Genomic DNA, 115343 nt, shown 5'->3' on the forward strand with positions numbered 1-115343 from the left:
GAAAGGGATTTTCCAAACCGTTCAGAAATTGAATGGGTGATTCATCATGAGGCCTCCAATCTTACAGATGAGGAGTTTATTGGTGATGACAAAATGGAACGGGTAAAAGAATTAAATAAGGCTTTATTAAAGGGGAATATTCTTGATCCGTATGACCGCATTGAGCGGATAGATACAGAACTGGAAAAAAGAAAAAAAGAAAAACTTATGAAACTTTATCTATTAAAAAAATGGATTCTTTCCACTGAGTGCAGAAAGAGCAGCATCGCTTCCTATTTTAATCAGGCGTTGCAGAATAAAACAAAGATTTGCTGTGACCGGTGTGGAGCAACACTAGATGAACTGATCGGTTTCCTTCCAAAACAACGGCAAGACATCCCTCGGGAAGATCAAAATTGGCGAATGCAATTGAAACAATTATTTACTGGAAGGGCAGAGTAAACTATGAAAAATAAACAGGCAGAGCTCGTAAGTCAGCTGAAAGATGAGGAGCTATACAAGGCGTTGATTCAAACACAATTGCTTTTGCTTATAATCTCCTCTTTTTTGGGTATATGGGTCTTTGATGATATACAGGAGTTTTTATTGTTATTTGATTTTCAAGATTGGTCTATCCTTCTTATTGGAATCCCAGCCGGATTGCTGGTGGTTCTCTATGACTTACTTTCGATGAGGTATCTTCCAGAGAGATATTTTAATGATGGTGGAATTAATCAACGTATTTTTAGGTCTCTGAATGGTCGGCAACTAATCTTTATTGTCCTACTAGTCTCTTTTAGTGAGGAATTATTATTCAGGGGAATCATTCAAACGTATGTTGGTTTGTGGATGGCCAGCCTCATATTTGCACTAATCCATATAAGGTATCTATATAATGTTTACTTGTTTGTGAATATTTTATTGCTAAGTTTCTTTATTGGAATGATTTATGAATGGACAGGCAACTTATTTGTTACAATCGTGATGCATTTCACCATTGATTTAATCCTTGGATTTGTCATAAATAAGCAATCAGGCAAGGGAAAAACAGTCTTATAATAGTTATAGTACTAGTAAGCATGTATAGGGAACAGCTAAATAAATAATGGACAAGAGTTTCATAATTGACCTCTCCTTTTCATAAACATGAGTATGAAAAGGAGAGGTGGTTTATGGAAGCGCATATTCATGATTTGGACGAACATACCGATGAGGCTACAAAAATAATGCTCAACAATGTGGTCAAAAGGAAACGCAAGTTTGATCATTATAAAACCCGTCATTTTTTATTTATTTACCTTACCTTAGGTTTAACAGCGATTCTGGTTGTCTATGTATATAAGAACGTTCTTCCTCTCTATTCGTATTCTTTTATGTCCATGTATAACTATTTTTTTGAAAGTGAATTTATCATTGTCTGTATACTATTACTTGCCTTTATGTATGGAGGGATGCTTTATTACAAAAAAAAGATGGACAAGGCGGAAAAGGAATTTCATGCTTTGCGATGTGAGATTATAGATAGGAGTAAGGATCTTTGGAAAAATGATATTGCATGGAAAAACAGACATATCCTCTTTAATAAATTTAAAGATTTATATGATATTAATCTTTTTCACGAAAATAAGTAATTTTTCACAAATAAGGCAGGTAAAGTTTGTGATTTGTCGAATAAGTATTAATTATAGGGAATGTTTATACTAGATTGCGGTGGGGGTGCTTTAATGTTTGTAAAGAATATCATGATTTCAAAATATCATTGTCATACGGTTTCTTACAATGATACTCTTCAAGAGGTTTTCTCGGTGCTGGATGAACATCAAATTGAGGGAGTGCCAGTTCTGAAAGGAAATCAGTATATAGGTACGATTACAAGGTATCGAGTATACAAAGCAGCCTTTTTATCAGAGCTGCCAAGAGATATTTTTTTAAAAGAAACAAAAGCAGAATCAATCGCTGAGGTAAACAAGACATTAAAAGAAGACGAAATATACGAAAATATATTTCTGGATTTAAAAGAGACACCTTTATTAGCTGTGCTGGATGATTACGGGTATTTCCATGGCATTGTTACGCGCTATGACATAATTGAACAATTCCAGAGTACCTTTGGTGTTCATGTACCGGGTGTGAGGATAGCATTAACTACAGTTGAAACCAAGGGACGTATTGCCAGGTTAACTGAGATTGCAAGGCAATATCAGCAACAAATTATTTCATTAGTTACCTTTGATGAAACCGATAAACTTTTAAGGCGAATTGTCATTAAAGTAGCGAAGGCGCCGAATGTAGATAAATTTATCCAAAAATTAGAGGAATCAGGCTTTAGAGTCTTGCATATTGATGAAAAAGTTTTGCATATTGATCAAAAATAAAGATATATATAAATGTAGAGCTGGTCATTTATTAGGCTGGCTTCTTTTAGTTTTAAGATATGAAGGATTGAAAGGGAGATACTATGGCAGTGCTGTTGATTTTTGGCTTATTAATTGCTTTATGTGCGTGCTTATTCATCTATATGTACAGGCTTGCGCATCAGGACCGAGTGATTGATCATACGTTTGAATTCAGTACATTTCCAAGTGATGAGACCATCATAATCTTTTTTATTTCAGATATACATAGGCGGGTCATCAGTAATGAAATTATTGGGCAGGTAAAAGGGAAAGCTGATTTTGTTTTAATTGGCGGTGACCTGGCTGAAAAAGGGGTACCGCTAGATAGAATAAAAGAAAATTTAACTAAATTAAAAAGTGTAGGTCCTGTTTATTTCATATGGGGTAATAATGATTATGAAATAGATAGACATGAACTGGATGCACTTTTTGTAGAGTTGGATATCCATGAATTACTAGATACAAGCGTACTGTTTGAAACAAAGGATGGCGGTAAAATACGCCTGCTTGGAATTGACTTTTATGATGAAGAGGAACAAACGGGGCGGCTTGATTTGGCAATGGAAGAAGTGGAATCTGACAGTTTTAGAATTCTAGCCAGTCATACTCCGGAAATAGAAAAGGAAATGGAAAAATCATATAGGATTGATTTAGTATTGAGCGGTCATACCCACGGTGGCCAAATTAGGATTTTTGGGATGGGCAGATATAAATTGGGCGGTGTCTCGGAGAGGAATAATACGACCATCTTAACAAGTAATGGATATGGAACAAGCTTACTTCCGCTGCGATTAATGGCAAAACCTGAGACTCATTTAATCCATTTAAAGAAGGCAACTCCTTCTTGATTTAAAACAAGGTACCGACTGTGGCTCCCTTCATACAATGGAATGGAGAGAGGTAGCTACAGGAGGATTTTTTCATGAAGCTTAAACAAATCAATCCGGCATTGTTCAAACTATTTATTCCCTACGATGAATTGGAAGACAGAGGTGTTAACTGTCAGGTGCTAACCAGTCATTCGGTGGAAACGCATAGCTTTTTTTATCATATTATTCAAGAAGTGCTTGAAGAATGCGGGAACTTGGTTACCGGATATTTTCAGATGGATGTATACTCGTATCCATGCTACGGAATCTATATGATTTTAAAAAGGGATGCGTACTATTTAAACGAAGGTCTCGAAGAAGAAGAAGAAGAAGAAATAGAAGGGTATCTATCCGTCAATATAATGAAGCGAGATCAAATCATATATGAATTTGCGGAATTTGATGATGTAGTACAAGCTTGCAGAATGATAAAGACTAGCTGGAATGTGAAAGGAATCCTTTATTATTGGAAGTCCAACTACTATTTAGAGATAAAAGAAGATGCTCTTATAAACCAAGCAACTCTTATGTCTATTCTTTTGGAGTTTGGAGAATTCTCGACCTTGAGTAAAGAATACCTGGAAGATTACGGGCACAGGATATGTGAAGAGAATATAATTACTATTATAAAAAAATATTTTCTATGATAATCGCATCTAAAAGATGTGGTTATTTTTATTTAATCTAAGCGTGTTTATAAAGGCTAAAACAGTACTCTTGCACTTTTCAAGGTTTATTAAGTATACTGAATTTATAAAAGTGAATAATAAATCTGAATATTCTCCCCAAAAATTTTATTAATCTTGCTTTACAATTTTTAATCCTATTATTCTATTGTTTCACTTTCCAGACAATTGCCAAAGTTGTATACTTATGCTGGTAGGAAAATATTACTTATTATACATCTGTAGGAGGTACTATAATGACAGCCGACCATCATTCCACTGAGGACAAACTAGATGTTTTAAAATCGACTCAGACTGTCATCCATAAGGCTTTAGATAAGCTTGGATATCCAGAAGAGGTATTTGAATTATTGAAGGAACCGCTTCGTATGCTAACTGTGAAAATCCCTGTTAAAATGGACGATGGTTCTGTAACGGTTTTCACTGGTTATCGTGCTCAACATAATGACGCTATAGGTCCGACAAAAGGTGGAATTCGTTTTCATCCTAATGTTACAGAGAAAGAGATTAAAGCTTTATCCATATGGATGAGTTTGAAATGTGGCATTGTAGACTTACCGTATGGAGGGGCAAAAGGCGGTATCATATGTGATCCGCGCAATATGTCTTTTCGGGAATTGGAAAGGCTTAGCCGTGGATATGTCAGGGCGATAAGCCAATTGGTCGGTCCTACAAAAGATATCCCGGCACCGGATGTTTTCACCAATTCACAGATTATGGCCTGGATGATGGATGAATACAGTCGTATAGATGAATTTAACTCTCCGGGATTTATTACCGGTAAACCGCTTGTTCTTGGCGGTTCACATGGCAGGGAATCAGCCACTGCCAAAGGGGTAACTATTTGTATCCATGAAGCGATTAAAAAACGCGGAATGGATTTAGTAGGAGCGAAAGTTGTTGTCCAAGGCTTTGGAAATGCAGGAAGCTTTTTGGCAAAATTCATGCATGATGCCGGTGCCAAGGTAATCGGTATTTCAGATGCAAATGGGGCTTTACATGATCCCGATGGCCTTGATATTGATTACTTGCTGGATCGTCGAGACAGCTTTGGTACAGTAACCAACCTATTCACGAATACGATAACCAATCAAGAATTACTTGAACTGGAATGTGATGTTTTGGTACCTGCCGCAATTGAAAATCAAATTACAGACGAAAACGCTCACAATATACGAGCGAAGATTGTCGTTGAAGCTGCTAATGGTCCAACCACTTTGGAAGGAACGCGTATTCTAACAGATCGCGGTATACTGTTAGTACCGGACGTTTTAGCTTCTGCCGGTGGTGTTACCGTATCTTATTTTGAATGGGTACAGAATAATCAAGGATACTATTGGACTGAAGAAGAAGTTGAGGAAAAATTACAAAAAGTAATGGTTAAATCATTTAATACCATCTACGATACAGCTCAATCCCGCCGTGTTGACATGCGCCTCGCTGCCTATATGGTTGGGGTACGGAAAATGGCCGAAGCATCGCGTTTCAGAGGCTGGATTTAATACTGCAAACAATAAGAAAGTTTTCTGTCCCTTGTGAGATAGAAAACTTTTTTGCATGCAGTGGATGAGTTTAGGTCCTAAAAATGTTATTCTAAAAGGGTTATTTAAATATTCTTTGAGAAGTACTAGATACTACATACGAATTACGAATTGGAAATTCCAGTTTACGGTTATTTGGAGGAAAGAAAAATGCAATACGAAGAAGCAATTGTAATTGGCGGCGGACCATGTGGTATGTCAGCTTCCATTAATTTAAAGGAAATTGGTAAAAATCCATTGATTATTGAAAAGGGGAATATTGTTAATTCAATCTATCATTACCCAACACATCAAACCTTTTTCTCAACCAGTGAGAAATTAGAAATTGGGGATGTCGCCTTCATTACTGAAAATCGGAAACCCGTCCGGCTCCAGGCATTAACATACTATAGAGAAGTAGCGAAGAGGAAGAATCTTAGAATAAATACATATGAATGTGTGGAAGTAATAGAAAAGCAAGAGAATGGATTATTTAAAATAAAAACAACCAAAAGTGAATATGAAACACCATATTGTATCATTGCAACGGGCTATTATGATCAACCAAATATGATGAATATACCAGGTGAAAATCTGGATAAAGTATTCCATTATTTCAAAGAAGGACATCCTTTTTACGATATGGATGTGGTTGTAATCGGTGGCAAAAATTCAAGCGTAGATGCTGCGCTGGAGCTTGTTAAAGCGGGAGCGAGGGTAACAGTCATATATCGGGGAGATGTTTATTCAAAAAGCATTAAACCTTGGATTTTGCCCGAGTTTGAATCATATGTCCGCAACGGAATTATAAAAATGGAATTTAATTCAGTTGTAAAAGAGATTAAAGAGCAAACCGTCATTTACGAAAAAGAGGGGCAAACGATCGAAATACAGAATGATTATGTTTTTGCTATGACTGGGTATCATCCGGATTACAGTCTTCTAACCAATGTAGGTGTTGAGATACACAGTGAGACAGGGAAACCGGTGATTAATGAGCAAACAATGGAAACAAACGTAGAGAACCTATTTGTGGCTGGTGTGATTGTGGCCGGAAATAATGCTAATGAAATTTTTATTGAGAATGGAAGATTTCATGGTGGGCAAATAGCAAATGCGGTAAAAGATAAAGAAGGGTTAGAATAGAATAGCATTAAGATTGCTTGACTACTTGTTAAGAGGTGTAATATGAAGAAAATTTCACTAATAACGACTGGTGGAACGATTGCCAGTAAAGAAATCTCTAAAGGACTTCTGAATTCGGGTGCTATGAGTGGTGAGGAATTAGCAGCACTCTGTCAGTTGCCGGAGGGTTTCGATATAAAAATTATAGACTTAATGCAAAAGCCTTCCATGCATATTGGTTTTGAAGATATGGTTTTAATAAAAGAAGCCATTGAAAAGGAATTGGAGGATGAAGGAGTTTGTGGAGTAGTAGTCACTCATGGAACGGATTCGTTAGAGGAAACAGCTTATTTTCTCGATCTAACAACTAAAGATTCCAGACCAATAGTGGTAACTGGCTCACAGCGCTCCCCTCAGGATGTCGGAACCGATGTGTATTCCAATTTAAGGAATTCAATCTATGTAGCCGCAAATCAACATTTAAAGCATAGCGGAGTTTTGGTTGTCTTTAATGAGCGGATTTATTCCGCAAGATACGTGAAAAAAGTCCATGCTTCGAATCTCCAGGGCTTTGAATCATTTGGTTATGGATATCTTGGAATCATCGATAATGATGTAGTCAGCGTCTATCAAAAGCCGATCTATAATGAATCTTACAAAATCGGTCCGGAAATACCGCGCGTTGATATCGTAAAATGCTATACAGGTGCAGATGGGATTATGATTGATGCCGCTGTAAATGCCGGCGCACGTGGAATTGTGCTAGAAGGAGTCGGCCGTGGGCAAGTAACACCTTTAATGGTCAACTCAATCCAATCTGCTTTGGATAACGGGATAACAATTGTTATCAGTACAAGTGCGGAAGAAGGAAAAGTGTATCCTGCCTATGGATACCACGGCAGTGCGCATGACCTGCAAAATAGGGGTGTGATTCTAGGTGAGGATTATGACAGCAAGAAGGCAAGATTGAAATTGGCCATATTATTATCCAATGGTAATGTCGATATCAAGGCCGCTTTTAAGTTGTAGGGTTCGCAATCCGCTAACCATATGAAAGCTATGAGAATTCTTGATTTTCTTTTTTTTTCGTCCGTGTTACGATTAAAGGACGAAAGAGTAAAAAAGAGAGGGTAATCCATGTTAAATATATTAACAGCAGGCGTTGCACCTGGTATAGCCTTGCTAATTTATTTTTACCTGAAAGATCAATATAACACTGAGCCTGTATCAGTTGTATTTAAAGTATTTATCTATGGTGCGTTATTTGTCATACCTGTTATGTTTATTCAATATGTCATCCAGGCAGAAGGGCTTTTTCTTTCTGTTTGGGCTGATGCCTTCTTTGAAAAGGGAATGGTAGAAGAGCTGATTAAGTGGGCTTTATTCCTTTGGTTGATCTATGGCCATGTTGATTTTGATGAACCCTATGATGGAATTGTTTATGGAGTTTCTATTTCTTTGGGGTTTGCAACATTGGAAAATATCCTCTATTTATTTTCGAATGGGCTTGAATATGCATGGGGAAGAGCGATGTTCCCTGTTTCAAGTCATGGACTGTTTGGGGTCATCATGGGCTTTTATTTTGGGAAAGCCAAATTCCAAACCCAGCCCAGGTTAAAGCTGACTTATATGCTGACAGCCTTGTTCATTCCGATTGCCTTGCATGGTTCCTTTAACTATATATTGATGGAGCAGGAAAAATGGTATGTATATTTAATTCCATTTATGTTCTGCCTATGGGGTCTCGGACTTTGGAAAGTAAAAAAGGCCAGGATTTTAACAGAAAAAGCTTTTAAACAGTCATTTGAATCAGTTTAATAAACTGTAAACTGCAGTAAAATAGAAACAAACGTTAATCTAAATCTGCTTTTTTAGGAGTGGGATTTGATTAGGGTTTGTTTTTTTATTTGAATGGATGTTTCTATCTATCTGTGTTGCCTGCGGCTTTAATCCTCTGGAGTAAATAAAGGTAATAAACCATCCTGAAATGCTGCTTATTATGTTAACAGAGAATATGCTTATACCCCATTTCTTCTACGTTCCTAAATGATTATTCTTTATCTCAATTCAACTTTTTTTCCTCTGCAATTAGCTCAAAAAGCTTTTGTATGCAACTCATTTTTTAAATCATCAACCCTCTCGTTTGAAAATGATTTTAATGTTGGACTGAATATTTTATATGTGTTTGCAAAAACTACCCTTACTGTCATTAATTCTACAGGAGGGCATGAAATGAAGGGTTTAGTAAGGAAGTTAGTATCCTTTTCAATAATTGGTTGTTTTTTATTCCTCTCACCTATTTTTGATATCCAGACTGAAGCATTTACTAATCAAGTGATTCAAAGGGGAGCTGTCGGTGATGATGTCATCGAATTACAAGCGCGTCTTCAGAATATAGGCTTTTATCATGGAAAAATTGATGGGGTCTTTGGATGGGGAACATACTGGGCATTACGTAATTTTCAGGAGCAATTCGGGTTACCTATTGATGGGTTAGGTGGAGCAAAGACTAAAAGTAAACTGGTCAGCGCCTCTAATTACAACGCTTCTTGGGTGAAAAAACAAATTAATTCAGGAAATGAATTCACCTATTATCAGGGGACTCCAATTGAGCATCAAGTCAAACCAAAAGCATCAGCGAATAAAACGACAAAATCAACAAATACGGCTAAAAAGAACACATCCACAAAGACGACCGGTACAGCTGCGAATATACCGGCTGGATTTTCGGAAAGTGATATTAAGTTAATGGCGAATGCAGTTCATGGAGAAGCGAGAGGTGAACCATACGAGGGTCAGGTAGCAGTTGCTGCGGTTATTTTAAATAGGGTCCAAAGTTCATCGTTTCCAAATACAGTTTCAGGGGTTATATTTCAGTCGGGAGCATTTACTGCAGTAGCTGACGGACAAATCTGGCTTGAACCTAATGAGAGTTCAAGAAACGCTGTTATAGATGCTATCAACGGTTGGGATCCGACCGGTGAAGCTGAATATTATTTTAACCCGGAAACTGCGACAAGTTCATGGATATGGAGTCGTCCGCAAATAAAAAAAATCGGCAAGCATATATTCTGCAACTGAGGTGAATGTAATGATAAGAAATATCGTGATTGCTGTGTTGTTAATCGGTTTAGTTGGAACAGCGTACTGGGCATATCAGGATCATCAAGAGAAAATAGCTATCATGAATCAAACCGAGAATAATTATCAGCGTGCCTTTAATGATCTGAACTATCAAATTGATGTGTTAAATGATAAAATCGGGACGACATTGGCTATGAATACAAATGATTCCCTATCTCCAGCATTGGCTGAGGTTTGGAGATTAACAAGTGAAGCGCATAACAACGTTGGTCATTTGCCCTTAACGTTAATGCCATTTCATGAAACAGAGAAATTTTTAACAAATATCGGTGATTTCGCCTATAAGACATCTGTGCGAGATTTAGATAAAAGTCCGCTATCTGCTGAGGAATATAATACGTTAAAAGCTCTGTATAGTGACGCAACGGATATAAGGGATGAATTGAGGAGTGTTCAAAGGAAAATCAGCGATAATGACTTACGTTGGATGGATGTCGAAACAGCCTTGGCGGATACGAATCGGGACAGCCAAAGAGACAACCAAGTAATTGATGGACTTAAAACGATCGATAAAAATGTTAAGTCAATTGGACAAAAAAGTGAATATGGCCCTACATTTACATCTACAGAGGAAAAAAACATAGATTATAAAAATTTGTCCGGGAGAGAAATAACCCGTAAGGAAGCAATTGAACTGGCAAAAAAATATACGGGTGTCTCTAATGCTAAAACAGTCAGTGTAACCGAAAACAAGGATGGCTCAAAATACGAGTTCTATCATGTGAATTTAAAGAGTGCTTCTACAGGTCATACGATAGGAATTGATTTGACAAAAAAAGGTGGACATCCCATCTATATCATTAATGATCGTCAGGTATCAGATACTAAGATCGGGTTAAACGATGGATATAAGAAAGCACAGCAATATCTGAACAACATGGGCTATCAGAATATGGAGTTATTTGAAAGTACTCAATATAATAATGTTGGTGTTTATACATTTGTAACGGTTAAAGATCAAGTGAGAATCTATCCGGAAGCAATCCGTATCAAGGTAGCACTAGATAATGGAGATATCATCGGACTGGGAGCAGATGATTATCTTCAAAATCATGATATGGAAAGAAAAGTTAATAAACCGGCAATCACTGAAAAAGAAGCTGAAAGTGAAATTAGTGGTAAAGTGAAGATTATGGAGAAAAGATTGGCCGTTATCACAAATAATTTATATGAAGACGTACTTTGTTATGAATTTATGGGAACGGTAGGCGATGATACCTACCGAATCTTCATTAATGCTGAAAACGGACATGAAGAAAAAGTAGAAATCATGCATGAAGCAAGGAAAGTGTATGATAATGTCTCATAAAAAATAAACTAAGGAAAAGGCTGAAAACAGCCTTTTCCTTTTTTGTATTCTCTGTCATAATAGTACATAAGTCCTTGTTTTGGAATATTCTTACACATGTCGGAGGGGAAATGGTTTAACTATGTTAACAATCGGAATGACCATCATACTGGAGAAGAACCAATTAGATCAGCCTGAAACATATAGATGCAAGTTAATGGATGTTAGAGATGGAATTCTTTATATTGATTATCCAGTTAATATACATACGAATAGAATAGATTACTTAATAAATGGAACGAATTTTAGGGGTACATTTGTTGGGAATGATCAAAATACGTATCTGTTTAACACGGAAATCCAGGGAAGAGTAAGAGAAAATATTCCTTTGCTCCTTTTAGATTATCCGGGCGATGAATATCTGGAAAAAATTCAGCGAAGAGAATATGTACGTGTCAGCTTGTCCACAAAAGTAAATGTACAACCCATTAATAATGAATTTATCCCTTTTACTGCACTAACAACGGATATTAGTGCAGGAGGGGCAGCAATCATTGTTCCGCAAAATTTAAAGATTGATACTCATACTAATCTAACGCTGCAGTTTACATTTGAGATGAGAAATAGAGAAGTGTATGAATTACCCATTCAGGTACAAGTAAAAAGAATTGTCGAAGTCTTGAATAATAGAAAAAAAGTATCTGTCGAATTTATCGAAATCTCTGAAGCAGAACGGCAAATTCTGCTGCGTTATTGCTTTGAAAGACAATTGGAGGAAAGAAACAGGGCTTTTGCAGATTAAATACATATCAGTATGGGCAAACTCATAAGTAAGAGGAGGATTGTTCCATATGAATTCGGTAGAGCGATTTATCAAGAAAATGGCCATCATTCAACTTTTATTTTTATTATTTTTTCAGCTTATTTTTCATCGTGAACATACCTTTACTAAATGGAAAACGCTTGCAAGATATGAAGGTGTCATCGAAAACAATTATACAGCTATTGTGGAGGCAATTTCCAATAAATGAATATTTAGGTTTTCTAAAGACAAAGTAAAGTGCTTTGTCTCATTTTTTTACATTCATATTGATTTATATCCTGTAAAGCTGTGTTAAAATAGTCATGATTAATTTTTGTGTACAACAAGGAGGAACAAATGAATAAGAAATTATCGATTGCTATTGATGGTCCTGCTGCTGCAGGTAAAAGCACAGTAGCGAAAATTATTGCTAGAAGGTTAACATACATATATATTGATACCGGTGCAATGTACAGAGCTCTAACTTATAAGGCATTAAACAATGGAATAGATCCGAATAACGAGGCAGCTCTTTATGATCTGTTAATGTCTACGGATATAAAATTGCAGAATAGTGATCAAGGCCAGGATGTACTGGTGGATGGAGTTATTGTATCTGAAGAGATAAGAACGCCGAATGTAACTAAAAATGTTTCCGCCGTTTCTCAGCATAAATTGGTACGTGAAGAAATGGTTCGACGACAACAGCTTCTGTCAGAACAAGGTGGCGTTGTAATGGATGGAAGAGATATTGGTACCCACGTTATGCCAAATGCTGAAGTCAAAATCTTTATGCTCGCAAGTGTAGATGAGCGTGCCAAAAGAAGACATGAGGAAAATATCTTAAAAGGGTTTGACTCTGATATTGAGCAATTAAAACAAGACATTGCGGCCCGTGATAAATTTGATTCAGAAAGAGAAGTATCTCCTTTGAAAAAAGCAGCAGATGCAATTGAACTTGATACAACGAGTCTTTCAATTGATGAAGTGGTGGATGCTATTATGAAAATAGCGAAAGAGAAAGGAGTATATGGATGAGCTTTTATAGATTTGCCAGGGGCGTAGTAAAGATTGCTCTAACTCCATTATACCGTGTTTCAGTTTCAGGAAGGGAACATTTTCCTGAAACAGGCGGTGTTTTGTTATGCTCCAATCATATCAGTGAATTGGACCCGCCTGTAGTAGGAATGACATGCCCGCGGGATGTTCACTTTATAGCTAAAGAAGAGCTGTTTAATGTACCTGTTCTTAAAACCATTTTACCGCGCGTTCATGCCATTCCCATTAAAAGAGGCATGAGTGACCGGAATGCCCTGCGAAAGGGGTTGGGGGCTTTAAAGGATGGACATGTCTTAGGTCTGTTCCCTGAAGGAACTCGCAGTAAGACAGGAGAATTGGGAGAGGGTCTTGCGGGTGCAGGCTTTTTTGCGTTGAGAACAGACGCCAAAGTTATTCCTTGTGCCGTGATTGGTTCCTATAAACCTTTTTCTAAAACTAAAGTCATATATGGTCCTCCAATTGACATGGAAGAATATCGTAGTCAAAAAGCCTCTCCTGAAGAAGTGACCAAAGTAATAATGGCTCATATAAAGCAATTAATTGATCAGAACCGTTAAACATCCAGCTTGACAAATAGTACAAATTATAAGAAGTTAGAAAAAAGGGATTATTTAGAATATTGTTTAATACTGACGGATTAGTGGTATTAAATATAAAATTGAAAGGTAATTGAACCCGTGATCGTTAGGAGGAGTACATATGACAGAGGATATGAATAATATTAATGTAACCGAGTTTAATGTAGGCCAAAGAGTGCATGGGACTGTAACGAAAGTTGAAGAAAAACAAGTCGTCATTGAAGTGGAAAATAGTAAGCATGATGGCATTGTCCCTATCAGTGAGCTCTCCAGTCTGCACGTTGAAAAAGCTTCAGATGTGGTGAAGGAAGGGGACGAGCTTGAGTTTGAGATTATCAAAGTCGAAGATGAAGCTCTGATTCTATCGAAAAGAAAAGTAGATGCAGAAAAAGCGTGGGGAGACCTGGTTGTTTCGTTTGAAAATGGTGAAATTATTGAAACAGAGGTTAAAGACGTTGTAAAAGGCGGTCTAGTTGTTGACCTTGGAGTACGTGGATTTGTACCTGCTTCGCTTGTCGAAGATTATTTCGTTGAAGATTTCTCTGACTACAAAGGGAAAGAGTTGGCGTTTAAGATTGTAGAGCTGGACCAAGAAAAAAACCGCTTAATCCTTTCTCACAGAGATGTTGTGCGTGAGGAGAAAGAAAAGAAAAAAATTGGAGTTCTGGAATCTTTACAGGCTGGCCAAGTCCTAGAAGGAACGGTTCAGCGATTAACTGATTTCGGCGCATTTGTTGATATCGGAGGTATTGACGGCTTGGTTCATGTATCACAGCTTTCTCATGAACATGTGGACAGACCTTCAGATGTAGTCTCAGAGGGAGAAACCGTCCAAGTCAAGATTTTATCTATTGACCGTGATACCGAAAGAGTTTCTTTATCCATAAAAGAGACCTTGCCTGGACCTTGGTCAGAAATTGCGGATAAAGCAAAAAAAGGCAGTGTTTTGGAAGGCACCGTTAAACGCCTTGTATCCTATGGTGCTTTTGTCGAAGTATTCCCGGGTGTAGAAGGCTTGGTGCATATTTCTCAAATTTCTCATAAACACATCGGCACTCCTCATGAGGTTTTATCTGAGGGAGATGTTATTAAAGTGAAAGTGCTTGACGTGAATGAGGATGAGCACAGATTATCTCTAAGTATTAAAGAATTGCAGGAAAATCCAGCCGCTGAAGCGGATAACTATGAACTTCCTGAAGAAACAAGAGGCTTCCAATTAGGTGAAATGATTGGAGAGCAGCTAAAGAATTTAAAAAGATAAAGTAATGTGGTAGGCGCCCTTACGCGGCTTGCATGCTTTGAATTCAATAATAAGTAAAGAACAGCCCTTCTCAGATATAGAGAAGGGCTGTTTCTATGTATAAACAAATGAATCGAATAAAGTAAAAAAAATCAGTTTTCTCGATCACGAATTCAATAGAGGACCAGAATGGTGTCGCTAAAAAATCTGTAATGTAGTACATCTGTTTATGGAAGGGGTATATCCTGATTTTAATGAAAAGAATCTAACAGCCCAGCTTGTTCTTTAATTGTTTACCGATAGTGTGTCAAATAAATCAATTTCCTATTACATTTGAAATGTTTAAAAAAATTGAAAGTTGGCATACTGCTAAGGGAGGTTTTTATGCACGAAGGTTATTTATTTTTCAGTTTAATGTGGCTTGGCTGTTGGTATTTTATTTTTATATCAGATGAATCCGTTAAGATAAGATGGAGAGGAATGATTAGACTATTGGCAGGGATTTGCTTTGCCGGTTTATCGATCCATATATTTGGTATACATGTAAACCTGTTTTTTATTGCAGCCCTACTTTGGTCTTTTTATCAATGGAGAAATTGGACGAATAAAGAATTAATTAGAGTGACAGTCGCTATTTTTTGTATTACTATTGCCTTCATATGTATTAGAATTTATTCAGTTCTATATCCAGTATGGTTTATTGTAAACTGGATTTATATAGCGGCCTCTTTGCTGGTTGTACTGAGTATCATCTTTTTGGATCCAACTAAAAGGGTCAGTATATTAAGTGTAGCGATTATACTTGGCGAAGCAGTTTATTCAGGGATTTTATATGTTTACGGGTTTCCAGTCAAAGAGATAGGGTCGTTTGAATCCTTGGACCTATTGTTACTGGCGATAACCATTACTGTAGTTTTAAATAAAGCGAATAATCTATGGACAAAAAGAATGCCAGGGCGAAGTGTTTATCATCAGCAGCATATAGGATTTAAAGGCAAGGGCATCAGATAAAAACCTATTGGGTAGATTTCATGAAAAGTATTTTAGTTTCCTTATTACCAAGGATGGTGGAAGGGGAAAATCCAATGGCGTTTAAATTTTACTCCAAAAATCGTAAGGAAATATAGCAGAAGAGTTGTTACTTTGCAAAACGTTTGCTATCATAATATAGTTAGACCCTTCTTTATGATTAAGAAGGGTTCTTTTTTCATAAAATATAAAAACATTAAACATGCTAACAATTCAGTGAAAATAAACAGGAATTTAGCTAGGATAGTTGAAAGGATGAACGACCATGCCAAAACCAGTTGTAGCCATAGTAGGCAGGCCGAATGTAGGGAAATCTACAATATTCAATCGGATTGTAGGAGAAAGAATATCAATTGTAGAAGACGTAGCCGGAGTAACCAGAGACAGGATTTATAGTTCTGGGGAATGGTTAAACCATGAATTCAATATTATTGATACAGGTGGTATTGATATAGGGGATGAACCATTTTTAGAACAGATTCGTCAACAGGCAGAGATTGCTATTGATGAAGCGGATGTCATTATTTTTATGACGAGTGGCAGAGAGGGATTGACTTCTGCTGATGAAGAAGTGGCAAAAATCCTCTATCGTTCAAAGAAACCGGTAGTCGTTGCTGTAAATAAAGTGGATAACTTTGAGATGCGCGATCAGATTTATGATTTCTATGCATTGGGCTTTGGTGAACCAATAGGGATTTCTGGCTCTCACGGAATAGGAATTGGGGATTTACTGGATGCGGTTGTACAAAGTTTCCCTGATCATCAGGCACCTGATTATGACGAAGATGTGATTAAGTTCAGCTTGATTGGAAGACCGAATGTAGGAAAATCCTCCTTGGTTAATGCGATTTTGGGTGAAGAGCGTGTTATTGTAAGTAATATCGCAGGAACTACAAGAGATGCGGTCGATTCTCCGTACAAATATAATGGCGATGATTATGTCATTATTGATACCGCTGGAATGAGGAAAAAAGGTAAGGTATATGAAAGTACTGAAAAGTACAGTGTTTTACGTGCATTACGAGCTATTGAACGTTCAGACGTTGTCCTAGTGGTCCTCGACGGGGAAGAAGGCATTATTGAACAGGATAAAAAGATTGCTGGGTATGCCCATCAAGCAGGACGAGCTATCGTTATTGTAGTGAATAAATGGGATGCAGTTGAAAAAGATGATAAAACGATGAAGAAGTTTGAAGAGAAAATCAGAGCTGAATTCCAGTTCCTTGACTATGCTCCAATTGTGTTCTTATCTGCTAAAACGAAAGCGCGTATTCATACTTTGCTTCCAATGATTAATTTGGCAAGTGAAAACCATGCACAGCGTATCCAAACGAATGTCCTGAATGATGTTATAATGGATGCAGTAGCAATGAATCCAACGCCAACCCATCATGGTAAAAGGTTAAAAATATATTATGCTACACAAGTAGCCGTCAAGCCGCCATCCTTTGTTGTATTTGTAAATGATCCAGAATTAATGCACTTCTCCTATGAACGCTTCCTGGAGAATAAAATTAGAGATGCATTTGGATTTGAAGGAACGCCTATAAAAATCTTTTCTCGATTACGTAAATAATTTTTTGAGGAGTGGAATCTATGCAACAATCAGTCACCATTTTGGGAGCAGGTTCGTGGGGAACTGCACTGGGGATCGTCCTTGCAGATAACGGACATGCGGTAAAAATCTGGGGGCATGAGTTAGAACATGTCAATGAGATAAATCGTGAACAGGCAAATATACGTTATTTACCTGATGTCAAGCTCCCTTCCGCTATTAAGGCATACTATGATTTGGAAGAGGCATTGTCTGGCTCAGAGGTTATTGTTTTTGCTGTACCGACTAAAGCAATTCGTGAAGTGGCCCGCAAGGTTAAAGCGATTGTCCAGGATAAAGTGACAATCGTCCATGTAAGTAAAGGGATCGAGCCAGATAGCTTGCTGCGTATATCTGAGATGCTAGAAGAAGAAATTTCGGATATAGCACAAGATATTATTGTTCTCTCCGGCCCAAGCCATGCTGAAGAGGTAAGCAGAAGGATTCCTACAACGGTTACAGTTGCTTCTAAAAATATGAAAGCAGCAGAGCGTATTCAGGATTTATTTATGAACCAAAATTTCCGTGTTTACACGAACCAAGACTTAGTTGGAGTGGAAATTGGCGGTGCCTTGAAAAACATTATTGCCTTGGCAGCTGGGATTACGGATGGACTTGGATATGGAGATAATGCCAAAGCTGCGTTGATGACTCGCGGTCTTGCAGAAATCACTCGTCTGGGTGTGAAGATGGGAGCAAACCCATTAACATTCCTTGGATTAACAGGTATTGGTGACCTTATTGTAACATGTACAAGCGTCCATTCCAGAAACTGGCGTGCCGGTAATATGCTTGGAAAAGGAAAGAATCTTGAAGAGGTTCTTGAAAGTATGGGAATGGTTGTTGAAGGCGTGAGAACAACGAAGGCAGCATATCAGTTGTCGGAGAAATACCAAGTGAAGATGCCAATTACGACTGCCTTGTACGATGTCCTGTTTAATGACAAGGATATTAAGACAGAAGTAGATGATCTTATGACTAGAAGCAAGAAGCATGAAATGGAAGATTTGATGGATAGCATGATTAATAATCATTAATCAGATGATTTTGTCAAAAAATAGGCATTTGTTACTTGCTGAGATGTTCATTTAAACATAGTATATTTTATAAAAGACTGAGCCAGCATAAACTTAGTCTAAGTCTATATATTTAGTCCAGGACGGAAGTTTGGGTATAAAAAACCCGAGCTTCCGTTTTTGTTTTCTTTTAGGTATATTTTGGGTTATAATAGCAAAGGTTGAAATAATATTATTCTTTTTAAAAATATGGTAAAAGAATTGATGAAAAAGGGGTGCCGAATATTGAGCTTAGCAATGCAAAAAATGTGGGTTTCGATTGCTGGGATGGGCTTAATGGCAATCGCAGTGCTGGCTATATATTTAAGCAGATATAAATTAAAGGGTATATTAAAATATCTTTTAGCCACGATTGCCTATGTATCTATGTTTATAGCAGCCATTATTATGGTTATTATTATTGTGAGTGGTCCTACAAATGGATAAAGCGTTGAATAAGAAACTACATAAACTATCTGGCGTAACATTCTTGCTGTGTACGATTCTTTTTCTATCCGGGTGTTTGTATCCACAGGGGAATTTACAGCAAAACCAAGTACCCTATGAAGATCAGGTCGAATCCGTTCAGAAAGCTGTTATGGAATATAGAAAAGATAATGGCGGCAGCCTGTTGCCGATTGTGACAAAGGATCAAGATACACCTTATTATATGAAATACATAATTGATTTTCAGAAATTGGTTCCTAAATATATGTCTGAAATACCTGGAAATGCCTATGAAAATGGAGGGATTTTTCAATATACACTTGTTAATGAAGAAACCAATCCAACTGTCAGGCTGATTGATTTACGATTAGCCGAGACAATACGCGATACCAAGCTGCAAATACAATCACAGGGCTATCCTGCGTTTGGAGAAAAAATTGGTTCCAATGTCTATACGCTGAACTATAAAAATATGGGATTTGACAAGGAACCTACTGTGAAAAGTCCCTTCACAGGTAAATCGTTACACCTTGTTTTAGGCGAAGATGGCGAATTGTATATTGACTATACTCCGGATTTATATGATTTACTTATTGATCGCTCTGCGGGATTTAAAAAGGGTGAAGATATAAGAGCGGAGTTAGTGAAAGAAAGCCTCTTTGTACCTGCCTATTCATTACCTTATACATGGGATCAAACAGCAAATAAACCTGTCTTTATGGCAATTGAGGAATAACCTTTCTTTTACAAAATATATTGTAAAAGAAAGGTTTTTTTTATTCCAGATTGTATTTTTTATTTTGACATCTCCTGAATAATTCGGTGCTTTATCATGATACTCCGAATAATTGGTTCATTTTCAATCGAAAATAGCAGTCGGCTGTTTACATAAAAGGAGAGGAGAGAAAAAACTAGTCATAAGTTTAATAGGCTTTAGCATAAATATATAGTGTCCAAGTTTATAAGACTATCAATAATTACGTATATGTACTCATATATGGAGGAATCGGGAGGGGATCTCTTGGAAAGGGTCGATATATTTAAGGATATAGCCGAGAGAACCGGCGGCGATATATATTTAGGAGTAGTTGGAGCCGTTCGGACGGGTAAATCTACATTTATTAAGAAATTTATGGAGTTGGTTGTACTTCCTGGTATGAAAAGTGAAGCTGAAAAAGCACGTACGATTGATGAATTACCTCAAAGTGCAGCAGGAAGAACGATCATGACTACGGAACCTAAATTTGTGCCGAACCAGGCAGCGCAGGTTCAGGTAGACGAAGGGTTAGAGGTCAATATTCGTATGGTTGACTGTGTAGGATATACCGTTCCTGGTGCGAAAGGATATGAGGATGAGAATGGGCCTAGGATGATTCATACACCTTGGTATGAAGAACCAATACCGTTTCATGAAGCAGCTGAAATTGGCACACGTAAGGTTATTCAGGATCATTCTACTATTGGTGTTGTAGTGACGACAGATGGATCAATAGGTGAGATACCAAGGTTAGACTATGTAGAAGCTGAGGAAAGAGTCGTAGAAGAGCTAAAAGAAGTTGGAAAGCCTTTTATCATGATTATCAATACAGTAAGCCCTTATCACCCAGATACAGAGGTTCTGCGTTCTAAGCTTCAGGAAAAATATGATATCCCAGTGCTTGCTATAAGTGTAGAGAGTATGCGGGAAGGGGATGTGTTAAATGTACTGCGGGAAGCATTGTTTGAATTCCCTGTTCTCGAAGTGAACGTGAATCTGCCTAGATGGGTTATGGTGCTTAATGAAAATCATTGGCTGAGGGTCAGCTATCAGGATGCAATAAGAGAGACGGTTCAGGATATTAAGAGGCTTAGAGATGTTGACAGGCTCGTCCATCTTTTTGAAGAGTATGACTTTGTTGGTCATGCTTCATTAGCTGGGATTGAAATGGGGCAGGGAGTAGCCGAAATTGACTTATCAGCACCAGATGAACTGTATGATTTGGTTCTTAAAGAGATTGTGGGTGTTGAAATACGAGGAAAGGATCATTTGCTTGAATTAATGCAGGATTTTGCTTACGCGAAAGCGGAATATGACCAGGTCGCGGATGCCCTTAAAATGGTTAAACAGACTGGTTATGGTGTAGCTTCTCCTTCTCTGGCGGATATGAGTCTGGATGAACCGGAAATTATCAGACAGGGATCCAGATTTGGAGTTAGGCTGAAAGCTGTGGCACCATCCATTCATATGATAAAAGTAGATGTTGAATCAGAATTTGCCCCAATAATCGGAACAGAAAAGCAAAGTGAAGAATTGGTGCGTTATTTAATGGCGGATTTTGAAGATAATCCTCTAAGCATCTGGAATTCAGATATTTTTGGCCGCAGTTTATCTACGGTGGTTCGTGAGGGAATCCAGGCTAAATTAAGTTTGATGCCGGAAAATGCACGATATAAATTAAAGGAAACTCTTGAGAGGATCATTAATGAAGGATCTGGCGGATTGATTGCCATTATTCTTTAACAGATACAGAGGGTTTTACGGTCCGTTCTGGATTCGTAATCCTCTGTATTTTTTTGCAAAAAACAAGTATTTTTATAAATGCTTTAACTTTCAAAATACCTCAAATAAGAAGATATGGCAATAAAAATAGAAAAATAACCTACATTATTCGAATAAATGCCTGTAAATTCGCCAATTTACTTGATATGGTCTATGGATTATGATAATCTTTTATCAGAAATCAAGTTCAAAGCAAAAACCCTTATATATCAATGTTTATCAATGGTTTTTTATGTTAAAAATGATTAATGACAAAATATTTCAAGTTTTTGTTTTGACTGATTGAAAATATTTCATTACAACTTAAAAAGTATTGAAGTAGAATGGAAGCATACTTTGGGAGGAGGTGAATGGAATGAACAAAACAGAATTAATCAACGCTGTTGCTGAAGCTAGCGAGCTTTCTAAAAAAGACGCAACTAAAGCAGTAGACGCAGTGTTCGAATCCATTTTAGAAGCTCTTAAAAATGGAGATAAAGTACAATTGATTGGTTTCGGTAACTTTGAAGTTCGTGAGCGTGCTGCTCGTAAAGGACGTAACCCACAAACTGGTGAAGAAATCGAAATCAGTGCCAGCAAAGTACCTGCATTCAAACCAGGGAAAGCACTTAAAGACGCTGTTAAGTAATTTTTACATACGATTTTACTTGAATAAGCGCTATACGCGATTAGAGTCATTACCAATTTCTTTGGTAATGACTCTTTTTTTATTATGAAGTCCATAATATATGGCTCTAAGAATAAAATGTGCTACTATGTAAATAGTTGAAATTAGGTATAGCAATGGGAGGAAGACATAAAATGAGTGAAATCAATCGCGGTAAAATAGAAGAAGCAGTGACAATGATTCTGGAGGCTCTTGGGGAAGATCCAACAAGGGAAGGGCTCCTGGACACACCAAAACGTGTAGCAAAAATGTATGAAGAGGTATTTTCCGGATTGAGACAGGATCCCAAAGAATATTTTGAAACAGTATTCGGTGAAGATCATGAAGAACTAGTCCTTGTTAAGGATATTCCTTTTTATTCTATGTGTGAGCATCATCTCGTACCATTCTTTGGAGTGGCACATGTGGCCTATATACCCAAAGGCGGACGTGTTACAGGTTTGAGCAAATTAGCCAGAGCCGTCGAAGCGGTGAGCAGAAGACCACAATTACAGGAACGGATTACATCAACTGTTGCAGATTCTATAATGGACACGCTTGCTCCTCATGGAGTGATGGTCGTTGTTGAAGCTGAGCATATGTGCATGACTATGAGAGGTGTTAAAAAACCTGGATCAAAGACAATCACTTCCGCAGTAAGAGGAACATTGGCGACAGACTCAATCTCCCGTCAGGAAGTATTAAGCTTAATTAATAAATAATCATTAGATAAAAGTTGAAAAGGAGTTAGAGAATGGAGAACCTTCAATCAAATGATTTTATAGTCATAAAAGCATTGGAAGATGGGGTAAGTGTCATTGGATTAACCAGAGGTGAGGACACTAAATTTCATCATTCAGAAAAGCTAGATAAAGGTGAAGTGTTATTTGTTCAATTTACAGAACACACATCAGCTATGAAAATCAGAGGAAAAGCGGTTATGTATACGCCATATGGTGAAATAGAAAGTGAGAAAGAATAACCGATTATCTATTCTCTCCTTTTAAACTATTCGACAGCGATTTAAAAGGATAGTAAGATAAATACGATGAATACGTAATGTGCCGACTTGGTACGGAATCAGAAGTGGAAGCATGGGTGATTACCATTGGATAGCATCAATAATGAAGTCATACAACTTAATAATGAAATAAAGAAACTTATCCATCATTCTTTACTATTAGATTATATTGATCGGCCAGTCATAAATGATGATATGATAGCTGTTATGGTTAAAATTCTGCGTGATGCCAAAGTGGATCAAACGTATATGCCATATTACATAGTGTCTGTCATGCTAATGCAAATTGCCTTGGATACCCATGAGGAAGTTTCAAATACAGAGGAATCCGAAAGTCCGGCTAAATTAAGGAAACGGCAGTTATCGATTTTGGCTGGAGATTATTATAGCAGTATGTATTATCATATATTGGCGAAAACAAAAGATATCGAGTTTATTAATCTCATATCCAGGGGAGTTCAGGAAGTAAATGAGGCTAAGGTACGCTTATATATGGATAAGGATGCTGATATAGATACATTAGTAATGTATCTTAAACAGATTGAAACCATACTGGTCGAGAAAACAGCTGAGTACTTTAACGTAACTGAACAAAAGGATTTGTTTATAGACTTTCTGTTATGGAAGAGATTGATGGCAGAATTGGACAGGTATCAAAATAACCGTAACTCCAAATTTATTCATGCCTTACAATCCATACATAGTGTATATGATGAAAATGTTGATAAAATATCAGATTTACTTAAGAGGGAAATTACCAAAGTAAGTGATAGATTAAGATTATCCATGTTGCAGGACAATAGTAGGGATGAAATGGTTTTACGGATTGAGACAAGTATAAGGTAATCTCGAAAAACATCTAAAAAGACGATGTGGGGAAAGGGAATTCATAATGAAACAACAAACAAAAGAGGAACGTGTACACGGTGTCTTTGAAAAGATTTCTGATAATTATGATTCTATGAATTCAGTAATCAGTTTCCAGTTACATAAGCGTTGGCGTGCCGATACGATGAAAAAAATGGCTGTTAAACAGGGAGATCAGGCGCTGGATGTATGCTGCGGCACAGCTGATTGGACGATAGCGCTGGCCAGACAGGTTGGAGACTCTGGTAAGGTAACTGGTTTGGACTTCAGTAAAAATATGCTCAAGATTGGTGAACAAAAGGTTAAAGAGGAGCAGTTACATAATGTGGAGCTGCTTCATGGGAATGCAATGGAGCTACCCTTTGAAGATAATACGTTCGACTATGTCACAATTGGGTTTGGCCTTCGTAATGTCCCTGACTATTTAACTGTATTAAAAGAAATGAACCGTGTCTTGAAGCCGGGTGGTATGGCTGTTTGTTTAGATACTTCTCAGCCGACATTACCGGTTTATAGACAGCTTTATTATTTTTATTTTAAGTATATTATGCCTCTATTGGGTAAATTATTGGCTAAGAGTTACAAGGAGTATTCCTGGCTGCAGGAATCTGCATCTGATTTTCCGGGTGCACCGGCATTGAAAAGACTCTTTGAAGAAGCCGGTTTTGTGAAGGTTAAATATAAACCTTATTCCGGTGGTGCAGCTGCGTCTCATTTTGGATTCAAACAATCAAAGTAAAGGGCGCATATTAGTTTAACGGGAAGTGGAACTATGAAATTACCAAAATTGTATTCAATCTTCAGACAGGATATCCAATTAATCGAAAAAGAACTGCGTTCATCAATACAAACGGATTGCAGACAACTTCAGGAAGCATCTATGCACACTCTGAAAGCTGGAGGCAAACGTATACGTCCCGTTTTCGTCCTGCTCACCGCGAAATTTGGAGAGTATGATATCAATCAAATTAAGTATGCTGCAGTTGCTCTGGAACTCATTCACTCAGCTTCATTAGTACATGATGATATCATTGACGAAGCCAAACTGCGTAGGGGATCGCTGACGGTTCGGTCTAAATGGGATAATAAAATGGCTACGTATACAGGAGATTACATATTTGCCAGGGCTCAGGAGCTTATGACTCATATTAAAGATCCTTTGGCACATCAGGTAGTGGCTAAAACCATCATGGAAGTCAGTATAGGCGAAATAGAACAAATACGCGATAAGTACAATTTTGATCAAAATCTGCGTAATTATTTAAAACGTATTAAACGGAAAACGGCTGTCTTAATTGCCGCCAGCTGCCAATTGGGTGCGATTAGTGCAGGGGTTCCAGAGGATATTCATAAAAAATTATTCTTGTATGGTTATTATGTGGGAATGTCCTTTCAAATTATGGATGATATACTTGATTTCACGGCCTCTGAGAAAGATCTGGGGAAACCTGCGGGAAGTGATTTATGGCAGGGGAATATTACCTTACCTGTTTTGTTTGCCTTACAACAACCACGTTTGGCCAAGCTTATTCGAACTGTTCACGAAGATATGAGTTTAGAAGAGTTACAGCCTATTCTCGAATCTATCAAGCAATCAGGAGCAATCGAGAAATCCATCGACTTAAGTAATGCTTACTTAGATAAAGCATTTGAAATTCTGGAATTATTGCCAGAGTCGAAAAATACGGATTATTTATATGAAATAGCAAGATTTATCGGAAAAAGGAAATACTAAAATGTTATTTCCTTTTTTCGTTTGCTTTATACATGTAAATAATGGTATTATTCTTTCTGAAAGCCCATACATACGAACAGAGGTGTAATGATGGAAAAAACATTTTTAATGGTTAAACCAGATGGTGTACAAAGAAATTTAATCGGGGAAATTGTATCACGTTTAGAAAGAAAGGGCTTTCAGCTTGTTGGGGCGAAATTGATGGTGATTCCAACAGAGACGGCTGAAAAGCATTACGAGGAACATAAAGAGCGTCCTTTCTTTGGTGAATTGGTTGACTTTATTACATCAGGACCAGTTTTTGCAATGGCATGGCAAGGGGAAAATGTGATTGCGACTGCACGTCAAATGATGGGATCTACTAACCCAAAAGATGCTGCTCCTGGTACTATCCGCGGCGATTATGGTGTAACGGTAGGCAAAAACATTATCCATGGCTCTGATTCACCTGCAAGTGCAGAAAGAGAACTTGGAATCTTCTTTAAAGAAGAAGAGCTTGCTGAATATACAAAATTAGCGAATGAGTGGATTTATTAAGTAGATAGATAAAGATTAAGGGCTGTCAACAAGGTTGGCGGCTTTTTTTATGCATGTCTTACAGGTTTATAGGAGTTTTTTTAGGAAAGATCATGGGAAAGTTATTGGCATAAATATTCATTTCTGGTTATATGATTGAATCTGCTAATTTTGTATACTTATAGTAAAAAAGATTATTGGAGTAGAAGGGGTATATGATAAAAAATAATGATGACTATCAGGGGTTTGTTAAAGGGATAAACTATTTAACAGGAATCAATTTATCTTTATATAAGGAAGCGCAAATGAAAAGACGTATTACCTCCTTATATGAAAAACAAGGCTTTAATGGGTTTCAGGATTATTACAATCATCTTCGTAAAGACCAGTATTTATTAAATGAGCTTCTTGACCGTATGACAATCAATGTTTCGAATTTCTTTCGGAATTATAGAAGGTGGGAGGTTTTGGAGAAGGAGATTCTGCCGGAATTACTATCTGAAAAAAAGACACTGAAAATTTGGAGCGCCGCTTGCTCAACGGGTGATGAACCCTATTCACTTGCTATGGTGTTAGCCCGCTTAAATGCCCTGAATCGCGTCTCTATCCTGGCAACCGATATAGACCGGAATGCTTTAGAAATTTGCAAGAGGGGTATTTATTCAGAAAAATCTTTGGGGGAGATACCTGAAGAGTTAAAGAATAAGCATTTCGAATTCGTGGATGGCTTTTATCATATTAACCAACAAATAAAAAATGCAGTCACGTTCAAGAAACATAATTTACTGGCTGATTCGTATGGCCAATCATACGATTTAATCATATGCCGTAATGTTCTGATTTATTTTACGGATGAAGCTAAGGGATTATTATATAAGAAATTTTCCCAATCACTTCGTCCTGGCGGAGTTCTGTTTGTGGGCAGTACTGAACAGATCTTTAACCCGAATATATATGATTTTATCAGTACAAAAACGTTTTTCTATAAAAAGAAAAACCATCATAGGGTACATAGCTAATTAGACTTAGTATTATGAAAGATAATTAGGAGGCTCCGGCTAAGAGTTGATGGTAGGACCTTCTTAATCTGATGTACAATATAAGTAAGAAAATTACCATAAGAATAACAGAATATGATATATTATTACATAAATGCTTTAAAGTGATGAAGGAGGAGTCTTATGAGATATATAACTGCCGGGGAATCCCACGGCCCCCAATTAACAACGTTAATAGAAGGATTACCTGCAGGAATGCCGTTGTCTGAGGAAGATATCAATAAGCATCTTGCCAGGAGACAAAAGGGATATGGACGCGGAAGAAGAATGCAAATTGAAAAAGATACAGTAGAGATAACAGCAGGAATTCGTCATGGCAGGACGTTAGGATCACCTGTTGCTCTGCAAGTGAAAAACCGGGATTGGACTCATTGGACCCATGTCATGGGAATTGAGCCAATTGATGAAAAGGCAGAAGATGAAATCAAACGTAAAATCACAAGACCGCGCCCAGGGCATGCTGACCTGAATGGCGGTATGAAATATGGACATAGAGATTTGCGCAATGTTTTAGAGCGCTCGTCTGCAAGAGAGACAACTGTCCGAGTGGCAGCTGGAGCTGTTGCAGTGAAACTGCTTAGTCTGCTTGGCATAGAAATTGTTTCGCATGTTGTTGAAATCGGTGGCATTAAAGCAGCTGAAACAGAGATTAAGGATATGAAAAAGATCCAACAGCTGGCAGAGGATTCTCCGGTTCGCTGTCTTGATGAAAAAGCTGCTGAGAAGATGATGGAAGCCATTGATATGGCTAAAAAGAATGGCGATACATTAGGAGGAGTCGTTGAAGTAGTGGCGACGGGAATGCCTGCTGGTGTTGGGAGCTATGTTCATTATGATCGTAAATTAGATGCAAAAATTGCAGGTGCAATCCTTAGTATTAATGCATTCAAGGGTGTCGAATTCGGGATTGGTTTTGAAGCGGCCAGAATTCCGGGCAGTCAGGTGCATGATGAAATCATTTGGGAGGAAGGACAGGGATATAGCCGTAAAACGAATCGCCTAGGCGGTTTTGAAGGCGGAATGACTACTGGCATGCCTGTAGTAGTGCGTGGAGTTATGAAACCAATCCCTACCTTGTATAAGCCGCTCAACAGTGTGGATATTGACACGAAAGAGTCATTTACAGCCTCGATAGAACGCTCTGATGCATGTGCTGTTCCGGCAGCGGCGGTTGTTGCCGAGCATGTGGTAGCGTGGGAGCTTGCCAATGCTATCATTGAACAATTTTATTCTGATCGAATGGAGTCATTGGTTGAATCCGTTAATCAACAAAGAATTTACGCGAGGGAATTTTAATGGAAACAATTCAAATTAAAACTTCTTCAAAGGAATACCCGATTTATATAGGTGATGGAGTGATTGAGGAGCTCCCTATATTTTTGGAGAAAAATTTTAAAAGAAAACCAAAAGTATATGTGATAACGGATGAACTTGTATCGTCTCTTTATTCAGAACTGATTAAAACGCGGTTGACCAAACATGGTTATGAAGTAATCATCCATGCCGTACCAACAGGAGAAAGAGCAAAATCATTCTCTGTATATGAAGAATGTCTAACGGTAGGATTTGAAAATAAACTTGATCGTGACAGCCTCGTATTAGCTCTGGGCGGAGGAGTGGTGGGAGATTTAGCTGGATTTGTAGCTGCGACCTATATGAGAGGTATCCCCTATATTCAACTGCCAACAACCTTGCTGGCTCATGACAGTGCTGTGGGAGGTAAAGTGGCTATTAATCATCAACTGGGTAAAAATCTAGTAGGTTGTTTCTATCAACCGGAGGCAGTCTTCTATGATAGTTCATTTTTATCTACTTTACCAGAGAAGGAATGGCGCTCAGGATTTGCCGAGTTAATTAAGCATGCCCTACTTTGCAGTAAATCCTTTTATGATGATTTAAGAAATCAGTATGGCAGTATTTCAGATCTGCAATCCAAATCATTGGTTTCGTATATAAAAAAAGGGATTTCTGTTAAAGCTACTATTGTATCGGAGGATGAAAAGGAAAAAGGTTCGCGTGCTTTTCTTAATTTTGGTCATACATTAGCTCATGCGATTGAAGGGGCAGCTGGATATGGTGTGGTAACCCACGGGGAGGCTGTAGCCTTTGGTATGTTATTTGACCTATATTTGAGCCAAAAGTATGCTGATTTTTCTTTTAATCTATCTACGTTTAAGGATTGGTTAACCAATTTAGGCTACCTTCAAATACCAAAAGAAATTTTATCAGCAGAATTATTGCTGCCATTTATGAAACTTGATAAGAAAAATAAACAAGGGACAATAGCGACGGTCCTTTTAAACGATTATGGCAGACCAACTTTATATTCCTATTCTGATACGGAAATACAAGACGAATTAACCTATTTCTTAAACAATATAGTCGGAAGGGAGAAGGGTTATCCATTATGATGAGAGGCATCCGAGGAGCCATTACCATAGAAGCGAATAAAAAAGAACATATTGAAAATAAAACAGAGATCTTGCTTCGAGAAATGATCCAACAGAATCACCTCGAGGCAGAGTCTATTGCATCTATATTCATATCTGTTACAGATGATATAGATGCAGGGTTTCCAGCTGCTATCGTTAGAAAAATAGCTGGATTTACATATGTTCCTGTGATGTGCATGCGTGAAATTCCAGTACCTGGTTCCTTATCATTGGCCATACGGATTATGATTCATGCCAATATAGATACAGCCCAAAAGGATATCAAGCACATTTATCTGGAGGGGGCAACGGTCCTTAGACCTGATTTGACAGAGATATAAGCAATTAAAAAGGGGGAACTGGAGCTTTGAAATGGAAGAATCATTTGTATACATTAGAGCCTTATAAGCCAGGCAAACCAATTGAGGACGTAAAAAGGGAATTTGGGTTGGAGGAAATTATCAAACTGGCATCAAATGAAAACCCTTATGGATATTCATCCGCGGTTGCGAAAACGTTGAAGGAAACAGATTGGTCTCTTCCCTTGTATCCGGATGGAGGGGCTGTTAATCTGCGTGAGGTCTTAGCTACCTATTTAGGAGTTGAAGAAAATCAGCTAATCTTTGGAAATGGTTCAGATAATATCATCCAAATGATAGCAAAGGCGATTCTTGCTCCAGGTGTAAATACGGTTATGTCTACGGGTACCTTTAGTCAGTACAGCCATAATGCCATTCTTGAACAGGCAGAAATCAGGGAGGTACCACATATCAATGGCAGACATGATCTGGATGGTATGCTTCGTCAGATAGATGCTGACACGGGGATTGTATGGATTTGTTCTCCTAATAATCCGACAGGAGAATACATACGAAGTGAGGAGCTTCTCCCATTTTTGAGTCAGGTGCCTAACGATGTATTAGTTGTATTTGATGCAGCTTATTATGAGTACGTAACAGCTGCAGATTATCCTGAAATCTTACCGTTAATTAATCAGTTTGATAATTTAATCCTATTACATACTTTTTCAAAGATTTATGGGATGGCGGCTTTGCGTATTGGTTATGGAGTGGCTAATTCCGATATTATCCGTATGCTTGAGCCTGCAAGAGAGCCATTTAACGTCAATGCATTAGCTCAAAAGGCTGCAATTGCTGCTATTAGTGATCAAGACTTTATTGAGGAATGCAAACAAAAAAATAGAGACGGCCTTCAGCAATATTATGAATTTTGTAAGATTCATAGCTTAAGTTACTATCCATCACAAGCAAATTTCATCTTAATCGATACAGGCCATGATGGAAATGAAGTCTTTCAATATTTAATGAGAAAAGGCTTTATCGTTCGTTCCGGGCAGGCTTTAGGTTTTCCGACATCGATTCGGATTACAGTTGGTTCTGACCAGCAGAATGAAGCTGTTTTGAAAGAGCTGGAAAATTTCCTTTTGATGAAAGAAAATAAAGAAACCAAATAGATAGGTGAGGTGCCTCCATGCGTGGGAATGTGTTAATGATAGGTCTTGGTTTAATTGGAGGATCCATTGCTTTATCTATTAAAAAGGAACATCCGAAGGCATTGATACTAGGATATGATGTGGATCGAAAACAGGTCCAGCTGGCAAAAGCATTAAAAGTAATCGATGAAGAGATTGCGGATTATAAAGAGGCTGCCGGAAGAGCGGATGTTATCATTATCGGAGTACCGGTGCAAGCTACATCAACCGTTATGGAAAGTCTGTCAGCGTGTACGCTGAAAAAAAGCGTTATAATTACGGATGTAGGAAGTACAAAGGCAAAGATCATGAAAGAAGCAGAGCGTTTGTTTAGCATGAATTACACGTTTATAGGCGGTCACCCAATGGCTGGATCTCATAAAAGCGGAGTGACGGCGGCAAAAGTGCATCTTTTTGAAAATGCTTTTTATATATTGACACCGGCTGTTCATGCAGGTGATAAAGAGGTAGCTGAGCTGAAGATGTGGCTGAAGGGGACGAAAGCCAAATTCATTGAAGTGGATGCTCATGAGCACGATTTAATGACTGGTGTCATTAGTCATTTGCCACATATTATGGCAGCCTCGATTGTTAATCAGGCTGAACAGGCTGAAGCGAAACATGATTTGGTTGCAAGACTGGCAGCCGGAGGATTTAGGGACATTACCCGAATTGCTTCATCCAGTCCTCAAATGTGGAAGGATATTCTAATTCAAAATGATCAAGTATTAATCGATCTTTTGAACTCCTGGATAGAGGAAATGACAGAGGTCAGAGAATGGATTCGTACGAAGGATGAGGAAAAATTGTATACCTTTTTCCAAAGTGCAAAAATATTTCGTGATGAGATGCCGGCCCATAAAAAGGGCGCAATTCCGTCCTTTTATGATTTATATGTGGATGTCCCGGATTATCCAGGCGTTATTTCGGAGATTACCGGTTATTTAGCAAAATCTAATATAAGTATTACGAATATAAGAATCATTGAGACACGTGAAGAAGTGTACGGTGTATTGGTCATTTCATTTCAATCAGATAAAGATCGCAAACTAGCGGTTGAATGTTTACGTGATGCAACTAATTACGATACTTATTATGACTGAGATAAAAGGAGGAAAGGCATGGAAAAAATCCTATTATTCGAAACCCCGCAGTTGAGAGGCACAATTGAAGTACCAGGAGATAAATCTATTTCGCACAGAGCGGTCATGTTTGGGGCAATAGCGGAAGGAAAAACGACGGTATATCATTTCTTAGAGGGTCAGGATTGTTTAAGTACGATTGAGTGTTTTCAAAAAATGGGTGTGGATATTCAAAGAGAAGGCGATAGGGTCACCATTCAGGGTAATGGATATAGTGGTTTAAAGGAGCCGATTGGCTTGCTGGATGTCGGCAATTCGGGGACAACCATCCGACTTCTTATGGGATTACTCGCCAACCAGCCCTTTTCTATCACTTTCACTGGTGATGAGTCCATTGCAAAAAGGCCAATGAGAAGAGTGGTAGATCCGCTGAGAAAAATGGGAGCAAGGATATCCGGAAAAGAGGATGGCAACTTTATACCGCTCGAAATGAATTCAGGTGAGCTGTCAGGTATTGAATATGAGCTTCCAGTAGCAAGTGCCCAGGTGAAATCAGCTATTCTTTTGGCTGGATTACATGCGAAAGGAACCACAACTGTCATTGAAAAAGCAGCCACAAGGGATCATACTGAACGGATGATTGAATCGTTTGGGGGAAGTATTCATATCGACGGCAACAAGATCAGTGTTACAGGAAATCAGGTGCTGAGTGGAAAAGATGTTCATGTTCCCGGAGATATATCCTCTGCAGCGTTTTGGATGGTTGCCGGCACCATTGTTCCAAACAGTGAGATTATATTAAAGAACGTTGGACTGAATCAAACTAGAACTGGTATTATTGATGTTTTGAGAGAAATGGGAGCAAACATTGAAATTCAGTTAGACAAACTCGGAGAACTTGCGGAAGAATCCGGAACAGTCACAGTAAAAACTTCTTCTTTGAAGGGGATAACCATTGCCGGAGATATCATCCCAAGATTAATCGATGAGCTGCCTGTTATTGCCCTGTTAGCTACACAGGCTAAGGGAACAACTATCATTAAAGATGCTGCTGAGTTAAAGGTTAAAGAAACAAATCGTATTGATGCCATCGCTACTCAATTGGGTGCGCTTGGAGTCAATATAACTCCAACAGACGATGGTTTAATCATTGAAGGAGAACAAACCTTGCATGGAGGTACGGTGGACAGCCTAGGTGATCACCGAATCGGAATGACATTGGCGATTGCGTCACTGCTTTCCAAAGACACTGTAGTATTACAGAATGCTGATGCCATTTCTGTATCCTATCCAGGTTTCTTTGATGATTTAATTAAACTTGTATCCATTCACGAGTAAAAGAGAGGGGAACCTCTCTTTTTTTGGTACTAAAATTTCTGATAGTTTCATAGCATGTCTAAAAGAAAGTCAATGAAACCCTTGCCTTTACATATGTAAAAATGGTTGATAGGGCGGTGAAAATCTAATTAATTAAATGGATAGAAAGAATAAAATGGAAGAAAACGGAACGGTCGCTTTTTGTTATATGATAAAGTATACTTATAAAACCTTAAAATAAGACTCCAAGCTCTATACCACAAAAAATCATTTTAATTTCCTTATCAGATAAATATTTTTTCTGGAGTTTCCATTAGCTCTTTATACAGGTTAAAAAAAGTGAGTATAATAGGGGTAATAACAAAATTTTAAATGCTCCGGATAGAACGAATATTATTTTGCCGAATGACCAGCAGATTTGTTATAGATTTAGGGAAACAGAAAGGAATACCAAAGATGAAAATTGAATCAATTATAAAAAAACTGATGCAAGGTGAATTTGAAGAAGCTAAAAAACATATAAATCAGATTAAGCAATCCAACAATGATGACGATGTTTATACCTTAGCGGAAGAAATCGCTTCACTTGGTTTTATGGAAGAGGCAAAGGAGCTTTTTGAAGAATTGCTGAAGCGTTATCCCGATGAAGGAGAGATTTTATTTTCATTGGCTGAAGTATCAACTGAATTAGGGCAGGAAGAGGAAGCTTTGTTATATTTAGAGAAAATTGATCAGGAAGATCCGATGTACCCAGGAGCACTCCTATTATTAGGTGATTTATATCAGGGAATGGGTATGGAGGAGGTCAGTGTTCAAAAGCTAAAAGAAGCCAATCGAATTTTACCGGATGAACCCATTGTAAAATTTGCTCTTGCAGAACTTTATTATCAACAAGGACATTTCCGTTCGGCTGTAGAATTATATAGCAGTATCTTAAAGAATGAGACTGTAATAAATGGCATTTCGATTTATAAGAGATTAGCCTTGTCACTTGTATCGTTGGGCGAATTTGAAGAGTCGCTCCCTTATTTCAAAAAAGCTGGCAGGGAGGATGATGACGTAAATTTACTGTTTGAATATGGATTTGCTGCGTATCATGCAGGAGAATTTCCAACAGCAATAGCTAAATTTACAGAGCTTAAGGAAATAGACCCTGCCTATCATTCACTTTATTTGTATTTAGCTATGGCCTATGAAGAGTCCCTTGATCTGGAAAAAGCACTGGGTGTTGCAGAAGAAGGGATTAAGGAAGATCCATTCAATAAAGAAATATTCCTGTATGGTGCTGAGCTCGCAAGTAAGCTTGGAAATACGGAGAAAGCTATTAAATGGCTATCGGAAGCCATTGCGATTGATCCGGGTTACCTCGAGGCAATCCTAACTTTAGGCAAGCTTTATTTACACGAAGAAATGTTTGACCATGTCATTGATTTGGTATCTTCTGTTAGAGCGATGGGGGAGGATGATCCGCAATTCAATTGGCTCCTGGCAACGGCATATTCAGAGCTCGAGGAGTATAGTGAAGCATTATCATGTTACAAAGAGGCACATGAATTTTTTGGAGATAATAGAGACTTTTTGCATGAATACGGTTATTTCTTACTGGAAGACAGTAAATTCGAAGAAGCCAGGTCGATATTTAAGACATTACTCCACGAAGACCCAAGCAATGATGAGTATATTGATATTTTAGAACGAATTTAACTAATTTGTACAGAGGAGGGCTCCACCTTGAAAACCCCTGTTTCTGTCGATGAGAAGAAGGAATTTATACGCTGGTTTCTGAACCATTACCAATTAAAGCGCAGAGAATGTGTATGGATATTAAATTACTTAATGAGTCATGATCAGCTCATGATGAATGTTCATTTCGTGGAAGGGGCGAAGTATTGTCCGAAAGGGATGGTTATGTCCACTCATTGTGTAGAAGATGTGCCATTCAGATTCTATAAGAGTAATATCATGACAACCGATGCAGAGAAGTCATTCCATGATATACGGCTTAATAAGGACGAGGATATCTACATACAATTGAATTTCAGGACAGCCTACTCATCCTATCAGTATGCAGCCGTACTCGAGGAAAATCCTTATCAGCCAAAAAACCTACCCGGTAATGAACAGGATCAATATATTGCAGAAAATATTTTAAAAATCAGTCTATCCAGATTTGAAGAGGAACGGTTAGCACAAATGATTGATGAGGCAATTGATAACCGTGATATCGAATTATTTAATAAATTAAGCAGTCAGTTGAAGAGAATCCGATCTCAGGAATCTATTAACTAATAGCAGCCACACATATTTCTTTGAGAGAAAGAAAATATGTGTGGTCTTTTTTTATGCTTCACCGCTTAAATTGGCAAATGCGTATTCTAACAGGATGAGGAACAAAGATTTCTCCCTGAATTGTAAGCTTATTTGTATATATTTTACTTATTATGTTTTACAATGGAAAAAGAAGTCGAGGGGGAAAATTATGAAATATCAGTCAATTGACACAGAATTATTCAGTAAATCCAAAGAATATATTGATACTATAGTTATCCCGTTAAATCCGGTTGATTTTGATGATACATTTAGCCAGACGGTATCATCCTACGAATTTATGACATTGCTGACGCATGAGCTCGAAAAAGAATTAAAGGGCCGTCTATTTTTAGCCCTGCCTCTGCCATATATTAAAACTAGTAAGACGGAGGAGAAATTAAATCTCTTGTCTGTATGGGTAGATTATTATAGAGGTCAGGGGTTTAAATATATCCAATTTCTCACTACTGACAGTAAATGGACAAGTATAGATGAGGGCGGACATGTTTTATGGATACCGGCAATCCCTATTGAAAAAATGCCACTGGACGCGATTAAAACAGTCATAAGTGAACAAACGAAACAGCTTGTTGATATACTCGCAGAATCTTGGAATAAATAATATGTTTGTAAGTAAATAGTATATTGGTATAAAACAGGAAAAATAAAACATGTATTTCCTTAACTGGGAGTTTATTGACCTATTAAAAATATTAGGATATTATTGTAATGTCCTAGTTTTATGGAGTTTGTGCAATTTTCTATTTTGTATGACTTTTTCGATATAAGGGGGGGAGAAATTTTATGAGCAGCCAAAAAGTATCAAGACGCCAATTTCTGAATTATACGCTTATGGGCGTTGGGGGGTTCATGGGAGCGGCAACACTTATGCCTATGCTGCGTTTTGCAGTCGATCCAGCTTTAAAAGCGAATGCATCTGGGGAGTTCATTAATACCGGATTAAAAATATCTGAGATTACTGAAACACCAACTCGTGTCGATTATAAAACTGAGGTAAAAGATGGATGGTACGAAGCTGAAGAGACAAGAACAGCATGGGTTTACAAGGATGAAAACGGCAAGATAGTTGCCCTTTCTCCGGAGTGTAAACATTTGGGATGTACGGTGAACTGGGAAGGATCAGAAGATCATAAGAATGAATTTTATTGCCCATGTCACGGAGGTCGTTATGAAAAGGATGGGAAAAACGTTCCGAAAACGCCTCCAATCAAGCCACTCGATGTTTACGACAAGCAAGAAAAAGATGGAGTGTTATATTTAGGCAATGCAAATGAAAATAAAGTGTAGGGAGGCATAATCAATGCTTAATAAAATGTACGATTGGATTGATGAGCGATTGGATATCACGCCCTTATGGCGCGACATTGCTGATCATGAAGTCCCTGAGCATGTAAACCCTGCCCATCACTTTTCGGCATTTGTTTATTGTTTTGGGGGATTAACGTTTTTCATTGTAGTCATTCAAATTTTATCCGGAATGTTTTTAACCATGTATTATGTACCGGATATTAAAAATGCATGGGAATCTGTTTATTATTTACAAAATGAAGTTGCTTTCGGTCAAATTGTTCGGGGCATGCATCACTGGGGAGCAAGTGTCGTCATCGTCATGATGTTCTTACATACTCTTCGTGTGTTCTTCCAGGGTGCCTATAAAAAGCCACGCGAATTAAACTGGATTGTCGGAGTTTTAATTTTCTTTATAATGCTAGCTCTAGGATTGACAGGGTATCTGCTTCCTTGGGATATGAAAGCGCTGTTCGCTACAAAAGTAACGTTGACCATTATCGATTCGGTGCCATTCATCGGACCATATTTAAAAACATTACTTGCTGGTGACCCTACGATAGTCGGGGCGCAAACCTTAACGCGTTTCTTTGCGATTCATGTATTCTTCCTTCCAGCGGCGCTTATTGGACTAATTGCAGCTCACTTCTTAATGATACGCAAACAGGGAATATCAGGACCGCTATAAGATATTGGTTGAAAATGGAAATGTTACGAAGGAGGGGATATCCTTATGCATCGTGGTAAAGGAATGAGATTTGTAGGGGATTCAAGGATAAGCGCAGATAGAAAACCGAATATTCCAAAAGATTATTCAGAGTATCCAGGAAAAACGGAAGCCTTTTGGCCCAATTTCTTGCTGAAAGAATGGATGGTAGGTGCTGTATTTTTAGTAGGCTTTTTATGTCTTACAGTTGCCCATCCATCACCGCTCGAGAGGATTGCTGACCCAACAGATACGGGATATGCGCCTTTACCTGACTGGTACTTTATGTTTTTGTATCAATTGCTTAAATATTCATATGCTTCCGGACCATATAACTTAATCGGGGCTTTGGTCATTCCGGGACTGGCTTTTGGTGCATTAATGCTTGCACCGTTTCTGGATCGCGGACCGGAACGCAAACCAACTAAACGAATCTTCCCAGTAGGTTTTATGTTGCTTGCATTTGCAGCTGTATTTTACCTAACATGGGAAACTGTTTCTCAACATGACTGGGCAGCAGCAAAGCTGCAAGGACAAATTGTTGAGGATGTAGCAATCGATAAAGAATCAGAGGGATATAAGCTATATCAAGGACAAGGCTGTGTAAGCTGTCATGGGGACTCCTTACAGGGTGGAAATGGTCCTAAATTGCTTGGTACAGAATTAGAGGTTGATGAAATCGGTCATATCGCTGTAAATGGTACCGAAAATAAAAAAATGCCACCAGTTTTTAAAGGTTCTGAAGAAGAATTAAAAACTCTGGCAGAATTTATTAAGGGAGCAAATGCAGGCGGAGATTCAAAAGGGGAATAATGTTTTTTGAGGGGTACTCAGGTGAGTACCCCTTTTGTCTTAAGAAGATTGTCATAGTCGCCGTATTCATGTTGACAAATGACGTATAGTTGTTTGTATTATAAATAATGGGACGGTCAGAGAGTTTCCTTCTGAATTGGAAAGTTCTCTTTGAGAGAGAAATTTAGAGCAGGGATGATTTGGCTAAAAATCAAGTAATTGAGAAACTTCTATTGGAATAATTCAGATTGTGATGGAGGATATTATGAAAAGCTGGCTTTATGCTATATTAAGAAATCGGACATTTTTATGGATTTTATTGATTATTAATCTTTTGGGAACAATATACGGGTATTATTGGTATAAAGGGCAGCTTGAAGTAACACCAGTAGCCTTTCTTGCTTTTGTGCCAGACAGTCCTACTGCCAGCTTATTTTTTTGTATTGCTGTTATTGGATGGCTTTTAGGGCGCAACTTTGGTTTATTTGAAGCCTTAGCAATCGTTTCTCTTTTTAAATATGGTATTTGGGCAGTTGTCATGAATATATTAACTTCCTCTGTAGAGGGTTATGTATCTTTGGTGGCTGTCATGCTGATTCTATCGCATGCTGCCATGGCAATTGAAGGAATCCTTTATGCTCCCTTTTATCGGGTTAAACCATGGCATTTAACTGTGGCAGGGATAATCGTGTTACATAATGAAATCATTGATTATGTATATGGAATGATGCCGACGTATAGTGTTTTGAATCAGTATATCCCCCAAATTGCTTACTTCACCTTTTGGCTGAGTATACTTTCGATTGGAATAGGGTATTGGTTTACTCTTCGTAAAAATCGGGAAATATACTCCATTCATCTCAGGCAATAAATAGTTCTAGTCTTGTCCCTTCACACATACGATTAAGTAGTATGAGGAGGGATATTTTTATGAAGTTTAAATCTATATTTTTCTCAATAGCCATTATAATATCATCAGGATTCATCACGACCTATGCTAACGGACCTGATAAACAAAATTCGTTAGAGACCCTTGCTGATCAATCCCTTCAATTTGCAAAAGTAGATAGACGTGAAGAAGCAGAGCGTTTATTGGAAGCATTTTCAGATAAATTTTATGATCAGGCAATTGAGAGCTCAGACTATACAATGGATGAAATTAATATTATAACGATTGCCTATGAGGAAGCCATTCAAACTGTGCAAAATAAAGAAAAAACAGATGTTGAGGTAATCAATGAAATAACGAAATTCCGATTAGTACTTGATGCAGTTCATAGTGATGGCGCACCCTTATGGGCGAGTTTAAAGGATAGCATTATCTCTGCTGCAGGGGAAACAAAGGTATCAATCCAGAAACAGGATTCGATTGCTTTTCAGGAAAAATTAAATCATCTATTAACGATTTACAATATTATATATCCATCGTTAAAAATAGATGTTACACCTGAACGTTTTCAGCAAGTCGATGCTCATATTCAATTTATTGATCAATATCGTCCGCAGGTCTTTTCTGATCAATCACAAACCGATATAATTTCTTTAGAGGAGCAATTGCGTGATATATTTGAGGAAGCAGAAAAAGATGATGCAGATCCATCCCTTTGGTGGGTAATCATTTCAACTGGAAGTATTATTATTATGACCTTATCTTATGTAGGATGGAGGAAATATAAAGCTTCAGATGATCAGCTTCATACAAAAAAGAAAAAACAGAATTTTTGATAAAATTTTGAATAATATCTATCCATTGACAGATGTTATACGACATTATTACAATTACCATAACACAACTATAAATAACAGAAATGAAATGGAGGATATAGATGAGCTTTTTAATTTATTTTATACTGCTTTTAATTATCCCAATTTATGCACAAATGAAAGTTCAAAGGGCTTACAAGAAGTATTCACAGGTTCCTGCATCGAACGGTTACACAGGCGCGGAAGTTGCCCGTAAGTTGTTGGACGAAAATGGTTTGTACAATATACGTGTAGAAGAAACACATGGGGTATTAAGTGACCACTATGATCCTACAAATAAAGTGGTAAGATTATCATCAAGTAACTATCATGGACATTCACTCGCCGGCACTGCTGTCGCAGCGCATGAGGTTGGTCATGCCATTCAGGATAAAGAAGATTATTCCTTTATGAGAATCCGTCATAAGCTAGTACCAGTTGCTAATATCGGTTCTAACTTTTCCTGGATATTAATTTTAGCTGGGATGTTGCTTGGCAGCTTAAATCTAGCATGGCTGGGAGTATTGTTTATGGGGGCAGCCGTGTTATTCCAATTCGTTACACTGCCGGTTGAATTCAATGCTTCTAACCGTGCTATGAAACAGGTTGTTGCTTTAGGTGTAATTGGGGCCGATGAAGAAAAAGAAACGAAAAAAGTCTTAGATGCCGCAGCCTTAACATATGTTGCAGCTGCAGCAGTTGCTGTACTTGAATTGTTACGATTTGTATTTATGCTAACCGGTATGAATAGTGAAGATTAATAAGAGAAACCCCCTTCGTTTATGAAGGGGGTTTTCCTATGTTGCTTATTTTTCAAGCGGATTTTTATTTTCATCCAACGTAAATCCTTCACCCAGTACATCATGTACAATGGATACGGAAACAAATGCGTGTGGATCAATGGATGTAATAATACTCTTAAGACGTACAATTTCATTGCTGCCTACAACGCAATAAATTACATCGCGCTCCTGTTTGGTATATGAGCCAACCCCTTTGAGTAATGTAACACCGCGTTCCATTTGTTGATTAATCTTTTCAGCTATCACGGAATTGGAGTTACTTATGATCATAACACCGCGGGCTGCATAAGCACCCTCCTGGATAAAGTCAATTACACGACTGCCAATATAAACGAGGACAAGTGTATACATGGCTTGTTTATATTCCAAATACGTTACGAGTGATAAAACGATAACGCAGAAGTCAAACATAAACATGGTTTTTCCCATGCTCCAGCCTTTATATTTGAACATGAGCCGTGCGATGATATCGACTCCGCCAGTTGTTCCGCCGTAACGGAAAATAATCCCTAAACCGACACCGATGCACACACCTGCAAATAAAGCGGCAAGCATAAGGTCATCCTTTAAAGGAATATGCATTTGATATTTTTCGAAAATCGCGATAAATACAGATACAGCGATAGTACCGATGAGCGTATACAAAAATGTTTTTTTGCCCAACAGTTTATATCCTACAAAGAAAAGAGGTATATTTAATAAAATATTGGTAATTGAAGGGCTAATACCAGTTAAGTTATATATTAAAAGGGTAATCCCGGTAAATCCCCCTTCACCTAATGCATTTTGCATATTAAAATGAACGAGGCCAAAAGACATGATTGCTGCCCCTAATAATATCAGTATGACGTTTTTAAGCTTTAAGTTGAAAAACACATTCTAACCCCTTCCTTGCTAACTCAATTATTATTATAGTGTACAATTGAGGAAAAATAATGAATGATATCCTTTTGCATTCTATCATATTTATTGTTCGAAAACTAAGAAATAAGCTAACATTAAGAGAAAAGGGTGTAACTGTATGGAACATAAGAAAACAATGGCTGCCTTACAGCAAGAAGTAGATCAATACATAGGGCAATTTAAAGAGGGTTACTTCAGTCCGCTTGCCATGACAGCGAGACTTACAGAAGAGCTTGGAGAATTGGCGAGAGAGATTAACCATTATTATGGTGAAAAACCAAAAAAAGAATCTGAAAAAGAAAAAGAGATTGAAGAAGAATTGGGAGATGTTTTATTTGTGCTAATTTGTATGGCCAATTCGCTGAATATTGATTTACAGGAAGCGCATGACAGGGTAATGGAGAAATTCAATTCCAGAGACAAAGACCGCTGGACAAGAAAGGAAGAATGATTGATGATTAATGTCATAATTGCAGGGCCGCGAGGTAAAATGGGGAAAGCAGCAGTAAATTTAGTGATGAATACAGAACATTTTCATTTAGTAGCTGTATTGGATCATAAGAATGATGGGTTGAAATTAAGTGAAATAGATGGATTTACCGGTATAGATGTTCCCATCTATACAGATCATGAAAAATGTTTCTCTGAAGTTAAAGCGGATGTACTGATTGATTTGACCACTCCGGAGTCTGGAAGAATCCATACATTGTCAGCATTATCACACCATATCCGTCCGGTTGTTGGAACGACCGGCTTTTCAAATGAAGATTTAAAAGAAATCAAAAGAATTTCAAAAGAAAACGGAATTGGGTGTATTATTGCACCGAATTTTGCTGTTGGTGCTGTGTTAATGATGAAATTTGCCAAGCAGGCAGCTAAATATTTTCCGGATGTCGAAATTATTGAATTGCATCACGATCAAAAACTGGATGCTCCTTCAGGAACAGCTATAAAAACAGCACAATTAATTTCTGAAGAAAGACAAATAAAAAAACAGGGACATTTAAATGAAAAAGAAACAATAAAAGGTGCACGTGGTGCAGACTATGAAGGAATGAGAATACATAGTGTACGCTTACCTGGACTTGTTGCACATCAACAGGTCATGTTTGGCGGAGAAGGTCAGACATTTACTTTAAGACATGATTCGTATGATCGAAACTCTTTTATGAGCGGAGTTAAATTGTCGGTGGAAACCGTCATGAATATAGAAGAATTAGTATATGGTTTAGAAAATATTATTGATTAAGGAGCACTGTTCCATGAAAATCGCATTGATTGCACATGACAAAAAGAAAGACGACATGATTCGATTTACGCTTGCGTATAAACATATCCTGGAAGAGCATCAGCTTTTTGCTACCGGTACAACGGGAAAGAGAATACAGGATGAAGCTGGCCTGTCCGTTCATCGTTATCAGTCCGGACCACTCGGGGGAGATCAACAAATTGGGGCGATGGTTGCAGAAAATGATATTGATATTATTATTTTCTTCAGAGATCCATTGACTGCACAGCCACATGAACCGGATGTGTCCGCTTTAATGCGTTTGGCGGATGTTTATTCCATTCCATTGGCAACTAATATGGGAACAGCTGAAATGTTAATACATGGATTGGAACGTGGAGACCTGAAATGGAGAAATATTGTTAGGGAAAAGGAGTAATATGCCCACAATGAAGACAGACATACTATGTTTTGGCGCCCATTCCGATGATGTAGAAATCGGCATGGGGGGCACAATAGCAAAATATACAGAATTAGGCCATTCCGTTGTCATCTGTGACTTAACCGAGGCGGAGCTTTCATCGAATGGTACCCCAACAAATAGATTGAAGGAAGCCAAACAGGCAGCTGCCATCTTAGGTGTAAAGGAACGCTTGAATCTAAATATGGGAGATCGGCAATTATATCCCACACCTGAAAACATCTCAAAGATTGTTTCTGTTATAAGAACATACAAGCCTGAAATCATCTTTATACCCGCTGTTCCTGACCGCCATCCGGATCATGGACATTGTGCAGCACTGGTTGAAGAGGCAGTCTTTTCTGCTGGTATTAGGAAATATGAGGATGAAAGCAAGCTCGAGCCCCATAAGCCGAAGCATGTTTTTTATTACATGATCAATAGCTTCCATCCACCAGATTTTTGTGTGGATATCAGCAAATATTTTCATTGTAAATTATCCAGTTTAAAAAGCTATTCCTCTCAATTTATTAAAACTGATGATGGGGTTGTGACCCCGCTTACTGAAGGATATCTCGAAGCAATCGAAGGCAGAGAGCGGGCATATGGAAGAGAGACAGGAGTTTTATTTGCAGAAGGGTTTAGAACGAAAAAACCTCTCTTACTTGATCAAGATTTGTTAGGTGGAAAGAAATGAAACAGTTAAAAATCGGAATAGTTTGTTATCCTACTGTCGGCGGATCAGGAATTGTTGCGACCGAATTAGGAATTAAGCTGGCGGAGAAGGGACATGAGATTCATTTTATAACATCCAGTGTACCGTTCCGCTTAAAAAAGCGATACTCAAATATATATTTTCATCAGGTTGAAGTGAATCAATATGCCGTTTTTCAGTATCCACCATATACCTTGTCATTGGCCAGTAAGATAGCCGAGGTGGTTAAAATGGAAGAGCTTGATATCATTCATGCCCATTATGCGATGCCGCATGCCGTATGCGGAATTTTGGCTAAGCAAATGACCTCCTCTGGCCTAAAGGTAGTAACGACTCTTCATGGTACGGATATTACAATACTAGGGTATGATTCATCTCTGCAGGACATGATTAAGTTCGCTATTGAAAAATCCGATGCGGTTACAGCGGTGTCCCGTGAACTTGTTAAAGAGACATATGAATTAATTCAACCGGATCAAGAAATCCAAACGATTTATAATTTTATCGATTATCCGGCCCCTGAACCGGATGCTGGTAATGTGGCTAATTTAAAAGCCGAGCTTGGAATAAAAGAAGATGAAAAAATTGTCATTCACGTCTCGAATTTCCGGAAGGTGAAGCGTGTACCTGATATCATTGACACTTTTGGAGCCGTTGCAGACAAAATACCGAGTAAACTTTTATTAGTAGGCGACGGACCTGAAATGTCTTTTGTAAGTAAAAAAATTAAAGCTATGGGCTTACAGGAGAAAATTATTCTGTTAGGAAAACAGGAAAATCTGCAGGAGCTATATTCTATCAGTGATGTATGTGTACTTATGTCAGAAAAAGAAAGTTTTGGGCTAGTACTTCTTGAAGCGATGATCTATGGTGTTCCATGTCTTGGAACAAAAATCGGGGGAATTCCTGAGGTTATTGAAGATGGGATTAACGGATACACCATCGAGCTGGGAGATATCGAAGCTGCCTCTATGCGATTGTTGGAATTGCTTGAAAATGATTCGCTAAGAATGAATATGGGTACTAACGCTATTCATAAAATTAAAGATCATTTTCAAACCGAACATATCGTGAATCAATATGAGGACTTGTATTATTCATTATTGAAAAATGGGGAGAAGGATGAATGAATCAGGAATTTATCAGAGCGCGTCCTGTTTTGGAACAGTTAACGGCGAAGGGCTATGAAGCCTATTTTGTTGGCGGAGCTGTTAGGGATACTTTAATGGGTAAGGATATTGATGATGTGGACATTGCTACCTCCGCCACTCCCGAGCAAGTAAAGGGAATTTTCACCCATACAGTAGATGTTGGTATTGATCATGGAACTGTATTAGTGCTTTATAAAGGCGAATCGTTTGAGATCACGACATTTAGAACAGAGTCTCAATATAAAGATTATCGACGGCCAGATTCAGTCATCTTTGTAACCTCTTTGCATGAGGATTTAAAGAGAAGAGATTTTACGATGAATGCAATTGCCATGGACCAGGATGGGAACTTGTATGATCCGTTTGATGGAGAAAAAGCTATACATACAAAGGTAATCGAGACGGTTGGTCCGGCGGATGAACGATTTAGTGAGGATGCGCTAAGGATTCTTCGTGCTGTGCGATTTGTCAGCCAGCTAGGGTTTACGTTGCATGAAAATACACGATCGGCATTACGGAAAAATGCCGATTTACTTTTACATATAGCACAGGAACGGAAAACAGCTGAGTTTCAAAAAATGGTTCTTGGCCAATATCCAGAAAAAGGGTTAAAAATTGCTGCAGACGAAGGTTTGCTAGCCTATTTCCCGGGTTTAGGTCAATTTGCGGCTCATATAGAGCAGTTTCTTGCACGGCCCTTAAACCGTTGTGAATCATTTGAAGAATGGATGGCCTTGATTGCCCTCTTTAATGGTCAGGATCAATCCCTATACAGTCACTGGAAGCTTTCATCCAGTCAAATGAAAAAAATAGGTCTGCTGATCCGTGAAACGAAAAAAAGAGAGAGTTCCTCATTTACTCCCTTTACCATTTATCAGCTTGGTCTTGAAAACACCCTGAGTGTGGAAAGAGTTTGGTCAGTATATCATCATGCAGAACCAGACTACGATGCAATCACTAATCTGCATGCTCGTATGCCAATCCATAAGGAAACTGTTATAGAGGTTTCCGGAAACGACCTGATGAAATGGGCTGATAAAGCAGGTGGACCGTGGATAAAGGAGCTTATGCATGAAGTGATTAACGGAATTCTGGATCATAAGGTCCCGAATAAAAAGGAGTTAATTAAACAATGGCTCACTCAAGAGAACAAACTTTAAAGTATGAAATTGCCAAAGCCTTTGCGAAAGCCGGAGATGATTATATATCTGGTCAGGCATTAGCTGATTTAGTTGGTTGTTCAAGAGTAGCGATATGGAAGCATATTGACCAGCTGCGTCAGGAGGGCTACGAAATTGAGGCTGTAAAGAAAAAGGGATATCGGCTCTTGAATAAATTAGATTCTCTCAGGGCCACTGATATCTTAATGGGATTACAGACTGAATTTGTCGGACAATCTATATATTCCTATGATACGGTCTCATCCACTCAAATTGTTGCCAGAGAACTTGCGGGAAGCGGAGCTAAAGATGGTACAGCTGTGATTAGTGATGAACAAACGGAAGGTACAGGGCGATTAAAAAGAAAGTGGCATTCTCCTGCAAATGGAGGGATCTGGTTAAGTATGATTATGAGACCTGATATCCCTCCCTACCATGCCCCTCAGCTCACGTTGTTAACAGCTGTTGCTACTGTCCAGACACTAAATGAATTTGGTGTGAATGCAGGGATCAAATGGCCAAATGATGTGTTAGTGGAAGGAAGGAAGATTGCGGGCATATTAACAGAGCTTCATGCGGAATCTGATCAAATTCATCATGTGATTATCGGCATTGGCATGAATATAAACCAGCCCCTTGAATCGTTTCCTGATGAATTAAAAGAGATTGCTACTTCAGTCTTAATCGAGAAAAAACAAAGAGTAGATCGATCTAAATTTTTACAAAGCTTTTTTAAGAATTTTGAAGATATATATCTACTTTATTTAGAAAAAGGTTTTGAACCGATAAAACAGCTTTGGGAAGAGCTAACGATTACCATTGGGAAGAAGGTCACCGTCCAAAGCCTGCATGGATCTTTAACTGGATTGGCAACCGGAATTAATGATGACGGTGTATTGATTATCATGGATGATGAGCAAAAAAGCCATTTGGTTTATTCCGGAGATATAACCGTGCATCAATAAAGGAAAAATTGATTGTTCTTAAGCGATTGTCTTAAAAAAGAAAGTAATTGAAAATGAGTTAATATATGGCATATAAAAATGACTGAATGTTATAATTCATAGAAGGGCGGGAGCGGAAACGACCTGCACCTTGTATTTTAGTCATTTAAATAGATTTATAATTCTGCCTGTATCCAAGAACGGACCGGGACAGAGGGATAAAAGCTATTATGCCAATCAATCCTTCTGTAATAAGAAGGATTTTTTTATTGGGTAAATAGGTTTTTCTCTCCTCGGAATAAAAAGGAGGAAAGAGAAAATGAAATTTGCTGCGGATTTTTTGAAACTAAAAGAAAAAAGTGAGAACATCTCAATGCTGACTGCGTATGATTATCCATCTGCTAAACTGGCAGAACAAGCCGGGGTCGATATGATTCTTGTAGGTGATTCCCTTGGAATGGTTGTTTTAGGATATGACTCTACTGTTCCTGTCACTATCGAGGATATGATTCATCATACGAAGGCTGTTAAAAGAGGGGCCACTAACACATTTATCGTGACAGATCTGCCGTTTTTGACGTATCACACAACAAATGAGGAAGCATTAAAAAATGCTGCAAGACTTATGCAGGAGGCAGGGGCTGATGCGGTCAAAATGGAGGGTGCCGGAGATGTCATTACCAAAATAAAAGCGATGACAGATGCAGGTATACCGGTAGTAGCGCATTTAGGCTTAACGCCGCAATCAGTTGGTGTACTTGGAGGCTATAAAGTCCAGGGTAAAACTAGCGAGGCGGCAATTAAACTGCTTGAGGATGCAAAAAAATGCGAAGAAGCCGGGGCAATGGCCGTTGTGCTCGAATGTGTACCTTATCAAGTCGCTGAACATATATCGAATGAACTAATAATCCCGACAATTGGGATTGGTGCCGGAAAAGGTACGGATGGCCAGGTACTCGTTTACCATGATGTTTTGTTATATGGTGTTGGCAGAGTGGCCAAGTTTGTAAAATCCTATGCTAATTTAAATGATGTAATTGGTCATGCATTGTCTGAGCATATAAAAGAAGTAAAATCGGGTGTTTTTCCGAATCGTGATCACTCATTCACGATGAGGGAAGAAGAACTGGCCTCGTTGTATGGAGGAGAAAAATGAAGATTATCAGCCAGATAAACGAACTGCGTGAAGTACTTAATCTAGAGAGGGGAAAGAACCATTCCATCGGATTTGTCCCAACTATGGGGTATTTGCATGAAGGACATCTTTCGCTCATTCAAGAAGCTAGAGAGAATAACCATGTGGTGGTTATCAGTATATTTGTCAATCCGCTGCAATTTGGCCCTAATGAGGATTTTGATAAATATCCACGAGATATGGAGCGGGATGAAGAGCTGGCACGAAATGCAGGGGTGGATTATTTGTTTTATCCCACAGTCCAGGAAATGTATGGGGATAAGCAAACCCTGACAGTAAAAGTGCATGAACGCACTGATGTTCTTTGCGGAAAATCCAGACCAGGCCACTTTGATGGAGTGGCGACTGTTTTAACAAAACTGTTCACAATTGTCCAACCGACCCGTGTTTATTTTGGACTGAAGGATGCTCAACAGGTCGCTGTAGTAGAAGGTCTTATCCATGACTTTAATTTCCCGATTGAGCTGGTAGGTGTTGAGATTAAGCGTGAAGAGGATGATCTTGCGTTAAGCTCCAGGAATATTAATCTAACAGCACAGGAAAGAGAAGAAGCACCATTTATTTATAAAAGTCTTTGCAAAGTGAAAGCTGAGCTGCAAAAAGGTGCCAGTCCCACGGAAGCGCTTGAAAAGGGGAAAAAGTATTTGCAGTCTCATATCAATGGTCAAATCGATTATTTTGATGGATTATCCTATCCTGAACTAGGTGAGATTACAGAGCATGATCAAAAGATCATCTTTGCAGTGGCGGTTCAATATACGTCTGTTCGTTTAATCGACAACATTATCATAAATCTATAGTCATACAAGGGGGTAAGATTATGTTTCGCAATATGATGAAAGCAAAGCTTCACAGAGCAACAGTTACGGAGGCAAATTTAAACTATGTAGGCAGTATTACAATTGATGAAGATTTATTAGATGCGGTTGATATGCTGCCAAATGAGAAAGTTCAGATTGTAAATAATAACAATGGAGCCCGTTTTGAAACGTATATCATTCCCGGTAAAAGAGGCAGTGGCGTCATTTGCCTAAATGGAGCTGCTGCCCGTTTGGTTCAGGAAGGCGATAAAGTCATCATTATTTCTTATGGATTAATAGAAGAAGCTTATGTAAGGAGCCATCGGCCAAAAGTGGCTGTTCTAGATGAGTATAATACAATTGTTGAAATGCTCGGAGTCGAACCTGAGGCAACGATCATTTAATGACTTAGTTTAATTAACAAACCCTGATTCCCTTAAATCTTTAAGGAAATCAGAGTTTGTTTTTTTATTAACCCAATACTCTTCATTCTTCTTTGATTAATAAGGCTGGTTTTGATATAACAGTAGATAATGGGTAACGATAAAAGATATGAAGAGTGTATTATAGGGTACCCGAGAAAAATAAAATAGGAAAAATAGGTGCCGTTGTGAATTTTTCCATCAGCTAAACAGGAGTAAGTTAGAGAAGAAGTGAGCAGGTGTTAAATATGAAAAGTAAGTATGTAGTAATCGATCTGGAGACTACAGGTAATAACCCTAAAAATGGAGATCGCATCATTCAAATTGCGGCTAACGTCATTGAAAATGGTGAGATCACATACCAATATTCATCTTACATAAATCCAGGGAGGTCCATCCCTCTATTCATACAGGAATTAACTGGTATAACGGATGCGGACGTGGAGAATGCACCGACCTTTAAAGAGTTGGCACCCTACATTATTGGTGTATTGGATGATGCTGTTTTTGTTGCTCATAATGTACTGTTCGATTTGACATTTTTACAGGCTGAATTGGAACGGGTAGGCTATGAGAGGTTTCTTGGATATACCGTAGATACAGTAGAATTAGCGAAAATTGTCAATCCAGGAATGTCCAGTTTCAAACTGGAGGAATTAGGAAAAGCCTATGGTTTTCTTCATGAGCGGCCACATCAAGCTGACAGTGATGCTTATGTAACGGCTCTCTTGTTTATCGAGTTTTACAAACAATTAAAGAAATTGCCGAAACCTACTATAAAGTCATTATATAGATTATCCTTTTTATTAAAAAGCGAGCTTAAAGAATTATTGGCTGAGATATTAAATGAATATTCAACGATGAGTGAGCCATGGAGACCAGATCTGGATATTTATCGTGGTATCGCAATCGTTAGGCAGAATTCAATTGAAAGTCTTACACAACAGCAGAATGAAAAACAACATCATTCTCTTGATGAAACAGATTTACATACTATGTTGAAGCAGAGCTTTAAGAATCATAAGGTTAGTTTAGTAGAAGATGGTTCCCAGGATTTTTCTGAGCATATCAAAGCCTTTTATGAATATGCCTGTGAAAATCATGAGCAGGTAACCATTGCTACTCATACTAAACATACAGCAGAACAGTTAATGGGTATTTTTCAGAGGGATTATTCTTCTAGTATGATTCAAAAGCAAGTTAGTATATTGCATTCTAAGGAGCAGTATTTAAGTTTGCCGAAGTTTGAGCAATCCATGCGGGAAAAACAACAAAATTACGAAAGCACAATCGCAAAAATGCAAATATTAGTCTGGCTGACCATGACAAACACAGGCTGTTTAGAAGAGCTTAATTTATCCTCGGGCGGAAGAGAATATTGGAAGGAAGTAGCCCACCATGCCAATTTACATCCCCGCTTGCTTAAGCCGTGGACGGAGCGGGACTTCTATTCAAGACAGATGCTGGCTGCAAAGCAGGCAAAGATTATTCTCACTACTCATGACAGTCTTATTTCGGATATTCAAACAGGGGATTTCTTAAGCGAGTGCCCTAATATTGTATTTGAGGAAGCAAATTATTTTCCATCCTCTGTTCAAAGCGGATTAACGAAAGAGCTGAGCTATGTAGAAGTGAGGAATCTCTTGAATAAAATTGGAACTTTGGATAATCGGCAACTATTGAGGTCTGTCATAGTGCTTTTAAAGGAAAAAACGAAAGGTCCATATAATGAAAATCAACTGGCTGTTTTATTGGAAGAAATCGCAAGCAGTGTGGAGAGTTTTTTTGAGGCCATATTCACATATGGAATGAAAAGCAAAAAGGATATGGATGGACCTAGAGTGCAGTGCAAGCTTGATTTTTCTGAGCTGGAGAATAAAAAATACATGGATCAATTGTTAAAAGAAGCCAATGATTTGTATGACTCTCTCGGCTTAATAGTTGTACAATTTCAACAAATCCTTGCAGAATTGAACCAAGTGCCAATTGAAAAATTAAAGCGAAGCCAATTTAACATCATTGATGAATTAACAAAATTATCGGGGGAAATAAATTTATTCCGAGTTACTTTGAATAGGCTCTTTAAGAGTCATGGCACGAATGATGAGGTTTGGACCAGTTGGAACATGAAGGGGAATAGAAATTCAGTACAAATTTATGCCCAGCCATTATCGTCCTCAGATTGGATAAATCGTAATGTATTACGGCCGGATAGCCATATTTTATTTATTTCAGATGTCTTGACGGTAGGAGGTTCCTTCAATTATATTTCAGATAAATTAGGTATTCAGGAAAACAAGATGAGTAACCTGTTGATTCCACCGGTAAAAGAGCAATACCTAACGATGTTGAATCTAAAATCGAGAGATAGGCTAATTGATTTCGTGAAAAAGCAACAAAAGAACTTAATCCTTCTTTTTCAATCACAAGAATCATTAAAAAAAATATATAATGATATGAAGGGATTAGCAGAATTAGCACACATACAGTTGCAGGCTCAGGGACTATCCTCCGGTTCTGCCATCAAAATGCTGCGAAATCATCTTGCTGTTGACCAATCAATCCTCTTAATGAACTACACTGGTTGGGATCAGGTTCACCATGCTTATCATGGCCGTTCCAAGATTATCATGGTTGAAGCTCCAGTCGAAATGAACAGCATGATTCCAGATGAGGATTTATTATCGGAGATAATCATTAATTTAAGAAGCTTACTTAATACTTCTCCTGATTATAAAAAAGACAGCATATGGTTCTTGATCGAGAATGATTTGCTTCGTAGTGAGAGAAGTAAGTTTGAACATGGTCTAAATTACGTAAAGCCGATATACAGGAATATGTAAGGGAACAATGTTTGGCTCGCTTTTTTAGTAAAGTAAAGCTATTTGCAATTTTATTTTGGTATAATGTGAACTAGAGCGCTACGTTTTGGGAGGATTTACAATGGATAGTAAGGTAGAGCTTTTATCAAGTGTTAAATTGACATACACGAATGATTTATATAAAATCGTCGATTCTTTAAATAAAACATTAAAAAAAGAAAATTTAATGTTTGGCTTGGCATTAGATAAACAAGATCAACAAACAGCCGTTTTTTCAATATACCGTACATAATTTGAAAGGAAATAGATATGAAAAAAGTAATTTGGAGCATAGTGATTATTATCCTGATTGGCAGTGGCTTTTTTCTTCAGGCAATCTATGCTGGTGACAGCACCAGGAAGGACGCTGAAAAGAATGCAGAACATATTGCCAGAGAAACAGCTGGACTGACAGAAGTGGATGATTTCTATTTATATAATGGAAATGAGACATGGAGTGTAATAACTGGAAAAACAGCAGATGGTAAAAAAATTGGTGTTTGGGTGCCGGATGATAAGAAAAAGAAAAGCCAGATTATTGCCCTCTCAGAAGGTATTAGTAAAAATAAAGCCATAGAAATTGTGAAAGAAAAAAAGAATGTGAAGGAGATTGTATTTGCCCAATTGGGAATGGAAAATAATCAACCCTTATGGGAAGTAACCTATAAAAATAATAAAGACCTTTATGGGTATTATTATCTGAATTTCAAAACAGGCAATTTAATACGTAATTACGATAATTTGTAGGATGGAGATGGAACCGGATGAAATTAGCAAAAAGAGTATCAGCATTAACACCATCATCAACACTAGCGATAACGGCCAAAGCAAAAGAGCTTAAAGCCCAGGGTCTGGACATTATTGGACTTGGAGCAGGAGAACCAGATTTCAATACTCCCGCTAACATACTCGAAGCAGCACAAAAGTCCATGCAGGATGGCCACACAAAGTATACACCTTCTGCTGGATTACAATCCTTGCGCAAGGTTGTCGCAGATAAACTGCAAAAAGATCAAGGATTAACATATAGTAACGACCAAATTTTTATTGCTTCAGGTGCCAAGCACGCCTTATATACACTTTTTCAGGCAATTTTGGATGAAGAGGATGAAGTGCTGATTCCTACTCCATATTGGGTAAGCTATCCGGAACAAGTTAAATTGGCAGATGGAGTGCCTGTTTATATTGAAGGTAAAGAAGAAAATCAATTTAAGGTAACGCCTTTACAGATTGAAAAAGCAATCACTGAAAAAACGAGAGCGCTTATTATCAACTCACCAAGCAATCCTACCGGTATGATATACACGGCTGAAGAATTACAGGCGATTGGTGAGGTATGTTTAAAACATGATATTATTATAGTTTCAGATGAAATCTATGAAAAATTGGTCTATCACAACCACCAGCATGTATCGATAGCAGAGCTTTCCGAAGAGCTTAAGCAGCAAACAATCGTCATTAATGGTGTTTCCAAATCCCATTCCATGACAGGATGGAGAATTGGATATGCAGCAGGTGACCAGGCGTTAATTAAAGCAATGACGAACTTGGCAAGCCACAGTACCTCCAATCCGACGACGACCGCACAATATGCAACAATTGAAGCCTATACAGGACCGCAAGATCAAGTTGAGATTATGCGAAGCGCGTTTGAACAAAGATTGGATGCTATTTACGAGCAATTGCTTGAGATACCGGGATTGACTTGTCTGAAACCTCAGGGGGCATTCTACCTGTTCCCGAATGTCTCAAAAACGGCAGAGATGTGTGGATTTAACAGTGTAGATGATTTAGTAGAAGATCTATTAGAAAATGCTCTGGTAGCCGTAGTTCCCGGTTCTGGCTTTGGAGCACCTGATAATATACGCTTATCGTATGCTATATCGTTAGAAGCACTTCAGGAAGCTGTTAAACGTATAAAGGAATATGTGATAAATAAATCAGCAACAAAGGCTCAATAAATAGGATTCGTAGGCAGACGATAAACCGAAAGAGCCCCTTAAGGAAGATACCTGAACGATCTTTAAGGGGTTTATGGATGAATGGTTATTAATTTAAGCCATTTCATTTCCATATGGACTGAAGAAAAATGAAGGGCTTTGAAGGTTTCTTAAAGGACGAGTAAGTGAGTTGGATGCTTTCTGCAAAATAATCGATGAAATAATGGATGATTTCATATACAGGTTAAATTTTGTATTTGCTTGTCCATTTTGGTACTTGTATAATGAATAGGGTACATAACCTGGTTTTGTTTAAGCTTTGGAGGGAAAAAATGTGAAATGTACAATTAATGAAGTATATAAATATGTTAACGAAGAAGTTAAGATAGGTGCTTGGATCGCCAATAAACGTTCTTCAGGAAAAATTGCTTTCTTGCAGCTGCGCGATGGTACAGGCTTTATTCAAGGCGTAGTCGTTAAAGCAGAGGTAGATGAAGAATTATTTAATACTGCTAAGAAGATTACACAGGAAACATCTGTATGGGTGAAAGGTATTGTTCAGGAGGATGAGCGTTCCCCATTTGGATACGAACTCCTTGTAACAGGTCTTGAAGTAATTGCAGAAGCGATTGACTATCCAATTACACCGAAACAGCATGGCACTGAGTTCCTTATGGATCACAGACATTTATGGCTTCGTTCAAAGCGCCAGCATGCTGTCATGAAAATTCGTAATGAGATCATTCGTGCTACGTATGAATTCTTTAATAAAGAGGGCTTTGTAAAAGTAGACCCACCGATTCTTACAGGAAGTGCTCCAGAGGGTACTTCAGAATTGTTCGCAACGAAATACTTTGATGAAGATGCTTATCTATCTCAAAGTGGACAATTATACATGGAAGCGGCAGCAATGGCACTTGGAAAAGTATTTTCCTTCGGTCCAACTTTCCGTGCTGAGAAATCCAAAACGCGTCGCCATTTAATCGAATTCTGGATGATTGAACCAGAGATGGCCTTTGTGGAGTTCAATGAGAACTTAGAAGTTCAAGAGCAATATGTTTCCTATATCGTTCAATCTGTACTGGAAAATTGTGTGATTGAGCTAAAAACTCTAGGAAGAGATACTTCCAAATTAGAAAATATCAAAGCACCATTCCCTAGAATTACGTATGATGATGCAATTAAATTCTTGCATGAGAAGGGCTTTGATGATATCGAGTGGGGCGATGATTTCGGTGCTCCTCACGAAACAGCAATTGCAGAAAGCTATGATAAGCCTGTGTTTATCACCCATTATCCTACAGGAATTAAGCCGTTCTATATGCAGCCTGCTCCTGATCGTGATGATGTTGTCTTATGTGCTGACTTAATTGCACCGGAAGGCTATGGTGAAATCATTGGTGGTTCAGAACGTATCCACGATATGGATTTATTAAAAGCAAGACTTGATGAACATAATTTAAGTATGGATGCTTACAAATGGTATTATGAATTACGTCAATATGGTTCCGTTCCTCATTCTGGTTTCGGTCTTGGGCTAGAGAGAACGGTTGCTTGGATAAGCGGTGTGGAACATGTTCGTGAAACGATTCCATTCCCTCGTCTTTTAAATCGTCTATATCCTTAATAGTCAAATAAAACCTGGCAATTTATTTTATTGTCAGGTTTTATTTTTCCGTACTTCAAAATCAGCATACATGGTATACTAAAAGGTGAGGTGTCGAATTATGACTATAAAAAATCTGTCGAATTGGATTAAGCAGGCGAATGTTGTCATACCCTCTTATTTGTTAAGCAGTTACAAAGAGATGGGATTAAATGAACAAGAGATGATGCTTTTACTGCATGTTGAAAACTTTTCGATGAACGGGAATTCATTTCCCACTCCTGCTGAAATCTCTTCTGTAATGAACCTCACTGAAATGGACTGTACTAACCTGCTCAGAAAACTGGTTCAGCATGGTTTCTTAGATATTACAGAGGATGAAAAACCAGGTTATGAGAGCTATTCAATCAAGCCATTATTTGAAAAATTGGCTTATCATTATTTAAAAGAAGCTAAGCAAACCGACTTTGAAGAGAAAGTAATTAAGAGTGAATCCTTATATACCATATTTGAAAAGGAATTTGGTCGCCCGTTATCACCTTTTGAGGGTGAAACATTAACGATGTGGCTGGATGAGGATCAGCATTCACCTGATTTGGTTAAGGCCGCTCTTAAAGAAGCCGTTATCTCCGGAAAGCTCAGTTTCAGGTATATAGATCGGATTTTGTTCGATTGGAAGAAACACAGTATCAAAACGTTGGAACAAGCAAAGGCATACAGTGAACGCTTCAGAAACTACACGAAAAAAAGTCCTGCTAAAACTGTTCCCGTTGCTAAAGAGTTGCCATTATATAATTGGCTCGAATAGACTTTAATTGATAGACCAGGATAGATCCTTTTATCCGGTCTTTTTATTCGCGAAAAATAAAGAATAAAGGGAGGGGGATTTAGATGCTTACCAATACACAAATTCGTTATTGTCTCGACGAAATGGCAAGGATGTTTCCTGAGGCCCATTGCGAATTAAATCATTCCAATCCATTCGAATTAACTGTGGCGGTAGTATTATCGGCACAGTGCACGGATGCTTTGGTGAATAAAGTAACGAAGAATCTCTTTCAAAAATATAAAAAACCAGAGGATTTCCTTTCTGTACCGCTTAGTGAATTGGAAAATGATATTCGTTCAATTGGTTTATACAGAAACAAAGCGAAAAATATTCAGAAGTTATCGCAAATTATTCTGGAAAAATACAATGGGGTTGTTCCTAATGACCGGGATTTATTAGTTGAGCTACCCGGAGTGGGGAGAAAGACAGCGAATGTGGTTGTTTCAGTAGCGTATGGAACACCCGCAATCGCTGTGGATACACACGTGGAGAGAGTAAGTAAAAGGCTAGGTATATGCAGGTGGAAGGACTCCGTCTTAGAGGTTGAAAAAACACTGATGAGAAGAATCCCTGAGGAGGAATGGTCGATTACCCATCACCGATTGATTTTCTTTGGTAGATACCATTGCAAAGCTCAATCGCCAAAATGTGAGGAGTGCCCTATGCTTCTACTGTGCCGTGAAGGGAAAAAAAGAATGAAAGCAGCAGGAAAAGGAAAATGAATATTCCAGAATTAAATCTTGAACCTTTTAATTTTGAGTACAATCAACTTGATAAAATTGATTTCTTGAGATGGAATAACGATACTTTTAATCTTGGTTTTCCATATGAGTATTATTATTATAAAGGCAATGATTTGTACAGGCCCTGGGAGGATTTCTCTGTTATAAGGGAGCAGCTGACGAATGAATGGGCGGAAATCGTACGACAGTTAGAGATAATATTCGCTAACAGAGAAAAGCAGGAAATTAAACCATATATGTTAAAAGGTATTGTACTATATATATCGTTCATGTATTGGTCTAATCAAGTACCTGTAAATTTATGCGGCTTCCCTGTATGCCTAAAGGAATTAAAGGGGAAACCAGTGAACGTGGAAGAGCGTTTGCCCTTTATATTGGCAAGGCCATACTTTTACCCAAGCTTTATGCAATTAAAAAGCTTAATGGAAGAGCAGATCAAGATTGCGGCCAAAATGGCAGCTTTAAATAAGTATACATGATGGAGATTGAAAAAAGAGATCGGACTTTTAAGTCCGATCTCTTTTTTGATTTAGGCTATTTTACGTATATGTCTTGGCAACTCTTGAATAGCGGGTGGGAACAAAAATGATGTTTCGTCAGGCTGAGAATCATCTGTATTGTTATTTATGGAATTCGTATTAGATCTTCCATTACCGTTACCGTTTCCAGTGCCGTTTCCATTACTGTTGCCGTTATTACCAGGTTCCTGCTCTTCATCTTCTACAGGTTCTTCGACAGGTTGTTCTTCACCAGGATTAGTGCCTTCATCAGGGTTACCTTCGTCAGGATTGGTGTCCTCACCAGGGTTAGTACCTTCGTCAGGATTGTTACCTTCATTCGGATCTTCTTCATTACCTGTGCCATTGTCTGGGTTAGGTTGGTTTGGATCCTCTGTATTGTCCTCTGTTGGCTCTTCTGGCTGTTCTGGCTGTTCTTCCTCCTCTGGAGCAGCCTCAGGAATAGAAACAGAAGTAGATGCTGAGTCACTATCCTGGCCGTCTACAGTAGCCGTTACATAGAACGTATACTTTTTGCCGGCTTCTGGAGCATCGAGACTGAAGGAAGTTTCCTTTGTAGTGGTTAACGTTTGTCTGTCTCCGCCATCTACAGCAACTTGAACATTGAATTCTGCCTCCTTGGAAGAATCATAGTTCCAGCTGACATTTATCCGATTAGTTGCTTCATCATATGCAGCATTCAAACCGGAAGGGGCATCAATTTTTGTGTATTTTTCTGATGTTCTGGATGGTTCATGCCCTTTGACAAAGTACTCATACGAGATTTTATCGCTTGGTGTATATTCACTTGCTTTAACAGCAGGGAAAGTACCTTTCTCGATGCCAACCTTTACTACGGAACTTGGCTGTTTAAAATTCTCTGTTGACACATTCTCAGACATTTTGCCCATCATCGCTTTAAAAATTTGTGCAGCAATTTTTGTATCCTGCTTACTTAAGGGATTTTCCATTTGCTGATCATACCCAGTCCAAACAGACATTGTAAAGTTCGTTGTATATCCGATAAACCATGCGTCCGGTGAACTGCTTTTACTAATATTATGTTTGGCACGATCTTCTGCAGAATAGTTAGTTGTACCGGTCTTAGCTGCAATATGAAGGCCTGGTATATTAGCAGCAGTACCGGTACCTTTTGTTACAACATCCTGCAGAACATTTGTAATCATAAAGGCTGTAGAATCTTTCATGGCTACCTCAGATTTAGGTGCAGTTTCAACAACTGTATCATTATCTCTAAGAACAACTTTTTTTACTACATGCGGTTTGGTATAGATTCCTTCATTACCGAAAGCAGCATAGGCGCCGGCCATTTCTAAAGGTGAAGCATATTTTTGTACACCGCCAATTGCGGAAGCTTCATATATTTCTCCGAAGTCAATGCCTAATTTTTTCGCGAATTTGCCGGCATTTTCCTCACCAACCTCTTGAAGTGTTTTAACGGCAGGGACGTTCAAGGATTTATACAGTGCTTCACGCATAGTGACATCCCCTTTATACGTACCTGTAGCACTGCCGATTGATTGGCCGGAATTATATTTATATGGCTCATCTTCAAGATGGTGAGCGGTTGACCAATTCAAATACTCGATTGCCGGACCGTAATCCAGGATTGGTTTAACGGTCGAACCAGGCTGCCTAGATTTTAAGTCTGTCGCATAGTTAAAGCCACGGGCAACTTCCTGGTTTCTTCCACCGCCAATTGCAAGGATTTCACCAGTTTTTGTATCCATAAAGACAGTACCGGCCTGGAATTTATCATCGGGGTATGCGATATATTTATCACTATCTAGTATTTCTTCCATTAAATCCTGAGCATCAGGATCGATGGAAGTATAAACCTGAAGGCCATCAGTGTATATATTGTAGTCGCCAATTTCTTCTACTTCATCGATAACTTGATCGACAATTGCGTTAATTTTTGTATTGGATGTTTTTTCTCGTTTATCTTCTGGAACTAAGCTATCTTCAACACTTTCGGCTTGCGCTTTTTCGCGTTCTTCAGCAGTGATGAAACCAGCTTTTTCCATTAGCTTAAGTACGATGTTTCTTCGTTTTTCCGCTTTTTCGGGATACGTAAACGGGTTGTAATTATTTGGGCTTTGGGGCATACCTGCCAGTGTGGCAGCTTCAGACAAGGTAAGCTCATTCAATTCTTTGCCAAAATACAGCTTGGATGCTGTGGAAAACCCATGGACTCCGGATGACATATATACTTTGTTAACATACATTTCAAAAATTTGTTCTTTAGAGTATTTTTGCTCTAGTTGAAAAGCAAGGTACATTTCCTGTACTTTACGTTTAATGGTTTTTTCTGATTTAAGGAAAGAGTTTTTCACTACCTGCTGGGTAATAGTACTTCCACCCTGAGAGCCGAAGCCGCCTGTTATGTTTCCAATTAAAGCTCCGCCAACTCGGATAATATCAATTCCGTGATGTTTATAAAAACGTACATCTTCAGTTGCCAGAATGGCATTTTCCATTAATTTAGGAACATCCTTATAATCGACGTAATCTCTTGTTTCTGAGCCTACTTCTGTATATACATCTCCGTTTTTATCGTAGATTTTCGAAGAAATAGGATCAATCAGGGCGCTATCATCGATCTCTGGAGCAGTGACAGCCCAGTATGCAAAAACTCCTCCGACTGAAATACCTGCAATAATAAATAGTGCAGCTAAAACAATTAAGGTTCTTTTTAATAATGATGATTTAGATTGTTTCTTTTGTTTATTATTTTTTTTGGATTTTGCATATTTCCTTTTTTCTGTCCTCGTTTTATATTGATCTGACATTGTGTTACATACCTTCCTTTCAGGATAAAGGACCAATTAAAATAGTTGGGTACCATATTTTTTGTCAATTATCTTAATATAGTCAATTCTTGGTGAAAACCCAAGTGGAATCACTTCACCTGTATGTTCGATATCCTTTTTTGGTATAGATTTTCTACCGCCAGATAGCATCTCTTCCCAATAATAGATGAGTGTCTCAGCCGGTAAATAGTAAATTTCCTCAGTTACACTGAAACGCATAATAATAAAGGCTATCCCGCCATGTTTAATGATATTGCGCATATGGATAATTTGGTGTTCATGAAAATTCTTTAAAGGGAAAGAGGTTGTTTGTCTGGTTTCCTTCGCTTCAAAGTCAATGTATCTGCCTTTATATACACCATTATAATCCGTTGTGGAGGCTTGCTTAAAATAGGCTTCTTTTATGACTGCAGCGCTCCTCTTAGGATAAGACACATTTACAATCTGAACAGGTGTTGGCTTTTTGTGAACAATTGCGATGTTATTCTCTATATAATAAAGATTTGTTTCGTTTAAGTCATCCTCCAATGTCATTCCCCGATTAGAATAATTCACTTTTTTCTGTTTCAGTACTTTGCTGCCGGTTTTCTCAATCGGGTTATATTGTTTTCCATTAGGATATTTTATAGACATAGTATCCCTCCAAGCCCATCCTTATCATAACAAAAATAGCATCAAAATTGTAAAATTCATTATTACTTACAGAGAAAGTTTAAATAATTGGTACAGATACTCACTTATGTAAATTTGTGATAAGAAAAACGTGCATTTTTCTTTCAATAATTACTAAATTAATAGAGTGTAAACGAAACTAAGGCACTTCGAAGTTTATAATAAATTGGCTGGATTCGTCAAAGGTACTTTTTAGATAAAAAGGTTAGAGTATATGATTATATAGAAGAATGTTACCGGGGTCATCTTTTAAGCGAAAGAGAATAATAAAAACCGGAGAATATAAAATCCTCCGGCTATTAAGTAAGTAGCAGCTAATTTAAGTTGATGGTTTATCCGGACCATCTAGTTTTGGATTGCCTGTATGCTTGCTGGATGCGTTATTGCTTTTCTTTTTTTTCTCTTGAGCAGCTGATGTATTTTTCTTCATGACTACACCTCCTATTCAATAGGTTGTCTATGTTTAGAGAGTTTATGCAAGTTGTCGAAGGAAGCATTTACGTGCGCCGTCTCTGTTTTCTTTGCCGATACTCTTCTAGTTTTGTCGTCTATGAAGGGATTGCAATAGTTAAATCGAAACCATTAGTGTATAAGAATCAGGAAAGGGTGAGGTGCATGAGTTCCAAAGAAAATATCATCACATTGCTGAAGGAATTGGAGCAGGAGATAATAGCCCTCGAGGAAGAAATAATTAGAAAAACAGATAATGAAGTAAATGATACAATAGCCGAGTTCACGTATACAATCAAAACTGAAGCCAGGAAGATTGATATGGATATGGCAGATATTCAAATTAAAATGAATGATTTTATTGAGGATTACAAACATGATACACAACTGTCCATATTGAAATTGGCTCATTTGACGTAAAAAACAAGATAGTATCATTTTTTCTGAAATTCTGTTTAGATTAGGTAAAAAGAACAAGGATGTAATGTATATGAAAGATAACTTTTATCAAAAGACAATCGCTTTGATAGAGATCGTTAATAATGCTGAAAAAATCTATAGAGAAGCACGCGAAACGGAAGAGCGTGCTGATTTTCACACTGTGATTAAGCCGTTCGCCGACCATACTAAGCAGCTTGCAGATGAATGGCTGATTGAGGCTGAGCAATGGGTAGCGGATAAAAGTCCTAAATATCTATCTCTCATGCAGATTAAGAATACCCATAATAATGTTTTGCAGGTTTCTGTCCATTGTTACTTTCCGGAATCAAGCAAATCCAGATTTATTAAACATTGCAATGCTGCTTTGTTTGTACTCGAACAGATTCGGATGGAGGAAGCGAACGTGGAGTAGCGGAGCACCCAATCCCAGATGCTGCATACTGTATAAGTATAGAGTTAGAGCGGAGGGAGAGTTATGCTTAAACCACTATTTGAGAAAAAAGCTAGAAAGCGTAATGGTGATTTTAATCCTTATTATGGAATGCCGGTTGCAGCCTACGTGCCTTCATATGAATATAGAAATATTTATCCGGCTGGTACTGCGGCTCCTCAGGTTCAGCCACAGGGTATTTGGGGACCGGAGGCTATTCAGCAACAACAAATGAATCCGTTTGAAGGAAACCTTGCTTACCAACCGTACTATCCTAACCAAATGTATCAACAGCCATCCTTTAATCCATACTATATGGAGCAATATCCAGGAAGTATGCCAGTTTCAGCCGGTATGATGGAAGATCAACAATTTTACGGCTATCCGCAGCAGGAAATGCCGAATCAATACCCAAAACAGCAGTTGAATCCTTTTCAAAATCCATTATATTCAAAGGATGAGGATTTTTATCCTTCACAGCAGATGAATACAGCTATCACCAATCCATATCCAAAACAAAGCTTTATGCAAAAAAATCAGGGCAGTAATTTTTCATCGGTTCTTAATCAATTCAAAACGCAGGAAGGCAGTATTGATTTTAATAAAATGATTGATACTGCGGGAATGATGTTAAATTCAATGAATCAGGTATCCAATTTAGTAAAAGGTGTAGGTTCTATATTTAAAGTAACCACATAAAAAACTGCCGTTTATAGATCGGCAGTTTTTTGTTTATCGGATAGATATGCGTTTCTTTTTTGATTTGGGGACTTTGATTGTTAATAAGCCATTTTCGTGGGTAGCTTCAATTTGTTCCTCGTCAATTGGATAATGGAATGTAAAGCTTCTCGATTTCTTTTGTTTTTCAGTAGCGTATGTTTGATCGCCTTTATTTACTTTTCGTTCCGTTTCATATGATATTGTTAATTTATTACCAGATATATCAATTTCAATGTAATTTTTATCGACACCCGCGATAGAAGCTTGAATAATATAATGGGTTTCTGTTTCTTCCCATTCAACAGGAAAGCTTGCAAACATTTTTTGGTTTTGGAAAAAATCATCCATGGACTGTAATAGCCCGCTCCTATTGTTTTCGGTTAACAAATCATCCATTTGTGAAATGAAGTTACGGAGCGGTTCAAATGCACCATTCTTCTTGTTTTGAGCCATAAATATTCTCCTCCTCTGATGATTCTACATATAGCATATGCAGGCTATGCTTAATTGTTAAATAATCAGGGTGATAAGGGTTGAGTGGTAAGGCAAGAAAAGCATAGACTTGGCTATGAGAGGGCAGCTTTACTTTATATTTAAGCAATGTTATAAACAGGATGGATAATGGTAAATGATTGGGATAAATATAGGGAAAGTTTTAGAAGTTGGGCTTGTCTCTTTTTTACTATCAAAATACATAAATGTAAAAGGCTCCACCTATAACGTAGAAAGTATGCGCGTCAATAAATGAAAAGGAGTGTAAATAAATGGAGAATAACTTTGTGAAATTAGCCTTTAAGGAAGAAGGCGCTGGAAAGCCTGTTATATTACTGCATGGTTTTTGCGGAAGTAAGGATTACTGGAAAGAAGTGATTCCCTATCTGAAAGAATCATATCGTGTAATTACTGTAGATGTAAGGGGCCATGGCGATACAGATACTACAAAGATTGGGTACGGTATTCATGATATGGCAGAGGATTTGTATAATTTCTTTATTGAATATGATTTAAAGGATGCTTATCTATTTGGTCATTCAATGGGAGGATATATTACTCTCGATTTTGTAGATTATCATCCCGATCTTGTTAGGGGATATGGTCTCATTCATTCCACAGCACTGCCGGATTCCCCTGAAGCAAAGAAAAAACGATCAGCAGGTGTCTCTACAGTAGAAGAACAGGGAGTATCCGCTTTTATTGAGGATCTGATTCCTAAATTGCTGTCAAAGGAAACAAGGGAAAGTGAACAAGAGATGCTGAAAACATTGTTTGATATAGGGGTTGAAACAAGACCAAAGGGCATTATCGGCGCTTTAATGGCTATGAAAAATCGTGAAGATAAGAATTATGTGTTGCAAAGGCCGAATATCCCAGCTCTTCTCGTAGCCGGTGCAAGAGATGAGGTTGTACCGATAGAGAAAGTATTTACTGTGAGCGGAGAGCATATTACACAAATAGTTATTTATAAAGCTGGGCATATGGGAATATTTGAGACCCCGGAACAAGTATCTACTGCCATTACCGCATTTATAGAAAAAGTGAATCAATAATTGGAAGGTCGTATCTTGAAAAAGATGCGACTTTTTCCTTTCCAAGGGAACGTTCATTCGGTACAATGATGACAGAAAAGAGGTGTGCATCATGTTTGGGAAGAAAAATTTAGTGGAGTTCATGAATGATTTTTCACAGGATGAACAATACAAAGACAATATTGCTTTTTGGCATACCATAGATGAAAAAAAGGCTACGTATTCACCCTTTCCAACTGAATTAAATGAAAAGTTAAAGTCTGCCCTTGAAAAAAGAGGGATAGAAGCGCTATACAGCCACCAGGCCGAAGCTTATAAATATATAAGAGATAAAAAAAATATTGTGGCGGTCACTCCTACTGCTTCAGGTAAAACATTGTGTTATAACTTACCGATTCTCCAATCGATTCTTGAGAATGCAGATACAAGAGCTCTTTATTTATTTCCGACAAAAGCATTGAGCTATGATCAAAAATCTGAATTAGAGGAACTGATTGATGCTGCAGATGCAGATATTAACAGCTATACGTATGATGGTGATACACCGACTAGTATCAGGCAAAAAATACGAAAAGCCGGCCATATCGTCATGACCAATCCGGACATGTTACATTCCGGGATATTACCCCATCATACGAAATGGGTCAGTTTATTCGAGAATCTGAAGTATATTGTTATTGACGAGCTGCATACGTATAAGGGTGTATTTGGCAGTCATACAGCTAATGTAATCAGAAGGTTAAAGCGAATTTGCCGTTTTTATGGCAGTGATCCGATTTTTATTTGTACGTCTGCAACGATTGCCAATCCGAAGGAACTTGCAGAACAATTAACAGAATCTAAAATGGTCTTAATTGAGCGGAACGGTGCACCGGCAGGCAAAAAGCATTTTGTGTTTTATAACCCACCAATCGTCAATAAACCTTTAAATATCCGCAGAAGCTCCATATTAGAGGTCAGAAAGATAGCCAGCACCCTATTAAAGAATAAAATCCAAACCATTGTATTTGCGCGCAGCCGTGTCCGTGTTGAAATATTGGTTACGTACTTACAGGAATTGATTTCGAAACAACTGGGGCCGAAGGCGATTACAGGTTATCGCGGAGGATATTTACCGACACAAAGGCGGCAAATTGAAAAGGGATTGCGAGATGGATCAATCTATGGGGTTGTCAGCACGAATGCACTTGAACTGGGCGTGGATATAGGACAGCTCCAGGCATGTATTATGACAGGGTATCCAGGCTCGATAGCCAGTGCCTGGCAGCAAGCAGGCAGGGCAGGAAGACGTCACGGAGAGGCTCTTATAATCATGGTTGCAAGCTCCAGTCCATTAGATCAATTTGTCATTCAACATCCTGATTACTTCTTTAATAAGAGTCCGGAAACGGCGAGAATCAATCCTGATAATCTGGTAATTCTTGTTGATCATCTAAAATGTGCAGCTTTTGAAATCCCATTTAAAGAAGGGGAGGAATTTGGAGCTGCTGAGGTTACGGAAATTCTGGAATATTTGGCAGAGGAACATGTAGTGCACAAAAATAAAGATACATGGCATTGGATGAATGATGCTTTCCCGGCGCATGAAATCAGTTTAAGATCTGCTTCGCAGGAGAATGTGATCATTATAGACCGAACGAATCCAAAAGTGCAGGTTATCGGAGAAACGGATCGATTCTCCGCGATGACTCTTCTACATGATGAAGCCATTTACTTACACCAAGGAATCCAATATCAGGTAGAGCATTTGGATTGGGAAGAAAAGAAGGCCTATGTACGCGAGGTCAATGTGGATTACTATACGGATGCCAATCTTGCAGTTCAGGTAGATGTTCTGGAAATTGACCGAACAAACGCTGATCCGAAAAGTGAAATTACATTTGGAGATGTTTCCGTTCGAGCAATGGCAACGATCTTCAAGAAAATCAGATTTGACTCACATGAAAATATTGGATCGGGACCAATTCACTTACCGGAAGAAGAAATTCATACAAATGCATGTATGCTCTCTCTAAAGGAAGGGAGTGTTGATTGGAAGGAAGAGCGACTCGAGGAGGGACTTATGGGTGCCTCTCACGCTCTGCGAGGCATCATTCCGGTCTATGTGCTGTGTGACCCGGGGGATATTCACGTATACCCTCAAGTAAAGGCAACACATAACGAGCTTCCGACCATTTTTATTTACGATCATTATCCGGGTGGAATCGGTTTAAGCAAACATATGTATGAAAACAGCGAACAAATTATTCAGGAGACGATTCAGGCAATTAGAGTCTGTCCATGTGAAAATGGCTGCCCATCCTGTGTAGGAATGGAAGGCACTGGCTCGTCTTTAAAGGAGGATTCCATTAAAGTGTTATCCATTCTTGGAAACCGAATGGCCGGTGACCATTTACATGTCAATTAAAAATAAACTTAACCGGATGAAAAAACATCTGAACACAAATGTTAGCGAAGGCTCAAAAAAACGTGTGGAAGTAGTTTCTAAACCCGATATGGCTCTAGAAAATGTGGACATTCCTTTCTTTGAGCAATGGAGCGAATTCGGGGCGGTTCCTGTTATTTACGAGAATGAATATTGCTTAATCAGGGAGGTCAGCTATCCGCTTAACTATCAGCATGGAAAGTATACATTTGATATGCTTCCACAAATTGTGAAGATTTGGAATGAGAGCGACCTAAAGCACCCTCTTTCCGCCAAAGGGTTTGAAGCAAATCAAATGTTTTTCTTTGATACAGAAACAACCGGATTGGGTGGTGGTGCGGGGACTTCCATCTTTTTGCTCGGATATGCTTTTTTGGAGGATGGGCATATAAAGGTCAGACAACATTTTCTGCCAAGACCGGGCTTTGAAATTCCGTTTTACAAGACCTTTTTGGAAAAAGTGAATTATGAGACATTGGTCACCTATAATGGAAAGGCATTTGACTGGCCGCAGGTAGTTACGCAGCATACTCTTTTACGTCAGCACTTACCTAAATTACCTGATTTCGGTCATTTCGATTTATATCATGCTTCTAGAAGACTGTGGAAAAACAAATTAGATCGTGTAAAGCTATCTGTTGTTGAAAAAGAGGTACTTGGTTTTGAGAGAAAGGATGATGTACCGGGATACCTCGCCCCTATCATTTATTTTGATTACGTGGATAGGCAAAATCCGGAAGCTGTTTTTAAAATAATGAAGCATAATGAATGGGATATTTTATCTTTAATCACCCTGTACATTCATTTGTCTGCCCTTTTATTAAACGATGAAGCATTGGAGCATGAGGACTCATTTGAGCTGGCAAGGTGGTTTTCTCATTTAAAGGATCGGGAGCGTGCTATAGGTTCATTTGAAAAAGGAATTACTGAATCGAAGCACGATGAAGAACGCCTGAAGGTACTCTTTCATCTGGCGAACGAACATAAAAAGAATAAAAATGAAGAGGCAGCAGTAAAGCTTTGGGAAGAAGCGAGCGGTGCACAGACATCAGAACTTGTTTGCTGTTCATTGATTGAGCTGGCGAAATATTTTGAGCATAGGAAAAAGGATTATGCTATAGCTTTGAAGTATTCTAATGAAGCTTTGTTGGAAATTAGGAAATATTCATTTCATAAACATGGTATTCATGAGAAATCAACCCTTCACCGCATCTCCCGACTGGAGCGTAAATTAGATAAAGAAAAAATTGGAATGAAAGAAATCTAAATAATGGTTGTTATGTTTGCGCATCCCATGTAAATTAATGTTATACACTTGACGGAAACGTAAAAGGAAGTGAGCATAAAGCGGATGCATAAGGTTGTCTTTTGTTTATTTTTTGTCGTAATCGGATTATCGATGGTGATTTTCACTTCTATTTAATACTCATGTAGCAGCTCTGCTGCTGAAACATTTTTTTATAAACGGAAAATAGGTAAATGTCTCAGTACGGTCTTATCCAACATTTCATAGTCTATTAATGTAATCTATATAGATATCTGAAAGGAGAGACGCGTATGTTCGGTCGTCGTCGTCATCATCAACAACATTGTGGACCTATTCAAATACCAGGATGTAACAAGGTGCAGGTGTGCCCGCCGGTTTGCCACAAGCCAATCCAATTCGTTAAAGAAAATTGCTATACACATGTAGTTCCGCATGTGCATCCTGTTCAAACTCTTGAAGTGAATAACCATGTATTTCAACATCAGCATCATTTCCCACACTCTTACCAAACTGCCAATAATGTATCCCAACAATCCCAGCATTTTGGTGCACCAAATCCGCAATGCCCTGGTTGCCCAGGTAGTGGCAGTGGCTTTGGCTTTTAAAAGTAAGAGGCGTAAAGCCTCTTCTTTTATGATTTCATGTATAATGTATAAATGGATGTGAACTTATATGGGAAAAGTCGTTTTTGTAACAGGATATAAGGCCCACGAGCTTGGTATTTTTGATCAAAATCACGAGGGTATCAAATACATAAAAAAAGCACTTCTGAGTCGCTTGTTAACTCTTCTTGAGGAAGGAATGGAATGGGTACTGATTACAGGGCAGCCAGGAGTGGAACTATGGACTGCACAGGTCATTTTTGACTTACAGGAAGAGTATCCAGATCTAAAGCTTGGCGTTTTATTGCCTTATCTAAATCAGGAAGAGAATTGGAAAGAACCGGTTAAAGAACTGTATGAAGAAATACTACTCCAGGCAGACTATGTTGAGGCTATTTCAAAGAAACCATATGAAGGACCATGGCAGTTAAAGCTGAAGAACCAATTTATTGTCGATAAAAGCGATGAAATGTTAATATTGTACGATGATGAAAAGGACGGAAGCCCTAAATATAGCTGGTTTGAAGGTAAAAAGAAACAAAAAAAACAGGATTATCCCATCCTTCAAATAACATTTTGGGACCTGCAAAGTTTAATTGATGAGGCACAATGGGAAGATTATTAAGAGGGAAATTGACAAACAGCACTTTTTTTGAAAAAATATTATATATTAGTCGTATGAATTTGAGGTGAATAAAATGCTCTCAGATAAAACAAAGTTGACCGCAAAGGATATCTTAGAGAAAGAATTTAAAACGGGTGTCAGAGGATACAAGCAAGAAGATGTTGATCAATTCCTGGATTTAGTAATAAAGGATTATGAGGTTTTTCATCAGGAAATTGAAACCCTTCAGCAAGAGAATATGAAGCTGAAAAAGCAATTGGAAGAACAGCCGAAAAGAACAGTACAACCAGTACAGCAAGCAACAGGTACCACCAATTTCGATATTTTAAAACGCTTATCCAACCTGGAAAAGCATGTGTTTGGAAGTAAGCTATACGAATAAAACAACTTCCAAATAATAACAGTTGTTTTATGGCTGAAATGAGGGTATAATGAATTTTGCATGTGATAACGTCTGGGTAATCGCTGCAATGCAAATTGTAGAGGAAAGTCCATGCTCGCACAGGCTGAGATGCCTGTAGTGTTCGTGCCTAGACCAATAAGCTAGGGCAGTCTGTTTCAGGCTGACGGCTGGGAAAGTGCCTAAGTTCTTTTAGAATATGGCACCGGTACCTATAAAAGTGCCACAGTGACGGAGCCTTTTTGGAAACAAAAAGGGTGGAACGAGGTAAACCCCGCGAGCGAGAAACCCAAATTTGGTAGGGGCGCCTTTCCCAAGGAAATGAACGAGGGGAAAGGGCAGACTCGTAGGAGTCTGAAGATAGATGATTACCACCGGAGTACGAGACATTCCAGTCGATTGCAGTACGAAGGAACAGAACATGGCTTACAGGACGTTATCTTGGAAATGTATTATTACCTGAATAAAAGTTACTTCCATTAAGGGAAGAATGAAAGGCTGCCGATCTAATATCGGCAGCCTTTTTTATGTGCTACTATATGACAATTGTTTAATGCTTGTACCAAGTGATGGAAAACCTAAAACCAGACTATTGCTCTGAACTGGTCTGGATGTTTCTTTGATATTTTTCTTTATAAAAAAGGCTGATATATACAAGGGATGTTCCGACCGCAACAACCAAGCCGATGTAAACGGACATCATCATCGGAGCAGCAAATGCTCCTATTATGATGGTTGACCTTGCAAGTAAGTCGGCGCCATTATAGGAAACATTACTGAAAGCAGAATAGGAACCTCTTTTATCCTCTGGAATCATATTTGCCTGTTCAGTATTATAAACAGGTGAATACATCAATTCGCCAATCGTGGCAATAAACCCAAATAATAAGAGCATATACCAGCTATTGGCTGATGTAACAAATGTATACCCTACACCATAAATAAGCAGGCCAATGATTAACACACGTTTATTTGAAAAACGATTCGTAATATTGGAAACAATAAACGTTAAAAGGACGACTAATAACATATTTTCTATATTCATCAAACTTAACATTTGGACACCGCCAATTTGGTATCCGAATACGTTAACGACTTCAAAGGATTCTGATAATCGAACCCCAATATAACTATTTAGTGAGAATTCAGCGGAAAGGATAAACATGAATCCAAGTACGAGTTTTACAAAGCGAGTATCCTGAAGGGCAATTTTATAGTTATGAAGTAAATCAATCAGAAAGTTTTTATGTGATTGCTTTAACTGACGGACCGTACCTTCAATCAGCCAAATTTTATAAGCAATGGCAATGAAGGTGGATGTACACGTTAAGATGATAAATAATTCAAGTTGATGATTACTGTATAAAAGTCCTCCCATTGCTGCCCCAATGGCCATGGATAAATTAATGAGCCAATAATCAAGAGCATAAACAAATTTTCTTGTCTCTTTTGTAGTAGAATCCATAATAATTGCACTCATGCTTGGCCTTCCAAGACTGCTTGAAATCATATATCCAACATAGCAAATTGCAAATAGCCAAACCCAGTCATTCTTAGGGATTAAGGTCAAAGTCATCATCAAAAACATGAAGGCACTTGTAGAGGAAGTCATTAATAAAATTTTCTTCCTTTTGAAACGGTCTGATAGATATCCTCCCAGCAGGTTAGCAACAAATGTAATAAGGACGGTAAAAATCAAGAAGACACCTGCCCAGATTTTGTTCAATTCATGGGCAAAATACAAAGCCATAAATGGCATCACAGAGCTCGAGGCAATTCGGTTAAAAAAGGATGTGCCTAACCGTACTTTAATATTTTGTGGAAAATTCTTCAATTTCATATTGTTTCACCCCCTTTGTATCGATTATATTAAACTAGACTGATACTTCTGAAAATAGACAATTAATTGATAAGTGTCTACTTTTATTGGGAAGGGGTAGAGGATGGAACCTAAATTACTGACTCTTTGGCAGCATATTCAAACGGGAAATGTAAGACAGGCAGAGATAGCGGATTTACTCGAACTTAGTCCAAAGCAAACCTCCAGATATATGCAAAGATGGCATGAGGAGGGGTGGTTTAGATTGCAGCCAGGAAAAGGGCGCGGACATTCAACTAAGATAGAGTGGGTCAAAAATGTGGAAGCCATTTTTGAAAAAGAAATGGAATATATGATTAATCATGAATCAATTGAAAAAAGCGCAAAATGGCTAACCCTTCATTGGTCCACTGAATGCAAGCTTCGTCTGATGAGACTCTTTCAAACAAAGCTTGGGTTTAATGACGAGGGAAAGGATAAACTCATCATTCCTAGAAAGGACCCATTTTTGTCCTTTCATCCTCTTGAAGCTCTTGATACACATAGCGCTAACTTAGTTTCCAATATTTATAATCGCCTGATTCATCTGACTGAAAACAATGAAATATTGCCTGAGCTTGCCCATAGCTGGGAAAGCTCGAATTGCCTGTTAAGAATTTACATAAGAAAAGGTGTTAAATTCCATGATGGTTCCTATCTTACAGCAGATGATGTTGTAAGATGCTTGGAATCTTTGCGTGATCATTCAAACCACAGAGATATATGGTTTATTGTTCAAAGAATTCATTCCCCCGCACAGTATGTGGTAGAAATTAATTTGAAACAAGAGTGCAGCTATATATTGCATCTCTTAAGCACCCTAAGCTCAAGTATATATAAAGTAAACAATGGAAAATTAATTGGAACGGGCAGCTTTTATTTAGAAAAAAATGATGAAACAAAAACAATTCTTCGTGCGTTTGAAGACTATTACAAGGAAAGAGCTCTGCTCGATTGTATAGAATTTGTTCAGGTGCCGAGGGGGTTTGAGACTATTTATCGATCCTCTGTAAAAGAGGATGATATTGAAACCTATAAGGTTGAGAGTGATTCAGGTTTTGGTCTTGTGATTATGAATGCAATCCGTAATTCAGATATAAAAAGGCGGGAAGTAAGAAATTATATCCAGTATGTAATCAGTGAACGGCGAAACGAAATTAATCAATTGGATACAAAAACCATACCGAATCAAAGTGGTATTTTGCGCTACCCATCTGAGCCATACACAGTGGATAAAGCTCCATTTATCGAAGTATCCAAACCACTTGTTCTACAGATTTCTCCATATACAGAAAAGCTTATTATTTGGTTAAAGGGGATTTTGGAAACTGCTGGTCTTCCTGTTGAATTAAAAGAAATCACGTTTGAAGAAAGTCTGCAAAATGGATATACAGATCATGAAACAGATTTGTTTATCCATGGAGAAGTATTTGAAATGAATCAAAGCTTATCTTTTTTTCATTTTTTATTGTTGAGTTCCTCTCCACTTGCTAAAGTACTAGGTGGTAAAGAAGAACGTTTCGCAATATTAAACCAGTATGCTAAGACACCTTTTGAAAAGTGGATTGAGCTTCATGCACAAATGGAACGAAGATTAATGAAATCTGCTGTGATTGTTCCGTTATACTATTCCAAACGAAGTGTACTGTTTTCAGATGATATTATGAATATTAGCATTAAGAATTTCGGCTATGCAGATTTTTCAAAGCTTTGGATGAAACCAACCACGATTTAATGCGGTAATATAGATGAGAAATGCTGATTTGGTTTGCATTCAAAATGTATGAGTTGTATGATAAAAGACGCGAACGACTTCATTTAATGGAAAAGTAATATAAGTAGATAGGGTGAAACAATGAAGATTACATTAATAGCTACAGCAGCAATGGGTCTTGAGGCAATTGTCGCACAGGAAGTACGTGACCTTGGATATGAATGTACAGTCGAGAATGGACGAGTACTGTTTCAGGGAGACGAGCTTGCCATTGCCAGAGCCAATATGTGGCTTAGAACAGCAGACCGGGTAAAAATTCTTGTAGGGGAATTTAAGGCCTATACATTTGATGAACTATTTGAAGGTACAAAAAAACTTCCTTGGGAGAATTATTTGGATGTTACTGCTGAATTTCCTGTATCAGGTAAATCGGTCAAATCTAAATTATTCAGTGTTCCAGATTGCCAGGCAATTGCGAAGAAGGCCATAGTGGACCGCTTGAAAAAAGCGTATAAAAAAGATGGATGGTTAGATGAAAATGGACCATTGTATCGTGTAGAAGTATCGCTTTTAAAAGATAAAGCCACATTAACGATTGATACAACCGGCCCTCAGGCCCTTCATAAACGTGGATACAGAACAGGGCAGGGTGAAGCGCCATTGAAAGAAACCCTTGCAGCGGCATTAGTGAAGCTGACGAATTGGACTCCGGACCGTCCATTTGTTGATCCATTCTGCGGATCGGGGACGATTGCAATAGAAGCCGCGTTAATCGGCCAAAATATTGCACCAGGATTTAATCGTGATTTTATTTCTGAGGACTGGCCTATTATTGATTCATCGATTTGGGATAAAGTCAGAGAGGAAGCTGAAGAACTGGCCAATTATGATCAAGAATTAGACATTTCAGGGTTTGATATTGACCATAAAATGATTGAAATCGCAAAAGAGAATGCTATGGAAGCAGGACTTGGGGATTTAATTAACTTTAAACAAATGCAGGTCCGTGATTTTACAACGACCAAGGAATATGGCGTAATTGTAGGAAATCCTCCATATGGTGAACGTCTCAGCGACCGTCCCTCCGTTGAAAAAATGTATAAAGAGATGGGTGAAGCACTTCGTCCATTTGAAACTTGGTCTGTTTATATGCTGACTTCTGATGAAAACTTTGAGCAGTTTTACGGCAAACCGGCCACTAAAAAACGAAAGCTGTTTAATGGTTTCATCCGTACGGATTATTATCAGTACTGGGGAAAGAGACCGCCAAGGAAAGGTTAATATGAAGTCATTTCCAGAGGATAATTAATAACTGTATTTACGGGATTTTCACTGGTATATATAACGATTAACCAATGGAAGACAATTAATATAAATAACCTGATTTTACGTTTTAACACATTATAGATTGACGATTCTTATAGAGTCGTCTTTTTTTGTCTTTCTCCATATTACTTGTGATGGAGCTGAATATTTTATGTAGTCAAAAATATAATTGGTACATGCCTATTTGGTCTATTTTGCGGCGTGTTGCTATACAAATAAATCATAGTCACTACTTCTCTTCTATTTGAAAGGAGTTGATTCTAATGCTTTGGACGATCGCTGTAGTATTAATCATCATTGCTTGTTTGATTTACATTTTTTAGTCTCATTTACCTGTTGAAAAAAGTCCAAATAGGGGGGACTGCTACTTCTCGCCTGCTAAACAAAGCTTTAGAGACGCAATTAGTGACTTCATACAATACAGGAGGCAAAGGAAATAAGCTGGTTTTGAGGGCGGAAAAATGCACCCCTCAAAGGGGTTTGTTTTGTGTATACTTATACGCTATAGCTTTATCCGTCCCAATTAATTGTTTTTATGGCCTTTATATGCGAAAAAGTAATCAGGTAAAAATATTTGAAATAGTACTCGAAAATGATCATGAAATTCATGAATTACAAAACCGTCTCGAAAAAGCGATTGATAATCAATGATTTTATTTGTACAGATTTATTTTCAATATTGTGGTGAGATGCCACTGAAAAAACACAAACGGAACTCGGAAGACAATCAGCAATAAAGTAAACGCTAACCCCAAGGGTTGGCATTTTTTATTTAGTTTGAAATGGTGGAATACTAGGTAATTAGACTTTTTCAGGACTGTTAGGAAAAGTGCTCATATTCGTATATAAAACTATCTACCTAGTATACTTAATATGGTAAAATATTCAGTATACTTTGAGTAGAAGGGGGATCTATATGACAAACCTATTAGAAAAAGAGTTTTTAGACTATATACATACCATGGATGCATTCAGAGAAGCGTCTGCACTGATTGGATGGGACCTGCGCACTGGGGCTCCAAAGAAAACGATTGATAAGAGAAGTCAAGTGCTATCCATCTTATCGAAAGAACATTTCGAAATGGCAACAGGAACTAAAATGGAACGATACATAGAAGAGTTATTAAAGCCTGAATTGAAGGATCAGTTGGATTCAAATACAATCGCCATTGTTGAGGAATGCAAAAAAGAGTACGAGAAGATGAGTAAGATTCCGGCAAATGAGTATAAGGAATATGTTGAACTACAGTCCAAGGCTGAAAGTATATGGGAAACGGCAAAAGAAACATCTGATTTTGCTTTGTTTATGCCATATTTGGAACAACTAATTGAGGTGAATAAGAAATTTTTATCCTATTGGGGAAAAGCTGATCATCCTTATGATGGATTACTCGATTTGTATGAGCCGGGTATGACAGTGGAGATATTGGATGATGTATTTGCCAGGCTAAGAGAAGAAATTGTACCGCTTGTGAAAAAGATTGGAGAATCGAATAAGAATCTTGAAACGAACTTTATATATAAACCATTTAGTGAAGAAGCGCAGAAAAAATTATGTATGGAATTGATTCAGGAACTAGGTTATGACCTGGAAGCGGGGCGCTTGGATAATACAGTCCATCCGTTTGCCACAGCCTTAAACGCAAATGATGTGAGGATTACAACGAAATATGTTGAGGAAGATTTCCGTGTTGCTCTATTTGGTACCATACACGAATGCGGACATGCTGTATATGAACAGAATATTAATAAAGAATTAGAAGGCACGCCTTTATGTACCGGTACATCAATGGGTATCCATGAATCCCAGTCCTTATTCTTTGAAAACTTTATCAGCCGGAATCTTAGCTACTGGAAACATAATTTTGATAAATTAAAAGCTGTCTCGCCTGAACAATTTAATGATATTGACCTCGATACGTTCTATAGAGCTATTAATGAATCGAAGCCTTCCCTAATACGGATTGAGGCAGACGAACTCACATATCCTTTACACATTATGATACGGTATGAATTAGAAAAAGGATTGTTTAATGGAGATCTAAAGGTAGCTGATTTGCCGAAGCACTGGAATGATAAGTATGAAGAGTACTTGGGAATTCGACCTGAAAATGATGGCGAAGGAGTTCTGCAGGATGTCCATTGGGCAGGTGGAATGTTTGGGTATTTCCCATCCTATGCACTCGGATATATGTATGCAGCTCAATTCAAAGCTGCAATGCTGAAGGATATTCCGAACTTCGATGAAACCATTGAAAACGGAGACTATAACAAAATTACTGGATGGTTAACGGAGCATGTCCATCAGTATGGTAAGTTGAAATTACCATTAGAGATTATAAAGGATGCTACGGGAGAAGGATTAAATCCACAGTATTTGATTACGTATTTAAAAGAAAAATATTCTGCGCTGTATGATTTATAAACAATAAAAAGGTGTCCGTTAAGTAGCAGTTTAAGTGCTTGACGGCGCTTTTTTTATTGCTGACAAGGTTTGGCTTGTTCACTTGCTATGGAGAATGTATGACTTGGGAAGAAAGAGGTTGATTATGATGGTTGGAACGGATGAATTAGTTTAGCTCAATCCTTAAATAAATCGCTCAAAAGCCATTTTTTAAGCTCAATTAGGCTCAGAAATGCTCACTTATTTTCCTGTTCGCACAATTAAATCTGAAATCGCTCATATATTTAAGATTTCGCTCAATAATGGCTAACTAATCAATTTTTCTTAGATTAAATAGGATGCTTGTTACTTTAAGCCCGTTCACCAATATATGAAAATCCATTTTTATAACAAATAAACTCCCAAATATCAAAATTATTAAAATAGCAGATGCAGAAGACATATTTGTCATCCGCATCTGCTAAAGTTTTTGTCATAGCACCTTTACCAGAGCTTATATCCTTTTGATCCAGGAGGGGCATTTTGAATCATGTCTACAAATGGCAGGGTATAGGCAAGAATGATTAAAACTGCTGTAATACCAATCCATAGCTTCCAATTTTCAAGGATGAAAGGTGTATTCTCAGCCTTTTCTGATACTTCACCAATCGGAAACTCTTCATCACCTTTAGGGGCAAAGAAAGCTAGATTAACGAAAATAACTAAAATCAAAATAATACCAATGAAGAGGATGGAGCCTCCTACGGCCTGAGCGATTTGATATGGAATCCATTCAGCTGCCTGAGCGGAACCGCCATATGTGGAGTAGGAAGATCTTCTTGGTGCACCCAGCAGACCTGCAAAATGCATGGCGCCTGACATAAAGGTCATCCCAACTGCCCATGTCATCGCCTGGATGATGGCTAATTTATTCATCTTTTTAGTAAGCTTACGGCCAGTTAAATGTGGAACCAACCAATACATAGCGCCAAAGTAAGTCAAGACAACAGAGGTAGCAAGTGTTAAATGGAAATGTCCTGTTACCCAAATCGTATTATGTACAACCTGGTTCAATTGGTTGGAAGCATTGACAATTCCACCTGCACCAGCAGGGATAAAAGCAACCATTCCGATAAAAGGAACCGTAAAGCGCGCATCACCCCAAGGAAGGGCTTTAAACCAACCAAAGATTCCTTTATAGCCTTTTGCACGCCCTGCACTTTCAAAAGTGGCGAACATAGAGAAAGCTGTCATTAAGGATGGAATGATGACCAGGAATGTTAAAATTACCTGTAAAAATTTCCATGCAGGATCAATCCCAGGCTCCGTTAATTGATGGTGGAAGCCAACAGGTACAGAAAACAGTAAGAATAAAATAAACGATAATCTCGCTAATGAATCAGAGAATATTTTTCCGCCAATTACTTTCGGAATGACGACATACCAAACCATATAAGCCGGCAATAACCAGAAATATACGAGCGGATGTCCAAAATACCAGAATAACGTACGGCTAATAAGAACATTAATAGAATCAACCCATCCAAGTGACCATGGAATGATCTGTACCAAAACAGTAGCCGCCACACCTAAAGTAGCTGTAAACCATAATACATTATTGATAATCACCATAAAGGATAATAATGGGCCGACTTTACCCTTATTTTGTTTTCTCCAGTTAATATAAGCTGCAACCATAGCTCCGCCATCCAGCCAGCTTCCCACTACAACAAATACCAATCCAAAATAAAAAATGGGATGAGCCTGTAATGGCGCATAAAAGGTATAGAGGACGGATGCTTCATTAAGTAGAATCATAGTAGCTGACATAGCTGTACCGATGGTCATCATCCAGAAACCAATCCAACCAACCGTTCTTGCCTTTTTAGATAATGTTCCGCTTGTTTTGCTGATTGCTGCAAATTGAAAGCCCATTATAAAAAATGTAGTCAGTATAAGTCCAAGTAAAACACCGTGAACAGTAAGAACTTGATAATATGTAATCCCTGCAGGCAAAGTGTATTTTCCAGAGCGGACAAGCACCTGTAAAAGTCCAGCGAATCCACCTAGCGCGAGTGCGATAAATGCCACATAGAAGTGGGCCATTGCGAGCTTACCATCAGCTCTGTTTACTTTAAGATCAGTTTGAGTCATATTCATTAGTCAACCACCTCGATTTTAGACATCATCATGGCATGGCCCGTACCACAATATTCATTGCATAAAATTAAATATTCACCGGTTTTATCGAATGTCTTTGTATATTCATTCACATAGCCAGGCTCAATCATCATATTGACATTCGTTCCTGCCACTTCAAATCCATGAACAACATCCGTTGAGGTAGCCATGAATTTTACAGTTGCACCTTTAGGAATTTGAACTTCACCTGGGTCAAATTTAAACGCGGAAACAACGAATACTAATTCGTAATCCCATTCTTTCCCTTCAACTTTATGTAAACCCGGTTTATCAAAAGGTTTAGTTTCTGTTACTTTTTCCGGATCGATCGTCACCAGACAGCTTGCCGGTTGGTTTCCATCATAAAATGCACTGACCCCTAATACAGTTAAAAATACAAAAAGTGCTGTTACCCCTAATATAAGCCATATCTTTTCAAATTTATGGATATGCATGACCGATAATCTCTCCCTTCTTCTACAGACGATCTAAAAATAAAAAGTAAACGCTTGCCCATACAATTAAAATGAATGCCCCAAGTGTTAAGACAGAAATCAATGTTCCGGAAAGATTAGTTTCTTCGTTCTTCTTAACCTTGACGGGTACGTTTAATTTAGTTTTTGCCACTTTTTTCTCCCCTCTCGAAAATAATGGAAATGTGCTTTGAGTATATTCTACTAGATAATATTGGAAATGGATGATGGTTATTTCATTTTCACAAATCGTTCACCAATAAGGTTATTACTGTATTAATAGTGTAAAATTGATATAACAAGCGTTTTATGGGTAGGATGAATGAAATAAATATGGCTGAATTGTGAAAAACAGTTTCTTTATAGAAGATTCGTCTTTTATTTGGACACAAATATTGGACAATATAAAAGTAGTTTTTGACGAAAAAACACTTTGCAAACGAGTATTTTGTTGATATAATTCTCAACATACTAATTACATACGCACTCATATAATAGCAGGGATATGGCCTGCGAGTTTCTACCAGATTACCAGTGTGGTTCGCCACCGAAATGATCTGACTATGAGTGGGAAACAAGCGCTGAGTTTAATGCGCTGTTCATATTTGTCCGGATATAAAGGACCTATGAATTGTTGTACCCACTTTTAGGTAGGTGACAATTTGTAGGTCCTTTTTATTTGTGCTTTTATTTGAAGCAAGAGAATGGAGGAGTAAATTTTGAAATTGTTAAAAGCTAAGATTATGGAGGAAGGGCAAGTTCTTTCAAGTGAGGTCCTAAAGGTAGATACGTTTTTAAATCATCAATTGGATCCTGAATTGATGGTGGCAATAGGGAAAGAATTTGCGACTAGGTTTAAGGATGCTGGGATTACCAAAATTTTGACCATCGAGTCATCCGGAATAGCTCCATCGGTTATGGCAGGGCTTGAGCTTCAGGTTCCAGTTATTTTTGCCCGCAAGAAAAAATCATTGACTCTTCAAGACGACTTATATACGTCTACTGTTTATTCATTTACGAAAAAAGAAGAAAATACGATTTGCATTGGCCAAAAGTTTTTAAATGAAGAGGATATTGTATTAATCATTGATGATTTCCTGGCAAAGGGACAGGCTGCTTTTGGATTGGTTGATATTGTGAACCAAGCGAACGCTGAAATTGCCGGACTGGGAATTGTGATTGAAAAATCCTTCCAGGATGGCGGTAAAATTTTAAGAGATAAAGGGTATCGTGTTGAATCACTCGCTCGTATCCAATCCCTTGAGGAAAACAAAGTAATCTTTTTGGAGGAAAACAGCCAATGCAAATGAATAAATGGAAAACCGCTTCACTGGGTATCCAGCACGTATTAGCTATGTATGCCGGAGCTGTTGTAGTACCATTGATTGTTGGTGGAAGTATTGGCTTAACCCCGGAGCAACTAACACATTTAGTTTCAATCGATATTCTGATGTGTGGAATCGCGACACTGTTGCAGGTATGGAAAAATCGATTCTTTGGTATTGGGTTGCCTGTTGTCCTTGGCTGTACATTCACGGCTGTGGGTCCAATGATTGCGATTGCCGGAGAATACGGAATACCGGCTATATACGGAGCTATTTTAGCTTCAGGATTGTTTGTTATTTTAGTAAGTAAGTATTTTAGTAAGCTGTTAAAATTTTTCCCTCCGGTTGTGACGGGATCAGTAGTAACGATTATTGGGATGACTTTGATTCCGGTAGCTATGAATAATATGGCTGGCGGGGAAGGCTCGAGTGATTTCGGTTCAACATCTAATATCCTGTTGGCATTTGGTACATTGCTATTTATTATTATTCTTTATAAGTTTTCAACAGGTTTTATAAGAGCCATCTCTATTTTACTTGGATTAATTGCAGGTACAGTCGCAGCAGCTTTCATGGGAAAGGTGAACTTTCAAGCTGTAATCGATGCCGATGCTCTCCTAACTCCTACTCCTTTTTATTTCGGGATGCCGACCTTTGAATGGGCTCCAATCATAACGATGATTCTCGTGGCACTTGTAAGCTTAGTAGAATCAACAGGTGTTTATCTTGCTTTATCTGATATTTGTGAAAAGGATTTAAAAGAAGAGGATTTTGCTAAAGGTTATCGGGCAGAAGGGTTAGCGATTGTGTTCGGTGGTATCTTTAACTCTCTTCCTTACACGACATTTTCTCAAAACGTTGGATTAATCCAAATGTCCGGTGTACGTTCCAACAATGTGATTTATACGGCAGGTGCATTTCTAGTCCTGATTGGCTTCAGCCCAAAAGTTGGAGCAATCACGACAATTATACCTTCATCCGTACTGGGCGGAGCGATGGTAGCCATGTTTGGAATGGTGGTAGCCGCAGGTATTAAAATGCTGAGTCAAGTAGACCTTCACTCTCAGGAAAACTTGCTGATTATTGCATGTTCCTGCGGAATAGGTCTTGGGGTATCTGTTGTCCCGGAAATGTTTGCTAATCTGCCAGATACATTGAAAATCCTGACTGAAAACGGGATTGTGGCTGGAGGAGTAACTGCGATAGGATTAAATCTATTGTTTAATGTAATCTACAAAAAGACCCAAAAAGATAGTCCACTGATTCAAAATAAAGAAGAAATAATTTATTAATTTGATTTATTTTGAGGTAAGTTTATCTATTTTAATACCTGAAAACTGTTGGAATTGTGCGCAGTCCTATCAAATTACTGAAAAGGTAGCATTCATTTCGGTCAACAACATACAGAATAATTAAAGAGATATGAAGAATCAAAGGATATTTCTTTGATAGAGTATAACTCTGCAAGAAGGCAGAGGGAGCTCCATGGCGAAAGTGTAACTTACCGGCTTATTAGTAAATTTCCAAGAGTTCATTTCAAAATAGTGATTAAAAAGTAAAAAGACATGAGCTAGTCATGTCTTTTTGCTTTATTATACAGGTTATTCATCTTTAGTATCTTAAGCATTATCTTTACCCAATATCAAGTCTAGCAACAATAGCCACAAGAATTTGGATTAATACTTGAATATTTAAAGCTATTTGAGTATCCGTACTTTCTACCCTCACACACTTTGAACCAGTGATGATTGTTTTTTGTGTATTTCTTTGTTTAGTTTTGAAAAATTGTTTTAGATCTTGAACTACACCTTTTCCAGCTTCATTATCTCCAACTGATATACTAATAACAATCGCGATTGCTACTTGAATAGCTGCTTGTAAAGATAATGCTACTTGAGTATCTGTTGTATGCACTTCTACATCCTCTGAGTCCTTGACGACGATCCATTCATAGGATTGCTGTGTGATTGATGCGATTTGATCAGCTTCTTGTGTGACTTCCGCATCATCATCATTCTTACAATTGAAATTATCTAAAGCTCTCCAATTCTTTTCACTCATTTTTCTTCTCACCTCTTATTTTAATTTTAAAATTTACGCGATATCTAATCTGGCTACAATAGCTAGAAGTACTTCCAGCATTACTTGAAGGTTTGCAGCGATATCTGTGTCAGTAGTTGTAACCCTAACGTCCCTTGAATTTTCGATATGAATTTTCTGTACGCTCTTTTGCTCAGAATCAAAGTGCTGAAGAAGGTCTTGAACAACACCATCGCTGTCATCTGAATCTGCAATTGAAATTTCAATTACTAATGCGAGTGCGAGCTGCAATGCTAATTGCAGGGACACTGCTGCTTGAGTTTCTGTAGTTTGAACAAACACGTTACCTGAATCCTTGATAATGATTAATTCATCTGATTCTTGGATTTCAGTAGTGAACTGATCAGCGTCCTGGGCTATCTCTGCCGAGTGTCGCTTGTCCTCATCCCTTTCACTTTCATAATTGTCACCAAAATAATTTGACATTTTTCTACCACTCCTTTGTGATTTAGTCTTTATAAAATATGAGGCTGTCCTTTGTTTTGATTGGACAAAAAGCTCAAATGTGTTTGTCCAGCGAAAAAAAAACGCCTGCTAATCAGGCGTTTTAAAATCATTAATTTTCATTGTTTTTGTTATCCTCGGTTGATGATGATTTTACAAATGTTTCTACTTGGTTAGTCAAGTCACTAACTAACTCTTTTATCATTTGCTTTTGTTCATCGGATAACTTTTCTTTAGCCTTCTCAGCGTTAATTTCATTTTTTCGAAAAAGATCACTTACCAGTAAATTAATAAGCTGCTGAGGGATCAACTGTGGGGATTTATTCTGGTCATCACTCACAAATTTCACTCCTTTTATTAAAATATAATCAGAATCATCATATGTAGGTCGTCAATATTATTCCTGTACAATCTACATAAAATCAGAACAGATAAAAGTAAATAGGCATATGCATTGATAAATGCATATTTTCGAAGTGGTTTACAGTTTTAATAATGAACAAAGAGAGAGGATAATTGAGTACTTCTGTAAAGTTAATGAATGTACAATGAATGATTGTCATAAATATGCAAGATTCTTTCTGAATATATGGAAATATTCGCTAAAACACTTGATCCTTTGAAATCAAATTCCTGCTTGAGGGAGACATGCCATTTAAACAAGATATAATAGAGAAGTTAAAAGAAAAAGGGTTATATATATAAAGGGAAATTGAAGTAATATACTCTAAATTAGGAACCAGCAACCACCATATTACATATACTGTATGTAAAAAAGGTGGATACACCATATGAAAAAGTATTATTGCATTCATTGCCATTCATTACATGAGATGCTGAAAGTCTGCCATGTCTGTGGACAGGACCGATTGAAGGAAATTTTTATAACGATTCAGCATAATGAAAAGAAGAGCGGCAATTAACCGGATAAATCATGAACAATCTGTCTTGGTATTCAGGGGAGATTGTTTACCTTTTGTTTAGAACTTACATAAAGCACAGGAGTGTTTAGGTAATATCTGTTTTGAATAGAATTTTGATTGAAAATGATTATCATTGATGATACACTGGAATTATAATGAGAGACGTTATCAATTAACTACATGACAGGGAAGGTGCATGATGATGGTTTGGGTATTTGTAGGTGCAACGGTAACAGCCTTTAGCGGAGTCATGGTTCATGTTTTAAATAATGTAGCAAATCCTAAAGTTATAGCAGCTCAATCACAAGCTAATCAAAGTATGTAAGTTCAGACAAACGTCTGGACTTATTTTTTTACCTAAATAGATATTTATGTGCAACTATTCCAATTTTCGATAAAATAGATAGATAAATGATTATTGATAAGGGGATAAGTATGAGACTGCATACAAGGGAAGTAACACTTAATCAGCTTTACGCTATTTATAAGTACTTTGAACAAGATGGGGATCAAGTACGGGCACAAAAAACGATCGATATTATGAATAAGGTCAATGATAATGAGTATAGTCTGGCATTTTGCGGACATTTTTCGGCCGGAAAATCTACGCTTATTAATTATATTTTGAAACAGCCGATATTGCCTTCCAGTCCCATTCCGACAAGTGCTAATATCGTGAAAATACGGAGCGGCAATGGAGAAGCCAGGGTCACTTTAAATGATCAAAAATGTCTAATCTTTCAGCCGCCAATTGATTTTAACAAAATTAAAGAATTTGCGAAAAACGGCGGTTCTATTCAAAAAATCGATTTAATGATTCAGAATTTTCCATATGCAGACAACTTAGTCTTATTGGATACACCAGGGATTGACTCAACTGATGAAGCCCATGAATTGTCGACTGCTTCCTCATTTCATCTGGCTGATGCGGTTTTTTATGTGACCGATTACAATCATATTCAGTCAGAAATAAATTTTCAGTTTACAAGAGATCTCGCACGTATGGGGAAAAGAATATATGTCATCATTAATCAAATCGATAAACATCAGGAGGATGAGCTTTCTTTTACATCTCTTAAACAAAGTGTAAAGCAAGCTTTTAAGGATTGGGATATACCAGTAGAAGAGTTTTACTTTACTACTATGAAAGCGGAGGATCATCCCTTTAACCAAGCTCACCGTGTCACTGAAAAAATAGCTGAATTAGCTGGTATTGCGCCAGCTTATGATGTGAATTCACTTCTTAACCATTTAATAACGGAGCATCTAAATTGGAAAGAAGCGGATTCCAATCAAGCCAGAAATCATCTGGAGCAGCAGCTGCATGACAAACAGAATCATCACTTGTTAGAAATTATTGATTCTGCTGAAAAATTTAGTAAAAGCATTATTAATTTCCGTGAGCATGAGGAAGATAAATTTGATGAACAAATTGGGCATATTATCGAAAATAGCAATATCACTCCATATGAATCCAGGGAACTGGCGAAATCATATTTGGAATCAATGGTTACATCTTTTAAAGTCGGGAGAATATTTGGAAAAAGTAAAACAGAACAAGAAAAAGAAACTCGTAAAGCTAATCTGATTCAAAATATTAAACAGCAGACTGAATCGACAATTTTGTGGAATTTAAATGAATATTTTCAAAGAATGATGAACGATTATCCAGGACACAAAGAGGAGAGTCAGAATATCATCCAGTCATTCGACTATGATATTCCCTATGAAACGATCATTGAGGTAGATCAGTTAGCTTCTGTTACCAGTGACTTGGTGTTGAATTTTTCCAAGGATTTGGCATCTTCCATTAAAAAAGCTGCGGGCAAGCAAGCGTTAACTCTTTTCAATACCTTGGTGAGTCAGTGGGAAGAGGAAAGAGAGCAGCGTCTCACCCAGGTGAAGGAGGAATTAAAGTCGGACCATTCTATTCTTCACATTTGGCAGGATTGGCAAGTACAGCTGACTAATCAGAGGAGCTATAAAGATAAAATTATGAATGAGTTGACTAAAAGATCCAGATATACCATTACAGAAGTCATGGAATTCCTGCAAAGCCAGCAAATAGAGGGTTCAATTGTGGAGATGGATATTAAAGAAGTTAAAGATATTGAACCTGAGCCAAAGCCTGAACGGATTATAAAAAAAGTGGAGACGGCACAGCCGATTTATACATCTGAGCAAGTGGCTTTAAAGCTGCAAAAAGCTTCCCAGGCTTTGAACCACTTACCTGGTCTTGAGAAATTAGCGCAGGAGCTGAAAAATAGGGCAGATTCACTGATGAATCAAACTTACACTTTAGCTCTCTTTGGTGCTTTCAGTGCAGGGAAATCCTCATTTGCCAATGCACTTTTAGGAGCAAACGTTTTACCCGTTTCACCGAATCCTACTACCGCTGTCATTAATCGTATTTTGCCGCCAACGAGCCTACATAAACATGGTACTGCTACCATTCATGCTAAGACGGAGACCATGCTGCTCGATGATTTAAATGAACTGTGGTTTGAGGATGGTTTAAAAGTACAGGATCTAGCGATGGCAAGGAAACAGGCGCAAACCATGCTCAAGAAACAAAGCTATGCGCTAGGATTAAAGGTTTCTTTCCTGGAGGCATTTTTAAAGGGGATTGACTCCTTTGAAGAAAATCTTGGTAAAAGTTTTGCCGTTTCATTGGATGAGTTTTCTGTGTATGCAATAGATGAAACAAAATCATGCTTTATCGAACGCGTTGATTTATATTATGACTGTGATTTAACGCGAAAAGGCGTTATTTTAGTTGACACTCCCGGAGCGGATTCTGTTAATGCGAGACATACAGGTACCTCCTTCAATTATATAAAGCATTCAGATGCGATTTGCTTTATTACGTATTATAATCACCCATTCGCACGGGCTGACCGAAATTTCCTTGATCAACTGGGACGGGTTAAGGATTCATTCAGTATGGATAAGATGTTTTTCCTTTTGAATGCGGCTGATTTGGCTGAAAATCTGGAGGAGAGAAAGGTGGTTGAGGATTATTTACGCAGTGAATTGCAAACTTCAGGAATCCATCATCCACGGATTTATCCAATTTCAAGCCGTGCAGCGCTACAACAAAGGACTGAAGAACTCAATTCAGGAAATGAGGCATATATCGAGCTGTTTTCCCATTTTGAATCAGCTTTCTATTCATTTATTCAGGAGGAGCTTAAAGGTATATTAGTTAATGCAGCTATGCTGGATTTGGATAAGGCACTTCAGCTTACCAGTCGACTTGTCGAGCTGTCCAATGAAACCGAGGAGCAGAAGACGAAAAGACGTGTCCAATTGCATGAAAACTGGGAGCGAGTGTTAGCGATATTAAATGAAAAAAGATTTACTCATGAAATGGCCAGGATGAAGCAGGAAACAGAAGAATTGATTCATTATAGTAAGCAAAGGATTAACCTGAACTTCCCGAATTATTTTAAAGAATTTTTTAATCCCGGTACATTAAAGGACCATCGGCAGTCCCTTTTAGCCTGTACGAATCGTTTACTTGATCAAGTCAGAATTGAATTGGCCAATGAAATACAGGCTACATCCTTGCGTTTAGAGGTTATGGTCAAAAAGACCATGCATGATACCTATGTCCAGTTAGTTCAAGAGATTCAAACCATCCATAAAGATTGGTCATTCAGTGAGCCTAAGTCAGATTTACAAAACGAATATAATACCGACCGAGCGCTATTAAATTTAACGGCAGATGATTTCAAAGAAGAACTGAGACTTTTCAAGGGTACCCAGCATTTCTTTGAAAAGAATGGTAGAAAACCAATGGCTGATGCCTTTTTGGAGAAGTTAAACGACTATCTAGATGTTTATTATACAGATCAACAGAACAAATTGTTTGAGCATTTTGAATCAGCCATTCAGTATATAAGTCTTTCATTAATTGAGGAGATGAAAACCGAAGGCAATGAACGATTGAAAAGTATGGAATTGACATTAAACAAGAAATCTAATCCTCAAATTTACCTGGAGGCTGAAAAGCAAATCAAGTTAATTTTAGAATCGGAGGAGGAGAATGCAGTTGCAGCTGGTAAAAGAGTCTGAATGGTTATTTGAACATTTGAGTGATCCTGATTTACGTATCATCGATTGCCAATTCCATTTATCCAATAAAACAGCGGGACGAGAACAATATAGAGAATGCCATATACCGGGAGCTGCTTTTATGGATGTTGCTCAGAATCTGTCCGGTCCGATTAAGGAACATGGAGGAAGACACCCTCTTCCTGCGAAGGAAGACTTTATTGAAATAATGAAGTCCATCGGAATACATGAACAGACAGCCGTTATTGCTTATGATGGCGGCGAGGGAGCATTTGCCGGTCGCTTTCTATGGTTAGCCCAATTATTCGGGTATGAGCGTGTATATGTGCTGAATGGAGGATTGAAGGCTTGGCTGGAGAAAGGATATCCGGTAACCAAGGATATCCCTGTGCTGACATCAACAGATTATACCCCTGTCTTGAATAAGAATCTATTAGTCACTTACCCTGAGGTGAAAGATTGGACAGAGAATGATAGATCGGGTTATTTAATAGATTCCAGAGAATCAGACCGCTATAAAGGAATCCATGAGCCGATTGATCATAAAGCCGGGCATATACCAGGCGCTATAAATATGGTATGGACTGAAAATTTTAGGGATGGTAAATATTTGCCTGTACCAGAGTTGGAAAAACGTTTTAATCAATTGAACAAAGATGAGCCAATCATTGTCTATTGCGGTTCCGGTATTACAGCAACTCCTAATTATATTGCACTCAAGGAAGCAGGTTTTACGGATGTGAAAATCTATGCTGGCAGCTTTAGCGATTGGATCTCCTATCCGGAAAACAAAATAGAAACGGACCAGTAATTTGATTTGATGGGAAATTTTTAAGAAGAGAATAAGGTCCGGATATGGTACAATCTGATAACATAGAATCAGAACATCAGGGGGATTAGGATGAATCAAAATAACAATACATTATTATTAATAGATGGTTTTAACTTACTTAGCAGAGGGTATTTTGCGACCGCTTATGGGAAAACAGAAGATCAATTATATCGAAATAAAAATGGGATTTATACGAATGCACTGCGCGTGTTTTTTCAAAAAATGTTCAGCCTTATTAAAACTCACCAAGTAACGCATTTAGCTGTAGCTTGGGATGTAAAGCGTGAAGAGTCTTCTCGCAGACAAAAATTTGATTTTTACAAAGCGACACGCGGAGAATTACCGGCACCGCTCATTATGCAATATGAAACATTGCGTTCAAGTCTAGAGCGGATTGGTGTTAAGCAGCTGTCTGTGCCTTCCTATGAAGCAGATGATGTGATTGGTGCGATTTCTACGATGTGGAGTACGAATAACATGGGGAAATGCTTAATTTACAGTAATGACCGTGACCTGTTTCAATTGCTGAATGAGCATACGAGTCAAATTATCGCCAGTAAAACAGGAGATCGTGTTTATACTATTGAAGATTTTCGTGAGGATTATGGAATAGAATCAGCGCAATGGGTCGACGTGAAAGCACTGCTGGGCGATACAAGTGATAATATTCCGGGCTGCCCTGGTATTGGTGAAAAGACAGCTTTACCACTTATCCAGCATTACCAAACGCTGGAGGGGCTATATGAACAACTGGAATTATTAGATCCAAAATTCAATCGATGCAAGAAAAAGCTGGCGGCAGGACAGGAATCAGCCTTTATAAGCAAAGAATTGGCCCAAATTATTTGTCAAATAGATGTATTTGAGGATTGGACTCATGAACATCTCATGTATGAGATTAATCATGATATTCTAGCTGATGAACTGGAAGAATTAGAATTAAAAATTCGTGTCAGCTAAAAATATATTGATTAGCTATGATCGAGCTTTATGCCTGAAGGTTTAGGGCTCGATTTTTTTATTTGAGATTGATTCATATAAACATGCAAAATCTTCGCTGTTACATTTATTAGTATTATAGACCGGAAAATAAAAGGAGAGATGAGATTGGGCTATATTGAAGATTTAAGAGCTGTTGTGGGTCATCGTCCCTTAATATTAGTTGGATCAGTTGTCATTATTTCTGACCAGGAAGGCAGGCTGTTGTTACAGCAAAGAAAATTTCCGAAGGAGTCGTGGGGGCTTTCAGGAGGTTTAATGGAGCTGGGAGAAACGACCGAAGAAGTAGCCCGGCGTGAAGTGATAGAAGAAACCGGCCTTACACTCGGGAAGCTGCATTTTATTAATGTATATTCCGGACCGGAGTATTTTGTAAAGGCTGCTAATGGAGATGAGTTCTATTGTGTGACGATTGCGTATTATACAAATGAATACGAAGGTGAATTAATTGTAGATGAAAGAGAATCTATAAAGTTTGAATTCTTTTATCCTCATGAATTACCGGAAAGAATCGTTAAAAGCCATAAAAAAATCATTGATGAATATTTATTAAAATTGGATACCGATAAATAAGGAAAGGTTCCATTCATGTAGAAGTGCCCTGACTGATCAACCTTTTTCAGACAATTCGACAAAAACCTGTATTCAACTTTTTAAAAATGTTTTACAATAAAAGAGTAATTTTGTGAAGGAGTGTGTTTGGGGGATACATGGAAAAATTAGAAGACTATATTTGTAGATTATCTTCGAAAGGATTTCGTCTTGGAGAAGAGGCAATAGGATTTATCTATTTTGGAAAACAGTTGACTTCAGCACCAGACTGGATCGTAAACATTGCACTGGAAAATACATTAAAAGCTCAAAAGAGATTTGATGGAGGTTTTTATATATCGCTGCTGGAAACCTTGGTGAATGGTAAAGTTTCCAACAGAAAAGAAGCAGATCAATTAATGAAGGAACATGGCTTACAGGTATCTTGATTTCAATAAATCAAGGTATTTTTTTGTGGCTATTAAACCATATATAAACTAGTATTTCCAGCTTTATTGCAAAAAGATAGCTTTTTAGGCAGGATTTCTCCTAAAGATTGTCTAATAAATGGATGATTAGGAGGGATATCATGACGAAAAAGCCAAAATTAATGATTCTCGGAACTTTTCATTTGAGATATACACCGGATTTCCATCGCGGAGATTTCGATGAGTCTTTCATAACGGATCAGCAAAGGGAAATTGAAGCAGTCGTTAAATGTCTGAAAGAATTTAAACCGACTAAAATAGCCCTTGAAGTCGTAAAAGAAGAACATACTTCGCTAAATGACGAGTATGATAAATATCTGAATGGTGAGTTGAGAAATGAGGTCAACGAAATCCACCAATTTGGATTCAGGACTGCTGCTGAATTGGGCCATAAGGAGGTTTATGCGGTCGATTGGATGGAGTCAGTAGGAAATAGAGGGATTGGGCAAGTTTATGATTGGGCTAAAGAAGAACAGCCAGACAAATATAAACATATTACTGAGTATTACTGGCCAAAGCTACACATGAATTATGATCAGATAAATATTTATGATTCAATTAAGATGAGCAACACAGATTCAAGAATTAGACTTGAGCATGAAATGTACATGGCGGTCGCCCAAATTGGTAAAGGAAATGAATATATCGGGATTGATTGGCTTAGATGGTGGTATCAAAGGAATTTGATTATTTATTCTAATCTTACCCAAATAGTTTCATCGCCTGACGATAGAATTCTTTTAATCATAGGTGCAGCCCATATTCATTTGGTGACTCAGTTTATCAAAGAAAGTGGCACAATGGATGTAATGCCTGCTATAAACTATATAGAATAATCAATCTAAACTAATAAAAAGTTTTCGAGGTTATTAGTTTTTACATTAAACTGCCAGCAATATCTAGAATGGCTATGAAAAGACATTAAAATATCTTTTTTATTTTTTTTATCATACTGCAGCAATAAATGGTTCAAGGGGTTGAAAAAGCAAATAAATCGGGAAAAGTAACGAAGATGGTTGATTATTAACATAGCAAAACAAAAGACCCCACTATGAGGAGGTCATGGTGCCACTAATTCAACCTTAATTCGGTCCGGATCCTCAAAAAATACAGCGTAGTGATCTTCCCCACCTGCAAATGGATGTTGATCCTGATAAAGAATTTGTACTTTCTTTTCTTTTAATTTTTTAGTAACATCGTCTACCTGTTGCCTGGATTTGGCATGGAACGCCAAATGGTTTAAGCCCGTTCGACATCTGTGATATGGGATATCCATATATTTTTCCTCTGTCTGAACGAGGACTATATAGGTATCCCCGATTCTAAAGCTTTGACCGCTGTCCCAATCCTGGTATAGTTCATATCCTAGTTCAGCTAAAAGCCAGCCCCAAAAGTCAATAGATTTATCTAAATCTGATACATTAATTTCAATATGATGGATAAGCCCTTTTGACAATGATTTTTCCTCTTTTCTATTTTTATTCCATACTGTTTAAAACCGAATAATTATTTCTGCTCGTTCATTTGCACAGCCTGTCGGGATAACAGATCAGCTGATTTGTTTTGCGATTCTGGAATCCATTTGATGAAAAATAAGGAGAATTGAGACGAAAGCTCCAGTGCCTGATTGAGTAATTGTCTAAAGGGTTCTTTCTTTACAAACTCTTTTTCCATCGCGTCCGCCACATGCTTTGAATCGGTACGAACAGAGATCACGTCATACTTTTTATCCAGGCATATTTTTAAAGCATGGATCAAGGCTAAGTATTCAGCTTCATGATTATTATGAATGCCAAGGGGTATGGAATATCGGTGGACTTCACCATCTGCTTTTATAAAAATACCGGCACCGCTTGGACCTGGATTTCCTTTAGCTGCGCCATCTACATATACTTCTATCATATGAAAACATCCTTTCAAGTTAAAAAGTACATGAATTTTTATTAAATGTCTACTGTCATAGTTTTAGTGGTATCAGGATAATTTATATATAATGAATTAATTGTTTAAAGGATTGGGAAGGGAGAAAGAAATGAACGTAACAGTAAAGGGCATCTATAATAAATCGAAAATACCTCCTGTAACATTCACATCAGAAGAAATGGAAAGTCAATTTGCCTTAAAGCTTGTCAATGATCTCGAAAGCACGGGAAGATGGCGAGATTTCATTTTTATTGATGAACTGGGACAGGAATGGACAAAGAAACAGTTTCAGAAGCTGACAGAGGAAATAAAAGAATCTCCACAAAATGTAACGATATATTTTGATGGAAGTCATAGACCGGGTGAAACCTTTGCGGGAGCTGGCATCGCAATTTATTACACACAAAATAATAAAAAGTTTCGCGTACGGAGCAATGAAGTCTTTGATTATATAGAGGACAATAATGAAGCAGAATATTGTGCACTATTAGCAGCTGTCAAAAGGCTTGATGAACTGGGGGTTAAACATCAAAAAATTATGATAAAAGGAGATTCTCAGGTTGTATTGAAACAATTAACAGGAGAATGGCCTTGTTATGAAGAAAATTTAAATAAGTGGCTGGATCGAATCGAAGAACAGCTTAAGAATCTTGGCTTGCACTTTGAGACAATGGCAGTTCCAAGAAAAGAAAATGAAGAAGCACATCGGCTGGCATCACAGGCACTCGAGGGAATTGAGGTAGACAGTCAACTCGAATTACCAAAAATGGGGTGACATGATCAATGAATAAGAAAAAGGCGAAAAAAGAAGCGCTTAAACAGGTTGATTTTTTGTTAAGTACGTATTGTGAGGGCTGCTTTTTACACAAACAGCTTGTCCGCGATATTGGCCGCACTCATGCACACCGTTTTTGTATCAATCAGTGCACAGTTGGTGAATCATTGAAACATATAGGCGGAAATTTGAATAAGAAAACAGAAAAGCCGCCTATCCAATAGGCGGCTGTTAATTTTGGTCCATTATTAGGCTTTTTGTACGTTAGTAGCTTGAGGTCCTCTTTCACCATCTACGATTTCGAAAGTAACTTCTTGGCCTTCTTCTAAAGATTTGTATCCTTCACCTTGAATAGCTGTGAAGTGTACGAATACATCATCTCCGCCTTCAACTTCGATAAAACCAAAACCTTTTTCGTTGTTAAACCATTTTACTTTACCGTTTTGCATAGATTGATTCCTCCTAAAACTGTGGCTCATAAGCCAATTGCTATTTATCATAAACTTTAGATAAGTCATGATAATTTCAATATACAACATTCAAATATACAGTGTCAAAATGGATTTTAAAAAATATTAAAAATTTTTAAGAGCTTACTGGGAAATTGGGTTAATATGGTATAATTGTGAAGTGGAATAAAACATATGTCGGGGTGTCTGATGGATACACATCATACTGGTTTTTCTAATTATTTGTTGGAAAGTATTTATATGAATCAATTACAAAAAGAAATAAGAGAAAAGGTGGCGCGAAAAACACCTTCTATCAAAGATAATGGGGAATTCCGAATGATGACGACGGAAGAGGTTTCTTTATGCATGGATCAAGCATGCACGGATATACGGTATATATTTAAGGATATAAATAGAAGTGGAGAAATTTCCGTCAGTCGGGTGAAACAGGAGATTATCCCTGTGATCAAGAGTGCATCATCGAGTCCGCGAATTTTTGAATTACTTCATCAAACTAAACGTAAAGAGGAGTATACATACTGGCATTCCATTTGCGTGGGAATATTATCCGGCATTATTGGGAATTGGTTGAGATTACCTTTAGATCAGCTGGAAGACCTTATGATTTCTGCTGTTTTGCATGATATCGGCAAAGCCATGATTCCTGAAAATATCTTAAATAAATCAGGTAAACTTACCTCTCACGAATTCAATATAATGAAACAACATACCGTCTATGGACACGAACTTTTACGCAGTCTCGATCATCTCCCTGATTCGGCTGCCATTATTGCCTTGCAGCACCATGAAAGGGAAGATGGAATGGGGTATCCCCATGGATTAAAGGGAAATCAAATTCATTACTTTGCTAAGATTGTCACCATAGCAGATATTTATCATGCGATGTCCTCAGAAAGAGTTTATCATGAAGCAACACCATTTTATTTAATCATCAAACAAATGCAAAATGATGTATATGGAAAATTTGATGCCCATATTTTATTGGTATTCATGGAAAGATTACTCCAGGCGCTGGTGGGCAAAAAAGTTATGCTGAGTAATGGTGAATATGGTTGGATTCTTCTCATGAATCGATATAACCCACTTAAGTCTTTAGTAAAGACTGATAGAGGAATTATAGACTTAATGGCATTTAGGGATATTGAAATCGTTAAGATTATCAATGAAGTATAAGAGAATTTTAGATACTGGAAGAAAAAGACAGCTTGTAGGCTGTCTTTTATATTATATTTTATATAAAAACTTCTAACGCAAGCGTACTAATCATTATTTCCATTGATAAGGTGTAGTCTGATAGACATAATAATTCAGCCAATTAGAAAATAGAAGACTTGCGTGGCTTTTCCATGTATGAAATGGAAGCTGGAGCGGGTCGTCCTCAGGAAAATAATTTTGAGGAATAGGGGCACCTGAGCCCTTTGATAAGTCACGTTTATATTCCTGGGACAAGGTTGCCAAATCATATTCTGGATGGCCGGTTACCATAATTAAACGTTTATCCTTTGAAGCGACCAGAAACAAACCAGCTTCCTCTGATTCTGCTAAGACAATTAACTCCTCATGATTTCGGATCTCCTCTGCTTCAATATCCGTATATCTGGAATGCGGAGCGTAAAAAACATCATCAAATCCTCTCACAAGACTTTCGAATGGTTTCAATACTTTATGCTTATAAATGCCTGTACATTTTTTATTTAATAATTGCTTTGATATTCCGAAATGATGGTATAGGGCTGCTTGAGCTCCCCAGCAAATATGAAGGGATGAGGTTACATGCTCCCTTGACCAATCCATTATATTGATTAACTCATTCCAATAATGAACTTCCTCGAAGTCCAGCTTTTCAACCGGCGCACCAGTAATAATTAAGCCGTCGAAGCGCTTGGTTGATATTTCTGGGAAGGTTGAGTAGAATTGTTCCAAATGTGAATGGGGCGTGTTTTTACTTTCGTGCGTTTCCATTCGTAAAAAGGTTATTTTGACCTGAAGAGGAGTATTGCTAAGTAAACGAAGCAGCTGTGCTTCAGTTTTCTCTTTTTCAGGCATTAAATTTAAAATGAGAATATTTAAAGGTCGGATATCCTGACTGAGTGCTCTGTTATCATCCATTACGAAAATATTTTCTTCTTCTAAAATTTGTTTGACGGGTAGTTTATTTGGAATCGTAATCGGCAAGATACGGACCTCCCTGTTTTGTTTTAATTTTCAAAATATTAAATAATATTACCATTGTATTCATATTTTTGAGAGGTTGTAAATAATAATGTGTGTTTGATATATATTTTTTGTTAAACTAATTATGACTATTGATTTTTAGGGGGCTCAGCATGAATTTGGACACAATTGTAAAAAGTGACATCGAGATTGCTTTAAATGCAAAAATGAAACCCATAAAAGAAATTGCTGAAACGATTGGATTAAATGAAGAAGATTGGGAAGCTTATGGGAAATACAAGGCAAAAATCTCTCTTGATGTATTAAAATCCCGCAGCACTAAAAAGGATGGGAGATTAATACTTGTTACTTCCATCAATCCTACTAAAGCCGGGGAAGGGAAATCAACGGTAACCGTTGGTCTTGGAGATGCATTTTCTCTTCTTGGAAAAAAAGCAATGATTGCGATGAGAGAACCTTCTCTTGGACCAGTTATGGGGGTAAAGGGTGGTGCAACCGGCGGCGGTTATTCACAGGTACTCCCAATGGACGAAATTAACCTGCACTTTACTGGTGATTTACATGCGATCACGACAGCAAATAATGCATTGGCTGCTCTGATTGATAACCATATTCAGCAGGGAAATGAACTGCAGATAGACCCGCGGAAAATTATTTGGAAAAGGGTTCTTGATATGAATGACCGTGCCCTTCGGAATATTGTAATCGGGCTTGGCGGGGACAAGCATGGAATACCCCGTGAAGATGGCTTTGATATAACCGTAGCATCTGAAATCATGGCAATCCTTTGTCTCGCGACAGATTTAGATGACTTAAAAGATAAATTAGGGAAGATTGTGTTTGGATACACCTATCAGGGTACCCCTGTTTCTGTTTCTGACTTGGGTGTAGAGGGGGCTTTAACTTTATTGTTGAAGGATGCTTTAAAGCCTAATTTGGTTCAGACTATTGAACATACGCCTACACTTATCCATGGCGGTCCGTTTGCCAATATTGCACATGGATGTAACAGTGTGCTTGCTACAAAAACAGCCCTTAAGCTAGCTGACTATTGTGTAACAGAAGCAGGATTTGGTGCGGATCTTGGGGGAGAAAAATTCTTAAATATTAAGACAAACGCTGCGGATCTTACTCCGGATGCTGTCGTTATCGTGGCAACCCTGAGAGCCTTAAAGATGCATGGTGGCGTACAATCGGATAAATTAAAAGAGGAAAATGTAAATGCGATTGAATTGGGGTTCCAGAATTTAGTGAAGCATTGTGAAACGATTCAAGCTTTTGGATTGCCTTTTATCGTCGCTTTAAATAAATTTTCTGCAGATACTGCTGCAGAAGTGGAACGATTCAATACTTTATGTCAACAACATGGATTACCTTTCTCTTTAACAGAGGTGTGGGAAAAAGGTGGGCAGGGTGGATTGGACCTTGCAGCAAAACTTGATGATATTATGAAGGAGAACACCAATACATTTAAACGTCTATATGAATCAACGGATTCCATTCAAGAGAAGATTGAAAAAGTCGCAAAAACTGTATATGGGGCAAAAAAGATAGAATATTCTCCTGAAGCTCAGCAACAAATACATAAATATGAATCAGAAGGATGGGGGCAGCTCCCGGTTTGTATGGCTAAAACCCAGTATTCATTATCGGACAATCCAAGTCTGTTGGGAAGGCCTGAAGGATTTACACTATATATCAAAAAGCTAAAGCCTTCTGTAGGAGCAGGTTTTATTGTAGTACTTACCGGAGATATTATGACTATGCCTGGATTACCTAAAAAACCAGCTGCTCTAATGATGGATGTCGACGAGAATGGAAATGCGGCTGGATTGTTTTAATCGGGGTAGATAGATTTGTAAAACGGGGGTGATCTCATGTTTGATCCATCAGTTTTTGAAAACCTGAAAGTAGTAGTTGAAGGTGCCTTTTACGATCTGGACTTAGAAGGCGAGTTAGCTATTATAGATAGGCATGATTATGTCGACTTGGCCTATATGTCAAGGATTTTTGAGATTAGTTCAAGGCTAGATGCTTCAATGGAAAAAGCGGTTGAATGTACACTTACTTTAAGCGCAAGTTTACAAGCCTTCTCGTCAGAAAAGCTATCATCCATAACGAAACGCGAGCCGGGATGTGATCTTAAAATTAAATTTAGATATATTGATCCTGAGCATCCTCTGCGCAATATTCATATTTTGAAGCAGATTTGGGATAAAGGGTACCATTACCGGGTTTTTAAACATTCTCCGATTGGATTTAAACATGAAGATCCTTTCGTAACGATTGAAATTAAGCAGGATAAGCCAATTTATGAGGATGAAATTGATCAATTGCATACCTATGTCAGCCAAATCCATCATATACTGAAAGCAGAAGGTTAGATTTTTTCAGTAAGAAAGTAAAACTTGATCAGTCATGTATTTTTAGCGGGAGTGAAGATGATGAACATTTATGATTTTAAGGCAAACTTAATCAGTGGAGATGAAGTTTCCTTTGAAAGATATATGGGGAAGGTCCTGCTTATTGTGAATACTGCCAGTAAATGTGGGTTTACTCCTCAGTATAAAGAGTTAGAATTCTTTTACCAAAAATATAAGGAACAGGGATTGGTTATTCTTGGGTTTCCGTGCAATCAATTTATGAACCAGGAACCGGGCGATGAAATGGAAATCCATTCATTCTGCCGAACTAATTATGGAATTACCTTTCCCATGTTCGCAAAAGTGGATGTAAGAGGAGACCAAGCTCATCCATTATTTAAGTATTTAACAGAACAGGCACCTGGTGTGATGGGTTCCAAGGCAATTAAATGGAACTTTACAAAGTTTCTCATTGATCGAAATGGAAAGATTGTAAAACGTTTTGCACCCTCTACAAAACTTTCTGAAGTAGAGAAAAGTATTGTTGATTTATTATAGGACAGACCTCTCCTTTACTCGGAGGGGTTTTATATTTGTATCTTTTTAAAAATGCTTTTGGTTATAATAGGAGTAACGCCATTTATCGGTCATGTATTCCATGAGTTATGGGGGTTGGTTGCATTATGAAAAAAGTAGCGTGGGTAACAGACAGTTCTGCTGTATTGGATGATGAACTTAAAGCCAATAAAGATGTTTACGTTTTACCGGTCCACATTATGATTAATGGCAAGTCTTATTTGGATGGTGTAGATCTAACAACCGATGAATTAGTTGAACACATTGAAAAGGGATCCACTCTTACCTCATCGCAGCCATCGATTGGTAATTTTAAAAAGCTTTACGAAGAGCTGGCTGATACCTATGACTCCATTTTCTCCTTTCATATTTCTGATAAATTAAGCGGTACATATTCTACAAGTATTCAAGCTGCCGAGCTGGTGGATATCCCTGTTTTTAATGTGGATACTCATTATTTATCTTATCCATTGACGTTTTTAATAAAGAAAGCTATTAAAATATGGGAATTAACAACTGAACCCACAGAAGTTGTGGAAGCTATACATGCGCTTAAATCAAAGCTAAGAGTGTTTGTTTGGATCGGATCTCTCCAGCAGCTTCATAATAGCGGCAGACTTAACACTTCAAGCTATTATCTGGGAAGCCTTTTGAATATAAAGCCAATCGTGACCTTCCAGGAAGGAAGTTTGCAGATTAAAACCAAGGTTCGTACATGGAAAAAGGCAACAGAAAAAATTCAATCTTACTTAAAACAATCTCTGGGATCCTCCCAGATTGATGAAGTTTTTATGCTATATGGAAAACAAATCAGTCAAACAAACGATTGGACGCGGATGGTTGAAAGAATCAGTGAGGAAATATCAGTTACGATACATCCACTCGGGACTGCCCTTTGCCTTCATGCAGGCGTTGAGACAGTAGGTATCGGATGGATAGAAAAGTAAAGGAGTTTACTATGCACGAAGCAATTAAAGCAGCGGAAGAATTCGTGAAAAAACGTTTCATTAACGATACAACAGGGCATGACTGGCACCATATGGATCGTGTCAGAAAGCTATCCTTATTAATCTATCAAACCGAGCAAACAGGCGATCCTGAGCTAATTGAATTGATTGCCCTTCTGCATGATCTCTCCGACACCAAATTAAATGGGACAAAAAAAGAGGGAGAAGCCATACTTAGCGAATGGCTCGAATCTAATGTGAAAAATGAAGAAATAAGGGTGAAGATTAAAAGGGATGTGTCCAGTATCTCATTTAGTGAGGGTTTAAGAGAGGGCTTATCCTTAGAAGCAGCCATTGTGCAGGATGCAGACCGTCTGGATGCATTGGGGGCGATTGGTGTAGCCCGTGCTTTCGCATATGGCGGCCATAAGGGGCAGCCTATTTATAGACCGCAGGATGAATCTGCCCCTAGTACATTCACGCATTTTTATGATAAATTACTACTATTAAAAGCCATGATGAATACACGTACAGGTAAAAGGTTGGCAGAAGAACGTCATCAATTTATCTTGTTGTTTTTAGATCAGTTTAAAAAGGATATGATGGAATGAAAGTATTAAAAGGAATCGACATTAAAAAGGAATACGGAGAGAAGACTCTCTTTAAGGATATTAACTTTAGCATAAGTGAAAACGAAAAAATTGGTTTAATCGGCTTAAACGGAACAGGGAAATCTTCATTGTTAAAAATCATTGCCGGCATTGAAGAAATGGACGGGGGATTGATTGATAAGCCAAAGGATTACCGGATTTCTTATCTAGGACAGAATGTTGAAGTAAACGAAGATGAAATGGTATCTGCCTTTATTTATAGAAATGACTCACCTGTATTTCAGACTGTCCGAAAGTATGAAGAGCTATTGGAGCATATGAAGGAGTCCCCAAATGATTCAGCCCTTCTTGATAAAATGTTTCATTTGCAGGCTGAAATGGATGCAAATGGTGGCTGGGAGATTCATTCAAATGCACAAATAATGTTAAATAAGCTAGGGATCAAAGACCTTAATGTTAGAATGGGATCCTTATCCGGAGGGCAAAAAAAGCGTTGCGCTTTAGCTAAAGCATTAATGGAAAAAGCAGATTTGCTTATTTTAGACGAGCCGACAAACCATTTGGATTATGATAGTATCGAGTGGCTGCAGGAGTATATCCAAGGATATCAAGGCTCGGTTTTATTTGTGACTCATGATCGATATTTCTTAGATGCCGTGACTAAAAAGATTTGGGAGCTTGATAAGGGGCAATTGCATTCTTATGACGGCAACTATGAGAAATTTTTAGAAATCAAAGCGATCAGAGACGAGATGGAAGCGAAATCAGCTCATAAGGTTTCAAGGCTGTTCCAACAGGAATTGGCCTGGATGCGGAAAGGGGCAAAAGCGAGAACGACGAAACAAAAAGCGAGAATTCAGCGCTTTGAATCCTTGCAGGAGGAAGCGAATGCTGGAAATGCTAGCGATGACTTAAGTTTGGATGTTGCCTCAACCAGACTTGGGAAAAAGGTATTGGAGCTGGTTAATCTATCAAAATCCTATGAAGATAAACAGCTAATCGATCAGTTTTCTGTCATTTTGCAAAAAGGGGATCGTATTGGTATCCTTGGACCCAATGGCAGTGGAAAAACAACCATATTAAGAATGCTTGCCGGTTCCGAGTCTTTAAGCGGAGGCTCAATCGACCGAGGCTCTACGGTATTGATCGGCTATTATACTCAGGAAAATGAAGATTTACCTCTCAATAAGCGAATGATTGAATATATTCGGGAAACGAGCGAAGCGGTCACGCTTGCAGATGGTGAGCGAATTTCGGCGGCGCAAATGCTGGAACGTTTCCTTTTTGAGCCACATACGCACGGAACAATGATCGGGAAGCTTTCAGGCGGAGAGAGAAGAAGGCTTTATTTATTGAAGATATTGATGGAGTCTCCAAATGTACTATTATTGGACGAACCGACAAATGATTTGGACATTCAGACATTAACTGTTTTGGAAGAGTATCTTCAACATTTTCCAGGTGTTGTCATAACCGTATCGCATGATCGATACTTCTTGGATAAAACATGTGATAAATTATGGGTATTTACAGGAAATGGGCAGATTCAGCAATATTATGGTCAGGCAAGCGACTACTTGGAATGGAAACAGGAGCAGGATCGGCTTGCAACTGCCGTTGAGAAAGAGGCAACTCCTAAAATAAAACGTGCAGAAGAGACCAAAACAAAAAAACGTCTTTCCTATCATGAGATGAGAGAGTGGGAAGGAATCGATGCAAAAATAGAAGCGGTTGAAAAACGTTTGGAGGAAGTTGCCTCTGAATTAAATGAGGCCGGCAGCGATTTTGAAATGGCGAATAAATTGTCTGAGGAAGAAATTCAATTAAATGAAGAACTGGAGCATTTGATTGAACGTTGGTCCTATCTTTCAGAAATACAAGAAGGATAAATCGTAAGTATGTAAATATTTTGATAGATATGCTACAATCCCCCTAGATAAATAGATCAGGGGGATTTTATGATGAGGATTGTCTCAATTGAGCCGACGCCGAGCCCGAATACGATGAAGGTTATCTTAAATGAAGAATTGCCGGCTGGAAAAAGTACAAATTATAAAAAAGATACGATTGATACAGCACCATCATTTATAAAAGATATTTTACATATTGAAGGTGTAAAAGGTGTATACCATGTAGCAGACTTCCTGGCGGTTGAAAGGAATGCTAAATATGATTGGCCTGGTATATTGGCACAGGTTCGAACCATTTTTGGTGAGTCAGTTGAAGACACTGGAACTAATCCAATTGATTCTGGCAAAGGATTTGGAGAGGTGAAGGTCCAAATTCAAGTTTTTAAAGGAATACCTATTCAGATTAAAGCAAATAGTGACCTAGAAGAAAAACGATGGGCTATGCCGAAAATATTTATGGATGCATTCCAAAAATCTCAGCTTGAGGATGATAATGCTGTGTTAATCCGAAAATGGAGTGATTTTGGAAATCGTTACGGGGAACTAGAGCAGATTGGGAAAGAGGTGATGGATGAGATCATCGCCTTATATCCAGAAGAACGCTTAGCGCAGCTTGTTGCAGACGCACAGGATACCACCATCAAGAAGGCCGAGCCCGTTAAGGTGAAAAGAAGAAAGCTTACGGAAGCCGATCTGGATCAGGAAGACTGGAGGGCGAGATTTCAAGCATTGGATCAAATGGAGGATCCGGAAATTACAGATCTGCCACTGCTCAATAAAGCGTTGGAGGATGAAAAAGCATCTATCAGAAGGCTTGCTGTGGTCTATTTAGGAATGATTGAAGACCCGATCGTTTTGCCATACTTATATAAGGGGCTAAAGGATAAGAGTGTCACGGTCAGACGAACAGCGGGGGACTGCTTATCCGATTTAGGCTTCCCGGATGCAGAGCAGGCTATGATTGAAGCTTTAGCTGATAAAAGTAAGCTAGTACGCTGGAGAGCGGCCATGTACTTGTATGAGGTTGGCGGGGAAAATGCTTTGCCAGCGCTTCGTAAAGCGGAAAATGATGAAGAATTTGAGGTGGCTCTGCAGGCGAAAATGGCCAGTGAGCGTATTAAAAATGGTGATGAAGCCCTTGGCTCTGTATGGAAACAAATGACTGAAGCCAGAAAAAATAACAAGGTTCAATAATAATAGAGCATATCAGGAAGGCAGCTGTCGGAATCACCTGGCAGCTGCTTTAGTTGAGTACAGGGCCTTCCATTGAATTGGGAGGTTTACTTCTTTAAGAGTAATATTATATACAATATTAGGGAATACATGGATTGCACATGTAAGCTATCTAATGTATCCTACATATGTAAGACTTTGAATGGGGGAATTATAAATGTCTATGGCATATGAAGAATATATGAGACAAATGGTTAAACCAATGAGAGCGGAGTTGACTGAAGCAGGCTTTGAAGAACTAACGACTCCGGAACAAGTGGATGAATTTATGGAAAAGGCAGAAGGTACTACATTGGTTGTAGTTAACTCTGTATGCGGATGTGCGGGCGGCTTGGCAAGACCTGCTGCAGCAGAAGCAGTAAATGCTGAGATTAAACCGAATCATTTTGTAACAGTCTTTGCCGGTCAGGATAAAGAAGCAACAGCCAGAATGAGAGAATATCTTGGGGAAGTTCCATCTTCACCTTCGATGGCATTGTTAAAAGGAAATGAAGTTGTTCACTTTATTCCAAGACATGAGATTGAAGGACATACCTTAGAAGACGTTAAAGAGAATTTATTAAATGCTTTTTCAGAGTATTGTAAATAAACATTAGGGAATGCTCACATGAGTATTCCCTTTTTTTAATAAGAGCTTGAGGGTAAATAAGTATCTATCGGTTTAGATTTAAAGTAGCCTGCTCAACAAGAAATCTAGCAGATTTTAAAGGAGTTATTCATGTGTTTGTCACAACGATTGAAAAAACGAATAATGTGCTGAATCAAAAAGCATTAAGAACAGCTGAACAGTTAGGAATCCCATATATTGAACGCAATAAAAGAACGATTAAACAGCTGCAATCTTACTATAACCAGCCATGCCTAGTAGTGGGGAAGATGAAAACAGAATTATATGACCTGCATGGAATAGATCCTTTATTTTTTCATCCGAATATGGCCGCAGTCCGGTTGAAAAGAATTGAGAAAGGCGAAGTGGATCCTTTTGTCAGGGCAGCCGGATTAAATCAAGGGATGTCCATCCTGGATTGTACACTTGGTATGGGAGCTGATGCCTTGATTGCCTCTTATATGATAGGGAGCAGCGGGAAAATAACTGCTTTAGAGTTAAATCCGTTTGTTTACTTTGTTATTAAGGAGGGACTGCAAAATTATCCATTTAAGAATGAGAAATTTAGCGAAGCTGCCCAGAGGATTGAAGCTGTGAACCTAGACTATTTAACATTTCTTAAACAAGCTGAGGATCGCTCGTATGATGTCGTTTATTTTGATCCAATGTTTACAGAAAGAGTCATTGAAAGTACTGGAATTCAGTCTTTGAGTTCATTTGCTTCCTATAAGGATTTAACAGAAGAAGCAATCGTGGAAGCCAAGAGAGTCGCCAAAAAGAGGATTATTCTTAAGGATCATTTCAGGAGTGATCGATTTTCCCGGTTTGGATTTAGCGTTGAAAAAAGAAAAACTGCAAAATTTCATTTTGGTGTGATAGAATTAGAATAGTAAAAAAAATCAAAATTCGCTCTTCCAATATTAATAAAACGGGGTGAAAAATAGTCCGTTTTGCTGAATAGGCAGGTGATTTTAATTTGAAAAATTGGTCAAGTATTCTTAAGAAATCCTTGGTAGTTGGGCTTTCTGTTTTAAGCTTTGGAATTATATCTCCCTCTCAGTATCAGGATTGGTATGAAGGAAGTACGGTTAAAGAAGCCAAAAACAATCCTGTTATTGGTCAAACTAATTATGTAAGCAGCGAATCACCTGAGGCGGTATTTAGTCAAAGTGACTTTTTGTCGTATGCCATGGTTCGCGCTGAGGAACAATCCTTTGAAAAGTTTGGGAGTAGAATTGGTCCCCATATAAAAGATGAATTTTATACGAGCGTATTACCGAACATTGAATCTGCATTGCAGGAATTCTCATCTGATGTACCGGAAGAGAAGCTGTTGAATATGGCGATATCTGAAAAGCCAAGCGGGGGTTTAAGCGAAAAAATATTTCATGTTTATGATCGAGAAACTAATGAAGACCTCATCAGATTTCATGTCAGGAGAGAGAACCCGCCTGGAGAAGGCCATTGGTTTGAATTTCATTACCATACATACAAAGATAACTTTGACGCCCATCACTCGATGGCGAGGATTTATTGGAGTCAAAACACTCCTCCTAAGTGGATTAGCTAAGCAGATCATTAATTGATAGGTTACTATTTTAAGGTTAATACGTTGTAATCAACGTATTTTCTTTTTTTGTGTTAAAGAAAATAATCAGGAGATGAAGACAATCATGAATGAATTCTTTTCACAGTTAATAGAAACATACGCTATGTTTTTTGATTGGCAGATGTGGATAGAGGTATTATCTGACCCAGTCAGCTGGGGGTTAATTGGTACACTGGTTCTGATGGAGGGCTTGCTATCATCCGATAATGCTCTTGTCCTTGCTGTAATGGTAAAAGATCTTCCGGAAAAACAACGAAAGAAAGCTTTGTTTTATGGGTTAATTGGAGCTTATTTATTCCGTTTCCTAGCTATAGGAGTCGGGGTCTATTTAATTGAGATTTTGTGGGTGAAACTGCTTGGTGGAGGTTATCTTGCATGGCTATCCATTCAGTATTTTTACAAAAAGTATAAACATTTTGAAACAACTCCTGATGTTCCAGACGTAAAAAAATCTGGCTTGCTCAAACGATTGTTCGGTACCTTTTGGGGGACAGTTGCATCCGTAGAGTTGATGGATATCGCATTCTCTGTAGACAGTATACTGGCTGCCTTTGGTGTAAGTAATCAAGTCTGGGTTTTATTTGTTGGAGGCATATTGGGTGTTTTAATGATGAGAGGTGTGGCAGGTGTATTCTTAAAGTTAATTGATAGAATACCAGAGCTTGAAAGTGCTGCTTATATCTTGATTGCCTTTATCGCTGTTAAAATGGTTGGTTCCAATTTTGGTCTGCATATCGATCATACTATGTTCTTTTTCATTATCATTGTGATTTTTGGCGCAACCATTCTGTTGCACTTTTATAAGAAAAGAAAGCATCAGTCGGCATAGCATATGTTAAAAGAATTCCTGATCATATCCTGATCAGGAATTCTTTTAGGAGAGATGAATGAAAATAAAGACTAAGCAAAATCCAAGAGCAATTAGACTATCGAATATGACTAATCTCCAATCTGTCATAGCAGAATACAAATCTTCCATTAATTCGTCATCAAGATTATATTTATCAGGATGGAACCGTATCTTAACCACCTCTCCCTGGATACTTTATTGTAAAAGGGGATTGCTGGAATGCTGTGATGGTGCTGTTTAGCTGCAAACGGTCAGATGAACTTCCATAATTTTTATGACCACTCGTTCACTTCGAAACTCTCATCATATGGTATAATTTTTAATGATTTGTCGAAATGGATATATGCCATTGTTGATAAATAGTTAAACCATACATATACGCCTATCTGGATTTCTTCACGAAGTTTTATACATAACCCTATATATTCTTAAATGACTGGTAATAGGGTTTTTATGATATAAAAATTAATCTTCGGAGTGAATTGTGATGAAGGCGAGAAATTTACTTGTATTCATTTTTATATTCATTATGGTAGCCACTCTTATATTATTTCCATTAGGGCAAAATTATGCACAGTCAGTTTATTTAAAGAATTTATCTGGCATTGAGAATAAATCATCGGTATCAACTATAATTGTTTTGCCTGATGATCAAGATCAATGGGATGAGGCTGAGGTTATTATAGAAAGAATAAGTGGGTTACCTGAAGGCTTACTTCAAGTATTAAAAAAGAATAGAATTAAGATTAAGTTATTTACGGGATCATTGACGGATCAACGGGAGGCTGCCCATTTAAAAGGAGTTCAGCCAAGAGGGTATTCCTCGAAAAATTGGGATGAAGTACCCGGAATGGGTGGCAGTAAAACAGTCTTAGTAAAAATCGGGCACAGTGAAAAAGGAGCGGGCCATGGTTCAACTAATCTAGAACTACATGAGCTTGGACATTCAGTCGATCAAATTATATTGAATAATATTAGTGAAACGGGCTACTTTCAAGATGCTTGGTTAAAAGAAGTGCAACAACTATTCCCGAATCAAGCCTACTTTATTGATTATCCAGAGGAGTACTTTGCTGAGGTTTTTGCGATGTATTATTTCAATAAAGAAACTAAAGCAGAATGTTTGGAAAAGGCCCCGCTCACGTACGAAATCATAAAAAACATTGAAAAGAATGGCTACACAGTAAAAGAACAATAAAATAGGAGGATCAACATATGGTGAAAAATGAACAAGCCTATTTAAATCTTTGCCAGCATGTCCTAACTAACGGGACAAAGAAAGAAGACCGTACAGGGACAGGTACAATCTCTGTATTCGGCCACCAAATGAGATTTAATCTGAAGGATGGTTTTCCATTATTAACAACCAAAAGAGTACCATTTCGCTTGATTGCCAGTGAATTGCTGTGGTTTATAAATGGAGATACGAATATCAAGTTTTTGCTTCAGCATAATAATAATATTTGGAATGAATGGGCATTTAAAAAATGGGTTGAAAGCTCAGAGTATAAAGGTCCTGATATGACTGATTTCGGCATCCGTTCCTTGCAGGATGAAAAGTTTAATCAATTATATTTGGAACAAATGGATTTATTTAAAGAGAAAATCTTAAATGATGATGCCTTTGCAGCGAAGTATGGAGAGCTTGGCAATGTATACGGGAAACAATGGAGAGAATGGAAGACATCAACAGGTGAAACGATTGACCAACTTAAAGATGTGGTAGAACAAATTAAAAGGAACCCATCATCCAGAAGATTGATTGTATCTGCATGGAATCCGGAGGATGTACCAACTATGGCTCTGCCGCCATGTCACAGCCTATTCCAATTTCATGTGGCAGATGGCAAGCTATCTTGCCAGTTGTATCAAAGAAGCGCAGACATCTTCCTTGGTGTACCATTTAATATTGCCAGCTATGCATTGCTGACTCATTTAATTGCAGCTGAGTGTGATCTGGAGGTTGGTGAATTTGTCCATACCCTTGGGGACGCCCATATCTATTTAAACCATGTAGAACAAGTGAAGACTCAATTGGAAAGAGAACCAAAATCGCTTCCTGAGCTAGTGATTGACTCTTCATTTACAAGTATTTTTCATATGAATCTAGATCAAATAAAAATTGAAGGATATGACCCACATCCAACGATTAAAGCACCGATTGCTGTTTAATTTAGGGTGCTTACGGACAGCCCCATAACAGATATCTAGCAAAAAGGCGTATAGAATAGTGATATTCTGTACGCCTTTTTTATGTAAAATTTCTAGGATATGGCCTGATGTGTACCCTAATCATATCTTCCCAATTTATAGGGTGAAAAAAGGAGATTGTAATTATATAAGTCTTAAGATTCAGAAGGATGCAATGGATTAGACTTAAGGGTTACTAAGTTACTTAATGAAGTGGATATGGTGAAACGAACGCTGGATTTCAATCCAATATTCTGGATAGGTATCCGTAAATTTTTGAAATGCTTCATGAAGATTTATTACTAAATAATCGTAAGTGATTTTAGGATGTTTTTTTGTTTTTCTTAAATCAAAATATAAGGCAAACGGGCGTGTGTAATAGCTGGTAAGCTGATGAGGGTTCAAAATCGCTATTTCTATATTCTTTTTATCTATAAAATCGTTAACAGATCTTATCGGACAATTCTTCTCAAAGAGTGGCTCCTTTATGAACGGGGACATCTCATCCAATAATATAATACCTCTATACATAAATTTCTCCTTTGAAAATCAAACAAAGTTAAGCATAGTATGGCCAATTTTCAAAAAAATATACGTTTGCTAGTGTTTAAAAAGCCCATAACATAAACAAATACATGGCAACTAATGAATATAAAATATGAATCTAAACAGGTACTTTTAATATAGAATGTCAGTATTTTTTTAGGGCATGAAAGGATGTGAAGAATTTATTGAGCATTCTGATTGACCAATTACCCATAGGGGTATACGATGAGCATATCGATATAATACAACTGAGAGGGGAAATGATGAATGAATTATGATGATAAAACGAAAGTGAGATTAAGAAGAATGGAAGGTCAGCTTCGTGGCATACAACGTATGATGGATGAAGGACAGGATTGTAAGGATGTGATCACCCAGCTTTCAGCGGTACGTTCCGGAATAGAGCGGACAATTGGTATCGTCGTCAGTGAAAACTTAATTGAATGTGTACGTGCGATTGATGGAGATGAGGAACAGATGAATGAATTAATTGGACAGGCGGTAAACTTGCTCGTTAAAAGCAGATAACAGGAAAAGATTATATTTTTTTACAACAATAAATACCTATAGGGGTATATGTATTCTAAGGAGGAGCAATGGAACAGAAATCAACTAATATCATTTTATTCAGCGGGGATTATGATAAGGCGATGGCCGCCTATATTATTGCAAACGGAGCGGCAGCCTACGACCATCAGGTGACAATCTTCCACACATTTTGGGGAATCAACACATTGCGCAAGCAGGAGGAAATGAATGTAAAGAAAGGTATTCTCGAGAAAATGTTTGGGCGCATGATGCCAAGGGGTGCTGAAAAATTGGCGCTTTCTAATATGAATATGATGGGTATGGGACCAAAAATGATTAAGCATGTCATGAAGAAGCATAACGCACTTACATTGACTCAACTCATTGAAATGGCACAGGAGCAAGACATCAATCTCGTTTCTTGTACGATGACGATGGACCTTTTGGGACTACAGAAGGAAGAATTGCTTGATGACGTTCAATACGCCGGAGTTGCCGCCTACTTGGCCGGTGCCGAAAATGGCGCAGTAAACCTGTTTATCTAAGGAGGAGCTTATGGAATGGATCATTGTGGCGGCCGTACTTGTTGCCTTTTATATCCTTAGAATGAGGGGGACAAAAGGAGTCAATATGATTACGACCGCAGAGCTAAAGAATAGGTTGAATGATAGGAATGTATTCTTCCTCGATGTACGTACACAAGGCGAATATAAAGGCCGCAGCATTCGCGGTTTTAAGAATATCCCGCTTGGCAGCGATTTTACCAAGCTTCCGCGTGATAAGGAAATCATCATCATTTGCCAAAGCGGTATGAGAAGCCAGACAGCCTGCAAGCAAATAAAGAAATTAGGCTATGCCAATGTCACGAATGTACGCGGCGGCATGAATAGCTGGAGAGGATGATTGATATGAAAGCATAAGAAGTGCAGCAAAAACTAGAAGCCGGAGAAATACTGAATATCATCGATGTCAGAGAGCCAACAGAAGTGGAAGAAGGGCACATCAAAGGTATCACTCACATCCCGCTAGGCGAATTAGAGGAACGGATTGGTGAAATGGATAAGAATACCGAGTATATCATGGTTTGCCGCTCGGGAGCGCGCAGCGGGAAGGCGACAGCCTATCTGCAGGAGCATGGCTATAAAGCGATCAACATGGCAGGCGGCATGCTGTCATGGGAAGGCGAAACCATCTAAAAAAATTTAACCAAAAATATACCCTACGGTGTATAGGAGGATCAGAATGGCAATAAAAGCAGATGTTCAATTAGATACGAAAGGATTGGCTTGCCCAATGCCAATCGTCAAAACGAAGAAAGCAATCAAGGACATTGAGGAAGGTCAAGTCCTCGAGGTCCAAGCGACTGACAAAGGGTCAAAGGCAGATCTTGCTGCATGGGCGGAATCAACCGGCCATCAATACATCGGCACAAACGAGGAAGACGGTGTTCTCTATCATTACATCCGTAAGTGCTTGGATGGAGATGTGGCGGAGAAATCCTTCGAGCCAACCATATCTAATGAGGAAATCCTGAATAAAGACGGTCTTATCCTGGATGTGCGTGAAGAGGCAGAATATGCATTCGGCCATATCGAGAAGGCGAAATCCATACCAATGGGCGACCTGGAGGCACGTCTTGACGAGCTTGACCCGGAACAAGAAATCTACGTAATCTGCCGCACCGGCAAACGCAGTGATTTTGCTGCTCAAAAGCTTGCGGCTAATGGGTTTAAAAAGGTATATAACGTCCTACCTGGCATGAAGGATTGGAACGGCCCGGTCGTAAAAGAAACAGAATAACCATCATCTATTCGGAGGGTAAATCTATGCCCTCCTTTCAAAAAAACAAAAATATACCTATGGGGGTAATGAAAACATGACAGTATCTAAGTGGACAGCGGCAGATGTTGCCCGCTACGTAATCGAAGACAAGAAATTATTTATTCTGGACGTTCGGAATAAGGACGCATTCGAGGATTGGAAAATTGACGGACATCGATTTGACTATCTGAATATTCCTTACTTTGAATTGCTTGACGGAGTAGAAGAAATTCTTCCGCAAATACCAGAAGATCAAGAGCTTCTCGTTGTCTGTGCGAAAGAAGGCTCATCCATTATGGTAGCGGATATGTTGTCTGACGCTGGCCATGATGCTGCGTATCTTGAAGGTGGCATGAAATCATGGAGCATGTATCTTGAGCCGGTTAAGGTTGGCGACCTGAAGAATGGCGGAGAATTGTATCAGTTTGTCCGTCTTGGTAAAGGATGCCTCTCTTATATGGTTATCTTGGGCGGAGAAGCAGCCATCATCGATGCGGTCCGCTTCACAGATACTTTTGTTGATTTCGCCAAAGAAAAGGGCGTAGAGATTAAGCATGTATTTGATACACATTTACATGCAGACCATATTTCCGGAGGACGTCATATCGCGGCGAAAATCGGCGCGACGTACTATCTGCCGCCCAAGGATGCGGAAGGGGTTGTATTCGAGTACACGGCACCTGAGGATAGGCTTACGGTAATCCTTGGTGAATCCAAGATTGAAGTAGGAGCCTTATATTCTCCTGGCCACACGATCGGCTCGACATCCTTCGTGATTGATTCAAGCTACTTGCTGACAGGGGATATCCTCTTCATCGACTCCATCGGAAGACCGGACTTAGCTGGTCTGGCGGAGGATTGGGTGTCGGATCTTCGCGTCACATTATACAAACGCTACCGTGAGCTGGCTGATGACTTGATTGTGCTTCCGGCACATTTCATGATTATTGCCGAGCTGAACGAGAACGGCTCGGTTGCCAAACGCTTAGGCGATTTGTTCGCAGAGAATCACGGCTTGAACATGACTGATGAGGAAGAGTTCCGCAAGACCGTTACCGAGAACCTGCCTCCACAGCCAAATGCCTATCAGCAAATCCGCCAGGTCAATCTGGGGAAGATCACGCCTGATAATGATGAGCAAATCGAGATGGAAATCGGCCCGAACCGTTGTGCCGTACGCTAATCGACCTATAAATAAATGCAAACATAAAGGAGAATGATTCATGAATATCACGAAAACATTAGATGCAAAAGGGCTGGCTTGCCCAATGCCAATTGTTAGAACAAAGAAGGCAATGGGAGCAATTCAATCCGGAGAGGTACTAGAGGTACTTGTCACAGATAAGGGTGCATTGAACGACTTTACCGCATGGTCTAAATCTGGCGGCCACACTATCTTGGAGCAAACAGAAGTTGCTGGAGTATTAAAATTCTATATTCAGAAGGCATAAATATATGGCGGACGTCCGGAACTTTGGAAGTCCGCTTCTTATATTGGAAAGGAGTGCAACGTATGTGGATATTTTAT

127 protein-coding genes, 1 other RNA gene and 1 riboswitch (1 of these 129 only partly in view) are annotated in these 115343 nt (G+C 38.2%); of the genes, 111 read left to right on the plus strand and 17 right to left on the minus strand.

The window, feature by feature from the left end; translation table 11 throughout:
* The 46 genes from AC4D4B_RS00315 to AC4D4B_RS00540 form a co-directional block, all read left to right on the plus strand.
* Window positions 1–441, plus strand: partial view of a RecQ family ATP-dependent DNA helicase gene (locus tag AC4D4B_RS00315; RefSeq protein ID WP_490994047.1) — the final stretch only. It extends 1035 nt beyond the left edge of the window; the window shows 441 of its 1476 coding nt (coding positions 1036–1476); its start codon lies off the left edge, out of view; it ends in the stop codon at window positions 439–441.
* A 3-nt stretch (window positions 442–444) separates the two neighbouring features.
* Window positions 445–1038, plus strand: a complete 594-nt coding sequence (locus AC4D4B_RS00320; RefSeq protein WP_490994048.1) for a CPBP family intramembrane glutamic endopeptidase — start codon at window positions 445–447, stop codon at window positions 1036–1038.
* 113 nt (window positions 1039–1151) lie between these two features.
* Window positions 1152–1610, plus strand: a complete 459-nt coding sequence (locus AC4D4B_RS00325) for a YpbF family protein (RefSeq protein WP_490994049.1) — start codon at window positions 1152–1154, stop codon at window positions 1608–1610.
* 93 nt (window positions 1611–1703) lie between these two features.
* Window positions 1704–2354: a CBS domain-containing protein gene (locus AC4D4B_RS00330; RefSeq protein ID WP_490994050.1), complete on the plus strand. Its 651-nt coding sequence runs from the start codon at window positions 1704–1706 to the stop codon at window positions 2352–2354.
* 83 nt (window positions 2355–2437) lie between these two features.
* Window positions 2438–3223 carry a metallophosphoesterase gene (locus AC4D4B_RS00335; protein ID WP_490998862.1) on the plus strand — a complete coding sequence of 262 codons (786 nt, stop codon included), beginning with the start codon at window positions 2438–2440 and terminating at the stop codon, window positions 3221–3223.
* Window positions 3224–3297: 74 nt separating this feature from the next.
* Window positions 3298–3891, plus strand: coding sequence for an adaptor protein MecA (locus AC4D4B_RS00340; protein ID WP_490998863.1), 594 nt, complete (start codon window positions 3298–3300; stop codon window positions 3889–3891).
* Window positions 3892–4166: 275 nt separating this feature from the next.
* Window positions 4167–5432, plus strand: coding sequence for a Glu/Leu/Phe/Val family dehydrogenase (locus AC4D4B_RS00345; RefSeq protein ID WP_490994053.1), 1266 nt, complete (start codon window positions 4167–4169; stop codon window positions 5430–5432).
* Between the two features lie 189 nt (window positions 5433–5621).
* On the plus strand, window positions 5622–6596 hold the full coding sequence (locus AC4D4B_RS00350) for a YpdA family putative bacillithiol disulfide reductase (protein ID WP_490994054.1): 975 nt from the start codon (window positions 5622–5624) through the stop codon (window positions 6594–6596).
* 42 nt (window positions 6597–6638) lie between these two features.
* Entirely contained in the window at window positions 6639–7604 is a 966-nt protein-coding gene (locus tag AC4D4B_RS00355; protein ID WP_490998864.1) for an asparaginase, read from the plus strand.
* Between the two features lie 108 nt (window positions 7605–7712).
* A complete protein-coding gene (gene prsW / locus AC4D4B_RS00360) occupies window positions 7713–8393 on the plus strand; it encodes a glutamic-type intramembrane protease PrsW (protein ID WP_066107516.1) in 681 nt (226 codons plus the stop codon).
* A gap of 414 nt (window positions 8394–8807) precedes the next feature.
* A complete protein-coding gene (sleB, locus tag AC4D4B_RS00365) occupies window positions 8808–9656 on the plus strand; it encodes a spore cortex-lytic enzyme (RefSeq protein ID WP_490994057.1) in 849 nt (282 codons plus the stop codon).
* 10 nt (window positions 9657–9666) lie between these two features.
* A complete protein-coding gene (ypeB, locus tag AC4D4B_RS00370) occupies window positions 9667–11028 on the plus strand; it encodes a germination protein YpeB (RefSeq protein ID WP_490994058.1) in 1362 nt (453 codons plus the stop codon).
* A 121-nt stretch (window positions 11029–11149) separates the two neighbouring features.
* The gene (locus tag AC4D4B_RS00375) at window positions 11150–11809 is read left to right on the plus strand and encodes a flagellar brake protein (protein ID WP_490998865.1); all 660 of its coding nucleotides are present in this window, start codon (window positions 11150–11152) and stop codon (window positions 11807–11809) included.
* 49 nt (window positions 11810–11858) lie between these two features.
* Window positions 11859–12038 carry a DUF5359 family protein gene (locus tag AC4D4B_RS00380; protein WP_490994060.1) on the plus strand — a complete coding sequence of 60 codons (180 nt, stop codon included), beginning with the start codon at window positions 11859–11861 and terminating at the stop codon, window positions 12036–12038.
* Between the two features lie 128 nt (window positions 12039–12166).
* Window positions 12167–12847 carry a (d)CMP kinase gene (cmk, locus tag AC4D4B_RS00385; RefSeq protein ID WP_490994061.1) on the plus strand — a complete coding sequence of 227 codons (681 nt, stop codon included), beginning with the start codon at window positions 12167–12169 and terminating at the stop codon, window positions 12845–12847.
* Window positions 12844–13425: a lysophospholipid acyltransferase family protein gene (locus AC4D4B_RS00390; RefSeq protein ID WP_066107498.1), complete on the plus strand. Its 582-nt coding sequence runs from the start codon at window positions 12844–12846 to the stop codon at window positions 13423–13425. Before cmk ends, AC4D4B_RS00390 begins: the two co-directional genes overlap by 4 nt.
* Window positions 13426–13567: 142 nt before the next feature.
* The gene (rpsA, locus tag AC4D4B_RS00395) at window positions 13568–14707 is read left to right on the plus strand and encodes a 30S ribosomal protein S1 (protein ID WP_490994062.1); all 1140 of its coding nucleotides are present in this window, start codon (window positions 13568–13570) and stop codon (window positions 14705–14707) included.
* Window positions 14708–15070: 363 nt separating this feature from the next.
* A complete protein-coding gene (locus AC4D4B_RS00400) occupies window positions 15071–15697 on the plus strand; it encodes a YphA family membrane protein (protein WP_490994063.1) in 627 nt (208 codons plus the stop codon).
* Window positions 15698–15980: 283 nt separating this feature from the next.
* Window positions 15981–17291, plus strand: coding sequence for a ribosome biogenesis GTPase Der (gene der, locus AC4D4B_RS00405; protein ID WP_066107491.1), 1311 nt, complete (start codon window positions 15981–15983; stop codon window positions 17289–17291).
* A gap of 20 nt (window positions 17292–17311) precedes the next feature.
* Complete coding sequence (locus tag AC4D4B_RS00410; RefSeq protein ID WP_490998866.1) at window positions 17312–18346, plus strand: NAD(P)H-dependent glycerol-3-phosphate dehydrogenase; 1035 nt, start codon at window positions 17312–17314, stop codon at window positions 18344–18346.
* A 264-nt stretch (window positions 18347–18610) separates the two neighbouring features.
* Window positions 18611–18811: a DUF2768 domain-containing protein gene (locus tag AC4D4B_RS00415; RefSeq protein ID WP_490994066.1), complete on the plus strand. Its 201-nt coding sequence runs from the start codon at window positions 18611–18613 to the stop codon at window positions 18809–18811.
* Window positions 18804–19547 (plus strand): YphF family lipoprotein, encoded by a 744-nt coding sequence (locus AC4D4B_RS00420; RefSeq protein ID WP_490994067.1) that lies wholly within the window; start codon window positions 18804–18806, stop codon window positions 19545–19547. The genes AC4D4B_RS00415 and AC4D4B_RS00420 overlap by 8 nt, the downstream gene beginning before the upstream one ends.
* Window positions 19548–19832: 285 nt before the next feature.
* A complete protein-coding gene (spoIVA, locus tag AC4D4B_RS00425; protein WP_490994068.1) occupies window positions 19833–21311 on the plus strand; it encodes a stage IV sporulation protein A in 1479 nt (492 codons plus the stop codon).
* 394 nt (window positions 21312–21705) lie between these two features.
* Window positions 21706–21978, plus strand: a complete 273-nt coding sequence (locus tag AC4D4B_RS00430) for an HU family DNA-binding protein (protein ID WP_049670554.1) — start codon at window positions 21706–21708, stop codon at window positions 21976–21978.
* Between the two features lie 173 nt (window positions 21979–22151).
* Entirely contained in the window at window positions 22152–22718 is a 567-nt protein-coding gene (gene folE, locus AC4D4B_RS00435; RefSeq protein WP_066107479.1) for a GTP cyclohydrolase I FolE, read from the plus strand.
* A 32-nt stretch (window positions 22719–22750) separates the two neighbouring features.
* Window positions 22751–22978, plus strand: a complete 228-nt coding sequence (gene mtrB / locus AC4D4B_RS00440) for a trp RNA-binding attenuation protein MtrB (RefSeq protein WP_490994069.1) — start codon at window positions 22751–22753, stop codon at window positions 22976–22978.
* A gap of 126 nt (window positions 22979–23104) precedes the next feature.
* Entirely contained in the window at window positions 23105–23863 is a 759-nt protein-coding gene (locus tag AC4D4B_RS00445) for a heptaprenyl diphosphate synthase component 1 (RefSeq protein WP_490994070.1), read from the plus strand.
* A gap of 46 nt (window positions 23864–23909) precedes the next feature.
* A complete protein-coding gene (locus AC4D4B_RS00450) occupies window positions 23910–24623 on the plus strand; it encodes a demethylmenaquinone methyltransferase (protein ID WP_490994071.1) in 714 nt (237 codons plus the stop codon).
* 33 nt (window positions 24624–24656) lie between these two features.
* Window positions 24657–25619 carry a heptaprenyl diphosphate synthase component II gene (gene hepT / locus AC4D4B_RS00455; protein WP_490998867.1) on the plus strand — a complete coding sequence of 321 codons (963 nt, stop codon included), beginning with the start codon at window positions 24657–24659 and terminating at the stop codon, window positions 25617–25619.
* A gap of 90 nt (window positions 25620–25709) precedes the next feature.
* The gene (gene ndk / locus AC4D4B_RS00460) at window positions 25710–26156 is read left to right on the plus strand and encodes a nucleoside-diphosphate kinase (protein WP_490994073.1); all 447 of its coding nucleotides are present in this window, start codon (window positions 25710–25712) and stop codon (window positions 26154–26156) included.
* 194 nt (window positions 26157–26350) lie between these two features.
* Entirely contained in the window at window positions 26351–27154 is an 804-nt protein-coding gene (locus AC4D4B_RS00465; protein ID WP_490994074.1) for a CheR family methyltransferase, read from the plus strand.
* 162 nt (window positions 27155–27316) lie between these two features.
* A complete protein-coding gene (gene aroC, locus AC4D4B_RS00470) occupies window positions 27317–28489 on the plus strand; it encodes a chorismate synthase (protein WP_490998868.1) in 1173 nt (390 codons plus the stop codon).
* Window positions 28489–29604 carry a 3-dehydroquinate synthase gene (gene aroB, locus AC4D4B_RS00475; protein ID WP_490998869.1) on the plus strand — a complete coding sequence of 372 codons (1116 nt, stop codon included), beginning with the start codon at window positions 28489–28491 and terminating at the stop codon, window positions 29602–29604. The genes aroC and aroB overlap by 1 nt, the downstream gene beginning before the upstream one ends.
* Window positions 29604–29966, plus strand: a complete 363-nt coding sequence (gene aroH, locus AC4D4B_RS00480) for a chorismate mutase (protein ID WP_490998870.1) — start codon at window positions 29604–29606, stop codon at window positions 29964–29966. Before aroB ends, aroH begins: the two co-directional genes overlap by 1 nt.
* Before the next feature lie 26 nt (window positions 29967–29992).
* Window positions 29993–31099: a histidinol-phosphate transaminase gene (gene hisC, locus AC4D4B_RS00485; protein WP_490998871.1), complete on the plus strand. Its 1107-nt coding sequence runs from the start codon at window positions 29993–29995 to the stop codon at window positions 31097–31099.
* 17 nt (window positions 31100–31116) lie between these two features.
* Window positions 31117–32220 (plus strand): prephenate dehydrogenase, encoded by a 1104-nt coding sequence (locus tag AC4D4B_RS00490; protein ID WP_490998872.1) that lies wholly within the window; start codon window positions 31117–31119, stop codon window positions 32218–32220.
* 18 nt (window positions 32221–32238) lie between these two features.
* Complete coding sequence (gene aroA, locus AC4D4B_RS00495; RefSeq protein WP_490998873.1) at window positions 32239–33537, plus strand: 3-phosphoshikimate 1-carboxyvinyltransferase; 1299 nt, start codon at window positions 32239–32241, stop codon at window positions 33535–33537.
* Window positions 33538–33972: 435 nt separating this feature from the next.
* A complete protein-coding gene (locus AC4D4B_RS00500; protein WP_490994081.1) occupies window positions 33973–35220 on the plus strand; it encodes a tetratricopeptide repeat protein in 1248 nt (415 codons plus the stop codon).
* A 27-nt stretch (window positions 35221–35247) separates the two neighbouring features.
* The gene (locus AC4D4B_RS00505) at window positions 35248–35805 is read left to right on the plus strand and encodes a ReoY family proteolytic degradation factor (RefSeq protein ID WP_490994082.1); all 558 of its coding nucleotides are present in this window, start codon (window positions 35248–35250) and stop codon (window positions 35803–35805) included.
* Between the two features lie 190 nt (window positions 35806–35995).
* The gene (locus tag AC4D4B_RS00510; protein WP_490998874.1) at window positions 35996–36448 is read left to right on the plus strand and encodes a DUF2487 family protein; all 453 of its coding nucleotides are present in this window, start codon (window positions 35996–35998) and stop codon (window positions 36446–36448) included.
* A 182-nt stretch (window positions 36449–36630) separates the two neighbouring features.
* Window positions 36631–37134 (plus strand): QcrA and Rieske domain-containing protein, encoded by a 504-nt coding sequence (locus AC4D4B_RS00515; protein WP_490994084.1) that lies wholly within the window; start codon window positions 36631–36633, stop codon window positions 37132–37134.
* Window positions 37135–37147: 13 nt separating this feature from the next.
* On the plus strand, window positions 37148–37822 hold the full coding sequence (qcrB, locus tag AC4D4B_RS00520; RefSeq protein ID WP_066107427.1) for a menaquinol-cytochrome c reductase cytochrome b subunit: 675 nt from the start codon (window positions 37148–37150) through the stop codon (window positions 37820–37822).
* Between the two features lie 45 nt (window positions 37823–37867).
* Window positions 37868–38653, plus strand: a complete 786-nt coding sequence (locus AC4D4B_RS00525) for a c-type cytochrome (RefSeq protein WP_490994085.1) — start codon at window positions 37868–37870, stop codon at window positions 38651–38653.
* Window positions 38654–38897: 244 nt separating this feature from the next.
* Complete coding sequence (gene lhaT / locus AC4D4B_RS00530; RefSeq protein WP_490998875.1) at window positions 38898–39503, plus strand: lipoprotein heptaprenylglyceryl N-acetyltransferase LhaT; 606 nt, start codon at window positions 38898–38900, stop codon at window positions 39501–39503.
* 59 nt (window positions 39504–39562) lie between these two features.
* Window positions 39563–40357, plus strand: coding sequence for a sporulation protein YpjB (locus tag AC4D4B_RS00535; RefSeq protein WP_490998876.1), 795 nt, complete (start codon window positions 39563–39565; stop codon window positions 40355–40357).
* 101 nt (window positions 40358–40458) lie between these two features.
* Window positions 40459–41136, plus strand: a complete 678-nt coding sequence (locus tag AC4D4B_RS00540; protein ID WP_490994088.1) for a zinc metallopeptidase — start codon at window positions 40459–40461, stop codon at window positions 41134–41136.
* A gap of 45 nt (window positions 41137–41181) precedes the next feature.
* Here AC4D4B_RS00540 and AC4D4B_RS00545 read toward each other — a convergent pair whose 3' ends face one another.
* Window positions 41182–42054 carry a YitT family protein gene (locus AC4D4B_RS00545; RefSeq protein WP_490994089.1) on the minus strand — a complete coding sequence of 291 codons (873 nt, stop codon included), beginning with the start codon at window positions 42052–42054 and terminating at the stop codon, window positions 41182–41184.
* 145 nt (window positions 42055–42199) lie between these two features.
* On the opposite strand from AC4D4B_RS00545, the gene AC4D4B_RS00550 reads away from it, so the two are divergent.
* The 18 genes from AC4D4B_RS00550 (at window position 42200) to AC4D4B_RS00635 (ending at window position 58614) form a co-directional block, all read left to right on the plus strand.
* Window positions 42200–42532, plus strand: coding sequence for a nucleotide pyrophosphohydrolase (locus AC4D4B_RS00550; protein WP_490994090.1), 333 nt, complete (start codon window positions 42200–42202; stop codon window positions 42530–42532).
* A gap of 3 nt (window positions 42533–42535) precedes the next feature.
* Window positions 42536–43330, plus strand: a complete 795-nt coding sequence (gene dapB / locus AC4D4B_RS00555) for a 4-hydroxy-tetrahydrodipicolinate reductase (RefSeq protein ID WP_490994091.1) — start codon at window positions 42536–42538, stop codon at window positions 43328–43330.
* Between the two features lie 13 nt (window positions 43331–43343).
* Window positions 43344–43748, plus strand: coding sequence for a methylglyoxal synthase (mgsA, locus tag AC4D4B_RS00560; protein ID WP_490994092.1), 405 nt, complete (start codon window positions 43344–43346; stop codon window positions 43746–43748).
* A gap of 10 nt (window positions 43749–43758) precedes the next feature.
* Window positions 43759–44466, plus strand: coding sequence for a bacillithiol biosynthesis deacetylase BshB1 (bshB1, locus tag AC4D4B_RS00565; RefSeq protein ID WP_490998877.1), 708 nt, complete (start codon window positions 43759–43761; stop codon window positions 44464–44466).
* Window positions 44463–45614, plus strand: coding sequence for an N-acetyl-alpha-D-glucosaminyl L-malate synthase BshA (gene bshA / locus AC4D4B_RS00570; protein ID WP_490994094.1), 1152 nt, complete (start codon window positions 44463–44465; stop codon window positions 45612–45614). The genes bshB1 and bshA overlap by 4 nt, the downstream gene beginning before the upstream one ends.
* Window positions 45611–46795, plus strand: coding sequence for a CCA tRNA nucleotidyltransferase (locus tag AC4D4B_RS00575; RefSeq protein ID WP_490998878.1), 1185 nt, complete (start codon window positions 45611–45613; stop codon window positions 46793–46795). The genes bshA and AC4D4B_RS00575 overlap by 4 nt, the downstream gene beginning before the upstream one ends.
* Window positions 46768–47760 carry a biotin--[acetyl-CoA-carboxylase] ligase gene (locus AC4D4B_RS00580; RefSeq protein ID WP_490998879.1) on the plus strand — a complete coding sequence of 331 codons (993 nt, stop codon included), beginning with the start codon at window positions 46768–46770 and terminating at the stop codon, window positions 47758–47760. Before AC4D4B_RS00575 ends, AC4D4B_RS00580 begins: the two co-directional genes overlap by 28 nt.
* 298 nt (window positions 47761–48058) lie before the next feature.
* Window positions 48059–48895: a 3-methyl-2-oxobutanoate hydroxymethyltransferase gene (gene panB / locus AC4D4B_RS00585; protein ID WP_490998880.1), complete on the plus strand. Its 837-nt coding sequence runs from the start codon at window positions 48059–48061 to the stop codon at window positions 48893–48895.
* The gene (gene panC, locus AC4D4B_RS00590; protein ID WP_490998881.1) at window positions 48892–49734 is read left to right on the plus strand and encodes a pantoate--beta-alanine ligase; all 843 of its coding nucleotides are present in this window, start codon (window positions 48892–48894) and stop codon (window positions 49732–49734) included. Before panB ends, panC begins: the two co-directional genes overlap by 4 nt.
* A 20-nt stretch (window positions 49735–49754) precedes the next feature.
* On the plus strand, window positions 49755–50138 hold the full coding sequence (gene panD, locus AC4D4B_RS00595; RefSeq protein WP_490994099.1) for an aspartate 1-decarboxylase: 384 nt from the start codon (window positions 49755–49757) through the stop codon (window positions 50136–50138).
* 266 nt (window positions 50139–50404) lie between these two features.
* A complete protein-coding gene (locus AC4D4B_RS00600; protein ID WP_490998882.1) occupies window positions 50405–52999 on the plus strand; it encodes an exonuclease domain-containing protein in 2595 nt (864 codons plus the stop codon).
* 100 nt (window positions 53000–53099) lie between these two features.
* Complete coding sequence (locus tag AC4D4B_RS00605) at window positions 53100–53270, plus strand: YpmA family protein (protein WP_490994101.1); 171 nt, start codon at window positions 53100–53102, stop codon at window positions 53268–53270.
* A 17-nt stretch (window positions 53271–53287) separates the two neighbouring features.
* On the plus strand, window positions 53288–53764 hold the full coding sequence (locus AC4D4B_RS00610) for a cell wall elongation regulator TseB-like domain-containing protein (RefSeq protein WP_490994102.1): 477 nt from the start codon (window positions 53288–53290) through the stop codon (window positions 53762–53764).
* 17 nt (window positions 53765–53781) lie between these two features.
* On the plus strand, window positions 53782–54978 hold the full coding sequence (locus AC4D4B_RS00615) for a pyridoxal phosphate-dependent aminotransferase (RefSeq protein ID WP_490994103.1): 1197 nt from the start codon (window positions 53782–53784) through the stop codon (window positions 54976–54978).
* Window positions 54979–55291: 313 nt separating this feature from the next.
* On the plus strand, window positions 55292–56584 hold the full coding sequence (asnS, locus tag AC4D4B_RS00620) for an asparagine--tRNA ligase (protein WP_490994104.1): 1293 nt from the start codon (window positions 55292–55294) through the stop codon (window positions 56582–56584).
* A gap of 100 nt (window positions 56585–56684) precedes the next feature.
* A complete protein-coding gene (locus AC4D4B_RS00625) occupies window positions 56685–57371 on the plus strand; it encodes a DnaD domain-containing protein (RefSeq protein WP_490994105.1) in 687 nt (228 codons plus the stop codon).
* An 83-nt stretch (window positions 57372–57454) separates the two neighbouring features.
* Window positions 57455–58114: an endonuclease III gene (gene nth / locus AC4D4B_RS00630; RefSeq protein WP_066107366.1), complete on the plus strand. Its 660-nt coding sequence runs from the start codon at window positions 57455–57457 to the stop codon at window positions 58112–58114.
* Window positions 58111–58614 carry a YpoC family protein gene (locus tag AC4D4B_RS00635; protein WP_490994106.1) on the plus strand — a complete coding sequence of 168 codons (504 nt, stop codon included), beginning with the start codon at window positions 58111–58113 and terminating at the stop codon, window positions 58612–58614. The genes nth and AC4D4B_RS00635 overlap by 4 nt, the downstream gene beginning before the upstream one ends.
* Before the next feature lie 50 nt (window positions 58615–58664).
* Here the strand turns inward: AC4D4B_RS00635 and AC4D4B_RS00640 are convergent, their stop codons facing one another.
* Window positions 58665–61445, minus strand: coding sequence for a transglycosylase domain-containing protein (locus AC4D4B_RS00640; protein ID WP_490998883.1), 2781 nt, complete (start codon window positions 61443–61445; stop codon window positions 58665–58667).
* Between the two features lie 36 nt (window positions 61446–61481).
* Window positions 61482–62099: a Holliday junction resolvase RecU gene (gene recU / locus AC4D4B_RS00645; RefSeq protein WP_490994108.1), complete on the minus strand. Its 618-nt coding sequence runs from the start codon at window positions 62097–62099 to the stop codon at window positions 61482–61484.
* Window positions 62100–62753: 654 nt separating this feature from the next.
* Between recU and AC4D4B_RS00650 the strand changes: the two genes are divergently transcribed.
* From AC4D4B_RS00650 to AC4D4B_RS00660, 3 genes are all read left to right on the plus strand, one after another.
* The gene (locus AC4D4B_RS00650) at window positions 62754–63008 is read left to right on the plus strand and encodes a hypothetical protein (protein ID WP_490998884.1); all 255 of its coding nucleotides are present in this window, start codon (window positions 62754–62756) and stop codon (window positions 63006–63008) included.
* 70 nt (window positions 63009–63078) lie between these two features.
* Window positions 63079–63441, plus strand: coding sequence for a DUF1798 family protein (locus tag AC4D4B_RS00655; protein ID WP_490994110.1), 363 nt, complete (start codon window positions 63079–63081; stop codon window positions 63439–63441).
* Between the two features lie 63 nt (window positions 63442–63504).
* Window positions 63505–64158, plus strand: coding sequence for a YppG family protein (locus tag AC4D4B_RS00660; RefSeq protein ID WP_490998885.1), 654 nt, complete (start codon window positions 63505–63507; stop codon window positions 64156–64158).
* A 33-nt stretch (window positions 64159–64191) separates the two neighbouring features.
* Here the strand turns inward: AC4D4B_RS00660 and AC4D4B_RS00665 are convergent, their stop codons facing one another.
* On the minus strand, window positions 64192–64632 hold the full coding sequence (locus AC4D4B_RS00665; protein ID WP_490994112.1) for an Hsp20/alpha crystallin family protein: 441 nt from the start codon (window positions 64630–64632) through the stop codon (window positions 64192–64194).
* A 311-nt stretch (window positions 64633–64943) separates the two neighbouring features.
* Here AC4D4B_RS00665 and AC4D4B_RS00670 point away from each other — a divergent pair, with 311 nt between their 5' ends.
* The 7 genes from AC4D4B_RS00670 (at window position 64944) to rnpB (ending at window position 71458) form a co-directional block, all read left to right on the plus strand.
* On the plus strand, window positions 64944–65726 hold the full coding sequence (locus AC4D4B_RS00670) for an alpha/beta fold hydrolase (RefSeq protein ID WP_490998886.1): 783 nt from the start codon (window positions 64944–64946) through the stop codon (window positions 65724–65726).
* A gap of 91 nt (window positions 65727–65817) precedes the next feature.
* Window positions 65818–68112 (plus strand): DEAD/DEAH box helicase, encoded by a 2295-nt coding sequence (locus AC4D4B_RS00675; protein ID WP_490998887.1) that lies wholly within the window; start codon window positions 65818–65820, stop codon window positions 68110–68112.
* Complete coding sequence (locus AC4D4B_RS00680) at window positions 68072–69397, plus strand: ribonuclease H-like domain-containing protein (protein ID WP_490998888.1); 1326 nt, start codon at window positions 68072–68074, stop codon at window positions 69395–69397. The genes AC4D4B_RS00675 and AC4D4B_RS00680 overlap by 41 nt, the downstream gene beginning before the upstream one ends.
* Before the next feature lie 290 nt (window positions 69398–69687).
* Entirely contained in the window at window positions 69688–70002 is a 315-nt protein-coding gene (locus tag AC4D4B_RS00685; RefSeq protein WP_490994116.1) for a CotD family spore coat protein, read from the plus strand.
* A gap of 67 nt (window positions 70003–70069) precedes the next feature.
* The gene (locus tag AC4D4B_RS00690) at window positions 70070–70624 is read left to right on the plus strand and encodes an SLOG family protein (RefSeq protein ID WP_490994117.1); all 555 of its coding nucleotides are present in this window, start codon (window positions 70070–70072) and stop codon (window positions 70622–70624) included.
* A 73-nt stretch (window positions 70625–70697) separates the two neighbouring features.
* Window positions 70698–71006 (plus strand): cell division regulator GpsB, encoded by a 309-nt coding sequence (gene gpsB / locus AC4D4B_RS00695; RefSeq protein ID WP_139891762.1) that lies wholly within the window; start codon window positions 70698–70700, stop codon window positions 71004–71006.
* A 68-nt stretch (window positions 71007–71074) separates the two neighbouring features.
* Window positions 71075–71458: RNase P RNA component class B (rnpB, locus tag AC4D4B_RS00700), an RNA gene on the plus strand.
* Window positions 71459–71613: 155 nt separating this feature from the next.
* On the opposite strand, the gene AC4D4B_RS00705 is transcribed toward rnpB, so the two are convergent.
* On the minus strand, window positions 71614–72864 hold the full coding sequence (locus AC4D4B_RS00705; RefSeq protein ID WP_490998889.1) for an MDR family MFS transporter: 1251 nt from the start codon (window positions 72862–72864) through the stop codon (window positions 71614–71616).
* 103 nt (window positions 72865–72967) lie between these two features.
* Here AC4D4B_RS00705 and AC4D4B_RS00710 point away from each other — a divergent pair, with 103 nt between their 5' ends.
* The 4 genes from AC4D4B_RS00710 (at window position 72968) to AC4D4B_RS00725 (ending at window position 78347) form a co-directional block, all read left to right on the plus strand.
* Entirely contained in the window at window positions 72968–74617 is a 1650-nt protein-coding gene (locus AC4D4B_RS00710) for an ABC transporter substrate-binding protein (RefSeq protein ID WP_490998890.1), read from the plus strand.
* Window positions 74618–74737: 120 nt separating this feature from the next.
* Complete coding sequence (locus tag AC4D4B_RS00715) at window positions 74738–75877, plus strand: THUMP domain-containing class I SAM-dependent RNA methyltransferase (protein ID WP_066107325.1); 1140 nt, start codon at window positions 74738–74740, stop codon at window positions 75875–75877.
* Window positions 75878–76258: 381 nt separating this feature from the next.
* Window positions 76259–76573, plus strand: coding sequence for a hypothetical protein (locus AC4D4B_RS00720; protein WP_490998891.1), 315 nt, complete (start codon window positions 76259–76261; stop codon window positions 76571–76573).
* Window positions 76574–76838: 265 nt separating this feature from the next.
* The gene (locus AC4D4B_RS00725) at window positions 76839–78347 is read left to right on the plus strand and encodes a carboxypeptidase M32 (protein ID WP_490998892.1); all 1509 of its coding nucleotides are present in this window, start codon (window positions 76839–76841) and stop codon (window positions 78345–78347) included.
* 462 nt (window positions 78348–78809) lie between these two features.
* Here the strand turns inward: AC4D4B_RS00725 and AC4D4B_RS00730 are convergent, their stop codons facing one another.
* Genes AC4D4B_RS00730 through AC4D4B_RS00740 form a run of 3 tightly spaced genes read right to left on the minus strand, consistent with a single transcriptional unit; the run spans window position 78810 to window position 81113 of the window.
* Window positions 78810–80459, minus strand: a complete 1650-nt coding sequence (locus AC4D4B_RS00730) for a b(o/a)3-type cytochrome-c oxidase subunit 1 (protein ID WP_490999048.1) — start codon at window positions 80457–80459, stop codon at window positions 78810–78812.
* A gap of 5 nt (window positions 80460–80464) precedes the next feature.
* Window positions 80465–80941 carry a cytochrome c oxidase subunit II gene (locus AC4D4B_RS00735; protein ID WP_490998893.1) on the minus strand — a complete coding sequence of 159 codons (477 nt, stop codon included), beginning with the start codon at window positions 80939–80941 and terminating at the stop codon, window positions 80465–80467.
* Window positions 80942–80963: 22 nt separating this feature from the next.
* Window positions 80964–81113, minus strand: coding sequence for a cytochrome c oxidase subunit 2A (locus tag AC4D4B_RS00740; RefSeq protein WP_066107311.1), 150 nt, complete (start codon window positions 81111–81113; stop codon window positions 80964–80966).
* A gap of 313 nt (window positions 81114–81426) precedes the next feature.
* A riboswitch (purine riboswitch) is annotated at window positions 81427–81543 on the plus strand.
* A 135-nt stretch (window positions 81544–81678) separates the two neighbouring features.
* Here AC4D4B_RS00740 and AC4D4B_RS00745 point away from each other — a divergent pair.
* A complete protein-coding gene (locus AC4D4B_RS00745; protein WP_490998894.1) occupies window positions 81679–82269 on the plus strand; it encodes a xanthine phosphoribosyltransferase in 591 nt (196 codons plus the stop codon).
* Window positions 82260–83576, plus strand: a complete 1317-nt coding sequence (locus tag AC4D4B_RS00750; protein ID WP_490994123.1) for a nucleobase:cation symporter-2 family protein — start codon at window positions 82260–82262, stop codon at window positions 83574–83576. The genes AC4D4B_RS00745 and AC4D4B_RS00750 overlap by 10 nt, the downstream gene beginning before the upstream one ends.
* Before the next feature lie 340 nt (window positions 83577–83916).
* Here the strand turns inward: AC4D4B_RS00750 and AC4D4B_RS00755 are convergent, their stop codons facing one another.
* From AC4D4B_RS00755 to AC4D4B_RS00765, 3 genes are all read right to left on the minus strand, one after another.
* Window positions 83917–84345, minus strand: coding sequence for a spore coat protein (locus tag AC4D4B_RS00755; RefSeq protein ID WP_490994124.1), 429 nt, complete (start codon window positions 84343–84345; stop codon window positions 83917–83919).
* A 33-nt stretch (window positions 84346–84378) separates the two neighbouring features.
* Window positions 84379–84810 (minus strand): spore coat protein, encoded by a 432-nt coding sequence (locus AC4D4B_RS00760; RefSeq protein ID WP_490994125.1) that lies wholly within the window; start codon window positions 84808–84810, stop codon window positions 84379–84381.
* 130 nt (window positions 84811–84940) lie between these two features.
* Window positions 84941–85168, minus strand: a complete 228-nt coding sequence (locus AC4D4B_RS00765; RefSeq protein ID WP_490994126.1) for a spore coat protein — start codon at window positions 85166–85168, stop codon at window positions 84941–84943.
* A 451-nt stretch (window positions 85169–85619) separates the two neighbouring features.
* Here AC4D4B_RS00765 and AC4D4B_RS00770 point away from each other — a divergent pair, with 451 nt between their 5' ends.
* The 8 genes from AC4D4B_RS00770 (at window position 85620) to AC4D4B_RS00805 (ending at window position 93514) form a co-directional block, all read left to right on the plus strand.
* Window positions 85620–85751, plus strand: a complete 132-nt coding sequence (locus AC4D4B_RS00770; protein ID WP_257469017.1) for a hypothetical protein — start codon at window positions 85620–85622, stop codon at window positions 85749–85751.
* A gap of 199 nt (window positions 85752–85950) precedes the next feature.
* Window positions 85951–86076 carry a hypothetical protein gene (locus tag AC4D4B_RS00775; protein ID WP_490998895.1) on the plus strand — a complete coding sequence of 42 codons (126 nt, stop codon included), beginning with the start codon at window positions 85951–85953 and terminating at the stop codon, window positions 86074–86076.
* A 110-nt stretch (window positions 86077–86186) separates the two neighbouring features.
* Window positions 86187–89828 carry a dynamin family protein gene (locus AC4D4B_RS00780; RefSeq protein WP_490998896.1) on the plus strand — a complete coding sequence of 1214 codons (3642 nt, stop codon included), beginning with the start codon at window positions 86187–86189 and terminating at the stop codon, window positions 89826–89828.
* Window positions 89800–90639 carry a sulfurtransferase gene (locus AC4D4B_RS00785; protein ID WP_490998897.1) on the plus strand — a complete coding sequence of 280 codons (840 nt, stop codon included), beginning with the start codon at window positions 89800–89802 and terminating at the stop codon, window positions 90637–90639. Before AC4D4B_RS00780 ends, AC4D4B_RS00785 begins: the two co-directional genes overlap by 29 nt.
* A gap of 90 nt (window positions 90640–90729) precedes the next feature.
* Entirely contained in the window at window positions 90730–91620 is an 891-nt protein-coding gene (locus tag AC4D4B_RS00790; RefSeq protein WP_490998898.1) for a 5'-3' exonuclease, read from the plus strand.
* Between the two features lie 147 nt (window positions 91621–91767).
* Entirely contained in the window at window positions 91768–92232 is a 465-nt protein-coding gene (locus tag AC4D4B_RS00795) for an NUDIX hydrolase (RefSeq protein ID WP_490994131.1), read from the plus strand.
* A gap of 137 nt (window positions 92233–92369) precedes the next feature.
* A complete protein-coding gene (locus tag AC4D4B_RS00800) occupies window positions 92370–92639 on the plus strand; it encodes a DUF6123 family protein (RefSeq protein WP_490994132.1) in 270 nt (89 codons plus the stop codon).
* A 140-nt stretch (window positions 92640–92779) separates the two neighbouring features.
* Window positions 92780–93514 carry a DUF5694 domain-containing protein gene (locus tag AC4D4B_RS00805; RefSeq protein ID WP_490998899.1) on the plus strand — a complete coding sequence of 245 codons (735 nt, stop codon included), beginning with the start codon at window positions 92780–92782 and terminating at the stop codon, window positions 93512–93514.
* A gap of 224 nt (window positions 93515–93738) precedes the next feature.
* Here the strand turns inward: AC4D4B_RS00805 and AC4D4B_RS00810 are convergent, their stop codons facing one another.
* Complete coding sequence (locus AC4D4B_RS00810) at window positions 93739–94134, minus strand: VOC family protein (protein WP_490998900.1); 396 nt, start codon at window positions 94132–94134, stop codon at window positions 93739–93741.
* A 50-nt stretch (window positions 94135–94184) separates the two neighbouring features.
* On the minus strand, window positions 94185–94580 hold the full coding sequence (locus AC4D4B_RS00815) for a reverse transcriptase-like protein (protein ID WP_490998901.1): 396 nt from the start codon (window positions 94578–94580) through the stop codon (window positions 94185–94187).
* A gap of 130 nt (window positions 94581–94710) precedes the next feature.
* On the opposite strand from AC4D4B_RS00815, the gene AC4D4B_RS00820 reads away from it, so the two are divergent.
* The gene (locus AC4D4B_RS00820) at window positions 94711–95376 is read left to right on the plus strand and encodes a reverse transcriptase-like protein (protein ID WP_490998902.1); all 666 of its coding nucleotides are present in this window, start codon (window positions 94711–94713) and stop codon (window positions 95374–95376) included.
* An 8-nt stretch (window positions 95377–95384) separates the two neighbouring features.
* A complete protein-coding gene (locus AC4D4B_RS00825; RefSeq protein ID WP_490994137.1) occupies window positions 95385–95600 on the plus strand; it encodes a zinc-finger domain-containing protein in 216 nt (71 codons plus the stop codon).
* 24 nt (window positions 95601–95624) lie between these two features.
* Here the strand turns inward: AC4D4B_RS00825 and cspD are convergent, their stop codons facing one another.
* Entirely contained in the window at window positions 95625–95825 is a 201-nt protein-coding gene (cspD, locus tag AC4D4B_RS00830; RefSeq protein ID WP_066107270.1) for a cold-shock protein CspD, read from the minus strand.
* 210 nt (window positions 95826–96035) lie between these two features.
* Between cspD and AC4D4B_RS00835 the strand changes: the two genes are divergently transcribed.
* Window positions 96036–97022, plus strand: a complete 987-nt coding sequence (locus AC4D4B_RS00835; RefSeq protein ID WP_490998903.1) for an HD-GYP domain-containing protein — start codon at window positions 96036–96038, stop codon at window positions 97020–97022.
* Window positions 97023–97115: 93 nt separating this feature from the next.
* On the opposite strand, the gene metA is transcribed toward AC4D4B_RS00835, so the two are convergent.
* Entirely contained in the window at window positions 97116–98024 is a 909-nt protein-coding gene (gene metA, locus AC4D4B_RS00840) for a homoserine O-acetyltransferase MetA (RefSeq protein WP_490994139.1), read from the minus strand.
* A 152-nt stretch (window positions 98025–98176) separates the two neighbouring features.
* Here metA and AC4D4B_RS00845 point away from each other — a divergent pair, with 152 nt between their 5' ends.
* From AC4D4B_RS00845 to AC4D4B_RS00895, 11 genes are all read left to right on the plus strand, one after another.
* Window positions 98177–99865 carry a formate--tetrahydrofolate ligase gene (locus AC4D4B_RS00845; RefSeq protein WP_490998904.1) on the plus strand — a complete coding sequence of 563 codons (1689 nt, stop codon included), beginning with the start codon at window positions 98177–98179 and terminating at the stop codon, window positions 99863–99865.
* Window positions 99866–99901: 36 nt separating this feature from the next.
* Window positions 99902–100408, plus strand: a complete 507-nt coding sequence (locus AC4D4B_RS00850) for a hypothetical protein (protein ID WP_490994141.1) — start codon at window positions 99902–99904, stop codon at window positions 100406–100408.
* 60 nt (window positions 100409–100468) lie between these two features.
* Window positions 100469–100945 (plus strand): glutathione peroxidase, encoded by a 477-nt coding sequence (locus tag AC4D4B_RS00855; protein ID WP_490998905.1) that lies wholly within the window; start codon window positions 100469–100471, stop codon window positions 100943–100945.
* A gap of 125 nt (window positions 100946–101070) precedes the next feature.
* Window positions 101071–101910, plus strand: a complete 840-nt coding sequence (locus tag AC4D4B_RS00860; RefSeq protein WP_490994143.1) for a DegV family protein — start codon at window positions 101071–101073, stop codon at window positions 101908–101910.
* Between the two features lie 11 nt (window positions 101911–101921).
* The gene (locus AC4D4B_RS00865) at window positions 101922–102521 is read left to right on the plus strand and encodes an HD domain-containing protein (protein ID WP_490994144.1); all 600 of its coding nucleotides are present in this window, start codon (window positions 101922–101924) and stop codon (window positions 102519–102521) included.
* A complete protein-coding gene (locus AC4D4B_RS00870) occupies window positions 102518–104410 on the plus strand; it encodes an ABC-F family ATP-binding cassette domain-containing protein (RefSeq protein ID WP_490998906.1) in 1893 nt (630 codons plus the stop codon). Before AC4D4B_RS00865 ends, AC4D4B_RS00870 begins: the two co-directional genes overlap by 4 nt.
* A gap of 72 nt (window positions 104411–104482) precedes the next feature.
* Entirely contained in the window at window positions 104483–105625 is a 1143-nt protein-coding gene (locus AC4D4B_RS00875) for a conserved virulence factor C family protein (RefSeq protein ID WP_490994739.1), read from the plus strand.
* 196 nt (window positions 105626–105821) lie between these two features.
* Window positions 105822–106253 (plus strand): BrxA/BrxB family bacilliredoxin, encoded by a 432-nt coding sequence (locus tag AC4D4B_RS00880; RefSeq protein ID WP_490994146.1) that lies wholly within the window; start codon window positions 105822–105824, stop codon window positions 106251–106253.
* Window positions 106254–106384: 131 nt separating this feature from the next.
* Window positions 106385–107161, plus strand: a complete 777-nt coding sequence (locus AC4D4B_RS00885; RefSeq protein WP_490998907.1) for a class I SAM-dependent methyltransferase — start codon at window positions 106385–106387, stop codon at window positions 107159–107161.
* A gap of 86 nt (window positions 107162–107247) precedes the next feature.
* The gene (locus tag AC4D4B_RS00890) at window positions 107248–107841 is read left to right on the plus strand and encodes a YpjP family protein (RefSeq protein WP_490998908.1); all 594 of its coding nucleotides are present in this window, start codon (window positions 107248–107250) and stop codon (window positions 107839–107841) included.
* Between the two features lie 103 nt (window positions 107842–107944).
* Window positions 107945–108709 carry a TerC family protein gene (locus tag AC4D4B_RS00895; RefSeq protein ID WP_490994149.1) on the plus strand — a complete coding sequence of 255 codons (765 nt, stop codon included), beginning with the start codon at window positions 107945–107947 and terminating at the stop codon, window positions 108707–108709.
* A gap of 45 nt (window positions 108710–108754) precedes the next feature.
* Here the strand turns inward: AC4D4B_RS00895 and AC4D4B_RS00900 are convergent, their stop codons facing one another.
* Window positions 108755–108910, minus strand: a complete 156-nt coding sequence (locus AC4D4B_RS00900; RefSeq protein WP_490994150.1) for a hypothetical protein — start codon at window positions 108908–108910, stop codon at window positions 108755–108757.
* 307 nt (window positions 108911–109217) lie between these two features.
* Here AC4D4B_RS00900 and AC4D4B_RS00905 point away from each other — a divergent pair, with 307 nt between their 5' ends.
* Both AC4D4B_RS00905 and AC4D4B_RS00910 read left to right on the plus strand, forming a co-directional pair.
* Window positions 109218–109928: an anthrax toxin lethal factor-related metalloendopeptidase gene (locus AC4D4B_RS00905; protein WP_490994151.1), complete on the plus strand. Its 711-nt coding sequence runs from the start codon at window positions 109218–109220 to the stop codon at window positions 109926–109928.
* Between the two features lie 17 nt (window positions 109929–109945).
* Window positions 109946–110902 (plus strand): thymidylate synthase, encoded by a 957-nt coding sequence (locus tag AC4D4B_RS00910; protein ID WP_490994152.1) that lies wholly within the window; start codon window positions 109946–109948, stop codon window positions 110900–110902.
* Window positions 110903–111121: 219 nt separating this feature from the next.
* Here AC4D4B_RS00910 and AC4D4B_RS00915 read toward each other — a convergent pair whose 3' ends face one another.
* Window positions 111122–111451: a hypothetical protein gene (locus AC4D4B_RS00915; protein WP_490994153.1), complete on the minus strand. Its 330-nt coding sequence runs from the start codon at window positions 111449–111451 to the stop codon at window positions 111122–111124.
* 282 nt (window positions 111452–111733) lie between these two features.
* Between AC4D4B_RS00915 and AC4D4B_RS00920 the strand changes: the two genes are divergently transcribed.
* The 7 genes from AC4D4B_RS00920 (at window position 111734) to AC4D4B_RS00950 (ending at window position 115266) form a co-directional block, all read left to right on the plus strand.
* Window positions 111734–111994 (plus strand): metal-sensitive transcriptional regulator, encoded by a 261-nt coding sequence (locus tag AC4D4B_RS00920; RefSeq protein ID WP_066107222.1) that lies wholly within the window; start codon window positions 111734–111736, stop codon window positions 111992–111994.
* Window positions 111995–112062: 68 nt separating this feature from the next.
* A complete protein-coding gene (locus AC4D4B_RS00925) occupies window positions 112063–112539 on the plus strand; it encodes a DsrE/DsrF/DrsH-like family protein (RefSeq protein ID WP_490994154.1) in 477 nt (158 codons plus the stop codon).
* Between the two features lie 10 nt (window positions 112540–112549).
* Complete coding sequence (locus AC4D4B_RS00930) at window positions 112550–112897, plus strand: rhodanese-like domain-containing protein (RefSeq protein WP_490998909.1); 348 nt, start codon at window positions 112550–112552, stop codon at window positions 112895–112897.
* A 20-nt stretch (window positions 112898–112917) separates the two neighbouring features.
* The gene (locus AC4D4B_RS00935; RefSeq protein WP_490998910.1) at window positions 112918–113190 is read left to right on the plus strand and encodes a rhodanese-like domain-containing protein; all 273 of its coding nucleotides are present in this window, start codon (window positions 112918–112920) and stop codon (window positions 113188–113190) included.
* Between the two features lie 46 nt (window positions 113191–113236).
* A complete protein-coding gene (locus AC4D4B_RS00940) occupies window positions 113237–113794 on the plus strand; it encodes a sulfurtransferase TusA family protein (protein WP_490994156.1) in 558 nt (185 codons plus the stop codon).
* 76 nt (window positions 113795–113870) lie between these two features.
* On the plus strand, window positions 113871–114998 hold the full coding sequence (locus AC4D4B_RS00945) for an MBL fold metallo-hydrolase (RefSeq protein ID WP_490998911.1): 1128 nt from the start codon (window positions 113871–113873) through the stop codon (window positions 114996–114998).
* A gap of 40 nt (window positions 114999–115038) precedes the next feature.
* A complete protein-coding gene (locus tag AC4D4B_RS00950) occupies window positions 115039–115266 on the plus strand; it encodes a sulfurtransferase TusA family protein (RefSeq protein WP_490994158.1) in 228 nt (75 codons plus the stop codon).
* Window positions 115267–115343: the final 77 nt, after the last annotated feature.

The organism is Pradoshia sp. Z6_59, assembly GCF_058267515.1.

Coding starts and splice junctions, on each gene's coding strand:
- AC4D4B_RS00895 (WP_490994149.1), top strand. CDS start 107,945: ATGAATGAATTCTTTTCACAGTTAATAGAAACATACGCTATGTTTTTT.
- der (WP_066107491.1), top strand. CDS start 15,981: ATGCCAAAACCAGTTGTAGCCATAGTAGGCAGGCCGAATGTAGGGAAA.
- lhaT (WP_490998875.1), top strand. CDS start 38,898: ATGAAAAGCTGGCTTTATGCTATATTAAGAAATCGGACATTTTTATGG.
- AC4D4B_RS00905 (WP_490994151.1), top strand. CDS start 109,218: ATGAAGGCGAGAAATTTACTTGTATTCATTTTTATATTCATTATGGTA.
- AC4D4B_RS00380 (WP_490994060.1), top strand. CDS start 11,859: ATGAATTCGGTAGAGCGATTTATCAAGAAAATGGCCATCATTCAACTT.
- AC4D4B_RS00640 (WP_490998883.1), bottom strand. CDS start 61,445: ATGTCAGATCAATATAAAACGAGGACAGAAAAAAGGAAATATGCAAAA.
- AC4D4B_RS00650 (WP_490998884.1), top strand. CDS start 62,754: ATGAGTTCCAAAGAAAATATCATCACATTGCTGAAGGAATTGGAGCAG.
- AC4D4B_RS00635 (WP_490994106.1), top strand. CDS start 58,111: ATGAATATTCCAGAATTAAATCTTGAACCTTTTAATTTTGAGTACAAT.
- cmk (WP_490994061.1), top strand. CDS start 12,167: ATGAATAAGAAATTATCGATTGCTATTGATGGTCCTGCTGCTGCAGGT.
- AC4D4B_RS00730 (WP_490999048.1), bottom strand. CDS start 80,459: ATGACTCAAACTGATCTTAAAGTAAACAGAGCTGATGGTAAGCTCGCA.
- AC4D4B_RS00855 (WP_490998905.1), top strand. CDS start 100,469: ATGAACATTTATGATTTTAAGGCAAACTTAATCAGTGGAGATGAAGTT.
- AC4D4B_RS00340 (WP_490998863.1), top strand. CDS start 3,298: ATGAAGCTTAAACAAATCAATCCGGCATTGTTCAAACTATTTATTCCC.
- hepT (WP_490998867.1), top strand. CDS start 24,657: ATGAAATTACCAAAATTGTATTCAATCTTCAGACAGGATATCCAATTA.
- AC4D4B_RS00845 (WP_490998904.1), top strand. CDS start 98,177: ATGAATTTGGACACAATTGTAAAAAGTGACATCGAGATTGCTTTAAAT.
- AC4D4B_RS00390 (WP_066107498.1), top strand. CDS start 12,844: ATGAGCTTTTATAGATTTGCCAGGGGCGTAGTAAAGATTGCTCTAACT.
- AC4D4B_RS00760 (WP_490994125.1), bottom strand. CDS start 84,810: ATGTCAAATTATTTTGGTGACAATTATGAAAGTGAAAGGGATGAGGAC.
- AC4D4B_RS00335 (WP_490998862.1), top strand. CDS start 2,438: ATGGCAGTGCTGTTGATTTTTGGCTTATTAATTGCTTTATGTGCGTGC.
- AC4D4B_RS00400 (WP_490994063.1), top strand. CDS start 15,071: ATGCACGAAGGTTATTTATTTTTCAGTTTAATGTGGCTTGGCTGTTGG.
- AC4D4B_RS00865 (WP_490994144.1), top strand. CDS start 101,922: ATGCACGAAGCAATTAAAGCAGCGGAAGAATTCGTGAAAAAACGTTTC.
- AC4D4B_RS00920 (WP_066107222.1), top strand. CDS start 111,734: ATGAATTATGATGATAAAACGAAAGTGAGATTAAGAAGAATGGAAGGT.
- AC4D4B_RS00320 (WP_490994048.1), top strand. CDS start 445: ATGAAAAATAAACAGGCAGAGCTCGTAAGTCAGCTGAAAGATGAGGAG.
- AC4D4B_RS00815 (WP_490998901.1), bottom strand. CDS start 94,580: ATGATAGAAGTATATGTAGATGGCGCAGCTAAAGGAAATCCAGGTCCA.
- AC4D4B_RS00925 (WP_490994154.1), top strand. CDS start 112,063: ATGGAACAGAAATCAACTAATATCATTTTATTCAGCGGGGATTATGAT.
- qcrB (WP_066107427.1), top strand. CDS start 37,148: ATGCTTAATAAAATGTACGATTGGATTGATGAGCGATTGGATATCACG.
- AC4D4B_RS00910 (WP_490994152.1), top strand. CDS start 109,946: ATGGTGAAAAATGAACAAGCCTATTTAAATCTTTGCCAGCATGTCCTA.
- panC (WP_490998881.1), top strand. CDS start 48,892: ATGAAGATTATCAGCCAGATAAACGAACTGCGTGAAGTACTTAATCTA.
- recU (WP_490994108.1), bottom strand. CDS start 62,099: ATGTCTATAAAATATCCTAATGGAAAACAATATAACCCGATTGAGAAA.
- sleB (WP_490994057.1), top strand. CDS start 8,808: ATGAAGGGTTTAGTAAGGAAGTTAGTATCCTTTTCAATAATTGGTTGT.
- AC4D4B_RS00525 (WP_490994085.1), top strand. CDS start 37,868: ATGCATCGTGGTAAAGGAATGAGATTTGTAGGGGATTCAAGGATAAGC.
- AC4D4B_RS00535 (WP_490998876.1), top strand. CDS start 39,563: ATGAAGTTTAAATCTATATTTTTCTCAATAGCCATTATAATATCATCA.
- AC4D4B_RS00780 (WP_490998896.1), top strand. CDS start 86,187: ATGAGACTGCATACAAGGGAAGTAACACTTAATCAGCTTTACGCTATT.
- aroB (WP_490998869.1), top strand. CDS start 28,489: ATGGAAACAATTCAAATTAAAACTTCTTCAAAGGAATACCCGATTTAT.
- AC4D4B_RS00515 (WP_490994084.1), top strand. CDS start 36,631: ATGAGCAGCCAAAAAGTATCAAGACGCCAATTTCTGAATTATACGCTT.
- AC4D4B_RS00860 (WP_490994143.1), top strand. CDS start 101,071: ATGAAAAAAGTAGCGTGGGTAACAGACAGTTCTGCTGTATTGGATGAT.
- rpsA (WP_490994062.1), top strand. CDS start 13,568: ATGACAGAGGATATGAATAATATTAATGTAACCGAGTTTAATGTAGGC.
- AC4D4B_RS00670 (WP_490998886.1), top strand. CDS start 64,944: ATGGAGAATAACTTTGTGAAATTAGCCTTTAAGGAAGAAGGCGCTGGA.
- AC4D4B_RS00610 (WP_490994102.1), top strand. CDS start 53,288: ATGAAAAAAGTAATTTGGAGCATAGTGATTATTATCCTGATTGGCAGT.
- AC4D4B_RS00350 (WP_490994054.1), top strand. CDS start 5,622: ATGCAATACGAAGAAGCAATTGTAATTGGCGGCGGACCATGTGGTATG.
- AC4D4B_RS00940 (WP_490994156.1), top strand. CDS start 113,237: ATGGCAATAAAAGCAGATGTTCAATTAGATACGAAAGGATTGGCTTGC.
- AC4D4B_RS00665 (WP_490994112.1), bottom strand. CDS start 64,632: ATGGCTCAAAACAAGAAGAATGGTGCATTTGAACCGCTCCGTAACTTC.
- AC4D4B_RS00355 (WP_490998864.1), top strand. CDS start 6,639: ATGAAGAAAATTTCACTAATAACGACTGGTGGAACGATTGCCAGTAAA.
- gpsB (WP_139891762.1), top strand. CDS start 70,698: ATGCTCTCAGATAAAACAAAGTTGACCGCAAAGGATATCTTAGAGAAA.
- aroA (WP_490998873.1), top strand. CDS start 32,239: ATGGAAAAAATCCTATTATTCGAAACCCCGCAGTTGAGAGGCACAATT.
- AC4D4B_RS00950 (WP_490994158.1), top strand. CDS start 115,039: ATGAATATCACGAAAACATTAGATGCAAAAGGGCTGGCTTGCCCAATG.
- bshB1 (WP_490998877.1), top strand. CDS start 43,759: ATGAAGACAGACATACTATGTTTTGGCGCCCATTCCGATGATGTAGAA.
- AC4D4B_RS00615 (WP_490994103.1), top strand. CDS start 53,782: ATGAAATTAGCAAAAAGAGTATCAGCATTAACACCATCATCAACACTA.
- AC4D4B_RS00600 (WP_490998882.1), top strand. CDS start 50,405: ATGAAAAGTAAGTATGTAGTAATCGATCTGGAGACTACAGGTAATAAC.
- AC4D4B_RS00735 (WP_490998893.1), bottom strand. CDS start 80,941: ATGCATATCCATAAATTTGAAAAGATATGGCTTATATTAGGGGTAACA.
- AC4D4B_RS00775 (WP_490998895.1), top strand. CDS start 85,951: ATGATGGTTTGGGTATTTGTAGGTGCAACGGTAACAGCCTTTAGCGGA.
- AC4D4B_RS00345 (WP_490994053.1), top strand. CDS start 4,167: ATGACAGCCGACCATCATTCCACTGAGGACAAACTAGATGTTTTAAAA.
- AC4D4B_RS00850 (WP_490994141.1), top strand. CDS start 99,902: ATGTTTGATCCATCAGTTTTTGAAAACCTGAAAGTAGTAGTTGAAGGT.
- AC4D4B_RS00835 (WP_490998903.1), top strand. CDS start 96,036: ATGGATACACATCATACTGGTTTTTCTAATTATTTGTTGGAAAGTATT.
- panD (WP_490994099.1), top strand. CDS start 49,755: ATGTTTCGCAATATGATGAAAGCAAAGCTTCACAGAGCAACAGTTACG.
- AC4D4B_RS00540 (WP_490994088.1), top strand. CDS start 40,459: ATGAGCTTTTTAATTTATTTTATACTGCTTTTAATTATCCCAATTTAT.
- ndk (WP_490994073.1), top strand. CDS start 25,710: ATGGAAAAAACATTTTTAATGGTTAAACCAGATGGTGTACAAAGAAAT.
- AC4D4B_RS00330 (WP_490994050.1), top strand. CDS start 1,704: ATGTTTGTAAAGAATATCATGATTTCAAAATATCATTGTCATACGGTT.
- AC4D4B_RS00785 (WP_490998897.1), top strand. CDS start 89,800: ATGCAGTTGCAGCTGGTAAAAGAGTCTGAATGGTTATTTGAACATTTG.
- AC4D4B_RS00500 (WP_490994081.1), top strand. CDS start 33,973: ATGAAAATTGAATCAATTATAAAAAAACTGATGCAAGGTGAATTTGAA.
- AC4D4B_RS00325 (WP_490994049.1), top strand. CDS start 1,152: ATGGAAGCGCATATTCATGATTTGGACGAACATACCGATGAGGCTACA.
- AC4D4B_RS00790 (WP_490998898.1), top strand. CDS start 90,730: ATGAATCAAAATAACAATACATTATTATTAATAGATGGTTTTAACTTA.
- AC4D4B_RS00820 (WP_490998902.1), top strand. CDS start 94,711: ATGAACGTAACAGTAAAGGGCATCTATAATAAATCGAAAATACCTCCT.
- folE (WP_066107479.1), top strand. CDS start 22,152: ATGAGTGAAATCAATCGCGGTAAAATAGAAGAAGCAGTGACAATGATT.
- AC4D4B_RS00715 (WP_066107325.1), top strand. CDS start 74,738: ATGAAGATTACATTAATAGCTACAGCAGCAATGGGTCTTGAGGCAATT.
- AC4D4B_RS00580 (WP_490998879.1), top strand. CDS start 46,768: ATGGCTCACTCAAGAGAACAAACTTTAAAGTATGAAATTGCCAAAGCC.
- mgsA (WP_490994092.1), top strand. CDS start 43,344: ATGAAAATCGCATTGATTGCACATGACAAAAAGAAAGACGACATGATT.
- AC4D4B_RS00825 (WP_490994137.1), top strand. CDS start 95,385: ATGAATAAGAAAAAGGCGAAAAAAGAAGCGCTTAAACAGGTTGATTTT.
- AC4D4B_RS00410 (WP_490998866.1), top strand. CDS start 17,312: ATGCAACAATCAGTCACCATTTTGGGAGCAGGTTCGTGGGGAACTGCA.
- AC4D4B_RS00660 (WP_490998885.1), top strand. CDS start 63,505: ATGCTTAAACCACTATTTGAGAAAAAAGCTAGAAAGCGTAATGGTGAT.
- AC4D4B_RS00625 (WP_490994105.1), top strand. CDS start 56,685: ATGACTATAAAAAATCTGTCGAATTGGATTAAGCAGGCGAATGTTGTC.
- bshA (WP_490994094.1), top strand. CDS start 44,463: ATGAAACAGTTAAAAATCGGAATAGTTTGTTATCCTACTGTCGGCGGA.
- prsW (WP_066107516.1), top strand. CDS start 7,713: ATGTTAAATATATTAACAGCAGGCGTTGCACCTGGTATAGCCTTGCTA.
- AC4D4B_RS00690 (WP_490994117.1), top strand. CDS start 70,070: ATGGGAAAAGTCGTTTTTGTAACAGGATATAAGGCCCACGAGCTTGGT.
- AC4D4B_RS00770 (WP_257469017.1), top strand. CDS start 85,620: ATGAAAAAGTATTATTGCATTCATTGCCATTCATTACATGAGATGCTG.
- cspD (WP_066107270.1), bottom strand. CDS start 95,825: ATGCAAAACGGTAAAGTAAAATGGTTTAACAACGAAAAAGGTTTTGGT.
- AC4D4B_RS00875 (WP_490994739.1), top strand. CDS start 104,483: ATGAGGATTGTCTCAATTGAGCCGACGCCGAGCCCGAATACGATGAAG.
- AC4D4B_RS00375 (WP_490998865.1), top strand. CDS start 11,150: ATGTTAACAATCGGAATGACCATCATACTGGAGAAGAACCAATTAGAT.
- AC4D4B_RS00430 (WP_049670554.1), top strand. CDS start 21,706: ATGAACAAAACAGAATTAATCAACGCTGTTGCTGAAGCTAGCGAGCTT.
- AC4D4B_RS00710 (WP_490998890.1), top strand. CDS start 72,968: ATGGAACCTAAATTACTGACTCTTTGGCAGCATATTCAAACGGGAAAT.
- ypeB (WP_490994058.1), top strand. CDS start 9,667: ATGATAAGAAATATCGTGATTGCTGTGTTGTTAATCGGTTTAGTTGGA.
- mtrB (WP_490994069.1), top strand. CDS start 22,751: ATGGAGAACCTTCAATCAAATGATTTTATAGTCATAAAAGCATTGGAA.
- AC4D4B_RS00510 (WP_490998874.1), top strand. CDS start 35,996: ATGAAATATCAGTCAATTGACACAGAATTATTCAGTAAATCCAAAGAA.
- aroC (WP_490998868.1), top strand. CDS start 27,317: ATGAGATATATAACTGCCGGGGAATCCCACGGCCCCCAATTAACAACG.
- AC4D4B_RS00420 (WP_490994067.1), top strand. CDS start 18,804: ATGGATAAAGCGTTGAATAAGAAACTACATAAACTATCTGGCGTAACA.
- AC4D4B_RS00550 (WP_490994090.1), top strand. CDS start 42,200: ATGGAACATAAGAAAACAATGGCTGCCTTACAGCAAGAAGTAGATCAA.
- nth (WP_066107366.1), top strand. CDS start 57,455: ATGCTTACCAATACACAAATTCGTTATTGTCTCGACGAAATGGCAAGG.
- AC4D4B_RS00605 (WP_490994101.1), top strand. CDS start 53,100: ATGGATAGTAAGGTAGAGCTTTTATCAAGTGTTAAATTGACATACACG.
- AC4D4B_RS00870 (WP_490998906.1), top strand. CDS start 102,518: ATGAAAGTATTAAAAGGAATCGACATTAAAAAGGAATACGGAGAGAAG.
- AC4D4B_RS00725 (WP_490998892.1), top strand. CDS start 76,839: ATGACAAACCTATTAGAAAAAGAGTTTTTAGACTATATACATACCATG.
- aroH (WP_490998870.1), top strand. CDS start 29,604: ATGAGAGGCATCCGAGGAGCCATTACCATAGAAGCGAATAAAAAAGAA.
- AC4D4B_RS00465 (WP_490994074.1), top strand. CDS start 26,351: ATGATAAAAAATAATGATGACTATCAGGGGTTTGTTAAAGGGATAAAC.
- AC4D4B_RS00490 (WP_490998872.1), top strand. CDS start 31,117: ATGCGTGGGAATGTGTTAATGATAGGTCTTGGTTTAATTGGAGGATCC.
- AC4D4B_RS00450 (WP_490994071.1), top strand. CDS start 23,910: ATGAAACAACAAACAAAAGAGGAACGTGTACACGGTGTCTTTGAAAAG.
- dapB (WP_490994091.1), top strand. CDS start 42,536: ATGATTAATGTCATAATTGCAGGGCCGCGAGGTAAAATGGGGAAAGCA.
- AC4D4B_RS00705 (WP_490998889.1), bottom strand. CDS start 72,864: ATGAAATTGAAGAATTTTCCACAAAATATTAAAGTACGGTTAGGCACA.
- AC4D4B_RS00685 (WP_490994116.1), top strand. CDS start 69,688: ATGTTCGGTCGTCGTCGTCATCATCAACAACATTGTGGACCTATTCAA.
- AC4D4B_RS00755 (WP_490994124.1), bottom strand. CDS start 84,345: ATGAGTGAAAAGAATTGGAGAGCTTTAGATAATTTCAATTGTAAGAAT.
- AC4D4B_RS00750 (WP_490994123.1), top strand. CDS start 82,260: ATGCAAATGAATAAATGGAAAACCGCTTCACTGGGTATCCAGCACGTA.
- AC4D4B_RS00915 (WP_490994153.1), bottom strand. CDS start 111,451: ATGTATAGAGGTATTATATTATTGGATGAGATGTCCCCGTTCATAAAG.
- AC4D4B_RS00930 (WP_490998909.1), top strand. CDS start 112,550: ATGGAATGGATCATTGTGGCGGCCGTACTTGTTGCCTTTTATATCCTT.
- AC4D4B_RS00655 (WP_490994110.1), top strand. CDS start 63,079: ATGAAAGATAACTTTTATCAAAAGACAATCGCTTTGATAGAGATCGTT.
- AC4D4B_RS00945 (WP_490998911.1), top strand. CDS start 113,871: ATGACAGTATCTAAGTGGACAGCGGCAGATGTTGCCCGCTACGTAATC.
- AC4D4B_RS00675 (WP_490998887.1), top strand. CDS start 65,818: ATGTTTGGGAAGAAAAATTTAGTGGAGTTCATGAATGATTTTTCACAG.
- AC4D4B_RS00805 (WP_490998899.1), top strand. CDS start 92,780: ATGACGAAAAAGCCAAAATTAATGATTCTCGGAACTTTTCATTTGAGA.
- AC4D4B_RS00800 (WP_490994132.1), top strand. CDS start 92,370: ATGGAAAAATTAGAAGACTATATTTGTAGATTATCTTCGAAAGGATTT.
- AC4D4B_RS00880 (WP_490994146.1), top strand. CDS start 105,822: ATGTCTATGGCATATGAAGAATATATGAGACAAATGGTTAAACCAATG.
- panB (WP_490998880.1), top strand. CDS start 48,059: ATGAAATTTGCTGCGGATTTTTTGAAACTAAAAGAAAAAAGTGAGAAC.
- AC4D4B_RS00575 (WP_490998878.1), top strand. CDS start 45,611: ATGAATCAGGAATTTATCAGAGCGCGTCCTGTTTTGGAACAGTTAACG.